We start from the raw sequence: 112053 nt of genomic DNA, 5'->3' as shown, positions 1-112053 counted from the left end.
TGTCCGCCTCCTCGGACTACCTGCGGCTCACCGGCGCATCGCCCGTGGGTCCGGACACCTTCGGACTCCTCGACGACCGGTCGCTGCGCGGGATCGCGATCGTCGGCCATGACGCGGCGGCGACGCTCGAGCTCCCTCCTCCAGGACCCGGCTGCCGGCTCTGGGTGAACGGCCGCACGGTCGACGTCGTCGGCGTCCTCGACGCCGGGCCTCGCCAGGCCGACCTCACCGACTCGGTGATCGTCTCCCCCGATGTCCTCGAGGGCGCAGCGGACGTCGCGACGGCACTTCTGATCCGCACCGAGCCCGGGTATCCCGCCGCCGTCGCGGAGGCGGTCCCCCTTCGGCTCGATCCCGCGAACCCCGGACGGTTCGGCGTCGAGACCGTCGCCGACCTCCGCGATCTCCGGACGGGCATCGGCAGCGACCTCGGCGCACTGATCGCGCTGATCTCCCTCATCCTGCTCGTCCTCGCCACCATCAGCGCCGCCACGACCCTCCACCTCTCCGTGCAGGCGAGGGCGCACGAGATCGCACTGCGCCGGGCCGTCGGCGCCAGCAGGACCGCGGTCGGACGCCTCTTCCTCGCCGAGGGCCTCCTCATCGGCCTCCTCGGCGGAGCGGTGGGCGTGGCCGTCGGGAGTGCCTCGACGCTGGTCATCGCCGGGCTGCAGGGCTGGACCCCGGTCCTCGAGTCCTGGCTGCCGGCGGCGGGGCTCGGCGTCGGACTCCTGACGGGACTGGCCGCGTCGACGATCCCCGCCTGGACGGCGAGCCGCCAGGACCCGGCGCTCGCGCTGCGCGCCCGGTGACCCCTGCCGGTCGAGTGGCCGCACAGCGGCGTCTCGAGACCCGCCCACTCCGGAGCGCGAGCCCGGTGGCTCCGCTCTCGGTGACAGTGGATCTCGATACGCCCGCTGCGCGGGCTACTCGATCAGCATGCAGAGGCTGCTGCGCGGGCTACTCGATCGGCATGGAGGGCCTACTCCGCGGGCCGCACGATCATCAGGGGGTTCCCGCTCCGCGGGCTGCACGACCAGTGTGCGGGGGCGGCCGTGCCGGCGGCGGACTCGCGCCTCATGCTGGTCGAGTAGCCGCGCAGCGGCGTATCGAGACCCATCCCCTCCAGAACCCAGGTCCGACGGCTGAGCTCTCGGGGACGGTGGATCTCGATACGCCCGCTGCGCGGGCTACTCGATCAGCATGCAAGCGGGTCAGGCCTCGCCGGGGAGGGCCTGGCGGAGGACGATGCGGGTCCAGGCGCCGACGTAGACGCGGTCGCCCTCCTCGATCTCGCGGCGCTGGCCGGTGGGGATCGGGGTCTGCGGCAGCGGAGCGCCGGCCGCGGCGAGGTAGGTGCCGTTGGCGGACTGCAGGTCCTCGACCCACCAGCGGTAGCCGTCGGTGTTGAGCTGGCAGTGGCGGCGGGAGACGCCGGAGTCGGTGCCGCAGTCGATCTGCGGCGAGATGCCGCGCGAGACGGAGGGCCGGCCGACGAGCACGGAGCGCTCGCGGAGCACGACGATCGTCGGCGGGCCGGCGGAGGGCATCGGATCCTCGGCGCGCTGCTCCGCGTACCAGTCGGGGTCGACCCAGATCTCGGCGATCCAGGGGTCGCCCTCCTCCGAGGCCGCGGGCACGGCGGGCGCGGCCGTCCGCGTGCTCCCGGTGACCTCGCTGATCACCTCGGTGGCGGGCGCGGCGGGCGGCGCGGTCGCGACGGGCACGTCGAACCCCGCCTCCTCCTCCGGAACGAGCGCGGGCGGCGCACCGGGAGCGGCCGGAGCGGGCGCCTCGCCCAGGTGGGCGGCCGGATCGCCGGCCGGCGTGGCGGAACCGCCGACCTCGCTGGGCGCGCGGACGGCGCCGGACTCGGTGAAGGGGTCGGCCTCGGGGAGCGAGCCGGTGGTGAAGTCGTAGCCGCAGTTCTCGCAGAACAGCGCGCCGGCCTCGTTGGGGTACGAGCAGTTCGGGCAGACGGCGGGACCGGTCGGGATCGCCGTGGTCGGGTCGGCGGCGCGCGGCGCGGGGGCGGACGGCGCGGCGGGCGCGATCGGCGCACCGCAGACGTCGCAGTAGTCGCCGGACTGGGAGGTGTGCCCCTCCGGGCAGCGGTAGCTCACTTGCGCACCCGGGTGGTCTTCGTCGAGGCGGTGTCGAGCGCCATCTCGTCGAGGCGGGCGACGCCGCGCCTCAGCCGGACCGTTCCCTCGTTCGGGTCGTCGATCTCGACGACCTTGCGCAGCTTCGCGGTCGCCTCGTCGTTGCCGGTCGCGGCGGCGAGCTGCACGGCGCGGCCGAGCTTGACGGTCGCGGTGGCGTCGTCGCCGACGGCCTTCGCGGCGAGGCCGTCCTGGATCGCGGAGGCGAGCTCGGTCTGGCCGGTGTAGTGCGCGACGGCGGGATCGATCCGGGCGGTGAGCGCCGAGTCGTCGGTCCAGCGGGCCTTGACCAGCGCGGAGGCGACGACCTCGTCGCGCACGCTGAGCTGCACGCGGGCGGCCAGCTGCTCGGCGCCGACCGGCTTCGAGGCGACGCGGACGGCCACGTGGTACTCCCGCGACTCGTCGCCCCAGGCGCCGGTCGGATAGGAGCCCGTCAGCGGGTTGACCGAGGTGCGACGCGAGCTGAGGTCCTCGAGGTTCGGCGCGACCTGGCGGACGAAGAGCAGCTGCGAGCCCTGCGGGGTCCAGACGCGCAGCTCGCCGTCGGCGACGCCGCGGCCCATCGACGCCTGGATCAGCTGCTCGAAGTCGGCGGCCATGTCGGCCGGGTTCGCGATCAGGCCCACGGTGCCGAGCAGCGCGCTGGCGATGGTGCGCGCCTCCTCGACGACCCAGCGGGAGCCGACGCCGCGGACGTCGCACTGGAAGACGCCGCCGGCCGCGCGGATCGCCGCGTCGAGCTGCATCCGCGACTCGTGCTCGTTCTTGCCGTCGGTGAGCAGGATGGCGTGCCGCTGCTTCGCCTCGGGGACGCTGGAGAAGAGCTGGCGGGCGAGGGTCAGCCAGGTGCCCATCGCGGTACCGCCGTCGGCCTGGAGGAAGCCGATGGCCTCCTTCGCGGCCGCCCGGGCGCCCGGCTCCATCCGCACCATCGACACGGAGGCGTTGGGGTACGGGAAGGCGCGGTCGGCGCGCTCGGAGCCGGCGACGACGGCGAAGAAGGTGCCGTCGAGGATCTGGTCGACCGCCACGGCGGCGGCGCGCTTGGCCGCGGTCATGTTCTCGCCGGTCATCGACCCCGAGCAGTCGACGATGATGATCTCGGCGGCCGCTCCGTCGCTGCCGGCCGCGCCGGTGCCCGAGGCGGTCACCGTCACGATCGCGTGCACATCCGTCGCGCCGTCCGAGAGGAACTCGTTCTGAAAGACACTCGCGCTGAACTCCGCCATTCGGCCAGTTTATTGTGCTGCCTGGCCGCGACGGCCCTCCTCCTCGCCGGATGCGCAGCAACCGTCGGACAGCCGGCCCCTCCCCCGGCGGGCGCGGGCTTCGACTACCAGCTCGGCGGCAGCTATCCGCCGGCCGACGGCGTCGACCTCGTCGTCCGCGACCGCGAGGCCGAGCCCGCGCCCGGCGTGTACTCGGTCTGCTACGTCAACGCCTTCCAGACGCAGCCCGGCGAGGAGGCGGAGTGGGCGTCGCGACCCGAGCTGCTGCTGCGGGACGCCGCGGGCGAGCCGATCACCGATCCGGACTGGCCGGACGAGACGCTGCTCGACGTGTCGACGGCGGCGAAGCGGGAGGCGCTGCTCGAGGTGGTCGGGCCGTGGCTGGAGGGCTGCGCCGAGAGCGGCTTCGACGCCGTCGAGGCCGACAACCTCGACTCCGCCACCCGCTCGGAGGGGCTGCTGACCGACTCCGACACCGCCGCGTTCGCCCGCGAGCTCGTCGACGCCGCACACCGGGCCGGCCTCGCGATCGGCCAGAAGAACGCGGCCGAGCGCGCGGAGGAGATGCGCGGGCTCGGCTTCGACTTCGCGATCACGGAGGAGTGCGAGATGTTCACCGAGTGCGACGCCTACGGGGCCGTCTACGGCGAGCGGGTGTACGAGGTGGAGTACACGGACGTCGACGATGCGGACGCGGTGTTCGCGCGGGCCTGCGCGCGCGGCGACGGCATCGGCGTGCTGCTGCGCGACCGCGACCTGCTGACGCCGGAGGACGAGGGGTACGTCTCGGAGCGGTGCTGAGGCACGAGAGAGTCTGCACGGCGAGAAATACAGCCCGACCTCGGGCCGTTCGGCGGGTCAGGCGGACGGGAAGGACGGGACCGCCGAGGCCGGGCGGGCCGCCTCCCACCAGGCCGCGTGGCGGAGCACGTCGAGGTCGGCGAAGCGGCGGCCGGAGATCTGCAGGCCGATCGCGCGACCGTCGGCTGTGCGGCCGGCGTTGATGCTCGCGGCCGGCTGGCCGGACATGTTGTAGGGCAGCGTGAAGGCGATGTGCGCCATCCCGCGGTCCTCGTGTCCCCACGGCATCGGCCACTCGGCCGGGAACGCGGCGACCGGGGCGACGGGAGACAGGACCGCGTCGAACGGCAGGGTCGCCTCGACGGTGCGGCGCCGCAGCTCGCTGATCGCCTCCGTCGCCTCGAGCACGCGCCGACCGGAGACGTCCGCCCCGCCGTGCACCCAGGTGGTGATGAAGGGGAGGGCGCGCGCCTTCGCCTCGGTCGGGAGGTCGTAGTAGGTGCGCCAGAACCGCACGCGCCAGAACAGGTCGACCTGCTCGAGCACGCCGTCGTCGATGAACGGGGGCAGCGCGACGACCTCCGCGCCGGCGTCGGAGTAGGCGTCGGCGGCGGCGAGCACCGCCGCGCGGATCTCGGGGTCGAGGGGCATGCCCGCGCCGGCGTCCGTGTGCACGCCGATCCGGGTGCCGCGCACGTCGAGCCCGAGGTCGTCCCACGCGATCGCCTCGGGCGGCAGCGAGGTGTAGTCGCGCGCGTCGGGGCGGGACAGCACCGACATCGCGAGCGCGACGTCGGCGACCGACTGCGCGAGCGGGCCGGCGGCGCGGCCCTGGTAGGGGTTGTCCAGCGGGATGCGGCCGTCGCTCGGCTTGAGCGTCGCGAGGCCGAGCCAGGCGGCAGGCAGCCGCACGGAGCCGCCGATGTCGGTGCCGACGTGGAAGGTGCCGAAGCCGGCCGCCGCTGCGGCGCCCGCACCCGAGGACGAGCCGCCGACGGTGAGGGCGGGGTCGAGCGGGCTGCGGGTGATGCCGTGCGCACTCGAGACACCGGAGGAGAGCATCCCCCAGTCGGGCATCGTGGTGGAGCCGACGATGACGGCCCCCGCCTCCTTGAGACGGGCCACGATCGGCGAGTCCTCGCGGGGCACGACGGCGGCGGCCGCCGCGGTGCCGGCGCGGGCGGGCAGGCCGGCGCGGGAGAGGTTCTCCTTGACCGTGACTGGCACACCGTCGAGGGGGCCGAGCGGCTCCCCCGCGCGCCGGCGCCGCTCGCTCGCGGCGGCCTGAGCGCGCACATCCGCCGGGTCGAGGTCGCTGAAGGCGTTGATCGCGCTCTCGCGCACGGCGATGTCGGCGAGGATCTCGTCCGCCACATCGACGGGCGAGAGCTCCCCCGAGGCGAAGGCGGCGGCGAGGCGCGCGCCGTCGTAGCGCGAGAGGGCGGTCGAGACGGAGGTGTCGGTCATCGGATCTCCTGGCGGTGGCGGATCGAGGGCGTCGCAGCGATCAGCGCCCGGGTGTAGTCGTCGGCGGGGTTCTCGTAGATCTCGCGGGTCGAGCCCTGCTCGACGATCTCGCCGCTGCGCATCACGGCGACGCGGTCGCAGAGGTAGCGGACGACGCCGAGGTCGTGCGAGACGAAGATCAGGGTCAGCCGGTACTCCTCGACCAGGTCGGCGAGAAGGTTGAGCACCTGGGCGCGCACCGAGACGTCGAGGGCGCTCACCGGCTCGTCGGCGACGAGGATCCTCGGCCGGCAGACCAGGGCCCGCGCGATCGAGATGCGCTGGCGCTGCCCGCCCGAGAACTGGTGCGGGTAGCGGTCGACGGAGTCGGCGGGCAGGCCGACCGCGCGGATCATCTCGGCGACGCGCGCCTCCCGCTCGGCCTTCGGCACGGCGGCGCCGGTGTTCGCGGCGTTGAGCAGCGGCTCCGCGACGATGTCGCCGACGCGCATCCGCGGGTCGAGCGAGGCCATCGGGTCCTGGAACACGATCTGGAGGCTGCTGCGCAGCTCGGCGAGATCGGCGCGGCGGTGCGTGGTCAGATCGCGGCCGACGACCTCGATCGCTCCGGCGGTCGGGGTGTCGAGACCCGAGAGGATCCGCAGCAGGGTCGACTTGCCGGAGCCGGACTCCCCCACGATGCCGAAGCGGTCGCCCGCGCGGATCTCGAAGTCGAGTCCGCGGAGGGCCTCGACCTTCTGCGGTGCGGCGAAGAGGGAGGAGCGGCCGCGCGTGTAGGTCTTGGTCAGCCCGGAGGCGCGCACGACGGCCGGCGCCGCGGGGGCGGCTTCGCGCTCGGCGCGGCCCGCGTCCGTCCGCGCGACCGAGCGACCCGGGGTGTAGCCCTCGGCGGTGGCGACGGTGAAGAGACGCCCGGCCGCGTCGGTCGCGTCGAGGTCGGAAGCGGCGAGCAGGCCGCGGGTGTACGGGTGCTCGGGCCGGGTGAAGACGCGATCGATCGGCCCCTCCTCGACCACGACTCCGGCGTTCATCACGAGCACCCGGTCGCAGGTCTCGCCGACCACGGCGAGGTCGTGGGTGATGAAGAGGAGCCCGGTGTCGCGCTGCGAGACGGTGCGCAGCACGAGGTCGAGCACCTGCTTCTGCACCGTGACGTCGAGCGCGGTCGTCGGCTCGTCGGCGACGAGCAGCGCCGGATCGTTGGCGAGCGCGATGGCGAGCACGACGCGCTGCCGCTGACCGCCGGAGAGCTGGTGCGGGTAGGCGCGCGCCGCCTCCTCCGGCGAGGGCAGCCCGACGTCGGCGAGCATCTCGACCGCGCGGCGGCGCGCGGCGCGGCGGTCGGGCTGGGTGCGGTGGATCTCCATCGCCTCCGCGATCTGGCGGCCGACCCGCATCAGCGGATTGAGCGCGGTCATGGGCTCCTGGAACACCATCGCCACGGCGGAGCCGCGGAGGCGGGCGGCCTCCCGCTCGCCCAGGCCGACGATGTCGGTGTCGGCGCCGCCGACCCGCACGCGGCCCGTCGCGGTGACGGTGTCCGGCAGCAGGCCCATGACGGCGAGCGAGGTGAGGGACTTTCCGGAGCCCGACTCGCCGATCAGGCCGACGCGCTCGCCGGCGCCGATGCGGAACGTGAGGTCGTCGACGAGGAGGCGCTCGCCGGCGCGCACCGAGAGACCGGCGACGTCGAGGGCGGACGGCTGTGCTTCGGGCGTGCGGGACTCGGGCATCAGCGGTTCCTCATCTTCGGGTCGAAGCGGTCGCGCAGACCGTCGCCGAGCAGGTTGAAGCCGAGGACCGCGATCGCGATCGCCAGGCCGGGCACGATCGCCAGGTAGTCGTAGGCGCCGAGGAACTGCTGCGAGTCCTGCAGCATCCGGCCCCAGGAGGGGGTCGGCGGCTTCGTGCCGAGCCCCAGGAACGACAGCCCCGCCTCGGCGAGCACCGCGATACCGAAGTTGACCGAGCACTGCACGACGAGAAGGCCGGCGATGTTCGGCAGCACGTGGCGGATCGCGATGGCGAACCCGGAGCGGTTCGCCGCGCGCGCGGCGAAGACGTAGTCCGTCCCCATCACCTGGAGGGTGCCGGCCCGGGCCACCCGGGCGAACGCCGGGGCCGCGCCGATGCCGAGGGCGACCATCGCGGTCGTGGTGTCCGCCCCGAAGACGGCGCCGAAGACGATCGCGAGCAGCAGCCCGGGGAACGCCATCACGACATCGCTGCCGCCCATGATCAGCGAGCCGACGCGCTTGGGCCGCATTCCCGCGAGGATCCCGAGCGGGACGCCGAGGATCGCCGCGATCGCGACCGCGACGGTGCCGACCAGCAGGGTGATCTGCGCGCCGACCATGATCTGGGACAGGACGTCGCGACCGTAGCGATCGGTGCCCAGGAGGTGCGCCGGGCCGGGGAACAGCAGCCGGTCCCCCGGGACGGAGCGCTCCGGGTCGTACGGGGTCCAGACCAGCGAGACGAGCGCGACGACCAGCACGAGCAGGATCAGCGCGGCGCCGATCCAGAGCTGGGCGTCCGCACCGAGGCGCGATCGGCGGAAGCGGCCGGGGACCTTCGGGATCAGCGTGGTCCGCGGCGGGACCGAGCGGCCGGCCGGCGAGCCGGTGCCGGGCGGGAGCGTGGCGGTCATGCGGCCCTCCTGAGTCGGGGATCGAGGAACGTGAAGGCGAGGTCGACCAGGAAGTTGATCGCCACGATCGCGACGACCAGCACGGCGACCACGGCCTGCACCGCGAGCAGGTCGCGGTTGCCGACCGAGTCGACGAGATAGCTGCCGAGACCGGGGATGCTGAAGACGCGCTCGATCACGACAGCGCCGATGAAGAGTCCCGCGAGCTGGACGCCGACGATCGTGAGGACAGGGATTCCCGCGTTGCGCAGCCCGTGCTTGACCAGAGCGGCGCCCGCGGTGAGCCCCTTCGAACGGGCGGTGCGGAGGAAGTCCTCGCGCATGATCTCCAGGACGGCCGAGCGCACGTACCGGGTCAGGATCGAGGCCTGCACCGAGCCGAGCGCGATCGCCGGCAGCGCGATGTGCGAGAGGAACTCCGGGTCCGAGGGCGGCACCCACCCGCCGGAGGGGAACCAGCGCAGGTCGATCGCGAACACCGCGACGAGCAGCACGCCGACCAGGAAGTTCGGCACCGCGACGCCGAGCTGCGAGACGCCCGAGATGACGACTCCCGAGGCGTGCCGCTGCCGCATCGCGGCCAGGGTGCCCAGCGGGATCGCGACGACCAGGGCGATCAGCATCGCGACCACCACCAGGATCAGCGTCACCTGGAACCGGTCGGAGACGATCGGTGAGATGTCCTGCCCGCTCACGTAGGAGGTGCCGAAGTCGCCGCGGACGAGTCCGCCGAGCCAGTCCAGGTACTGCACGACGAGCGGAGCGTCGGTCCCGTTCGCGTCCCGCCAGGCGGCGAGCTGCTCGGGAGTGGCCTCGATGCCGAGCGCGACCGTGGCGGTGTCGCCGGGCATCACCCGCAGCAAGAGGAAGACGACGATCGTCGAGACGAGGACGGTGGCGAGGAAGTTGCCGACGAGGGCGAGCATCCGCAGCGCCATGGTCAGGACCAGGCCAGCCCGGTGAGATCGAGCGACTCCGTCACCGAGTTGCCCGAGATGCCGGTGAGCCCGGAGTCGGCGATCACGATGTTGGGGAAGAGGAAGAGCGGCACCGCGGGCACGTCGGCCGCGACATCGGCGACCACGTCCTGCATCCCGGTGACCCACTCGTCCTGCGAGGCGGCGTCGGCGGCGTCGGCTGCGGTCCGGACCTCGGCGTTGTCGTAGCCCAGGTAGTAGTCCGGGTCGCCGAAGTTGGCGAGGAAGTCGCGCGGCTCGACGGCCAGGATGACGGACATCTCGTAGTCGTGGCGGGTGAAGACCTTGTCGAGCCAGACGGCGGGGAACTCGTCGGAGGCGATCGTGGCGTCGATCCCGACGTCGGCGAGCTGCGAGACGACGACCTCCGAGACAGCGGTGGCGTAGGGGCGGGTCGGCACGTCGAAGGTGATCGAGAGGTCCTCGGCGCCGGCCTCGGCGAGCAGCTCGCGGGCCTTCTCCGGGTCGTAGGCGTACTCGCCGGTCAGGTCCTCGTAGTACGGATCGGTCGGCGGGACCATCGCGCCGATGAGCTCGCCGTAGCCGGCCCACGCGGTGTCGATGATCGCCTGGCGGTCGAGGGCGTAGGCGACGGCCTGGCGGACCTTCAGATCATCGAACGGCGCCTTCGCGTTGTTCATCGAGAGCATGATCTCGCCGTTGGAGGTGCCCTGGATCACCTGGAAGTCGTCGTTCGTCTCGAACTGCGCGACCAGGTCGGGGGCCTGCATGTTGTAGAGCATGTCGACGTCGCCGGCGCGCAGGGCGTTGGTCGAAGCGACGGCGTCGGCGAAGTAGCGCAGCGTCACGTCGGTGACCGCGGGCGCCTCGCCCCAGTAGCCGTCGCGGGCGGCGAGCTCGATGCGGTCGCCGGTGATGCGCTCGGTCACCGTGTAGGGGCCGGTGCCGACCGGCGTGTTAGCGAGATCCGCGACTCCGCTCTCGTCGAACATCAGACCGACGCTGCCTCCCATGTCGAAGAGCCAGGAGTTGCTCGGGCGGCTGAGGACGACCTTCGCCTCGGTCGGCGAGACGACGTCGACGCGGTCGAGCACGGCCATCTTCGCCTGGTTGATCGCCCAGTCCGTCTTCACCCGTTCGAGCGAGAACTTGACGTCATCGGCGGTGAACTCGGCGCCGTTCGAGAACGTGACGCCCTCATTCAGCACGAAGTCGTACTCCAGGCCGTCCTCGCTGACCGTCCAGGAGGAGGCGAGCTTCGGCTCGAGCTGCCCGTCCTGGCCGACGGCGACGAGGCCCTCGTAGACGTTGTTCATCAGCGCCTGCGGGATGGCCGCCCCCGCGGTGGTCGTGAAGTCGAGGTTGGCCGGCTCGCCGGTGAGGCCGATGATCGCGGTCGGAGCGTGCGCCTCTCCGTCAAATCCGGAGGACGAGGCCCCGGCTCCGGCGCTGCACGCGGAGAGCACGAAGGCGGAGGCGAGAGCGGTCGCGGCGAGCGCGAGGCGGCGGGTTCTGGTGATCACGGGTGCGGCTCCGGGGGTCTGGCGGTGCGTGAGTCGGGAGGGGTGGTCGTCGATCCGAGCTACTGGTCTGACCAGTAGAAGGAACGCTAGGATGGCGTCGCGATACGGGTCAAGCGAGGAAACAAAGATGTAACACCCCTCGATCCGGTCGGCGGAGGGAGAGCAGTGGCGTTCAGTCCCGTTCAGAAGGTCAGCGCGTACGAGTCGATCGTCGAGCAGATCGAGCGCGCCGTCGAAGCCGGCGACCTCAAGCCCGGCGACCGCCTGCCCGGCGAGCGCCAGCTGATGGCGGACTTCTCCGTCAGCCGCGCGGTCGTGCGCGAGGCGCTGCGCGTGCTGCAGGCGACGGGCCTGCTGGAGTCGCGACCCGGCGACCCGCGCGGCCCGATGATCACGGCGTACTCCCCGCGCATGCTCGAGAAGTCGATGGCGCGGCTCGCGCACCTCGAGAGCATCAGCCGTGTCGAGCTGTTGCAGTTCCGCCTGCTGCTCGAGGGCCAATCCTGCCTGCTCGCCGCCGAGAACCGCACGGCCGACGATCTCGCGGCGATCGAGGAGCACCTCGCCGGTCTGCACGAGGTCGCCCGCGGCGAGGCCGACGGCTTCGGCGAGCGCGTCAACCGCTTCCACGCCGCGATCCGCCGCGCCTCGGGCAACCAGCTGATCGAGGTCTGCGGAAACGTCGTGGGCGGTGTGATGGCGCATCTCGCCGACGGCCGGCTCACCACCGAGACCGACCGCCTCGCGCGGATGCGCCGCAGCGCCGCCGACGCCGAGACGCTCGTCGATGCCCTTCGCCGCCGCTCGGCGCGCGAGGCGGCCGACGTCTCGCGCCGGAACATCTACCGCTACTACGCCGACGACCTCTCCCCCGCCGAGACGGCCGCGCTCGCGAGCTCGCTGCCCGACGCCGTCGATGCGGCGGTCTGACCGGCAGCCGAGTCGCGCAGGTCAACCCCGGAGCCGCACGGCCCTGCGAGTGACAGGCTGGGCGCCGTGCCTCCCTGGTCCCTCGCGCTGCTCAGCGGCGCCATCGGCGGCGCGACCCTCCTCGTCGGAGCGGCGCTCGCCTGGTTCGTCCGTGTCCCGCCCAAGCTGACCGCGGCGATCTCGGCGTTCGGCGCGGGGGTCCTCATCTCGGCGCTCGCCTACGAGCTGGTGCAGGAGGCGGCCGATGACGGCGGACTGCTGCCGACGATCCTCGGCACGCTCGCCGGTGCCGTGGTCTTCGTCGGGGCGGACGCGCTGCTCACCCGCGCCGGCGCGGGGAACCGCAAGAGCGCGAAGGGCTCCGGCTCCGCAGGCGGCGGCACCGCGATCGCCGCGGGCGCGCTGATCGACGGGATCCCGGAGTCGATCGTGCTCGGCCTCTCGGTGGCGCAGGGCGGCGCGGGAGCAGCGATCAGCGTGCCGATCGTGGCCGCCGTGGCGATCTCGAACCTGCCGGAGGGGCTCTCCTCGACCGTCGGCATGAAGGCCGACGGACGCTCCGCCCGCTACGTCTTCACCGTCTGGGGCGGCATCGCCGCGCTCTCCGCGATCGCAGCGCTCGTCGGCTTCCTCGTCTTCGCGAGCGCACCGGGAGCGGTCGTGGCGTTCGTGACGACGGTCGCGGCCGGCGCGATCCTCGCGATGATCTCGAACACGATGATCCCGGAGGCGTTCGACCGGGACGACGTGCTGACCGGGCTCTACGCCGTCCTCGGGTTCGTGACGGCGTTCGCGCTGCACTCCGCGTCGTGAACTTCGGACGCCGCATGGCGGCGTCCCGCGGTCGGCAGAGGCGGTGGCACGTTCTGCAGAGCGTCCTGCGTGCGCCGACGGGAATCCGCTGGGACGCGGATTCCCGGATACGGCTCGTGCGTGGCCGGGTGGTTCGGCGGCGGATCGCAGCATGCTGGTCGAGTAGCCCCGGAGGGGTGTATCGGGACCCGGCGTCTGCAGGACGGCGGATCTCGATACGCCCGCTCCGCGAGCTACTCGATCAGCATGCCGAGGCCCGCCCGCGGGCGGCTCGATCAGCATGTCCCGCCGCGCGGCTGATCAGCACGACCGCAGCATGCTGGTCGAGTAGCCGCGGAGCGGCGTATCGAGACCGGGCGCGTCAGCCGCTGAAAGCCGTCAGGGCGTCGTCGAGGATCGAGAGGCCGCGGGCGACCTCGGCGGGGGTGACCACGGCGGGCGGGACGACGTGGATGCGGTTGTCGGCGGTGAAGGGCAGGAGGCCCCGGGAGAGCAGGTCGGCCTTGAGGCGGCCGACGGCGGCGGCGGGCAGCGGCTCGCGGGTGCCGCGGTCGGTCACCAGCTCGAGCGCCCAGAAGACGCCGGAGCCGCGGACCTCGCCGATCAGGTCGTGCTTCGCCTCGAGGGCGGCCAGGCCGGGGGCGAGGTGCTCGGAGCCGATGGTCTTCGCGTTGTCGACGATGCCCTCCTCCGCCATGGCCTCGAGGGTCGCGACGACGCTCGCCGCGGCGAGCGGGTGGCCGGAGTAGGTCAGCCCGCCGGGGAAGACGCGCTCGTCGAAGTGGTGCGCGATCGGGTCGTCGATGACGACGCCGCCGATCGGCACGTAGCCCGAGTTGACGCCCTTGGCGAAGGTGATCAGGTCGGGCCGGACGTCGAAGGCGTCGAAGGCGAACCACTCGCCGGTGCGGCCGAAACCGGCCATCACCTCGTCGAGGATCAGCAGGATGCCGTAGCGGTCGGCGAGCGCCCGCACGCCGGCGAGGTAGCCGGGCGGCGGCGTGAGGATGCCGGCCGTGCCCGGGATGGTCTCGAGCAGCAGCGCCGCGATCGACTCCGGACCCTCGGCCTGCACGACGCGTTCGAGGTGGTGCAGCGCCCGCTCGCACTCCTGCTCGGGCGTCTCGGCCCAGAACTCGGAGCGGTAGAGGTAGGGGCCGAAGGCGTGGACGTGCCCGCGGGCGTACTCGTTGGGGATGCGGCGCCAGTCTCCGGTCGAGACGATCGCGGCGCCGGTGTTGCCGTGGTACGAGCGGTAGAAGGAGACGATCTTGTCGCGACCGGTGTAGAGCCGCGCCATCCGGATCGCGTTCTCATTGGCGTCCGCACCGCCGTTGGTGAAGAAGACCTTCTCGAAGCCCTCGGGCGCGCGCTCGGTGATCAGGCGCGCCGCCTCGGCCCGGGTCTCGTTCGCGAAGGCCGGGCCGACGGTGGTGAGCACGGCGGCCTGCGCCTGGATCGCGGCGACGACCTTGGGGTGCTGGTAGCCGATGTTGACGTTCACGAGCTGGCTGGAGAAGTCGAGGTAGCGGGTGCCGTCGACGTCCCAGACCTCGGCGCCGAGGCCGCCGGCGATCGGCAGCGGATTCAGCGCGCCCTGCGCGGACCAGGAGTGGAAGACCCGCGAGCGGTCGGCGGCGGTGACGGAGGCGTTGGTGCTGCCGGTGGGAGTCGTGTCCGAGGAGGTCGTGTCCGAGAGCGTCATGCCTCCATCGTGCCGCGCGGGGGGCCGTCGTAGGCGGCCCGCTTTGTCGAAGCCACAGCCCTACGATGGACAGAACGTCGAATCCGATCCCGAGTGGAGCCGCCCGTGCCCGCGACCGTCCGCGATCTGCTCGCCGAGCCGGCCTTCCGCCTTCACGTCCTCGCGGGCGTGCACGACGAGGCGGCGCTCGACGCTCCGCTGGTCTGGGCGCACTCCTCCGACCTCGTCGATCCGACGCCGTGGCTCGAATCGGGGCAGCTGCTGCTCACCGACGGCGTGCACTTCGAGCAGAGCCCCGAGACGCAGGGCGCCGACTTCTCGGAGGCGTACGTCGCCCGCCTGCGCGGCCGGGGCATCCGCGCCCTCGGCTTCGCGACCGGCATCGTGCACGACGAGGTGCCCGCGCCACTCGTCGCGGCCTGCGCCCGGCAGGGGCTGCCGCTGCTCGAGGTCGCCGATCTGACGCCGTTCATGGGGATCATCCGCTTCGTCGCGGACGTCATCTCGCGCGAGCAGCGCGAGCGACTGGAGTGGTCGCTGGAGGCGCTGCGCCGGGTCGCGCGGGCGGCGCTGCGCCCGGACGGTCTCGCGGCGATCCTCTCGGAGCTCGAGCGCCAGCTGGACTGCTGGGTCGCGCTCTACGACGCGGTCGGCCAGCGGGTGCACCTGCCGACCCGGCTCGACGTACCGGAGGCGGCGGAGGGCTCGGTCGCGGCGGCCGTGCGCCAGGCGCTCGCCCGGGGCAGCCGCGCGGGGCTCCGACTCGACGACGGCGGCGGCGTCACCCTGCAGACGCTCGGGCAGCGCGACCACCTGCGCGGGGTGCTCGCGGTCGGCACCGGCACTCCCCTGGATCCGGCCGGCAACGACCTGGTGGCGAGCGTCATCGGGCTCGCGAGCATCGCCCTCGAGCAGCGGCGCGCCCTCGACACCTCGCGGCGGCAGCTGCGCTCGGGTCTGCTCGAGCTGCTCGTCGCCGGGGCCTTCGACGTCGCGGCCCGCACGGCACGGCAGCTCTGGGGCACGCTGCCCGCCGAGCCGGTCCGCGTGAGCGTGCTGAGCGAGCCGGTGCGCGGCGACTCGCTGCTCGACGAGCTGGAGGTGTTCGCGGAGGAGAACGGGGCGCGGCTGTTCTTCGCCGAGCGCGACGGGGCCCTCGTGGTGATCACGGGTGCGGAGGATCTGGCGCTGATCGCGGGGGTGCTGGAGCGGCACGGTGCGCAGGCGGGGTCCTCGGCGCCGATCGCCTGGTCGGAGCTGGAGCGGGGGCTGGTGGAGGCGCGGCGCGCGGCCGATCGGTCGACGGCGGAGCATCCGCTGCTCCGCTTCGAGGACGTGTCGGCGCAGGGGATGCGCGGCCTGCTCACCGCGGCCGGCGCCGAGCCGCTCGCCCGGCGGCTGCTCGCGCCGCTGCTCACTCCCGAGGGCGGCGTGCTGCTCGAGAGCGCCCGCGTCTGGCTCCGCTGCAACGGCGCGTGGGAGCCGGCCGCCCGCGAGCTCGGCGTGCACCGGCACACGCTGCGGAACCGCGTGACGGCGGTCGAGCGGGCGCTGGGTGTGGACTTGGACGACGTGGATGCCCGGACTGAGCTGTGGCTGGCGCTGTGCTTCTCGGCGCCGGTCTCCTCCTCCGTCGTCGATCGGCCGCGGTCGGCCGAGCGAGAGGGGGACGCCCCACAGAGCGACGCACGTCCGCCCACGACGAATCGCTGACACGCGATTCGCCGGTTGCGCTCGACCTTGCGATGGTCGGTGTGCGGTGGCCCCGCGAGATGCCACTTATGAGCAGGACACGCCGTAGAAGTCGCTCATAAGTGGCATCTCGCGGCCCGGCTCAGTTCTGGGGGAAGCCCAGGTTGATGCCGCCGTGGGACGGGTCGAGCCAGCGGCTCGTGATCGCCTTCTGCTGCGTGAAGAAACGGACGCCCTCGGCCCCGTGAGCTTTCGTGTCGCCGAAGAGCGACGACTTCCAGCCGCCGAAGGAGAACGTCGCAACGGGCACCGGGATCGGCACGTTGATGCCGATCATCCCGACCTCGACCTCGTTCTGGAATCGGCGGGCCGCCCCGCCGTCGTTGGTGAAGATCGCGGTGCCATTGCCGAAGGCGCCGTTGTTGATCAGGGCGACGCCCTCCTCGTAGGACTGCACCCGGACGATGGAGAGGACCGGTCCGAAGATCTCCTCGGTGTAGGCCTTCGAGGTGATCGGGACGTCGTCCAGCAGCGTCGGGCCGAGCCAGAAGCCGTTCTCGTCGCCGTCGACCTCGATGCCGCGGCCGTCGACGACGACCTTCGCTCCGTCCTCCTCCGCGATCGCGATGTAGGAGGCGACCTTGTCGCGGTGCGCTTCGGTGACCAGGGGGCCCATGTCGCAGCCACGACGACCGTCGCCGATCCGCAGGGTCGCGGCGCGCTCCTGGATCTTCGCGATCAGCTCGTCCGCCACGGGCTCGACCGCGACGACGACCGAGATCGCCATGCAGCGCTCGCCGGCCGAGCCGAAGCCCGCGTTGATCGCGGAGTCGGCGACGAGGTCGAGGTCGGCGTCGGGGAGCACCAGCATGTGGTTCTTCGCCCCGCCCAGCGCCTGGACGCGCTTGCCGTTGCGGGTGCCGGTCTCGTAGACGTACTGCGCGATCGGGGTGGAGCCGACGAAGGAGATCGACTTCACGTCCGGGTGCTCGAGGAGGCCGTCGACCGCGACCTTGTCGCCGTTCAGGACGGTGAACACGCCGTCGGGCAGGCCGGCCTCCTTCCAGAGCGCACCGAGCCAGATCGCCGACGACGGGTCCTTCTCGGACGGCTTCACGACGACGGTGTTGCCGGCGGCGATGGCGATGGGGAAGAACCACATCGGCACCATCGCGGGGAAGTTGAAGGGGCTGATGATGCCGACGACGCCGAGGGGCTGCTTCACGGAGTAGACGTCGACGCCGGTGGAGACCTGCTCCGAGTACTCGCCCTTGAGGTGGTGCGCGAGGCCGGTCGCGAACTCGACGACCTCCTGGCCGCGGGTGATCTCGCCCATCGCGTCGGAGAGGACCTTGCCGTGCTCGGAGGTGATGATCTCGGCCAGCTCGCCCTTCTTCGCCTCGAGCAGCTCGCGGAACTTGAAGACGATCTGCTGGCGCTTGGCGAGCGAGGTGTCGCGCCAGGCGGGGAACGCGGCCTTGGCGGAGGCGACGGCCGCGTCGATCTCGGCGGCGTCGGCCAGCGCGACCTCCTTGGTCGCGACGCCGAGCGCGGGGTCGTAGACCGGCGCGGTTCGGCCGGACGACGAGGGTGAGGCTGCGCCGTCGATCCAGTGGCCGACGGTGGACAGCGAGGTGGCGGGCGACTCGGCGATGCTCATGGGGTCGAGGGTAGGCGGGGACGGCGCGGACGCGGGGAGCGGATGTGTCCAGGCACCGGCACCTCGGATGGACGGAGCGGCACGGCGGGGGGATCTCGATACGGCCGCTCCGCGGCCTACTCGATCAGCATGGAAGGGGGCGGCGCAGCCTCCACGGTCGGCGGGGAGCGCGCACATGCTGGTCGAGTAGCCGCGCAGCGGCGGATCGAGACCTGCCCCGTCAGCGAGCGTGGTCGCGCGCACATGCTGGTCGAGTAGCCGCGCAGCGGCGCATCGAGACCCGGCCCTCTGCAGAACGGTGGATCTCGATACGGCCGCTCCGCGGCCTACTCGATCAGCAGGGAAGGCGGCGGCGCAGTCTCCGTCGCCGGCGCGAAGCGTGCCAGGGCCGCCGTGATGTTGTCCTGGCCGCCGCGCTCGTTCGCCCAGGCGACGAGCGCCTCCGCCAGCGCGACCGGGTCGTCGCCGACGCGGGCGACGGCGTCGTGCAGCACGGCCGCGAGGTCGTCCGCGGGCGAGGCGTAGTTCCAGAGGCCGTCGGAGCAGACGAGCACCCAGCCGGGCTCGGCGAGCACGGTGGAGGCGAGGGTGGGCGACTCGTCGTGCGCGTCGGCGCCCAGCCACTTGGTGATGGCGTGCGCGTCGGGCGCGGACTCGGCCTCGGCTCGGGGCACGCCCGAGGCGATCTGCTCCTGCGCCCAGGAGTCGTCGACGGTCAGCTGCCGGGCGGGGCCCGCGTCGGGGATCCAGTAGCTGCGGCTGTCGCCGACGTTGCCGGTGACCAGCAGCGCGCCGTCGAGGATCGCCGCGGTGAAGGTGCACGAGGGCGGGTTGTCGCGCTTCTCGGGCACCGCGGCGTCGATTGCTCCGGAGGCGCGCGCGACCGCCATCTGCAGCAGCGCGCCCCAGCGCTCGGCGCCGTGCACCTCGCCGCCGACCTCGGACCGCAGCGCGCTCAGCGCGGCGCGGGCCGCGGCGAGCGAGGCGGTGTCGGAGTCGGGGGTCGAGGAGACGCCGTCGCAGACCACCAGCAGCGCGGTCCGCAGGCCGCCGTCCTCGCCGGCCGTCGCGCCGAGCGCCATCGCGTCCTCGTTGGCCGCGTGCCGGATCCCGCGGTCGCAGACGCCGCCGACCAGCGGGTGCGGCGCCTCCGCCCAGTGCTCGCGCTCGGTCGGCGCGCGCTGGCCGCACTGCTCGCAGTAGCCGTCGTCGGCGATCGCTCCCCCGCAGTGCAGGCAGGCCGTCCGGCCCTCCGAGCCGGCGGCGGGCGGGGCGGCGGAGGCGGCCGGGACGATCAGCGTCGTCCCGCAGGCCTCGCAGAAGGCGTCGCCGGTCGAGACCGGCTCGCCGCAGTTCGGGCAGGGCGTCGACAGCGCGGTGCTCACATCGCTCTCCCCGCTCACGTCGCTCTCCCCGCTCACGTCAGCGTCCAGCGGCGCACGGCGTTCGCCCGGTCGACGAGGCGCAGGCGCTCCTCCTTCTCGCGGGTGGCGGCCGCGAGCGAGCGGTAGGAGGTCTCGAGGCCGTCCCGAAGGGCGGGCTCGGTGGCGTCGACCCCGCCGATCGTCGCGCCCTCGGCGGGGCCGTCGCGTCGGACCAGCTCGAGCGCCGACTCCAGCACCCCCGTCGTCAGCTCGAGCCGGGTCCGCGAGTCGATCGCCACCGTGTCGACACTGGCGAGCGCGGCGGAGAGCGCCGGCAGTCCGCGGCCGGAGCCGGCCAGCAGCTCGGCGCGGCGACGGCGGGCGTCGACGTAGGAGGAGCGGGTCGGCGTGACGATGTCGAGCGCGTCGAGCGCGCCGTCCAGGTCGGCCCGGTGCTGCCGCACCCGGGCGAGACCGAAGGCGGCCGGCGCGGTGTAGTTGGCGTCGGCACGGGCGCAGATCACGTAGAGCGATTCCGCCACCTCGGGCTCGCCGCTCGACTCGCAGGCCGCGGCGAGCGCGAGCTTGGGCGCGAGCTCGCCGGGGACCTGGCCGTAGACGGTGTTGAACGAGGCGCGGGCGCCGATGTCATCGTGGCGGGCGAGCTGGGCCAGCCCGCTCATCCACACCGCGCGCCACTCCCACGGGTCCTCGGTGAGGATCTCCCCGGTCGCGCGGGCGACGTCCTCCCAGCGCTCGGCCTCGATCGCCGCGCGGGCGCGGGCGAGCCGCACCTCGACGGTGACGGTCGGCGCGAGGGCGAGGGCGCGCAGCCGCACGATCGGATCGGCGACGTTGACGCCCGCGAGCCAGGCGCGCGCCGGGTCGGACTCGTCGGTCTTCAGCCCGGGCAGCGCGTCCCAGGGCAGCGGACGGTCGACCACGTCGGCGACGGGCGCCTCGAACAGCGCCGACTCGGTCGAGTGCAGCGCGGGGTGCCCCGGCCCGCGGTCGGTCGCGACGACCTCGCGCAGCACGCCGAGCAGCTGCCCGCGCATCTCGTCGACGGTGGCGAAGCGGTCCTGCGGGTCGGGCGCGCAGGCCTTCGCGACCAGGCGGTAGAACGAGTCGTACTTCTGGAACAGCGGCGTCTCGGACACCGGCGGCAGCGAGGCGACGTAGGTCGTCTGGTTGCCTCGGAAGTCGAGGACGAGCGAGGCGATCGTCCGTCCGATCGTGTAGACGTCGGACGCGATCGACGGCCCGAGCTCGGGCACCTCGGGCGCCTGGTAGCCGACGGTGCCGTAGATGGCCGACTCCTCGTCGTCGGCCCGGCGCACCCCGCCGAGGTCGATCAGCTTGACCTGGTCGCCGACCTGGATCATGTTGTCCGGCTTGAAGTCGCAGTAGAGCAGCCCGTGGTCGTGCAGGTAGGCGAAGGCGGGCATCACCTCGAGGACGAAGGCGAGCGCCTGGTCGACGGGCAGCGGATCCGCGGAGCCGCCGTTCGCGTCGCGGCGCTCCTGGAGGATCTGCTTGAGGCTCGGACCGCCGACGTACTCCATCACGATGTAGCCGGCGCCCTCGTGCAGGACGAAGTTGTAGATCTCGACGATCAGCGGGTGCTCGACCTCGGCGAGGTACTGCCGCTCCGTCACCGCCGCCGCATAGGCGTCGGGGTCGCCGGAGTTCAGCAGGCCCTTGAGCACGACCCAGCGACCGGAGACGTTGCGGTCGCGGGCGAGGTAGATCCAGCCGAGTCCGCCGTAGGCGAGGCAGCCGACCACCTCGTACTGCCCGCCGACGACGTCGCCCTTCGCGAGCTGCGGCGTGAAGCTGAACGGGGTGCGGCAGTTGGGGCAGAAGCCCTCGGTGCGGCCGGGCTTGCCGTCGCGGCCGCGGCCGACCGCGGTGCCGCAGTTGGAGCAGAAGCGCTTGCGCTCGGGGAGCACCGCCTCCTTCATCAGCGCGGCCATCGGGTCGGCGGCGGGACGGGAGGGGACGGTCGTCAGCCCGGCGCCGAGCCGCGGTCCGCGCAGGCGGGTGGAGGTGGTGCCGACGCGGCGGGTGGTCTTCGAGCCGGTCTGCGCGGTGCGGGCCGAGCCGAGCGCGGCGGTCGCGAGGCGGGCGGAGGAGGTGCGGCCGCTGCGGGCGGTCGCCGCCTCCTCGGTGCTGGAGCCGACGGGGGCCTGCGCGTTCGGCGCGCCCTCGGCGAAGCCGGTGCCGAAGGCGGCGGAGGCGGTGGCCGGCGCAGGGACGGACGCGGGAGCGGGACGGCGCGCGGTCGGAGCCGACACCGCGACCGCCGGCGCCTCCGCCGGCAGCCCGCACACGTTGCAGTAGCCGTCCTCGATCACGCCGGTGCAGCCCGGGGTCGAGGTGCAGGGGTCGCCGTTCATGAGCTGGCCTTCCGAGGGAGCGAGAGAGACGGGGCGGTGGGCAGGTCGCGGGTGACCACGTCGTACTGCTCGACCAGGTGCCGGGCGAGAGCGACCGAGCACGGCACCGCCTCGAGCGCGGCGCGGACCTCGGCGTCGGCCGCGACGCCGACGGGCGACGCGGCCCGGCCGTTGGCGGCCGCGCGCTCGCGCAGGGCCCGCAGCCGGAAGCCGAGGGCGGCCCGCTCGCGCAGTGGCGAGGTGTAGGCGACCTCGACGGCGTCGAACGCCCGGCCGACGGCGGTGAGGCGGGCGAGGTGCGCGTCGAGCTCCTCCCGGCCGGTCGGCGGCTCGCCGAGGCGCGAGACGTCGGGCACCGCGAGGCGGGGCGGATCCGCGATCTCGCGGCGGCAGCGGGCGACGAGCTCGCGCAGCGGTGCCTCGCGCAGCTCCGCGGCGGCGGCCAGCTCGCGGGCGCGCACCCGGTCGTGCTCGAGTCCGCGGCGCTCGGAGGCGGCGATGATCAGGTCGCGCTCCAGCCGGGCGGAGTCGCTCTCGAGCTGGCCGAGCGGCCCGGAGACGTCGGCGCCGCGGCCGGCCTTCTCGGCGAGGGCGTCCAGCCGCGAGCGGAGCACCGCGACGCGCTGGGCGGCGGCCTCATCGACGGTGCCGCGCGCATCGCGGGTGAGGTCGCGGCAGCGCTCGATCTCGGCGCGCACCCCGACGATCCGGCCGGCGACGTCGGTGCCGCTCGGGTCGAGCTCCAGGCGCGACTTCAGCTGGCCGATGACGGCGTCGCAGAGCCGGACGGCCTCGACCAGCGAGACGGCGGCGCTGCCGCCCGAGCCGGAGGAGTCGAGGCGCCCCCAGATCAGCTGCGACATCCGCTCGCGGGCCACGGTGTCCACGCGGCCGGAGTCCCAGACGACCTCGAGCTCGGCGAGCCGCCGGGTCACGGACTCGCGCAGCGACTGCGCGAGGACGACGTCGGCGGTGTAGCTGTCGGCCTGCGGCGAGGCGAGCGCGGCGGCGTCGAGCCGCGAGAGCTCGCGGGTCGTCCGCTCCAGCCAGCGGCCGAGCTGAGCGAGGTAGTCGAAGAGCGCACGCTGCGGGATCGCCTCGCCCAGGCGCCCCGGAGCGACGGGCGTCCCCTCCGAGACGCCCGCCCCCGAGACCCCCTGCGCGCTCGTCCCGGCCGCCATCAGCGCCCGTACACCGCGGCGGGCGGCGTCGCCGTGCCGAGATCGCCGAGCCAGCGCTGGTAGATGCTCTGCCAGCGGCCGTCCGCGCGGATGCTCTCGAGCGCCGCGTTCACGAAGCGCACGTAGTCGGTGTCGCCGGCCGGCATCCCCAGGCCGTAGGGCTCGGAGCTGAGCTGATCGCCGATGACCTTGGCGTACGGGTCCTGCGCGACGAAGCCGGCGAGGATCGTGTCGTCGCCGGCGATGGCGTCGACGGAGCCCTCCTGGAACTCCGCGAGGCACTCGGTGTGCGTGTCCGCGGCGACCGCCTCCACATCGGGGTAGTCGCTCTCGAGCCGGCTGAGCGTGGTGGTGCTCCGCGGCGCGCAGACCCTCGCGCCGGCGAGCTTGGCGATGCCGTCCGCCTCGTTGCTCTCGGAGACGAGCACCTTCAGCCCCGCGGCGTAGTACTCGGAGGAGAAGGCGATGCTGCTCCAGCGGTCGCAGGTCATCGTCAGCGTCCGGGCGACGAGGTCGACCTGCGGCGTCGCGGCGTCGCCGCTGAGGGCGGGCAGGCGCTGGGCCGAGGTGATCACGACGAACTCGATCGCGGTCGGGTCGCCGAAGATCGCGCGGGCGATCTCGCGGGCGATGTCGATGTCGAAGCCCTCGATCTCGCCGGTCAGCGGGTTGCGGGAGGACATCAGCAGGGTGTCGGCCGAGACGCCGACGCGGAGCTTCCCGTCGTCCCGGATCTGCGCGAGGCGGGGGCTGTCGGTGACGCCGGTCGGCGCGTAGGAGGTGACCGCCGAGGGCGAGCACTCGGCCGTGGCCGGAGCGGCGGTCGACGGCGCGGACGCCGTGGGGGTCGGCGTGGTCGCCTCGGTGATGGTGCCGAGGTCGCTCGCGCCGCTGGTGCAGCCGGAGACGGCGAGCACGGTGCCGAGCAGGAGCGCGACGGCGCCCGTGCGCAGGGTGCTGAGGCGGGTCATCGGTACTCCTCCAGTCGCTGCGCGACGCCGCGCCAGGCGAGCAGGGCGCCCACCAGGCCGGCGGCCAGCAGGATCCAGGAGGCGATCGAGGCGGTCGCGCTCCCGTCGTCGAGCTCGGTGCGGGTCGTGGTCGTGTCGTCGACGATCGCCGTGCGCGCGTCGTTCGCGAAAGCGGTGAACGCGCCGTTGGCGGTGCCGTCCCCGGTGGCGGTGGCGAGGTCCACCGCGTCGTCCCAGTTCCCGCCGTCGTCCTGATCGCGGATCGCCGCATGCAGGTCCAGCCACGCGTTCAGCTCCGTCAGCAGCGCCCCGTCGACGATGCCGTCGTCGACCCCGGCCTGCAGCCGGTCGCCCGCGTCCTTCGCCGCCGCCTGGAACTCCGCCTCGAGGGCCGCGCCCGAGCCGCGCTTGATCAGCGTGAAGCTCTCCAGCGACTTCGCGTCGCTCGCCGCGGTGAGCGCCTGCGAGACGACGAGGGTCGCCTGGTACGGCTCGGCGCGGACCGCCGCCGCACGCCCCGCGATCGAGCCGAGCAGGAGCGCGCCGCCGATCCCGACCAGCAGCAGCAGCCCGGTGGCGGTGGCGAGCGGGCGGTTGAGGTAGCGGTGCGTCCGCCGCGCCAGCCAGACCTGCGCCGCGATCAGCAGGAGCAGCATCGCGAGCGAGCCGATCAGCAGCAGCACGCTGAAGCGCACGGTGTCGTAGGCGGCGGCGACGCGGTCCGCCCCGCGGGTGACCAGCCCGTTGAGATCCGTGAGGATCCCCTTCTCGGAATCGGTCAGCTGCGCCGAGGCCTGGTCGAGGTACGCGGAGCCGACCGGGAAGCCCTGCCGGTTGTTGGCGCGGGCCTGCTCGATCAGCCCGCTGTAGGTGGTCAGCTTGGTGGCGACCTTCGCGAGGGTCTCGGCGTCGTCGGGCTGCGTCGCGGCGAGCTGGGCGATCCGCGACGACGCGCCGGCGAGGTTGTCCACGTAGGTCTTCCGCTGCTCCGCGGGCTCGAGACCGCCGACCAGGAAGGTGTTCGCCGCGATCGCGTTGGCGTCGACGAGCAGGTTCCGCACGTCCTGCACGCCGATCAGCTGGGCGGCCTGCTCGCGGGCCTCCTGCGCGGCGCGCGCCTGCAGCGACGCGGCCTGCTGGCCGAAGACGCCGAACAGCACGGCGGCGAGCGCGGTGAGCACCAGCAGCAGGCGGAGGGTGCGCGGAGTGGTCGAGGTCGCGCGGGCGAGGAGCGTCGGCCGCCGAGCGGCCGGCGCAGCCTGAGCGGGTGCGGGCGGAGCCGGCGGCGCGGCAGTGGCGATGCTCATGCGATCTCCTCGGTCGATGCGTCGGTCTCGGGCTCCGCCACCGGGGACTCCGCGTCCGGCAGCTCCGCGTCCGGCAGCTCCGCCTCCACGACGTCCTCCGCCTCCAGGGTCCGCAGCTCGTCGAGCGTCGGCTCCTCGGTGTCGCGCAGGCGCCAGGCGTGGCGCGCGATGGCCGCGTCGAGCACGTTGCGCACCCAGCGTCCGTTGCCGAACGCCTCGGTGCGCTCCTGCGCGGCGGCGACGTCGGCGAAGGCGGCGACCGCCTCCTCCGTCGGGGTGAAGTCGGCGGCGGCGGCGAGGCGCGCGAAGATCGCGGACAGCTCCTCGTCGCTGTAGTCCGCGAAGTCGATGGTGGTGGAGAAGCGGCTCGCGAGCCCGGGGTTGGTGTCGAGGAAGCCCTGCATCGGCCCGGAGTAGCCCGCCACGATGACGACCAGGTCGCCGCGGTGGTCCTCCATGTCCTTGACCAGGGTGGTCACCGCCTCCGCGCCGTACTGGTCGAGCGCGAGCGCGTAGGCCTCGTCGATGAAGAGCACGCCGCCGCGGGCCGAGGCGATCACCTCGGCGGTCTTCATCGAGGTCTGGCCGAGGTAGCCGGCCACCAGCTCGGAGCGGTCGACCTCGACGAGCACGCCCTTCGAGAGGATGCCGAGCGAGCGGTAGATGCGCGAGACGAGCCGCGCGACGGTGGTCTTGCCGGTGCCCGGATTGCCGGTGAAGACGAGGTGCCGGGTGAGCGTCGGCGTGGTGAGCCCGGCGGCCTGGCGCAGGGTGTCGATCCGGAGCAGCTGGGTCTGCCGCTTGATCTCGCTCTTCACCCGGTCGAGGCCGATCAGCGCGTCGAGCTCGGCGAGCAGGTCCTCGATCGCCTCGGGCGGCTCGACCGGTTCGGGCTCGGGCTCGGCGACGGGAGACGCGAGAGGCGCGGCGGCGGCCGGTCCCGGCTCGTCCTGCGGCCCGTCGTGCTCGGTCCGCCGCAGCCGAGCGAGGATCTCGTCGACCCCGGGGACTCCGGCGGGAAGATCGCGCGGGGCGGTGGGCGCCGAGGTCGAAGGAGCCGACGACGTCGGAGCCTGCACCGCCCCCAGCTGCGCCGCCGCCGTCGCCGACGCCGCCGCGATCCCGCCGATGCCCGGCTGCCCGAGCGAACTGGCCGCCGACACGACCTCGGTCAGCGCCCGCGCGTACGCGCCGGCCTGCTCCGAGTGCGCCGCGACCAGCCCGGCGAGCAGATCGGTCGGCGAGCTGCGCCAGCGCCGGGCGCTCGACGCCGCGGTGAAGAACGCCTCGAGTCCGCCGGTGGTCCCGGTCTCGGCGAGCCAGTCCTGGCCCGCCCCGGTGATCGACTCGGCGACCGCGGCCGCGAGCCGGGCACCCTCGGCGCGCACGGCGGCGCCGTCGAGCCCGGCCGCGGATCCGATGAGGACGAGCGCGTCGAGGGACGCCGGCAGCGTGCTCACGAGGCGCTCGGCGGGGTCAGCGAGCCGGGAGCGGTGGGCGTCGTCGGAGCGGCCGGCGCGTCCAGCCCGCTCGACAGCGACGACTCCGTGAACTTCTCGGCGAGGAACTGCCCGTGCGCGATCAGCGCCGAGGCGTCCTGCCGCGAGACGGCGTCGGAGATCCGGTCGAGGGTGCCCCCGAGCAGGTCGAGCTGGTCGCAGAGGATCATCAGCGAGGTCTTCCCCTTGTAGACGGCGCGGCGGTCGGCGAAGTCGCGCGGGAGGCGCAGGTAGCCCTCGACCGCCTCGGGCAGGTAGCTGGTGGCCGTCGCGACGACGGTGTGGCCCTGCCGGCTCATCCCGCCGAGGCGGTCCAGGCGCGGCACCATCTCGCGCACGGTCTCGTCGACCCGGCGGATGCGGGCCGCGACGATCGCGGGGACCTTGCCCGCGGTCTCCGCCGCGACCCGGTCGAGCGCCGCGAGGATGTCGTCGCTGGACGGCACGCGCGGAAGTGCGGGCGCGGTCTCCTCCGGCACCGGGTCGGTGCCGCCGAACAGGCGGGAGAGCCAGCCCATCGGCTAGCGGCCGAGATCGAGCGAGGAGGCCGCGTCGATGTCGGAGTTGCTGCGCCGGGCCCGCTCGACGTACTCGCCGGCCTTCGCGGTCTCGACCTGGAGCACGCCGACGGTCTGCGCCATGCTGTCGAGCGCCTTGATCTTGAAGTCCGAGATCGAGTCCATGGTCTGGTAGATGTTCGCGAACGCGGCCTGCAGCTGCGGGAGCCCGACCGTCGCCGACGCCGCCTGCGACTGGATGCTCGCGGACTGCTCGGCGAGCATCCGCGAGGTCGCCTCGATCATGTTCGAGGTCGTCGTGTTGAGAGCGGTGATCTGGTCGAGCACGAGCCGCTGGTTGGCGAGCGCCTGCGCGACGATGACCGCCGTGCGCAGCGCCGACACGGTCGTCGTGGTCGCGCGGTCGACGCCCTTGATCAGCTCGACGTTGTTCTTGATCACCACGTCGATCGCGAGGTAGCCCTGGATCGAGACGGCCAGCTGGGTCAGCAGGTCCTGGTGCTTCTGCCGCGCGTAGAAGAGGACGTCCTCGCGCAGCGCGCGGGCGCGGTCCGGGTCGGTCGCGTCGAGCTCGGCGATCTTCGCCGACAGCTTCACGTCGAGGCGCTCGGCGACGTAGATGTACTCGTTGAGGCGCGTCATCGTGTCCCAGAGGTTCTGCTTCTCCAGGTTGAGCGCCGCGTTGTCCTTCCGGAGCTCGTCCTGGCCGTCGTAGAGCGCCTGGATGATCGCGTTGAGGTGCGACTGCGCGCTCTCGTAGCGGCGGAAGTAGTCGGTGATCTTGTTGCCGAACGGGATGAAGCCGAGGATCTTCTTCTGGATGTTGTCCTCGGAGGGGTCGAGGTCCTCGACGGTCCGGCGCAGCTCCAGCAGCGTCTTGCCGATGTTCGAGCCCTCGGAGAGCCCGCCCTCCTGCAGCGCCCGGACGGGCGTCTTCAGCAGCCGGTTCGAGGAGTCGGCGGCCGAGCGGATGTCGGCGTCGCCCATCGTGCGGATGTCGTTGGCCTTCGCCGCGAACTCGGGGCTGCGGGCCTCCGCGGACATCAGCGACGCGAGGTAGCCGTCGACCTTAGCCTCGAGGCCGGGCAGCGCCTGCTCGGGCACCTTCGGCGCGATCGACGGTGCCGAGGTGGTCGCGACGGCGGCGACGGGCTCGGGCGGCGTGAGCGAGAGGGCGTTCTGGGGCGGCTGCAGGGCCTCGGTCATCGGGGGATCCTCACCGTAACGGGCGCGCACCGTGACCGGCGCTCGGCGCCGACTGGACGAACGTGGCCCCAGCATATCGCCGGGGAGTGAGCGCTCCCTCAGACTCCCGCGGGCCGCCTCCGGAGCGTCGCGACCGCGACTCCGGCCAGCGCGATCGCGCCGCCGATCAGCGCGGTGGCCGGCGGGGTCTCGGCGAGCAGGAGCCAGGACAGCAGCACCACGACAGCCGGGACCGCGTAGGTGGTGGCGGCCGTGCGGCCGGCGCTGGAGCGGGAGAGGACGTAGCCCCAGGTGGTGAAGGCGACGGCCGTCGGGAACACGCCGAGGTAGACGACGGCGGCGATCGAGGAGGCGGGCGCGGCCTGCAGCGAGGCGACCAGCTCCGGGGCGAACGGCAGGCAGGCGACGGTCGCCGCCAGGCAGCCGATCCAGGTCATCGTCATCGCGTCGACGTGCCCGAGCAGGCGCTTCTGCAGCGTCGCGGCGCCGCCGTAGAGGACCGCGGCGGCGAGGCCGAGGACGACCCCGATCACGTCGAACTGCCCCGAGGAGGTCGAGAAGGCGATGACCGCGACTCCGGCGAGTGCCACCGCCATGCCGCCGAGCAGCCGCCGGGGGAAGCCCTCGCCGAGCAGGAGGCCCGCGAGGACCGCGGTGATCATCGGCGCGATGTTGACCAGGAGCGCCGCGGTGCCGGCGTCCACGTGCCGCTCGGCCGCGTTGAGCGCGAGGTTGTAGACGCCGAACCAGGCGACGCCCCAGACGAGCACGAGGAGGAGGATCCGGCCGCGCGGCACCCGGCTGCGCGCGGGTCGCTCGCCGTGGCGGCGGGCCGTGAGCACGAGGCGCACCACCGTCAGCGCGATCGAGCCGACGACGATGCGGCCGAGGGTGAGGGAGCCTGGGCCGAAGTCGTCCGCGGCGAAGCGAATCCCGACGAAGGCCGAGGCCCAGAGCAGCACCGTCACCGCGATCGCCGACCAGAGCAGGACCGCGTCGCGGCGGCTCGGGGTGGCGGTGGTGCGGGAGGGTGCGGTGCTGGTCATGGACTCATCGTGGCGGGGCGGCGGGCGTCAGCACCAGTCCACGGTTCTACCGGATCGTGCAGTGCGGCTTCATGATCGCTAGGGTCGGCGCATGCTCGACGTCCAGCGCCTCCGCGTCCTCCGCGCCGTCGTCGCGGCCGGCTCGATCGTCGGAGCCGCGTCGTCACTCGGCTACACGCCCTCGGCGATCAGCCAGCACCTCGCCGCGCTGCAGCGCGAGACCGGGCTGATGCTGCTCGAGCGGGTGGGGCGCGGCGTCCGGCCGACCGCCGCGGGCCGCACCCTCGCCGAGCAGGCCGACCGCGTGCTGGAGCGGCTCGGCGAGGCGGAGGCGGTCGTCGCCGACCTGCGCGCGGGGCGGGCCGGGCGGCTCTCGATGACCTACTTCGCCTCCGTCGGCAGCGCGTGGATGCCCGAGGTCGCGCGGCGGCTGATCGCCGGCTTCCCGCAGCTGGCACTCGATCTGCGCCTGGGCGAGGAGGTGGCGGAGGACCCGGCCGACCGGCCCGACGTGCAGCTGCTGGTCGCCGAGCCGGGCGGGTCGGCGGACTCCCCCGGGTTCACGGCGCACCATCTGATCGACGATCCGTACCTCGCCGTGCTGGACCGGTCGCACCCGCTCGCCGGGCGCGCTGAGATCGAGCTGGCCGAGATCGCGGGCGACCGGTGGATCGACAACGACCTGCCGACCGGCTGGTGCCGCCGGACCCTCGTCGACGCCTGCGCGGCGGCGGGGTTCACGCCGCGCTTCCACGTGCAGGCGAACGATCACGTGACGGCGGTCGCGTTCGTCGCCGCGGGAATGGGACTGACGGTGCTGCCGGCGCTGGCCGCCCAGCCCCTCCCGGCCGGGCTCGTGGCGGTGCCACTGGTGCGGCCGCGCCCGCTGCGGTCGATCCACGCGGTGGTGCGCGGGTCGGTGGCGTCGTCGGCGCCGGTGCAGGTCGCCGTCTCGGCGCTGGTGGAGCTCGCGGGAGCCGGCTCCGGGCGGTGAATCGCGCCGCGGAGGCCGCGGGGCACGCCGATACTGCGCTGCACCGGCCGGTTCGCAGCAGCGGGGAGCACGATGGCGGCGTGACCTCCGTCGAATCCGTGACCCGCTCCGCGCCCGCGCTCGGCGGGCCGCGCATCCTCCGCCAGCGCTGGACCGAGGCCGCCTTCCTGCACTGGCGGGTCGACCCGGCGCTGGTCGCGCCGCACCTGCCGCCCGGAGTGCGCCCGGACGAGCACGACGGCGCCTCCTGGGTGGGCCTCATCCCGTTCCGGCTGTCGCGGACGGCGTTCCTCGGCGGGCCGCGCGTGCCGTGGCTGGGGACCTTCCCCGAGGTGAACGTGCGGCTCTACTCGATCGATCGGCACGGGCGACGCGGAGTCGTGTTCGTCTCGCTCGAGGCCTCGCACCTGCTCCCGGTGCTCACGGCGCAGGCCGTCTTCGGACTGCCCTACCGCTGGGCGCGGATGGGGATCGAGCACCGCCACGGCGCGGTCATCTACACGACCGAGCGGATCGGCGATCCCGCTGCGCGCTCGCGGATCGTGGTGCGGCCGACCCCGGGCACCGACGCCTCCGAGGACCCGCTCGCCGACTTCCTCACCTCGCGCTGGGCCTACCACGAGCGCCACCTGGGCTCGACCTGGTACGGCCGCAACCTGCACCGGCCGTGGCCGCTGCAGCGCGCGGAGCTGCTCGCGCTCGACGACGGGCTGCTCGAGGTCGCGGGCTTCCCGGGGCTGGCGACGCGGGCGCCGGACTCGGTGCTGTACTCGCCGGGCGTGGAGACGGTGTTCACGGTGCCGCGGCGGGTGTGACACCCACGGTCCGCCAGAGCTGAGGTGATGGCTCCTCCACAGGGACGACTTCGGCGAGTTCTCTGACGATCCGTCGGAGGAGGCGACCGCGCGTCGGTGGTCTCTGGAACCATTCTCGTATGGTTCAGAACGAGGACGGGGAGCGACCCCACGAAGGGCGCGCGGGCGCCAATGCAGCGCTCGCCTCCGCGGTCGATGCGGTGTGCGCGGCCGATCCGCTCCGGGCGCGAGCGGAGGCGCAGCGTGCCGAGCTGGTCGAGCGCGCCCGGCTCGCGGCGACGGCCTCGTACGAGGTGCTGGTCGATCCGCTGGTGCGCAGCCGAGCGGAGCGGAGGGAGGCGGCCGAGCGGGCGCTCGTCGCCGAGCTCGCCACCGCGCTGCGGATGTCGGAAGCGCACGTCTCCGGGTTGATCGAGGAGAGCAGACTGCTCGTCAACGAGCTCCCGCAGACCCTCGCCGCGCTCCGTGAGGGTCGGATCTCGCCCGAGCACGCGCGGGTGATCCTCCGCGCAGCCGCCGAGCTGCCGCCCGAGGTGCGCGGGCGCCTCGACGAGGAGGCCGCCGTGCTCGCAGCCGACCGCACTCCCCCGCAGCTGCAGCGCCGCCTCCGGACTCTGCGGGAGCGACTGCATCCCGAGTCGACGACCGAGCGCCACCGGCGCTGCGCGGCGCGGCGCGCGGTCTGGCTCGACGGCGGGAGCGACGGCATGGCCACCCTGCTCCTGCACCTTCCCGCTCCCCAGGCGCAGGGCGCCTTCGACCGCATCGACCGCGTGGCGCGCTCCCTGCACGAGATGCCCGGCGAGAAGCGGACGATCGGGCAGCTGCGGGCGGACGTCGGGGCGGCGCTCCTCATCGACGGCGAGACCGACGGCGCGGAGCGGCGCTCGACCGGCACCGCCCTCCCCGTCGGGATCCGTCCGCGGGTCGCGGTCACCGTCCCCGTCCTCACGCTCCTGGGCCGCTCCGACGAGCCCGGCACCCTCGAGGGCTACGGGCCGATCGACCCCGAGACCGCTCGCCGGCTCGCGGCCGATGCGCCCTCCTTCACGCGGATCCTCACCCACCCGGAGACCGGCGCGGTGCTCTCCGTGGGACGCACCTCGTACCGGGTTCCCGCCGATCTGCGGCGCCACCTGCTGCGCCGCGACGAGACCTGCCGCTTCCCCGGCTGCACGCGCGCGGCCTCCGCGGGCGACGTCGACCACGGCGTCGAGTGGCAGCACGGCGGCCGCACCGACGCCGACAACCTCGCCCACCTCTGCCGCCACCACCATCGGCTCCGGCACACCAGCACCTGGCAGGTCGAGCACCGGCCCGCCGGAGTCCTGCACTGGACGAGCCCGACCGGCAGGCGGCACGTCACCCACCCCGCGCGCACGGGGCCGCCGAGAGGCCGCGCGGCACCGGGCAGAGAAGCGGACGCCGTGAAGGACGAGCCACCGCCGTCCTGAGGTCACGAGGTGGCGGTGCGAGGATCGGAGTTGGGACGTGTTCAGCGAGAGAACGGGAGCGGGAGCCACCGATGATCGATTCTTCGCCACGCCTGATCGAGGTCGTCCGCGAGGGCTGGGAGCTGGACTGCTGCGGCGCGCCGTTCGCGGTCGGGGACCAGGTCGCCTGGTCGCTGCTGGGCTACCCGGCTCGGGCGGGTCGCCCCGAGCAGTACGGCGAGGAGCACCACGACACGTCGCCGAACGCACGGCCGGTTGCAGGAACAGTGCGTGGGATTGTCGGCGAGACGGTGCTCGGCAGCATCCCGGCGATCGGCGAGGGCGGCGTCCTCGTCCCCGACCCCTCCCGACGGAGGCTGCAGCGACTCGCGTCCTGGGACCGCTCCACCGGCGGCGCGACCCTCCGCGTCGCCCTCGAGATCGACGCGGACGCCGAGCTCCCGCCGCCGTGGGAGCCACCGGAGTCCACCCCCGACACTCGGACGGCGGACCCGGAGGTCGTCGCCGCTCTGCACGCGCTGCTCGTCCGCCTCCACAACGCGTGGCGCGGCCGGATCGGCATCCGGTCCGCCGACCGCGGCAGGAAGGCGAGCATCGTCCCGGCCACCGCCGGCGCGGGAAGCCTGCACTGGGCGCTCGGGCCCGAGCACCTCGTCGTGAACCTCGGCTACGACCGCGTGATCCTGCCCGGCGATCTCGAGGGCGTCGCCCGGCTCGAGGTCATCGCCGACGAGGTCGCCCGCGGCGTCGCCCGTCAGGACCCGCCGATCACGAGTCAAGGGGTCCTGCTGATGCCCGCGCGCAGGCGTAGGGTTCCCACTTCGGCCTGGTGAGAACCGGCTCCCGCACTCGGCTCACGCATCCAGCTCCCGCATCCAGCAGAGGACGAACCACATGCCCACGACACCGACCGCCGTGCTCTTCGACATCGACGGCACGCTCGCCGACACCAACTTCCTGCACGTGGAGGCGTGGTCGCGCGCCTTCTGGCAGGCGGACCTCGACGTCGCGACCTGGCGGATCCAGCGGGCGATCGGCGCCGACTCCTCGGAGCTGCTCGACCTGCTCCTCGAGGACGACGTCGACGACGACGCGCGCACCCTGGTGAAGGGCCTGCACGCGAAGAACTACGCCGAGGCGTCCGCCCGGATCGCGCTCCTGCCCGGAGCGCGCGAGCTGATCCGAGCGCTCGCCGGGCGGGGCGTCCGCATCGTGCTGGCGACGTCCGCGCCGCAGAACGAGCTGGAGATCCTGCTCGACGTCCTCGACCTCGGCGACGCGGTGCACGCGGTGACGAGCGGAGAGGACGTCGAGACCGCGAAGCCGTCGCCCGATGTGATCAGCATCGCGCTCGAGCGCGCCGGCGTCTCGACCGACCGCGCGATCATGGTCGGCGACGCCACCTGGGACGTCCTCGCTGCCGAGCGGGCCGGCCTCGCGACCGTCGCGGTGCAGTCCGGCGGCACCGGCGAGCACGAGCTGCGCGAGGCCGGCGCCGTCGCGGTCTACGAGGACGCCGCGGCGATCCTCGCGGATCTCGAGGGCGGACCGCTGGCGAGCCTCCTGCGCTGACCCCGGGAGGAGAGCAGGAGGCCCGCCCCGCGGTCAGCTCTGCGGACGCCTCCGCAGCACGAGCAGCGTGATGCCGATCGCCGCGACGACGGCCACGAGAGCGCCGCCGATCCACAGCACGTCGCCCAGCAGCGCCGGGTCCGACCCCGTCGCCGCCTCCGCCTCGTCCGCGGACGGCGCCGAGGCGTCGGACACCGCGACGGTGCCGTTGCAGTCGGGGACCGACTCCGATCCCTCGGCGAGGGCGACGTCCGCTCCCGGCTGCCAGTCGAAGCCGTACTGCCCGGAGACGGGGTGCCCGTCGGTCGAGACGACCTGCCAGGTCACCTCGTAGGCACCGGCCGCGCCCAGCTCGAGCGGCATCGAGGCCTCCGGTCCGACGACGCTGACGCAGCCGTCGCCGTAGTAGAGCCCGTCCGGCCCGACGACGCGGAGGGCCGCCGCGGCGCCGTCGTTGCCGAGGACCAGCAGGTCGTCATTGGTCGTCAGAGCGAGGGTGCCGGGCTGCTCGGTCACCGTCGAGTCGACGGCGGGTGTCGTCGAGACGAGGTAGTTGTGGGCGCTGGCGGGCGCCGCCGCCGCGACCGAGCCGATCAGCCCGATCGCGGCGGCGGCGAGGACGAGGCGTCCGCCCTTCCGGTGAGCGAGCGTCACGCGGACGCCTTCGGGCTGCGGCGACGCGAGGCGAGACCGAAGGCGACGCCGACGGCACCCAGGACGAGTCCGCCGACGCCGAGGACGCGCGCGAGCACGTCGTCGCTCTGGCCGGCGGCCGCAGTGGCGGAGGCGGTCGTCGCGACCGCGTCGTCACCGTCGCCGTCGTCGTCAGCGGCCCCGGCGTCGTGGTGGCCGGAGCCCTCCATCGCCGCGGTCACGGCGACGGTCGGCGCGGGCAGCTCCGGCTCGTCCTCGCCCTCGACGGTGGGCTGGTCCCAGGCGGTCGAGCCGGTCTCGCAGGTCTGCAGCACCGGGAACTCGAGGGTCGAGCCGGCCGCGTCCTCCGGCAGCTGCAGCTGCAGCGAGACGGTGTCGCGGTAGCCGTCGGCGAGCGCGGTCTTCGCGGTGTAGACGACGTCGGAGACGCGCTGGGTCGCGGTGTTGCCGTGCGAGTCGGTCACCGGATCGGCGATCTCGACCTCGTTCTTCACGACGTCCCAGTTGGGGTTCACGGTCGGGCTGACCGAGTTGATGCCCTCGGGGATGGTGATGCTGAGCCCGGTCGTCGGCGAGCCCTCGCAGCCGTGGGCGAGCGAGAAGGTGACGACCGTGTACGAGCCGGCGGCCGTGCTCGAGGCCGCGGCGGTGACGTGTGCGCTCGCGGCCGTCGGATCGGCCAGCGCGAGGGCGACGGAGCCCGCGGCGACGAGCGCACCGCCGCCGACGAGGCGGACGCGGGAGGAGAAGGCGGAGGCAGAGGAGGAGGAGGTGCGGGTGGTGGTCATGATCGCGAGGAGTCCTAGCGGGAGTCGGCGCAGCCGCGAGAGGGCGGCACCGAGAAGGGTGAGGGCGCAGCGCGGGATCGCGGTGCGCGCGGGTTCACCGGCGGACACGGCCCACTCGAGAGGGCAGGACGTCAGACGGCGAGCAGGGCGCGCGCGGGCGGGCCGCGGTGCCGCAGGACCCGCAGGACCGCGTCGAGGGCGCGGGGCGCGCTCGGCTCGACGGCGCCGAGGACGGCCACCGAGGCGCCGAGCGGCGCCAGCAGGGCGGACGCTCGCGCGACCAGGCGCACGACGACGCGCAGCACGGCGGTGCCGAGGGTCCAGAAGACGCGCTCGCCGTGGCGGAGCGCCGCGACGGTGACGACGGCGGCAACCAGGTGCGAGAGGAGCATCAGCGGGGTGTGCGCGGCGTGACCCGACGCCCCCGCGATCAGCTCGACGGTGCCTCCGCCGTGGAAGTGGCCGCCGGCGGTGGCGCCCACGACGCTGACGTCGCCGCCACCGCCGGTCACCACGAAGAGGGAGTGGTAGGCCAGCTGGCTGAGCAGCACCGCGACCGCGAGGCGCGCCAGCGAGAGCGTGCGACCGGCGAGCAGGACGCAGACGACGGCTGCGAAGGCGGTGGCGAGCGCGAGGATCGCCGGAGCGGGGGCCTCGGCGCCGGCCAGGGTGTGCGAGGCGGCGGCGGTCGCGGTCGCAGCGACGGCGGCGACGACTCCGCGTGCCGTCCGTGCCCTGCGCGTCTGCACCTGCTCGACTCCTGGTCTCTCGTGCCACTGGTCTCTCGTGCCGCACAGCGTGCGCGGACCGACATCCAGGGTAATCGCCCTGCCTCCGCCGTTATGAACCCGTGACCGGATTGCTCCGATCGATTCCAAACCCCCTCGGGGAGGGCTCCGAAGACTGTTCAACGGCCGCGAAACGGTCCACACACAGCCAGGTCCTCCGCATCCCGTGGGGGCCGTATCACGAAGGAGCATCCCCATGCGATCCACCAAGCGCACCACCCTCGCCGCGTTCGCCCTGCTCGGCACCGCCGCCCTCGGCCTCACCGCCTGCTCGTCCGGCGCCGGCACCACCGACGCCGCCAGCGACACCGCTTCCGAGATGTCGACCCCGATGATGACCGAGTCCGCCACCCCCATGGCGACCATGGACCCGGCCGCCAACCTCGTCGGCTCCGGCTGCGCCGCGTACGCCGAGCAGGTCCCGGACGGCGCCGGCTCGGTCGGCGGAATGGCCCTCGACCCGGTGGCCACCGCCGCGTCGAACAACCCGCTGCTCACCACCCTGACCGCTGCGGTCTCGGGTCAGCTCAACCCCGACGTCAACCTCGTCGACACGCTGAACAGCGCCGAGTTCACCGTCTTCGCCCCCGTCGACGACGCGTTCGCCAAGCTCGACGCCGCGACGCTCGAGACGCTGAAGACCCCCGAGGGAGCGGCCACGCTCTCCTCGATCCTGACCTACCACGTCGTCCCCGGCCAGATCGCCCCTGACGACATCGACGGCACCCACGCCACCGTCCAGGGCGGCGACGTCACGGTCACCGGTTCCGGCGACAACATCATGGTCAATGACTCGAAGGTCATCTGCGGCGGCGTCCAGACCGCCAACGCGACCGTGTACCTCATCGACACGGTTCTGACCCCCCCGGCCTCCTGAGCCGGCGCGATCCTCGGATCGCACCCCTGAAACGCCGAAGGGCGGGCACCCACCGGGTGTCCGCCCTTCGGCGTTCCTGCGCGAGCAGGGAGAGAGCGACTACTCGCCGGCGCTGATCTCGGCCAGCACCCGGTCGCCCGGGTACGCCTGGATCATGTCGGCGCGGATCTCGGCGCGCTCGAGCAGCTCCTCCATGCGGTGACGGCGGTTGCGCGTGATCAGCGTGACGACCGTGCCCTTCTTGCCCGCGCGGCCGGTGCGGCCGGAGCGGTGCAGGTAGGTCTTGTACTCGTCGGGGGCGTCGGCCTGGATCACCAGGTCGATGTCGTCGACGTGGATGCCGCGCGCGGCGACGTCGGTCGCGACGAGGACGTCGACCCGTCCGCTGGTCAGCAGCGCGAGGTTGCGGGTGCGGCGGGACTGGTTGAGGTCGCCGTGCAGGCTGGTCGCCGGGATGTCGGCGTGCTCGAGCTGCTCGGCGAGCTGCTCCGCGAACGCGCGGGTGCGGGCGAAGATCAGCGTCTTGCCGGCGCGCGCCGCGAGCTCCTCGATGATCGCGCCCTTGTCGCGGTGCTCGATCAGCAGGACGCGGTGGTCGATGCTCGAGGACGCCTGGTCCTCCCCCGCGACCTCGTGCACGCTCGGCTCGACGAGGAACTCGTCGACGAGCGTCGCGACGCCCTTGTCCAGGGTGGCCGAGAAGAGCAGGCGCTGGCCGCCGCGCTTGGTCTGGCGGAGGATGCGCTGCACCGGCTCGAGGAAGCCGAGGTCGCACATGTGGTCGGCCTCGTCGAGGACGGTCACCGTGATGGTCGAGAGGTCGAGGCGACCCTGCTCGATCAGGTCCTCGAGGCGGCCCGGCGTGGCGATGATGATGTCCACGCCGCGCTGGAGGGCGCCGACCTGCTTGTACTGCGGCACGCCGCCGAAGATCGTCGCGGTGAACAGGCCCACGGAGCGCGCGATCGGCTGGATGGTGCGGTCGATCTGCATCGCCAGCTCGCGGGTCGGCGCGAGGATGAGGGCACGCGGGGCACGGCCGGGCTTGCGGCCCTTGGCTCCGTCGTTCTCCATCAGGCGCTCGACGACGGGGGCGCCGAACGCGATCGTCTTGCCGGAGCCCGTCTTGCCGCGGCCGAGGACGTCCTTGCCGGCGAGGACCTCGGGGATCGTCGCGGCCTGGATCGGGAACGGCGAGGCCGCACCCATCTGGGTCAGCTGGCGGACGATGTTCGCGCCGAGACCGAGGTCGCCGAAGCTGACGCCCTCGACGTCGACGGCGAGCGTCGCGGTCGCCTCGAGGCGCTCGAGCACGACGTCGTCGGCCTGGTGCGAGGCGCGGCCGTCGCGCTTGGGGTAGAAGTCCGAGCCCGAGTCGCGGCGCGGGCCGCGGTCGTTCCGGTCGTAGCCGCCGCGGGCGGGGCGCTCGGTGCCGCGGTCGAAGCCGCGCGCCGGGCGCTCGGTGCGGTCGGAGCTGCGGGCGGGGCGGTCCGTGCGGTCGAACGAGCGGGCCGGGCGGGCGTCGCGGTCGTTCGAGCGGGCCGGACGCGCGTCACGGTCGAAGGAGCGCGCGGGGCGGTCCGTGCGGTCGAACGAGCGAGCCGGACGGTCGTCGCGGTCGTTCGAGCGGGCCGGACGCGCGTCACGGTCGAAGGAGCGCGCCGGACGGTCCGTGCGGTCGAAGCTGCGCGCGGGGCGGTCGGTGCGGTCGTACGAACGCGCCGGACGGTCGTCGCGGTCGTTCGAGCGGGCCGGGCGGGCGTCTCGGTCGTAGCTGCGAGCAGGACGATCGTCGCGGTCGTAGGAGCGGGCCGGACGCGCGTCGCGGTCGAAGCTGCGCGCGGGACGGTCGCTCCGGTCGTAAGAACGCGCCGGACGGTCGTCGCGGTCGTTCGAGCGCGCGGGGCGGTCGGTCCGGTCGTAGGAGCGGGCGGGGCGGTCGTCGCGGTCGTAGCTGCGGGACTCTCCGCGGTTCTCTCCGCGCTCCGTCAGCTTGGCGGCGCGCTCCTCGGCGTTCCAGCGCGCCTTCTTGGGCGCGTTCTCGTCGACGGGGCGGTAGCCGCGGTGGCCCTCGCTGCGGGAGCCGGACTTCGGCGCGGCGAAGCGCGGGCGGCCGCCGAGCTGGGACTTGCCGCTCGAGGCGCCGAAGCGGTTGGGCTCGAAGTTCTTGGCGGGGCGTCCGCCGGCGGGCTTCTTGTTCTTGGGCATGGCTGCTTCCTGGGTTCAGGTCTTGCGCGAGCAGGCACACGCCGATCGATCACCCTCGTGGGGTGCGAACGGACAGGGCGCTGCGGGAACCCGGGTGAGTCGCTGCTCTGAGACGCTGACCGGGGCCGATTCACACATGTGATTCATCTCGCGACGACTGTCGGAGATCCGGCCCGCTTGACTGACAAACCCATCCGCGCGGCGACGCACGGAGTCAAGAGCCGACCAGGGGAGTTTACACGCGACCCCGGGCGCTGGCTAGGGCACCGGCAGCCCGCCCCCTCAGCTCGACGCGCGCCGCGCCCGGTACGCCGCGACGTTCGCACGGTTGCCGCAGTTGCCGGTGTCGCAGTAGCGCTTCGAGCGGTTGCGGGAGAAGTCGACGAGCACCGCCTCGCAGTCGTCCGCCGCGCAGATCCGGATGCGGTCGCGCTCGTCACCGCGGATCACATCGACGAAGCCCATCGCCGCCTCCACCACGATGCGGGTGGCCAGCGGGCTCTCGTCGCGGGTCGCGTGCAGGTGCCAGCCGAAGATGCCGTGCCGCACCAGCTGCGGGAGGGCCCGGCCGTCCTCGAGCATCCCGTTGACGACGGCGACCAGGTCCTCCTCGGCGCGGCTGCGCCAGAGCGAGCGGAGCGGCGCGCGCACCGAGCGCACCGCCTCCAGCTCGGCGGCCGAGCCGTCGCGGCTGCCGGTGTAGCGGTTGTCCAGCAGGAACTCGTCGAGCTGCTCGATCGACGCCATCTCGTCCTCGCCGGACGGCGACAGCTCGGGGAGGGTGTTGACCAGGACGGCCGTCGAGGTGAGGGCCGCTTCCACGTCATAGGCGAAGACCATGTTGACTCCTGACACGTTCGCTCAGTACTGTCACGAGCATAACGACTTTGACTCCTGAAAGAGGCTGACGTGACTCCCACTGCGCCACCGCGGCAGCTCGGCTCCGGCCTGCTCCTGGCCCTCGCCGCCGCCGCCGCGTTCGGCCTGGGCGGGCCCTTCGTGAAGCCGCTGCTCGAGGCGGGCTGGAGCCCCTCCGCCGCCGTGCTCTGGCGGGCCGGCGGCGCCGCGCTGATCCTCGCGATCCCGGCCGCGCTGTCGCTGCGAGGCCGCTGGCACGTGCTCCGCCGCAACCTCGGCACGGTCGGCCTCTACGGCGTCTTCGCCGTGATCGCCGCGCAGCTCTGCTTCTACAGCGCGATCGAGCACATGTCGGTCGGCGTCGCGCTCCTGATCGAGTACCTCGCTCCCGTGTTCCTCGTCCTCTTCGCCTGGGCGCGCACCCGCCGGCACCCCGGCCGCTTCACGCTCGCCGGCTCGGCGCTGGCGCTGGCCGGCCTGGTGCTGGTGCTCGACCTCTCGGGCGAATCGACTCCCGAGCTCGTCGGCGTCGCCTGGGCGCTGACCGCGTCGCTCGGCCTCTGCGTCTACTACGTGATCGCCGGCCGGATCGATCCGGAGCTGCCGCCGATCGCGCTCACCGCGGGCGCGATGACGGTCGGCGCGGGGCTCCTGCTCGTGCTCGGCGTCACCGGACTCGTCCCGCTGCGGGCGACCTTCGGCGACGTCGTCTTCGTCGGGAACGACGTGCCGTGGTTCCTGCCCGCGGCGGTCATCCTCGGCATGTCCACGGTGCTCGCCTATCTGCTCGGGATCGAAGGCGGCTCGCGGCTCGGCACCCGGATCGCCTCGTTCGTCGGGCTGACCGAGGTGCTGTTCTCGATCGTCGCCGCCTGGGCCCTGCTGGGCGAGCTGCCGGCGCCGATCCAGTTCGGCGGCGGGGCGCTGATCCTGGTCGGCGTGGTGCTCGTGCGCCTGCAGGCGGAGGCGCCGGATCCCGTCGCACCGGAGCCGCTGGAGTCGGACGAACGGCCGCCGGTGCCGCTGTCCACCCCCTGATCGCGGGGTCGCTCTAGGCGGGCGCCGCCTTCTCCCTTATGCTCGCCTCACCCATGCGCGAGCCCAGCCGACCCACGCGACCGATCGCCCTCTCGTCGGCGATCCTGACGCTGCTCGCGGTCGGCCTCGCCGGCTGCTCGAGCGCCCCCGTCTCGCAGCCGATCGCGCAGGCGGCCGGCGCCGCCGCGGTCACCGCGTACGACGACGTGCCCGTCACCGCCGACCTCGTCTACGACCGGGCGACGGGCCAGGCGCTCGACGTCTGCTCGCCGGTCGACGCCGCGGCCGGAGCCGCCCTCCCCGCGGTGCTCGTCGTGCACGGCGGCAGCTGGACCCGCGGCGACAAGGCCGACCCCAACTGGCGCCCGCTCTGCCAGTGGCTCGCGTCCGAGGGCTTCGTCGCCGTCTCGGTGAACTACCGCCTCGCCCCGGCCGACGTCTTCCCCGCGCAGATCGAGGACGTCTCGGCCGCCCTCGACTGGATCCTCGAGCCCGCGCAGACCGAGCGCTTCGGCATCGATCCGTCCCGCGTCGCGGCGTTCGGCGGCTCGGCCGGCGGCAACCTCGTCTCCCTGCTCGGCACCGACGACGCGCTGACGGCCGACGACGCCGGCACGTCGCGCCTCGCCGCGGTCGTCGACCTCAGCGGCCCCGCGGATCTCACGGCGGCGGGCGTGGCGGACGACGACCCGATCGTCGGGGTCGGCGCGGCGGTCCGCGGCTATCTCGACTGCGCCGACCTCGAGGACTGCGCAGCCGCCGTTGAGGCCTCGCCGATCGCGCACGTCGACGGCTCCGAGCCGCCGTTCCTCATCGCCCACTCCGCCGGCGAGCGCGTGGCGCTCAGCCAGTCGCAGGACTTCGCCGAGGCGCTCGACGCGGCGGGCGCGAGCGTCGACTTCGTCCTCGTGCCCGGCACCCGGCACTCGATCGCGATGCTCGACGACTCGCTCCGCCGCACCGTCGTCGACTTCCTGCACGAGCAGCTCGACGCGCCGGCCGAGCAGACGCTCTCGCTCGAGCCCGCCGCGCAGACCGAGCCGGCCGCGGCGCCGTCGTCGTGACCGCCGGGGTCGTCGTCCGGCTGGAGCGGCCGGGGACGGGAGCGCTCGCCTCGCTGCTCACCGCCGAGCTTCCGCCGCACGCCCGCCTCCTCGTCGCCCGCGACGGCGCCACGCAGCAGCCGATCGGCGTGCTGGCGCTGACGCCCGGGCCCGACGACTTCGCCGAGCTGCTCGCCCTCGAGGTCGCCCCGGAGTCGCGGCGGAGCGGAGTCGCCCGCCGGCTCGTCGCCGCCGCGCTCTCCTACGCGAGCGTGCAGCGCATCCGCACGCTCCGCTTCCGCGTACCGGTCCAGGCGGACGCGGCCCTCGCCGCCGCCCACGCGCTCGGCTTCACCGAGATCGACGGTTTCGGCGCGCACGTGGGCGACGACTCGGGCGTCTGCTTCGCGCGCTCGGTGCGATGACGGACGCCGTCTCACCGCGCGACCTGGTCGCCTCCGCTCTGCGCCGCGAGCGCGGCCGCCTCGGCCTGAGCATCTCCGAGATCGCCCGTCGCGCCGGGATCGCCAAGTCGACGCTCTCGCAGCTCGAGGCCGCCGAGGGCAACCCGAGCCTCGAGACGCTCTGGGCGCTCGGCGGCGCGCTCGGCGTGCCGTTCTCGCACCTGGTCGAGCCGCCGCGCCGCGCCGTGCAGCTGATCCGCGCCGGGGACGGCCCGCGCAGCGCCTCGGCGACGACGGACTCCGCGGCCACCCTGCTCAGCGCCTGCCCGCCGGGAGCCCGCCGCGACGTGTACCGCCTCACCGCCGAGCCCGGAGCCGTACGGAACTCGAAGCCGCACGCCCGCGGCACCGTCGAGCACCTGATCCTGTCCACCGGACGCGCCCTGGCCGGTCCGGCCGACGACCCGGTCGAGCTCGCGCCCGGCGACTGCCTGTCCTACCCGGCCGACGAGCCGCACGTCTTCGACGCCCTCGAGCCCGGGACGAGCGCCGTGCTCGTCTCGGAGCAGATCTGAGAAGGCGCTCGCGCTCAGTCGAAGGCGCAGGCCGTCTCGTCGGACAGCGCGCGGCTGATCCGCTCGCGGTGATCGGCGCTCATCGGCGGCAGCGCGTCCGGCGCGAACCAGCCGACCTCGCTCGACTCGTCGTCGGCGACGTGCGCCTCGCCCGAGAGGTAGCGGGCGCGCAGCACGTGGTCGAGGTACTGGGCCCGGTCGCCGTTCGGGTACTCCATCGGCGGCAGGGTGTGCAGCCAGACGACGCGCTCGACCTCGATCTCGACGCCCGCCTCCTCGAGCGCCTCGCGCCGCGCGGTGCCGGCGACCGTCTCACCGGGATCGATGACCCCGGTGACGGCGGTCCAGGCGCCGGTGTCCGCGCGGCGGACAAGGAGGACCTGGCGGACCGGCTCCTCTCGCACGATCACCGCGGTGACGCCGGTGAGCCAGAGCAGCTCGGTGCCCACCCGCTCGCGCAGGCGGAGGATGAAGTCGGGGGTCGCCACGTCGTCCGGCTCCCGAGCCCTAGCCCGCGAGCGCGCCGGCGTCGAACGGCTCGGGACGGAAGTCGAAGGCGACCACCCCGGCCGTGTCGAGCAGCGGGCCGACGAGGCCCTTGAAGGCGTCGTGCGCCGGATCGAACAGCCCGGGCGCATCGACCGCCGGGCGGCCGATGTAGTAGTTGAGGTCGCCCTCGGACGCGAAGGTCAGCAGGAACGCGCGGTCGAAGCCCTCGCCCGCGCCCTCGGTGCTGAGCTGCGGGCCGTTCTCGATCGAGACGATGTACGGGCGGCCGTCGCGGAGGCACTCCTCGCCGAGCGCGAGGAAGGACGCGATCACGCCGTCCACCTCGGCGACGAGCGCCGTCGGGCGGAAGCGGAACAGCACGATGTGCCGGATGGTGCCCGGCCGGTAGTCCGCGGCGACGAAGCGCTCGGGGCCGACCTCGGCGATCGCGCGGGCGGCGCGGTCGGGGCCGCTCGTCCAGCGGGAGCCGATCGTCTCGGGTGCGGCCGCGACGACCTCCGCTGCTGTGGTCTCCCCTGCCGGGGTGCTGAATCCTGTGTCGCTCATGCCGACGCCTCTCCGGCGCGGGCGGCACGCCGCCGCTCACGATACCCCTCGACCAGGTTGTAGACGACCGGCAGCACGACCAGGGTGAGCACGGTCGAGGACACCAGGCCGCCGATCACGACGATCGCCAGCGGCTGCGAGATGAAGCCGCCGTGGCCGGTGATCCCGAGCGCCATCGGCAGCAGCGCGAAGATCGTCGCGAGCGCCGTCATCAGGATCGGGCGGAGCCGCCGCTCGGTGCCGTGCAGCAGCGCCTCGCGCACGGGCATCCCCCGCTCGCGGTACTGGTTCACCAGGTCGATCAGCACGATCGCGTTGGTGACCACGATGCCGATCAGCATCAGCACGCCGATCAGCGAGGGCACGCCCAGCGGCACGCCGGTGAGCACCTGCAGCAGGATCGCACCGGTCGCCGCGAACGGCACCGACACCAGCAGCAGCAGCGGCTGCAGGAGCGAGCGGAACGTGGCGACCATCACGACGTAGACGATCAGGATCGCCACCAGCAGCGCGATCCCGAGCTGGGAGAACGCGTCGCTCTGATCGGCCGTGACGCCGCCGAGCGAGGCGGAGACGCCGGCCGGCAGCTCCGTGTCGTCGATCGCGCTCTGCACCGCGACGTTCGCCGAGGCGAGGTCGTCGCCCTCGGGGGTCACCGTGATGGTGGCGGTGCGCTGCCCGCGCTCGGTGGTGATGCTCGCGGGCCCGTCGGTCCGCTCGACGACGGCGAGCGAGGAGAGCGGGACCGCTCCGGTGCGCGTCGGGATCTCCAGGGCCGACAGCTCGTCGAGGGTGGCCGGCGGCTGCGCGTCGGCGAGGTAGACCGAGAGCGTGCGGTCGTCGATCACGACGCTGCCCGTCTGGGTCGGCTGCAGCGCCTGGCTGACCAGGGTGCCGACGGCGACCTCGGTGAGGCCGGCGTCCGCGGCCGCCGCGCGGTCGACCCGCACCGCGATGTAGGGCAGCGAGGAGGAGAGGTTGCTCTCGGCCTGGCTGATCCCGTCGGTGCCGCGCAGCGCCGCGAGCAGCGCGTCGTTCGCGCTCTGCAGATCGCTCTGCGAGGCGGTCGAGAGGTCGACCTCGATGTTCGAGGAGGCGCCGAAGCCCGACGACGCGGCGACGCTGATGTCGTCGGCCGAGGCGACCGAGCCGAGCGCCGTGCGGACGTCGGCCTGCACGGTCTCCTGGTCGGCCGACTCGTCGGTGGTGACGGAGTAGCGGATCGAGGTGCCGCCGCCTCCGCCGCCGAACGCACTCTGCAGCCCGCCGCTCGACGAGCCGATCGAGAGCTGCACGGTCTGCACGCCGCCGACCTCGAGGATCGCCGCACTGGCCTGCTGCGCGGTCGCGTCCTGCGCGTCCAGGCTCTGGCCGTCGGGCACGGTCTGGGTGACGGTGAAGGTGTTCTGCCCGCTGGCACCGAGGAAGTTGGTCTTCATCAGCGGGTAGAGCGCGCCGGTGCCGACGAGCACGAGCAGCGCGAGCAGAACCGTCGCGACCGAGTGCTTGAGGGTCCAGGCGATCACGGGGCCGTAGACCCGCTGCAGGCCGGCCGCGCGGCGGGGAGTCGCGCGCGCGCTGTGGCGGGCGTGCTCGGGCTCGGCCTCGCGAGCCGGGACCACGGTCTCGCCGGCTGCGCCGCGCTCCTCGGCGAGCGCCGCCTTCGCCGCCTCGCGCACGCCCGGGCGCTTGGAGGGACGGAGGAACCAGTACGCCAGCACGGGCACGATCGTCAGCGCGACGAGCAGCGAGGCGAGCAGGGCGATCGACACCGTCAGCGCGAACGGCCGGAACAGCTCGCCGGTCGTGCCGCCGACGAACGAGATCGGCAGGAACACGGCGACCGTGGTGATCGTCGAGGCGGTGATCGCGCCCGCGACCTCGCGCACCGCGACCGCGATGGTCGCCGCGCGCTCCTCCCCCGCGTCGAGGTGCCGCTTGATGTTCTCGATCACGACGATGGAGTCGTCGACCACCCGGCCGATCGCGATCGTCAGCGCGCCCAGGGTGAGGATGTTGAGCGTGTAGCCCGCGGTCTGCAGGCCGATGAAGGTGATCAGGACCGAGGTCGGGATCGAGATCGCCGTGACCAGCGTCGAGCGCACCGAGAGCAGGAACAGCAGGATCACCAGCACCGCGAAGACGAGGCCCAGCGCCCCCTCCTGCGCGAGCGACTCGATCGAGTCCTGGATGTAGGGGGCCTGGTCGAAGACCGAGGTGAAGGTCGCGTTCTCGCCGAGCGACGCCTCGAGATCCGGCAGCAGCGCGGTGACGCCGGTCGAGACCTCGACCGTGTTCGCCGCGGGGAGCTTGGTGATCGAGAGGGTCAGCGCCGGCTGGCCGTTGACCCGCGAGATCGAGGTGATCGGGGCGTCGGTGACGGCGACGGTGGCGACGGAGCCGAGGGTGGGGGCGGGCGTGGGCGCGAGGGCACCGCCGACCTGGATGCCGGCGGCCGCAGAGGCTCCGGCGGACCGGATCAGCGGCAGCGCCGCGATCGCGTCGGTCGAGTCGAGCTTGACGCCGGACTGCACCGAGAAGGTGCTGCCGTCCTGGGTGATCTCGCCGCCGGCGACCAGCACGCCGTTCTGCTGCAGCGCGGTGCGGATGTCCGCGGTCGAGAGGCCGGCGGCGTCGAGCGCCGCGTCGTCCGGGGTGATCGTGACGCGCTGCGCGCTCTCGCCGACCAGGGCGACCTCGCGGACGCCATCCACCTTCTCCAGGTCCGGGATGACGCTCGTGCGCAGGCGGTCGGCGAGCGCCTTCGCGTCACCGTCGCTCGAGACGGCGAGCTGCAGCACCGGCAGGTCGTCGAACGAGCCGGTCACCACCTGCGGGTCGACGCCGTCCGGGAGCGTGCTCTTGATCCGGTTGATCGCCTGCAGGATCTTCTGCTCGGCGGTCGCCAGGTCGGTGCCGTAGGCGAAGGAGGCGGAGATCAGCGACGAGTTCGTGGACGAGGTCGCGCTGGTCGTCTCGAGCCCCGGCACCCCCTGGATGGCGGTCTCGATCGGCGTCGAGACGTCGTCGTTGACCACCTCCGGAGCGGCACCCGGGTAGCTCGAGATCACCGCCAGCTGCGGGAAGGAGATCGACGGCGCGAGCTCCTGCTTCAGCCCGGTGAGGGCGACGCCGCCGAAGACGGCGATGACGACGGTGACGAGCGCGATGAGCGCCCGGTTCTTCATGCTGAGGACCGCGAGGAGATGCACGCCGTGAGTCTTCCATCAGCTGGCTGAGTATTCGTCCCCCTCCGGGAGGACCTGGAGGATCAGACGACGTCGGCGAGGTAGCCGGTGTCGGCCGCCGGGTGGCGCGCCACCTGACCCCAGGCGACGGCGAGCGCGTCCACGGCCCGGTCGGTGATCTCCGGGGAGTAGCCGATCGGGATGCGCAGGAAGCGCTCGAAGGCGCCGTCGATCCCGAAGCGCGGGCCGGCGGTGATCAACAGTCCGGAGGTGCGGGCGGCGAGCGCCAGCTGCGAGCTCGCGGGGCGGCCGAGGCCGACCCAGGTGGAGAGGCCGCCGGAGACTCGCGGCACGCTCCACTCCGGGATCGCGCGGGCGAGCGCCGCCTCGAGGTGGTCGCGGCCGGCCCGCAGCTGCTCGCGGCGCAGCTCCAGCACCCCGTCCATCCGGCCGAGCATGTCGGCGACCAGGAGCTGCTCGACGATCGGGCTGCCGAGATCGCCGGCCGAGCGCGCTGCGACGAGCTTGCGGATGACGCTCCGCTCCGCGCGGATCCAGCCGATCCGGATGCCGCCCCAGAGCGTCTTGCCGACCGAGCCGATCGAGATCACCGTGCCCTCGGGACCGTAGGAGGCGAAGGGCAGCGGCGACATCCGCCGGTCGATGTCGAGCTCGGCGGTGGTCTCGTCGGCGATGATCAGCGTGCCCTGGCGCGCCGCGGCGGCGATCGCGCGCTCGCGCAGGTCGACGGCCATCGAGCGGCCGGTCGGGTTGTGGAAGTCGGGCATCAGGTAGGCGAGCGTGGGGCTGGTGCCGCGGATCGCCGCGATCAGGCCCTCGCCGTCCCAGCCGTCGGCGCCGTCCACGTTGACCGGCACCAGCCGGGCGCCGGCGAGCCGCAGCGCCTCGTAGGCGTGCGGGTAGGTCGGCGCCTCGATCAGGGCGCGGTCGCCGCGGGCGAGCAGGGTCCGCGCGACGAGCGCGATCGCGTGCTGCGCGCCGATGGTCACCATGATCTGGCCGGGCTCGGTGCGCAGGCCGCGGCGGGTGTAGCGCTCGGCGATCGCGCGGCGCAGCAGCGGCAGGCCGACGGTGTCGTAGGAGCCGTCCTCGAAGTATTCCGGCGCGAGGCGCGCGGCGCGGGCGTAGGCCTCGGCGAGCTCGGGTACGGCGGGCAGCGCGGCCTTGGTGAAGTCGACGAAGTCCGGGGCGAGGGTCGGCACGGCGTGCACCGCGGCGCCCGGGAGGCGGGTGGCGCTGCCGGAACCGCGGACGCTGACCAGGTAGCCGCTGTCGCGCAGCTCGCGGTAGGCGGCGGCGACGGTGGTGCGGCTCACGCCGAGCCGCGCCGACAGCTCGCGCTCGGCGGGGAGCCGGCTGTCCGTCGGGATGCGGCCGTCGATGCTGAGGAGGCGGATGCGGTCGGCGAGGGCGAGGTACGCCGGGCGGGTGCCGCGCTGCTCGCGCCAGTCGCCGAGGAGGGTCTGCAGGGCGCGCACGCCGAAGTGGACATCAGCCATGCGTCCAAGATAGCCGGATTGGACCGCGCGGAGAAGGCCACTCCTGCGATGGGATTCTCGGCATGACGATCACCGCGCCCCTCGCCGTCCCCGCTCCCCCGGCGAGTCAGTGGCGCCTGCGACCCGTGCCGCGGCTGCTGGTCGGGCTCGTGCTCTACGGCTTCGCCGACGCGATGATGATCCGCGCGTCGATCGGCGTGGACCCGTGGACCGTCTTCGCCCTCGGCGTCGCCCGCCAGACCGGACTGGGGATCGGACTGCTCACCAACGTGATCGGACTGCTCGTCCTGCTGCTCTGGATCCCGCTGCGGCAGCGACCCGGCCTCGGCACCGTGCTCAACGTGCTGGTGGTCGGCACGACGATCGGCGTCGGGATCGAGCTGCTCGCCGTCCCCGCGGAGTGGTGGGGCAAGGCGCTGCTGTTCGCCGGCGGCCTGGTGCTGCTGGCCGTCGCGAGCGGGATCTACATCGGCGCCCGCCTCGGCGCCGGCCCGCGCGACGGCCTGATGACCGGCCTACACAACCGCCTCGGGCTGCCGATCTGGGCGGCCCGAGGCGGCGTCGAGCTCACCGTGCTCCTGACCGGCTGGGCCCTCGGCGGCGACGTCGGCCTCGGCACCCTCGCCTTCGCCCTGCTCATCGGCCCGCTCTGCGCGGTGACCCTGCCGCTGCTGGGCGTCCGCCGGCGCTGAGCCACACCATGCTGATCGAGTAGCCCGCGAAGCGGGCCCCCTTCATGCTGATCGAGTAGCCCGCAAAGCGGGCGTATCGAGATCCACCACCGTCAGGACGCTGAGTCTGCAGACCCGTCCTGCTGGTGACGGCGGGTCTCGATACGCCCCTGCGGGGCTACTCGACCAGCATGTGGCTGCACAACATCAGCTGAGACGAGGGGGCATCCCCTGACAGCGGAGGCCCACCCTTCTCAGCTGATGTTGTGCGGCGCCCCGCCGCCGAGCCGCCCGCGCAGCGGGTCCCTTCATGCTGATCGAGTAGCCCGCGAAGCGGGCGTATCGAGATCCACCGTGGTGCAGACGGTGGGTCTCGATACGCCCCTGCGGGGCTACTCGACCAGCATGCGGGGGCCACTCCGCGGCTGCTCGACCAGCATGCGGCGTCTCCTAGCGCTTCGCGCTCAGCTCGGCGCGGGTGCGCTCGGCCTCGTCCGAGTCCTGGATGGAGGCGATGCCCTCGGTGATCGAGGTGCCGGAGGCCGGGGCCTCGTGCTCGTCCGCGCCGAGGGTGGCCTCGTCGAAGGGAGCGCGGCCGCCGAGCACCTCGCGGACCTGCACCATGTCGATCTGCTTGGTCCAGGTGCCGACGAGAAGGGTGGCGACCGCGTTGCCGGTGAAGTTGGTGACCGCGCGGGCCTCCGACATGAAGCGGTCGATGCCGACGATGACGCCGACGCCGTTGACCAGGTCGGGGCGGAAGGACTGCAGGCCGCCGGCCAGCGTGGCGAGGCCGGCGCCGGTGACGCCCGCGGCGCCCTTGGACGCGACCATCATGAAGAGCAGGAGCCCGATCTGCTCCGGGATCGACATCGGGGCGCCGGTCGCCGAGGCGATGAAGAGCGAGGCCATCGTGAGGTAGATCGCGGTGCCGTCGAGGTTGAAGGAGTAGCCGGTCGGGACGGTGATGCCGACGACGGGCTTGGAGACGCCCAGGTGCTCCATCTTGGCGATCAGGCGGGGCAGAGCGGCCTCGGAGGAGGAGGTGCCGACGATGAGCAGGTACTCGCGGGCCAGGTACTTCATCAGCGAGAAGATGCTGACGCCGGTGACCAGGCGCAGCAGCAGGCCGAGGATGACGACCACGAAGATCGCGCAGGTGAGGTAGAAGCCGATCATCAGGGTGGCGAGGGCGACGACCGCGCCCCAGCCGGTCTTGCCGACCACCGCGGCGATCGCGCCGAACGCGCCGATCGGGGCGACCCAGAGCACCATCGAGAGGATGCGGAAGACCAGCCCCTGGAGCTGCTTGATCGCGCCGAGGATCGGCTGGCCCTTGGCGCCCATCTTCTGCAGCGCGAAGCCGACCAGGAGGGCGACGAAGAGCGTCTGCAGGATGCTGCCGTCCACGAGCGAGGAGAACAGCGAGACCGGGATGATCCCGAGGATGAAGTCGCTGGTCGACTCCGCCTTGAGGTCGGTGGTGTCGTAGGTGGCGCTCGAGATGTCGAGGCCCTCACCCGGGTGCAGGATGTTGCCGACGACCAGGCCGATGGCCAGCGCGAAGGTCGACATCACGATGAAGTAGCCGAGGGCGAGGCCGCCGACCTTGCCGACCGTCGCGGCCTTGGCGATCGAGCCGATGCCGATCACGATGGTGCAGAAGATGATCGGCGCGATCATCATCTTGATGAGGCCCACGAACGCCTTGCCGACGGGCTCGAGCGTCGCGGCGAACGCGGGGGCGACCAGGCCGACGATCACGCCGGCGACGACCGCGATGATCACGGCGATGTAGAGCCAGTGGTTGCGGTCGATCCGCCGGCGGGTCTTCGCGGGGGTGACCGCGGGGCTGAGCCTGTCGGTGCGGGGCCGGTCTGCGGGGCTGCCGGGCGTCTTCGCCATGAGCGTGTCCTGTCTCTTCATCGAGCTGGGGGGGTGAGACGATGCTGGCCCCCGCGGGTCGCCCGGCCGATGTTGCGTTCATACTGTTCACGGACATCGAGCTGTTCACGGACATCGAGGTCCAGGTCGCGGACGAGGAGGTCGGATGCCCGGAACGAGCCCCCGCGGCAGCATCGCCGCGCGGCTGTTCGCCGTGCAGCTGATCTGCATCCTCGTGATCGGCGCGATCGCGGTGCTGGTCCTCGCCTTCGACGCCCGCGGGCGCGCCGGCGACGACGCGGCCCAGCGGAGCCTCGTGGTCGCGCGCACGGTCGCCGACAACCCGTTCGTCCTCGACGCGGCGCAGGGGGCGGACCCGTCCGCCTCGCTGCAGCCCTACGCGGAGGAGATCATGGCCGACACCGGCGTCGACTTCCTCACGATCATGAACCCCGACCGCACCCGCTACACCCACCGCGACCGCGCGCAGATCGGCCTGCCGTTCATCGGCACCATCGCGCCGGCGCTCGAGGGCCGCACCTTCACCGAGACCTACACCGGCACCCTCGGCCCCTCGGTGCGCGCCGTCGCCCCGATCGAGAGCGCCGACGGCACCGTCGTCGCGCTGGTCTCGGCCGGCGTGACCCTCAGCCGCGTGGACGCCTCCTTCCTCCCCCGCCTGCAGGTCGTCGCCGGCGGCGTGCTCGGCGCGGTGGCGCTCGGCGGCATCGGCTCCTGGCTGCTCGCCCGCTACCTCCGCCGGGTCACGGGCGGCCGGGGGCCCGAGCAGATGAGCCAGGTCTTCGCCTACTACGAGTCGGTGCTGCACTCGGTGCGCGAGGGGCTGCTCCTCGTCGACGACCGCGGGCGGCTGGTGCTCGCGAACGACCACGCGCTCGAGCTGCTCGGGCTCGAGCGCGTGTCGATCCCGGTGCCCGTCGCCGAGCTCGACCTCCCCGACGCCCTGCGCGCGGTGCTGCTCGCCGACGAGCCGGTCGCCGACCGCCTGGTCGTCGCGCACGAGCGGATCCTCGTGGTCAACGAGCGACCGGCCGCCTCCCCCGGTGCCCGGCCGCTCGGCACCGTCACGACGCTGCGCGACCGCACGGAGCTGCAGCGGGTGTCCGGCGAGCTGGAGTCGATGCGCACCCTCTCGGACGCGCTGCGCTCGCAGACCCACGAGTTCTCCAACCGCCTGCACACCATCGCCTCGCTGATCGAGCTCGGCCGACCGGAGGAGGCGCTCGCCTTCGCGGCCGGCGAGCTGAACCTCAGCCAGCGGCTGGCCGACAGGGTGCTCGGCTCGGTGCAGGAGCCGGTGATCGCCGCGCTGCTGCTCGGCAAGGCCGCCCAGGCCCGCGAGCGCGGGGTCGAGCTGCACCTCGAGACGCACCTCGAGCCGGGCGCGCAGGGCTTCGAGCCCGGCGACCTGGTGACCGTGCTCGGCAACCTGATCGACAACGCGCTCGACGCGGCCGCTTCCTCCGCCGCCGACCGCGAGCCGTGGGTCGAGGTCTACCTCGGCCTGGCCGAGGCGTCCGGTGCCGAGGGGGCCGAGCTGGTCCTGCAGGTCTCCGACAGCGGACCCGGCGTCGCGGAGGCGGCCGACGTCTTCGCGCGCGGGTACTCGACGAAGGAGTCGGACGCGTTCGGCCGCGGCATCGGCCTCGCGCTGGTGCAGCAGGTGGTGCAGCGGCTCGGCGGGAGCATCGAGGTGACCCGGCACGTCGGCGCGGTGTTCACGGTGCAGCTGCCGCTGCGGTCGGACACACCGGCAGGAGTGCGCCCGTGACCGCCCCGATCCGCGTCCTCGTCGTCGAGGACGAGCCGCTGACCGCGAGCGCGCACGCCGACTACGTCCGGCGCGTCGAGGGCTTCGAGGTCGCGGCCGTCGCCGGCAGCGGGGCCGAGGCGATCCGGGCCCTGCGCGCCGATCCCGCGATCGCGCTGATCCTGCTCGACATGAACCTGCCCGACATGGGCGGGCTCGACCTCTGCCGCGCCGTGCGCACCGCGGGCCTGGACATCGACGTGATCGCGATCACCGCCGTGCGCGACGCCGCCGTGGTGCGCGCCTCCGTCGCCGCCGGGATCGTGCAGTACCTGATCAAGCCGTTCGTCTTCAGCGTCTTCGCGGCGAAGCTCGCCAGCTACCGCCAGTACCGCGAGCGGATGCACGGTGCCGACGTCGCGAGCCAGCACGAGGTCGACGGCGCCTTCGCCGCGCTGCGGACCTCCAACGCTCCGGGCCTGGCGAAGGGACTCTCCGCCGAGACGCTCGACGCGGTGACCGCGCTGCTCGGCCCGGTCGGCCTGTCCGCGGGCGAGCTCGCCGCCCGGCTCGACGTCTCGCGGGTCACCGCTCGGCGCTACCTCGAGCACCTCGCCGACTCCGGAGTCGCCGAGCGCGCCCCGCGCTACGGCTCGCCGGGGCGGCCGGAGCTGGAGTACCGCAGGGTCTGAGCGGCTACTGCTTGTACGACGACAGGAAGTTCCCCAGCCGCTCGATCGCCTCGGAGATCACCCGCTCCTCCGGCAGCGTCACGATCCGCAGGTGATCGGGAGTCGGCCAGTTGAAGCCGGTGCCGGGCACCAGCAGGATGTGCTCCGCGAGCAGCAGGTCGTAGACGAGCCGCCCGTCGTCGCGGATCTCGTGCACCTCCGGATCGAGCCGCGGGAACGCGTAGAGCGCGCCCATCGGCAGCTCGCAGGAGACGCCGGGGATCGCCTGCAGCCCCTTCCACGCGGCGTCGCGCTGGCGCCGCAGCCGCCCGCCCGGCGCGATCAGCGCCTCGATCGACTGCACCCCCGAGAGCGCGGCCTGCACCGCGTACTGCCCCGGCACGTTGGGGCAGAGCCGGGTCGAGGCGAGCAGGGTGATCCCCTCGAGGAACCCCGCGGCGTGCTCGCGCGGCCCGGTGATCGCGAGCCAGCCGGAGCGGTAGCCCGCGACGCGGTAGGTCTTGGAGAGGCCGTTGAAGGTGAGGCAGAGCTGGTCCGGCGCGAGCGACGCCAGCGGGATGTGCTGGGCGTCGTCGTAGAGGATCCGGTCGTAGATCTCGTCGGCGAGCAGCAGCAGCGAGTGCTCCTCGGCGAGGGCGACGATCCCCTCGAGCACCTCGCGGGTGTAGACGGCGCCGGTCGGGTTGTTGGGGTTGATCACGACGATCGCCTTCGTGCGCGCCGTGATCTTCGAGCGGATGTCCTCGAGATCGGGCTGCCAGCCGTCGTCCTCCGCGCAGCGGTAGTGCACCGCGGTCCCGCCGGCGAGGCTCGTCATCGCCGTCCAGAGCGGGTAGTCGGGCGCCGGGATGAGAACCTCGTCGCCGTCGTCGAGCAGCGCCTGCAGCGTCATCGTGATCAGCTCGGACACCCCGTTGCCGAGGAACACCCACTCCGGGTCCACCGGCGGGAAGCCGGGGACCTCCTCGTAGCGGTAGGTCACCGCGAGGCGGGCCGAGAGGATCCCGCGGCTGTCGCTGTAGCCGTGCGCGCTGGGCATCGCGGCGATCATGTCGCGGACGATCTGGTGCGGCGCCTCGAAGTCGAAGCCGGCCGGGTTGCCGGTGTTGAGCTTCAGGATGCGGTGCCCCTCGCTCTCCAGCCGCGACGCCTCCACGAGCGCCTTGCCGCGGATCTCGTAGAGGACGTTGCGGAGCTTGGAGGACTGCTCGAGGGGGCGCGGCGGGGTCATCGGTCCAGTATTCACCGGCCGACGACCCCGAGCGCCGGTCAGCCCCTCGTGGCGCGGACCGCGGCGGCGATCTCCTCCTCGATGAGGTCGTAGTTGATGGCGGCGGCGACCCGGAGGCCGTCGGCGGCGGCCGCCATCACCTGCGACATCGGCTCCACCAGCGAGCCGGCGGCGAACACCCGCGGCGCGGTGGTGCGGCCCATCGGGTCGACGGTGAGGTGCCGGGCGGCGCCGGAGGGGTGGTCGACGAGCTCGAGGCCGAGGCCGTCCGGCAGGTTCCCCTCGACGCGCGGGCCGACGACCAGCGCGTCGAGCTCGAGCCGGCGGCCGTCGACGACGAGGCCGACCAGGCGGTCGTCCTCGACGAGGACCTCGGTGACGGCGCCGTCGATCAGCTCGATGCCGCGGGCGGCGAGCCCTTCGGCCTCCTCCTCCCCGGGCTGGAAGACGCCGTTCGTGAGGATCGACACCGAGTCGCTGAGCCGGCGGAACATCTGCGCCTGGTGGCCGGAGAAGCCGCTGCCGAGCACCGCGATCCGGCGCCCGCGCACCTCGAACCCGTGGCAGTAGGGGCAGTGCAGCACGTCGCGGCCCCAGCGCTCGGCGAGCCCCGGGATCACGGGCAGACGGTCGGTGGAGCCGCTGGCGAGCAGCAGGCGGCGGGCGCGGAGCACGGTGCCGTCGGCGAGGGTGGCCGTGACGCCGCCGTCGGCGGCCGAGGCGCTGACGATCCGACCCGGGACGACGCGCGCTCCGTAGCCCTCGGCCTCGATCCGGGCGAGGCGGGCGAGCTCCACGGGCGCGGTGCCGTCGCGGGTGAGCACGTTGTGAGCGCCGGGCGAGGGCGCGTTGCGGGGCGGCCCGCCGTCGACGACGAGCACGTCGCGGAGGCTGCGGCCGAGGGCGGTGGCGGCGGCGAGTCCAGCGAAGGAGGCGCCGGCGATGAGGACGTCGGGGAGGTCTGAAGCGGTCATGTCCCGAGCATCCGGTGGCGGCGGCGGTCCGTCGAGGATCTGTGCCGTTCCGGCACGACCGCGGACCCCGCGTGCCAGGATCGGGGCATGCCCGAGCACTCCGAGCACGACACCCCCTCCGACACTCCCTCCGACGACGAGATCGTCGCCGCCGTCGGACCGCGGCTGAAGCGCCTCCGCCTCCGCCGCGACCGCACGATCGCCTCGCTCGCCGCGGAGACCGGCATCTCCGCGAGCACCCTCTCCCGGCTGGAGAGCGGCGGACGGCGCGCGACGCTCGAGCTGCTGCTCCCGATCGCCCGCGCGCTCGGCACGCCGCTCGACGAGCTGGTCGGCGCCGCGCCCGAGGACCCGCGCGTGCACGGCCGGCCGTTCACCCGGCACGGGATGCGGATCCAGCCGCTCAGCCGCGACGCGGGCGCCCTGCAGGCCTTCAAGACCACGATCCCCGCCGGTCCGATCCCCGCGCCGGAGCAGCAGCGCACCCACGAGGGCTTCGAGTGGCTCTACGTGCTGAGCGGCCGGCTCCGGCTCCGCCTGGGCGAGCACGACATCGTCCTGCCCGCGGGCGAGGCCGCCGAGTTCGACACCCGGGTGCCGCACTGGTTCGGCCGGGCCGACGAGCAGCAGGTCGAGTTCCTCAGCCTGTTCGGGCGCCAGGGCGAGCGGATGCACGTCCGCGCGTCGACGCGGCGCTGAGGGCGCGCCGCTGAGGGCCGCGGCTCAGCCCTCGCCGAGCACCTCGCGGACGAAGCCGGTCGTCTTCACGCGCAGCGTCGCGATCCGCTCGGCCTTCGCCGCCTCGACGTCGAAGCCGACGTAGGCGACCGAGGGCCGGGTGCGGACGTTGGCCGAGCACTGGAAGTCCGCGCAGACCAGCGTGCCGAGGGTGTCGCCCGCGCGCCCGGCCGGGCCGGCCTTCTTCGCGCCGAAGAACACCACGTCGTTGGGCAGGCGGATGTCGCGGCACCAGGAGCACTGCGCCCGCGAGCGCGGGTTCGCGTCGGCCTGGCGGAGCAGGACGCCGACGAGTCGGTCCTCGAGCGGCACGACGACGTAGGCGCGGCGGCCGATCTTCTTGTCGCGCCAGCCGAGATGGTCGAACGACTCCCAGTCGAGGTCGTCGAAGCCGGCGGGGAGCGAGAGATCCGCGACCTCCTTGCGTGAGGCGTTCACGAAGGAGTCGCGGATCTGCTGGTCGGTGAGGGCGCGCATGTCCTCTCCAGCCTAATCAGCCGAGCGGCTCGGCCGGGGGGGGGGTCAGCCGAGGTGCGCGACGGCCTCCCGCGGAGCCTGCGCGAGGAACTGCTCCTTCTTGATCCGGATCATCGTGAACGCGATGACCGCGGCGAGCACCAGGCCGACGGCCGCGGCGACGAACACCGCGGAGTAGCCGTCGACGAAGGCGACCGGCGACGACTGCTCCCCCGCCACTCCGGCGTAGATCGTGGTGAAGACGGAGAGGCCGATCGAGCCGCCGATCTGCATCGCGGCGTTCGCGGTCGCTCCCGCGGCACCGGCGTCGTGGCCTGCGATCCCGGTCAGCGCCACGTTCTGCACCGGCACGAAGATCATCGCCATGCCGACGCCGAGCAGGATCAGGCCGGGCAGGACCTGCACGAGGTAGGAGCCGTCCGCGGTGATGCGGCTGAGGTAGAGCAGGCCGGCGGCCGCGATCAGCGGACCGACGATCATCAGCAGGCGCGGGCCGACGGTCGGCAGCAGCTTGGTGGCGATGCCCGCGACGATCATGATCGTGACGGTCATCGGGAGGTTGGCGAGGCCGGCCTCGAGCGGTGCGAGGCCGAGCACGAGCTGCAGGTGCAGCGTGAGGTAGAGGGTCGAGCCGATCATGACGCTGCCGACGATCGCCTGGATCAGGAACGCGCCGCCGCGGATGCGGTCGGTGACGATGCGCAGCGGCAGCAGCGGGTGGTCGGAGCGCGCCTGGATGCGGACGAAGACCGCGAGCAGCAGGACGCCGGCGAGGAGGAAGCCGAGGGTGTCGACGCGGAGCCAGCCCTGCTCGGCGAGCGTGAAGCCGTAGACGAGGCTCGCGAGGCCGAGCGCGACGGTGATCGTGCCGGCGATGTCGAAGCGGTTGCGGCCCTCGGCGCGGCTCTCGGTCACCAGCAGGGCGCCGGCGACGACGCCGATCAGCACGACGGGGACGTTCACCAGGAGGCACCAGCGCCAGTCGGCGAACTCGGTGAGCAGACCGCCGAGGACGAGGCCGACCGCGGCGCCCGCTCCGGCGACCGCGCCGAAGACGGCGAAGGCGGTGTTGCGCTCGCGCCCGCCGGGGAAGGAGACGGTGAGCAGCGCGAGGGCGGCCGGGGCGAGCAGCGCGGCGAAGGCGCCCTGCAGACCGCGGGCGGCGATCAGCTCGGTGCCGGAGGAGGCGACGCCGCCCCAGGCCGAGGCCGCGCCGAAGCCGACCATGCCGATCAGGTAGGTGCGCTTGCGGCCGGTGTAGTCGGCGATGCGGCCGCCGAGCAGGAGGAGCGCGCCGAAGGCGAGCGCGTAGGCGGTGACGACCCACTGGCGCTCGACGTCGGTGAGGCCGAGGTCGGCCTGCGCGGCGGGCAGGGCGATGGTGACGATCGTGCCGTCGAGGACGACGACGAGCTGGGTCATCGCGAGGATCACGAGGACCCACCAGCGGCGGGTGGAGGAGGGCGCGGGCATGGCGGAGCCTTTCGAAGCGGAGGGAGCGGGACCGGCGGGTCCGGATCCGAGCCGCGTCTCTGGGGCTGAACCACCCCAACTGGTTGGTTGGGCATCGACGAGTGTACAGTTCGAGCGCCCGGAGGTGTAAGCGTGAGCGAGAAGAAGATCGACCACGACGCGGTGGTCCCCGCCCGCGAGCGCATCCTCCGCGCCGCGACGGCCGAGTTCGCCGAGCACGGCTTCGCAGGTGCCCGCGTCGACCGCGTCGCCGCCGCGGCCGGCCTGAACAAGGAGCGCCTCTACGCCTACTACGGCGGCAAGCGCGGTCTGTTCGTCGCGACCGTGGTCGGCGCGCTGGAGGCGCTCGACGCGACGCTGCTCGCCGAGGCGGCCGACCTGCCGGACCTCGCCGGCCGGATGTTCGACCACGTCTGGGACCGCCCCGAGTTCCTCCGCCTGCTCACCTGGGCGCGCCTCGAGGGCGGCGGCGTCTGGGAGGAGGCCGGCGAGCGCCTCGGCAGCCGTCCCGCGCCGGAGGCCCGCGTGCTCGAGTGGCAGCAGGCCGGGATCGTCGACGCGAGCTGGTCGGCGGAGGACCTCTTCATCGCCCTGCTCGGGCTCTGCGAGATCTGGCATCTGACGCCGTTCGCGCAGCGCGGGGGCGACGAGACCCGCGAGCGCCGCCGCGCCTTCGTCGTGCACGTGGCGGCGCTGGTGGGGGCGCCCGCCGACGGGCCGACCGCGGTCAGTCCGCGGTCGTGAGCCGCTCGAGGTAGCCGGCGAAGGCGAGCAGGTCGGCCTCGGGCCAGCTGCTCAGGGCCTCCTGCATCCGCTGGCGCTGCTGACCGCCCAGGTCGCCCATCCGCTCGCGGCCGGCCGCGGTCAGCGTGAGGAAGCGGGCGCGGCCGTCGGCCGGATCGGCGGCGGTCTCCACCAGCTCCAGCGCGCAGAGCTGGCGGATCTGCCGGCTGATCACGCTGCGGTCGACGCCGAGGCGCTCAGCCGCGACGCTCGAGTGCACGGGACCGCAGCGCTCCAGCATCCTGAGCAGCCGCAGCCCGAACGGCGGCAGGCCGGGGTCGATGCTCGCCGCCGCGTCGCGCACGGCCGTCCGGACCTGCACGGCGAGCGCGGTGATCTGCTCCTCGACCTGGAGCAGCGCGCTCGCCGGGGCGAGGGTCGGGACGGCCGGTGCGGCGGTCATCAGGGGCGCTCGGCCACGTCGATCGCGCCGGTGGCGGCGTGCCGGGCGTGGGCGACGGGCGCGGCGTGGCGGCCGTGTGCGCTGTCGTCGTGAGCGCGGTCGACAGCGACGCGGTCGACGTGGGCACGCTCCTCCGCGTGCACCGCGTTGTCGCTCCGGACGCTCTGCCCGACCGGACGCAGCGCGGCCTGGCCGTCGGAAGCGGCGATCAGCGCGTCCTCCGCGCCGGCGACGACGCCCGAGGGCTCCGTCTTGCGCTGCACGGCGTTCATCGTGCCGAGCGGCGCGTTCGGCAGCAGCAGGACCGCGATCAGCGTGATGACGGCGAGCGGGATGCTGTAGAGGAAGACGTCGCCGACGCCGATGCCGTAGGCGCTCTCGACCACGACGCGCACGGCGTCCGGGAGCGTGTTGACCTGCGGGATCGTGCCGCTGCCGAGCGCCTGGGCGGCGATCGCCTGGTCGGCCGGCGCGAGGCCGGCGATGCCGGTCTTGATGTGGTCGGCGATCACCGTGCCGAGCATCGAGCCCAGCACCGAGACGCCCACGGTGCCGCCGAGGCTGCGGAAGAAGGTGACCGCGCTGGTCGCGACGCCGAGGTTCTTGATGTCGATCGAGTTCTGCACGACGAGCACCAGGTTCTGCATCAGCATGCCCAGGCCCGCGCCGAGGATCGCCATGAAGACGCCCACCAGCACGAGGTTCGTGTCGTAGCGCAGGGTGCTGAGCAGGAAGGTGCCGACGACCGCGAGCACGCCGCCGGTCACCATGATCGCCTTCCACTTGCCGGTGCGCGAGATGATCCCGCCGAAGATGGTGGACGCGATCAGCAGTCCGGCCATCATCGGGATCGTCAGCAGACCCGACTGGGTCGGCGTGGCACCGCGCGAGAGCTGCATGTACTGCGCGAGGAAGACCGCGACGCCGAACATCGAGACGCCGACCGAGATGCTCGCCACGACGGCGAGGCTGAAGGTGCGGTTCTTGAACATCCCCATCGGGATGATCGGCTCGGCGACGGTGAGCTCGGTGATCACCGCGGCGACCAGCAGCACGACGGAGCCGCCGACCATGACCGCGGTCTCCCACGAGGCCCACTCGAAGTTCTTGCCGGCCAGCGAGACCCAGATCAGCAGCAGCGAGACGCCGCCGGCGATGAGGACCGCGCCGAGGTAGTCGATCTTGACGGTGCGCTTGGGGTGCGCGGGGAGGCGCAGCGTCACCTGGAGCAGGATGATCGCGATGATCGCGACGGGCAGCGCGATGAAGAAGTTCCAGCGCCAGCCGAACGCGTCGGTGACGACGCCGCCGAGCAGCGGGCCGCCGACGGTGCCGATGGCCATCACGCCGCCGAAGAGGCCGGCGTACTTGCCGCGCTCCCGGGGGCTGATGATGTCGGCCATGATGATCTGGCTCAGCGCGGCGAGTCCGCCGGCGCCGAGGCCTTGGAAGACGCGGAACACGATGAGCATGTTCGTGTCCTGCGAGAAGCCGGCCGCGGCCGAGCCGATCACGAAGATCGCGAGCGCGAGCTGGATCAGCAGCTTGCGGTTGAAGAGGTCGGCGAACTTGCCCCAGAGCGGGGTGGAGACGGTGGTCGCGAGCAGCGTCGCGGTGACGACCCAGGTGTAGGCGTTCTGGTCGCCCTTGAGGTCGGAGATGATCAGCGGCAGCGAGGTCGACACGACCGTGCCCGCGAGGATCGAGACGAACATGCCCAGCAGCAGTCCGCTGAGGGATTCGAGCACCTGGCGGTGCGACATGGCCCCGTCGGGGCCGGTGGGGGTGGTGCGCTCTTCTCGAGTGCGCGTGCGCTCTGCGCGGGACATACGGCTCCTTGTTCACGGTGCGGCACCGGTGGCGATGCGGCGGTACTAGTTGACGGCGGTCAACTATTGACCGAGTGCAACTATATAGCCGAGCGAGGTGTTTCCGCCAGTGCTCGGCCCGTGCTCGTGCGCGGGGGGCTCTCAGCGGGCGATGCCGCGTCGGCGCAGCAGCAGGACCGCCGCCACGATCGCGGCCGCGAGCGCGACGAGGACCGCGACGCCCAGCGGCGAGCCGGCCGCGGCGCCGATCACCGCCCAGAGCACGGCGAAGCCGACGGTCGCGTAGATCAGTGCCCAGGCCGCGCAGCCCGGCAGCATCGCGAGCAGGTAGACGCCGAAGCGCATCCGGGCCGCTCCGGCCGCGGCGTTGATCATCGTCTGGAGTCCGACGGTGAGGAAGCTCACGGTGACCGCGGGAGCGCCGTAGCGAGCGAGCAGTGCCGACGCGCGCGTCAGCGCCGGGGACTCCAGCCACCGCCCCCACCGCCGCGAGGCCGCCCCGGTGACGACCGCCCGCGCGAGCCAGTACGTCGCCTGCGCCCGCACCAGCACGATGACGAACAGCGCTGCGAGCAGCTCCACGAACCCCAGCTCGTCGAGGAAGGCGGGCATGCGGCGCCTCCCTCTCCTCGCTCGGCAGAAGGCAAGGCTACCCTTCCCTCCCCCGCGCCGAGTCGTGCTGGCCGGGCAGCCCCGCAGGGGCGTATCGAGACCGACCGTCATCAGCAGGGCGGGTCTGCGGACTCGTCCTGCTGACGCGGGTGGATCTCGATACGCCCGCTCCGCGGCCTACTCGATCAGCATGGAGCGCTGACCCTCTCCCTAGGCGCCCCCTCCGTGCCGGTCGACCAGCTGCCCTGGGCCGCCCTTCATGCTGGTCGACCAGCTGCCCTCGGCTGCCCCTGCATGCTGGTCGAGTAGCCGCCTCCGGCGGCGTATCGAGACCCACCGTCGTCGGACACCCGGGAGCGAGCCTCCTCCACAACCTCCGATCCTTCCGCACTGTCCCCGAGCCGCTCGCAACCATGCCCCGGTGTCGGTGGTCCCCGCTTCAATACTCGTATGACGGAGTTCGGATCAACGGAAGAGGTGCTGAAGCACCTGCGCGTGCTCAGCGACCGCGCCGCCGCGAACGCCCGCGCCGCAGCCCAGCCGCGTCTCGCCGAGGCCCGGTACCTCTACGACTTCCACCGCACCGCCCTCGCCCACCCCGACGCCTTCGCCCGCGGCGCGACCCCCGGCGAGACCCGCGATCTCGTCGAGCGCTCCATCCGCGCAGAGCTCGCCGTCGCCGAGGGCCTGCCGGAGCAGGTGATCGCCCGGCGCCTCGAGAACGCGCACCTGCTCTTCGAGCACCTGCCGCTCACCCGCGCCCTCCTCGCACAGGCGCGCCTTCACTGGGAGGAGGGGGAGGCGATCTGCGCCACCGCGGGCAGCCTGCCCGAGTCCTCCCGCGCGGCCCTCGATGAGCGCGTCGCAGAAGCGGCACCGTCGATGACGCTCACGCAGCTGCGCCGCGCTCTGCGCCGCTGGCGGGAAGAGCTGCACGAAGAGTCGCTCGCCGCGCGTCACGCCCGCGCCCGAGCGGACCGCGCCGTGTGGGTCACCCCGGACGTGGACGGGATGGCGACCTTCTGCGTCTACGGCCCGGCCCCGGCCGTGATGGGCGCCTACGAACGCGCGGACCGGATGGCGCGTTCTCTGCGTGATGCCGGGGATGTGCGCACGCTCTCGCAGCTTCGCGCGGACGTCGCCGTGGATCTGCTCTGCGACGGCGACATCATCGGCACCACTCCCGACGCCGAGGACCGGCCTGACCCGACGTTCGTTCCCGGTGTCCGGGCGGAGGTGCGGCTGACGCTCGCGGCGTCCACGGCCGTCGACCTCGACGACGAACCCGCGGAGCTCGACGGCTACGGCCCTGTTCCCGCCAATGTCGCACGGGAGCTCATCCGGACGGCGGCCTCCTTCACCCGCGTCCTGACCGATCGGGACACCGGTGCCGTCGTCTCCGTCGGCCGGACCCGACGCGTCCCTCCGTCCCGCATGCGGCTGCACGTGCAGCTGCGGGATCAGACCTGCCGCTTCGCGGGCTGCCTGCGCACCTCCGCCCGCAGCGAAGCGGACCACACGATCGAGTGGCGCAACGGCGGCGAGACCTCGCTCGAGAACCTCGTCTCACTGTGCACGGCGCACCATCACCTCCGACACGGCGACCGATGGAGGTACACGAAGGACGACGACGGGACGATCGTCTGGACGACCCCGACCGGACGGCGCGTCGTCAACCGGCCGCCCCCGCTGCCGGGGCGGCCGCCGGACCCACCGCGCCGACCGCGCTTCGTCGACACACCGCCGCCGTTCTGACGGTGGTGGATCTCGATACGCCCGCGATGCGGGCTACTCGATCAGCATGAAGCGCTGAACCGCTCCGGAGGCGCGCCTTTCACGCTGGTCGAGGAGCCCGCAGGGCGTATCCAGACCCACCGTGATCAGGTGCGGACCCGCCGTGATCCCGCGGGTGCCCGGCCAGGCTCCGACCCCGCCCCTAGGCTCGACGCATGGACAACATCGATCGGAAGATCCTCGATCTGCTGCGCCAGAACGCCCGCGCGGGCTACGGCGACATCGGCGGTGTCGTGGGTCTGTCCGCGTCCGCCGTGAAGCGCCGGGTCGATCGGCTGGTGGCCGACGGCGTGATCCGCGGCTTCACGATCAAGGTCGACCCGGCCGTCGACGGCATGGCCACCGAGGCCTACGTCGAGCTGTTCTGCCGCGGCACGGTCGCCCCCGACGAGCTGCGCCGCATCCTCTCGGCCGTGCCCGAGGTCGTCGACGCGGGCACGGTCACCGGCTCGGCCGACGCGATCGTGCACATCCGCTCGCGCGACATCCCGAGCCTCGAGCTCGCCCTCGAGAAGGTGCGCATCGCGCCGAACGTCGACCACACCCGCTCCGCGATCGTGCTCTCCCGCCTGATCCAGCGCGGCGAGGCCTAGCAAGAGCGCTCCCGCCTCAGTGCGAGCGGCCCGCGACCACGTCGGCGATCGTCGCCAGCGGTGACGTCGTCGCCCGGCCCCGCGCCTCGGACGCGTCGGCCAGGCCGTAGGCGCGGTAGAGCGACGTGACCGCCAGCCAGCGCAGCGGCTCCGGCTCCCACGGCCGCACCCGGTGGCCCACCCACGGCAGCTCGGTGAGCGGCGTGCTCTCGCCGAGCACGAGGTCGCGGAGGGTGCGCCCGGCGAGGTTGGTCGCCGTGACCCCGGTGCCGACGAAGCCGCCCGCCCAGCCGAGGCCGGTGACGCGGTCGAGGCCGACGGTCGCGTGCCAGTCGCGCGGGACACCGAGCACGCCGGACCAGACGTGCCCGATCCCGACGCCGCGCAGCACCGGGAAGAACCGCTCGAGGATCTCCCGCAGCCGGCCGACCGTGCGCGGATCGGTCGCCCCGTCGCGGTCGATCCTGGAGCCGAAGCGATAGGGCACGCCCCGCCCGCCGATCGCGATCCGGTCGTCGGCCGTGCGCTGCGCGTACATGTAGGCGTGCGCCGCGTCGCCGAGCGTCTCGCGGCCGGCCCAGCCGATCTCGTCCCAGACCTCGGGCGCGAGCGGCTCGGTCGCGATCAGCGACGAGTTCATCGGCAGCCACTCGCGGTGGTGCCCGGAGAGCCCGGCGGTGAAGCCCTCGGTCGCGCGCAGCACGATCGGCGCGCGGACGAGCCCGCGGGGTGTGACGGCCGCGCCGGGGCGGATCTCCTCCACCCGGGTGTCCTCGAAGATCCGCACGCCGAGCGCCTCGACCGTGCGGGCGAGCCCGGCCGCGAGCTTCGCGGGGTGCAGGCGCGCGCAGTGCGGATGCCAGAGGCCGGCCGACGCGCCGCTGACCGCGATCCGCGCGGTCGTCTCCCGCGCGTCGAGCAGCTCGACGTCGGTGTGCGCGCGGGCCCGGGCCGCCGCCGCGGTGGCCAGCAGCCGGGCCCGCTGCGCCTCGCCGCGCGCCACCTGGAACTCGCCGCCCTTGACGATGTCGGCGTCGATCCCCTCGGCCGCCGCGGCCGTGATCACCTCGTCGACCGTCTCGTTCATCGCGAGCTGGAAGCGGTCGACCGCCTCGCTCCCGTGCGTCCGTGCGTAGGAGGCGACTCCGCCGGTGATCTCGTTCGTCAGCCAGCCGCCGTTGCGACCGGAGGCGCCGAAGCCGGCGAAGCGCTGCTCGAGGATCGCGATCCGCAGCGACGGGTCGGCCTTCGCGAGCGAGTAGGCCGTCCACAGGCCGGTGTACCCGGCGCCGACGATGCAGACGTCGACGTCGAGCGGGCCGGGCAGCGCCGGACGGGGCGCGGAACGACCGAGGGAGGCCCACCAGAACGACACGTCGCCGTTGATCACAGTGGGCCTCCCCCGGTCTCGCGGATCTCAGCGGGCGAGAGTCCCGCGAAGGATCAGAGTCCCGAGCTCGGGAACGTCTGCATCATCTCCGAGAACAGCGCGGCGGTCCAGCCGATCGCGATGATGAAGGAGACCGCCACCACGCCGAGGAAGATCCACAGCGGGAGCAGTCCGCCGCCGGTCACGCGCTTCACGACGACGCTGCGCCCGATCACGTAGACGTACGGAGCGGCGAGGAACGCCCAGGCCCAGTGGAACGGGCGCTGCACGCCGGCCTTCTTCAGCTGCCGGTAGTCGAGGAACGCGAAGACGACCTCGGCCGCGTAGATCAGGAAGCCGACGACCTGCACGGCGCCGAGCCCGACGAGGTAGGCGGTCGACATCCCCATCGAGGCGCGCGGGCCGTAGGTCGACGAGACCGCCGAGTCGGCGATGGCGCCCGGTGAGAGCAGGAAGATCGACAGCGCCGACAGCAGCGGCAGGAGCACGACGACCCAGATCCACGGGGTGCTGGTGACGATGCTCGGGTCGCGCGGCTGCGGCGCGGGGCGGCCGGCGTAGGCCGGCTGCTGGCCGGGCTGCTGGCCGTACTGCTGCGGGTACTGCTGGCTGTACTCCTGCGGCGGCTGCTGGCTGTACTGCGGCTGCTGAGCGTACGGCTGCTGCGGCGTCTGCTCGCCGTACCGCGGCTGCTGCGGGATCTCGCGCTCCGGAGCCGACTGACCGGACGCCGACTGGCCGTAGCTCGTGGCCTGGCCGCTCGAGGTCTCGCCGTAGGCGGGCCCGGAGACGGGCGGCACGATCGGCGGCTGCGGCGCCGCGGGAGGCTGCGGCGCGCTCTGCGCAGCGGGAGCGGTCGGCGCGGCGGGAGGGGTCGGGGCGGCGGGAGCCGCGGCGGGGGCGTCGCGCAGCGAGTCGGTCCAGCCCTGGCCGTCCCACCAGCGCTGGCGCGGTGAGCCCGCGGGATCCGGGTACCAGCCGGCGCGCGGTCCGGAGGCCGAGGCAGCGCCCCGCTCCTGCTCGCCGTTCCGGTCGTCGCCGTGCTCGTTGCCGCCCTGGTCGTCCGTCATCGCGTCCTCCGCTCCCCTTCGGGCGCTCTGCCCGCCATCGGAGACGAGCGTATCGCCGCGATCCCCGGTCGCACCTGGACGCGGCCTTGCCACGACCTCTGCCGCGCCTGAGCGGACGCCGTGCGGCCGCCTCCGCCAGGATGGACGGATGCCGCACCTCCTCCGCGCCCGCGCCCTGCTCTTCGACATGGACGGCACCCTCGTCGACTCCACCGCGGTGGTGGAGACGATCTGGCGCTCCTTCGCCGAGCGCTTCGAGCTCGACGCCGACCTGATCCTCGGCGCCGTGCACGGGGTCCGCGCGGAGGACAGCGTCCGCCGCTTCGCCCCCGCGGGCAGCGACGTCGCCGGGATCGTCGACGAGCTGAACGCCTACGAGCTCGAGCACACCGAGGGGACGGTCGAGATCCCCGGCGCCGTCGCCTTCCTCGCCGCGCTCCCCCGCGACCGCGTCGCGCTGGTCACCTCGGCGAGCCCCGCCCTGGCCGCCGGCCGGCTCGCCGCCGCCGGCGTCCCCTCCCCCGCGGCCGTCGTCACCGCCGACGACGTCGTGCACGGCAAGCCCGCCCCCGACGGTTACCTCGCCGCCGCCGGACTCCTCGGGGTGGACCCGGCCGACGCGATCGTCTTCGAGGACGCCGAGGCCGGGATCCTCTCGGGACTCGCCGCCGGCATGCGCGTCGTCGTCGTCGGCGCGCACGAGTCCGAGACCACCCGCGGGCTCCCGCGGATCCCGCACTACGCCGACGCGGGCGTCGAGCGCGACGGCGACGAGCTGGTGCTCACCCTGCCCTGAGCCGGCACGCGCATCCGGCGCTCAGTAGCGGATCGCGTCGATCACCTTCACCCGGACCGCCACGATCGCGGGCACGAGCCCGGCCAGCGCTCCCACGAGCGTCGCCGCCCCGAGCCCCAGCAGCGCCGCCTCGACCGGGAACGGCGGGATGTCGCTGATCCCGTTCTCCTTGACGAACGCGACGGTCCACGGATTCGTCACCAGGATCACCGCGATCGTGACGCCGACCACGCCCGCGACGACCGTCGCGACGACGCTCTCCATCATGATCGAGAAGAAGATCCGCCCCGAGGAGGCGCCGAAGCTGCGCCGGATGCCGATCTCGCGGATCCGCTGCCGCACGGTGACGAGGGCGATGTTGAGCAGCCCGAGCGCGCCGAGCGCCAGCACGAGGCCGGCGACGCCGCCGATCACCCAGGTGAGCACCGCGAACGGGTCGGAGTCGTAGCTGAGGTAGTCCTGCCGGTAGACGTCGGCCTCGAAGCCCGGGCCGAGCGCCGCGGTGACGTCGCGCTTGACCGCCTCGATCAGCGGGTCCGCGATCTCGAGCGGCACCCACATCTCGTAGTTCGGCAGCTGCGGCCCGCCGAACGCGGGGTCCGCCTCGGGCGCGACGGCCGAGTAGGCGTCGACGAGCATCATCGCGCTCGGAGTGGTGTCGTACTGGTTCGAGGGCGTCACCCCGATCACGACCGCGGTCGTGTCGTGCTCGCCGCCGAGGAGGGTCGCGGTCGGGTGCGTCCGCAGGTCCGGGCGCCCGAGGCGGTCCCAGAAGACCTCGTTGACCACCAGCGCGGGAGCGAGCCGCCGCTCGTCGCCCTCGGCGAACCAGCTGCCGCTCGTCAGCTCCACCCGGTGCATCTCCGCGTAGGGCTGGTCGACCGCGGTGATCCCGACGTCGACCGCGCCGTCGGTGAACTGGACGCGGGTGCCGCCGTACGTCGTGCGGCTCGCGTACTCGATGCGGTAGCGCTCGAGCACCTTCTCCCAGGCGTTCTGCATCACGACCGGGTCGACGACGCCCTCGGGGCCGGTCGTGTAGGCGCTGATGTACAGGCTCGCGGGCCGGCCGCCGCTGCGCTCCGAGACCTCGATGTTCGCCTGCCGGGCGATCCCGCCCGCGGCGACGACGCCGGTGAGCGCCGCGACGGCCACCGCCACGCCGATCAGCGAGAGCAGCACGCGGCCGCGGTGGATCCGCAGCTCGGTCCACGCCTCGACGATCGCGCCGACGACGCCGGTGAGGCCGCCCATCAGTGCCGCCCCGAGCTCGTCGCGGGAGCGGCGGTCGCGGACGTCGAGGCGCTGAGCCTGCCGTGATCGAGCCGGTAGTGCCGCTCCGCCCGGGCCGCGATCGCGGGATCGTGGGTGATGGTGACCAGGGCCGAGCCGGACTCCTGGGCGATCTCGTCGAGCAGGCTCATCACGCTCTCCCCGGTGTCGGTGTCGAGCGCGCCGGTCGGCTCGTCGGCGAGGATCAGCCGCGGACGGCGCACCAGCGCGCGCGCGATGGCGATCCGCTGCTGCTCGCCGCCGGACATCCGGCCGGGCATCGAGTCGACCCGGTGCCCCAGCCCGACCCGCTCCAGCATCTCGGCGGCCAGCGACGCCCGCCGCCAGAACTCGGTGCCGGTCGCGTAGAGCAGCGGCGTCATCACGTTCTCGCGGGCCGTGCGGCCCTCGAGCAGATTGAACTGCTGGAAGATGAAGCCGATGCTGCCGCCGCGGATCCGTGCGCGGGCCCGCGAGGAGAGCGTCTCGGTGGGCTTCCCCTCGAGCAGCATCCGCCCCTCGGTCGGCTCGTCGATCAGGCCGAGGATGTTCAGGAGCGTCGACTTGCCGGAGCCGCTGCGGCCGACGACCGAGACGTGGTCGCCCTCGCCGACCTCCAGGTCGACGCCGTCGAGGATGGTCAGCGGCAGTGCGTCGGGCAGGGGGACGACCTTGCGGATCCCCTCGAGTCGCAGGATCGTGCGCTTGCCGTCGGTCACGAGCCCGTCCGTCACGAGCAGTACACCGAGCCGTCGGCGTTGGTCACGCAGTTCCCCTCGAGCTGCTCGCCCTCGCTCGCGGCGGCGCCCGGCACGAACTGCAGGATCTCCGCGCCCTCGTCCACGCCGCCGGTGACCTCGACGCTGATCCCGTCGGTGAGGCCGAGGGTGACCGGGACCTCCTCGGTCGAGCCGTCCTCGGCGAGGCGGTAGACGACGCCCGACTCGGCGGTGCCCTCGACGGCGGTGGTCGGCACGACGAGCACGTTCTCGGCCAGGCCGCCCGCGAGGGTGACCGTGGCGGCGAGACCGGGGAACACGGTCACCTCGCCCGGGACCTGGCAGCGGAAGCTGGTGCCGGAGCCGCCGGTCGCGCCGGTGCCGCCGGTCTCGCCCGCGGGCGTCTCGCCCTCGCCGGCGAGCGGGGTGGTGATGGTGAGTCCGGTGCAGGTGAAGGCGGCCGGCCCGCCGGTGACCGCGATCTGCGCCTCGGTCGGCCGGTTCTGGATCCGGTAGAGCTGCTCGGCGTCGATCGAGCCGGTGACGGCGTAGGTCGGCGGGGCGACCTGACCGGTGACCTCGCCGACCGCGACGGCCTGGTCGTGGATGACACCGAGGGCGCTGAGCACGCCGGCGGCCGGCGCGTAGACGCGCTCGAAGCGGACGGAGGGCGGCGGCTGGGTGACGGTGACGAGGCCGTCGGCGCCGGTGGTCTCGACGGGATCTCGCACGGTCTCGACGCGGATGTCGTAGATCAGGTCGCCCGAGGCGACGGTCGCGCCCTGGGTGATGTAGACGTCGTCGACGGTGCCGACGGCGGTCGCCTTCACCGGCACGGCCGGGTCGGCGGCGACGGTGCCCTGCAGCGTGAGGTCGTTGGTGACGGTGCCGCGGCCGACGACGACGGTCGGCTCGGTCAGCTCACCGGTGGGGACGGTCGGGTCGGCCTCGGCGGACCCGTCCGGGAAGAACGCGATCTTGACCAGCGCGACCGCGACGGCCCCGATGACCACCAGCCAGAGGATCGGGAACACCCATCGTCGAACCGCACCCATGTCTGTCCCCCGACTCCGGCGCCCGTGCGCCCTGCGGCGCTCCCCCGTGGCGCGCCGATCGGCAGCCTATCGACCGCGTGACGGAGCGCGCGTCAGCCGCTGTGACTACTCCGGGGGCGGATACCCCGCCCCTCCGCCGTCATGCTGATCGAGTAGCCCGCGCAGCGGGCGTATCGAGATCCGCCGGCGTCAGAAGTCGAGTCCGCAGACCCGCCCTGCTGAGGACGGCTGGTCTCGATACGCCCCTCCGGGGCTACTCGACCAGCATGGTGCGCGTCAGGCTCCGAGCTTCGCGACGACCGCGGCGACGCGGCGGGCGCGCGTCTCGGCGGCCTTGGCGCCCTCGACGGCGGTGACGTGGGCCTTCCGCGCACTCGGCGAGAGGGCGTCGAAGGCGGCGGTGGCCCCGGCCGCGTCGAGCGCGGCGGCGAGGTCCTCCGGCACGGCGACCGTGCGCGGGGCGGAGTCGAGCTCGAGGTCGACCTCGATGGCGTCCCCGCCGGCCAGCCCCGACGCGGCGCGCTTCTCCGCCGAGAACGAGATCAGCGCGCGGCCGCCCATCGCACCGACCGTGCCTTGGAAGGCGTAGCCGTTGACGACGACGCTCACCGCGGGCCGCTTGCCGCCGCCGAGCGCGTCGAGCACCTCGGGCGGCACCTCGATGCCGGTGTTGTTGCCCACCTGGAAGAGCGTCGTCGTGTAGCGCACGGGACGAGGATGGCACGCGGCCGTTCCACCCGCCAGACGCCCTCGCCCGCCGGGGGCTCAGCAGTCGCGGTCGGCCGGGTCCTCGCCGTCCTGCTGACCGGGATCGCCGAGAGCCGAGCGTACGGCGTCGACGGTCATCCGGCCCTCCGGATCGAGGCGGGTGAGCATCCGCGTCATGATGTCGGCGAGCTGCGGGATCTGCTCCGCGTCGAGCGGGTCGATGACGTCGGCGAGCACCGTCGCGACGTGACCCGGGGCGGTGTCGACGATCTTCTGCAGCCCGGCCTCCGTGAGCACGGCGTTGGTCGCGCGCCCGTCGGTGGGGCACGGCCGGCGCTCGAGGTAGCCGCGGGCGACGAGGCGCGTCACGACGTGCGAGAGCCGCGGGAGAGTGGCGTTCGTGCGGGCGGCGAGCGTCGTCATGCGCAGGGCCCGGTCGGGCGCCTCCGACAGCATCGCGAGCGTCATGTACTCGAAGTGCGTCAGCCCCGCGTCGCGCTGCAGCTGGGTGTCGAGCGCGCCGGGCAGCAGTTCGACCACCGCGACGAACCGCAGCCACGCCGCCAGCTGCTCCTGCGTGAGCCAGCGCGTGCCCGCCGCATCCGCCGCTCCCCCGTCATCCATCCCCCCACCCTACCGCTTTGTTGCCGCGACAAGTAAGCAAGCGAGAAGGACTGTGCGACGTCCCGCCTCCGAGATCGGCGCCCACTCACGAGGCGATCCGCGGATTCGCGTGCCAGCGAATCCACGAAGCCGGACGCACCCCGCTCCCTGGAACGCGCCCCCCTCGCGAGCCGACCGCGCCGAGCCGCACAGGGGGCGGCTCGGAATCAAGCTCAGACGACGTCGTCGGACAGATCGATCGCCGCTCCGAAGCGGTGGTTGGTGATCGAGATCGACTGCTCCCGGAGGAAGGGCAGCAGCTCCACCCGGCCGGCCGGAGTGACGGGGTCGGCGTAGATCGCGACGTCGGGCGAGCCGCCGAGCGCCTCGGCGAGCGCCGTCGACAGCGGCACCCGCGAGCCGTCCGCGCGCACGAGCGGGACGGGCTTGCCGGTGCTGCCGCGGGTCATGCCGCTCACCACGTCGGTGAAGGAGCGGGTGGAGTCGCGGACGCTCTGCAGCGCCTCGATCGAGGAGTCCGGGCCGAGCGACGGCGCGGTGCCGCCCTGGGGTCCGCCGAACTCGTCGACCCGGTCCGAGACGATGTCGCCGACGATCCGGATCCGCGAGGCGGTGATCCGGCCGGCCGCGGCGCGGGCGAGCCACTGCGCGTCCGACTCCACGACCACCTTCGGCGCCAGGCCCGCCATCTCGAGCAGCTCGTCGCCGGCGAGCATCCCGGCGACCTTGGGCGGCAGCGGGATCGACGTCGACACGTCCAGGCGCGCCCGCACGAGCAGCGCCGCGGCGATGACGCGGAGGAGCTCGCCGAGGTCGCCGCCGTCGGCCAGCCGTACGGCGACCGGCACCCGGAGGTAGCGGAACAGATTGCGCTCGACGCCGACCTTCGAGATGTCGGAGACGACGCCGAACTCGGTCGCCCAGGCGAGCTGGTCCGAGAGCGCCGAACGGCGCAGCAGGTCGAACTGCTCGAACTGCAGCGAGGACTGCGCGGCCTCGATGAACTGCCGGGCGCGGTCGTCCAGGCCCCGGAGGTGCAGGGTCGTCGACGGGCGGGCCGGCGAGGGCTTCCAGGAGCCGAGCCCGATCAGGTGGTTCGGCCCGCCGGCCTTGGCCCCGCCGCCGACGGAGGAGCGCTTCCAGCCGCCGAACGGCTGGCGGCGGACGATCGCCCCGGTGATGCCGCGGTTGACGTACAGGTTGCCGGCCTCGACCGAATCGAGCCAGAGCGCGAGCTCGTCCGAGTGCAGCGAGTGCAGCCCGGCGGTGAGGCCGTAGTCGGTGGCGTTCTGCAGGCGGATCGCGTCCTCGAGGGTCGCGGCGTGCATGATGCCGAGCACCGGGCCGAAGAACTCGGTCAGGTGGGCGTAGCTGTCCTCGGTCACGCCCTCGCGCACGCCCGGCGACCACAGCCGCCCGGTGTCGTCGAGGCGCCTCGGCTCGACGAGCCAGGACTCCCCCGCGCCGAGGGTGGTCAGCGCGTGCGCGAGCTTGCCGGTCGGCTTCTCGATCAGCGGCCCCATCGCGGCGGCCGGGTCGCTCGGCCAGCCGACCCGGAGGGACGTCACGGCGTCGACCAGCTGCGCGCGGAACCGCTTCGAGCGGGCGACCGAGCCGACGAGGATCACGAGCGAGGCGGCCGAGCACTTCTGCCCGGCGTGCCCGAACGCGCTCCGCACGATGTCGGCGACGGCCAGGTCGTAGTCCGCGTGCGGGGTGACGACGATCGCGTTCTTGCCGCTGGTCTCGGCGAGCAGCGGCAGGTCGGGTCGCCAGGAGCGGAAGAGCTTCGCCGTCTCGTAGGAGCCGGTGAGCAGCACCCGGTCGACCAGCGGATCGGTGATCAGGGCGCGACCGAGCGTCTCCTCGTCGAGGTCGACGAGCGCGACGAGGTCCTGCGGGATCCCGGCGTCCCAGAGCGCCTCCACGAGCACCGCGGCCGAGCGCCGGGCCTGCGGGGCCGGCTTGACGACGACTCCGGAGCCCGCGGCGAGCGCCGCGAGGATCGAGCCGGCCGGGATCGCGACCGGGAAGTTCCACGGCGGCGCGACCACGGTGACCCGCTCGGGCACGAAGGTGGCGCCGCCGACGGCGTCCAGCTCGCGGGCGCGGGTGGCGTAGTAGTGGGCGAAGTCGATCGCCTCGGACACCTCGGGGTCGGCCTCGGCGACCGTCTTGCCGGTCTCGGAGGCCATCACCTCGATCAGCCGGTCGCGGTTGGCGGCGAGGGCGAGGCCCGCGCGGTCGAGGATCGCGGCGCGGTCGTAGCCGAGGCGCTCGCCCCAGCGCTCCGCCCGGAGTGCGACCCGGCGCAGCAGCTCCTGCAGCTCCGCCGCGTCGGTGATCCGGGCGCGGTCGGCCGCGAGGGTGCCGATGGTCGATCGCGCGATGCGGTCGGTGATCAGCCGGGCCCAGCGGCGGTTGCCCGGGAGCGCCGGGTCGGTGTCGGGCTCGTTGCGGAAGGCGCTGGTCGCCGCGGTCGCCCCGGAGCCGCGGCGCAGCCCCAGCACCGCCTCGGTGAGACCCTCGGCGGCGGGGTCCTGCACGCGCGCGCCGGCGCCGGCGTGCTCGCGCACGAGGCGGAGGCCGGAGCCGGACGACCACTCACGCAGACGGTCCTGGGTGCGGTTCGGGGTCGGCACCGTGTCGTCCAGCGCCTCGAGCGAGGCGCGGAAGCGGCCGAGCTCGCGCTGCAGCACGCTCTCGTCCTCGAGCTCGAAGACGGCCGAGAGGAAGTTCTCCGGGCTGGAGTTCTCCTCCAGGCGGCGGATCAGGTACGAGATCGCGACGTCGAACTCGCGCGGGTGCACGACCGGCGTGTAGAGCAGGAGCCGGCCGACGTCCTCGCGGACGGCGCGCGCCTGACCGGTCGCCATGCCGAGCAGCATCTCGATGTCGACCGCGTCGGCGACGCCGCGCTCGTTGGCGGTGATCCAGGCCCAGGCGATGTCGAAGAGGTTGTGACCGGCCACGCCGATCCGGACCGCGTCCGTCCGCTCGGGCTGCAGCGCGTAGTCGAGGAGCCGCTTGTAGTTCGTGTCGGCCTCGGCCTTGCTGCCCACCGTCGCGAGCGGCCAGTCGTGGATCGCGGCGTCCACCCGCTCCATAGCGAGGTTCGCGCCCTTGACGACGCGGACCTTGATCGGCGCGCCGCCGAGCCGCCGGCGCTCGGTCGCCCACTCCGTCAGCGACACCAGCACGCCGAGCGCGTCGGGAAGGTACGCCTGCAGGACGATCCCGGCCTCGAGCTGCTGCATCCCGGGCTGCTCGAGGAGGCGGCGGAACACCGCGACCGTGAGGTCGAGGTCCTTGTACTCCTCCATGTCGAGGTTGATGAACTTCGGCTCCGGGCTCGCCGCGGCGAACTGGTAGAGCGGGGTCAGCCGCTGCACGACGCGGTCGACGGCCTCGTCGAACGCCCACATCGAGAGCTGGCTGGCGATGCTCGAGACCTTGATGCTCACGTAGTCGACGTCGTCGCGCTCAAGCAGCCGCCGGGTGCCCTCGAGGCGCCGGTCGGCCTCGCGCTCGCCCAGCACGGCCTCGCCGAGCAGGTTCAGGTTGAGGCGGTCGCCGCCCTCGCGCAGCCGGCGGATCGCCGAGCCGAGCCGGGCGTCGGAGGCGTCGACGACGAGGTGGCCCACCATCCTGCGCAGCACCTGGCGGGCCGCCGGGACGACGACCCACGGCAGCACCGGGCCGACGGCGCCGCCGGTCGCGACCGCGGCGCGCAGGTAGGAGGGGAGGAACGCGGGGGTCTTCGCCGTCAGCGCGGCGAGGTTCTCGGCCGCGACCACCGGGTCCTCCGGGCGGGCGACGCCGTCGACGAAGCCGACCGTGAAGTCGAGGCCGTTCGGGTCCTGCAGGACGCCGGCGAGGCGCTGCGCCGCGGGGTCGACCGGGAACGCCCGGCTGCGCACCAGCCAGCGGCGCACCAGCGCCTCGACGCGGGACAGGATCGGCGCCTCGACGTCGAACTCGGGCTTCTGCCGGGGCAGCCGCAGCGCCATGCCGGTCTGGTACTGGCCGGTGTCGCTCAGGGCGTGGCGGTCGATCTTCTCGTCGTGCCCGGCCGGCTCGTCCGGCTCGCCCGTCTCGTCCGGCTCAGCGCTCGTCTCGTCCTGCGGGTCGATCGTCTCGTCCTGCTCCGGGTCGTTCCCGGGCACGGCTGAGGGCGTCGACTTCTCCATCCCCCGAGGCTATGCCCGAGGCGGCGCGACGGCCGGTCGTGTCGCCCCGTCTGTGGACACTCGACGGAGAACTGCCGCTGGGGACGACCCCCGTCGAGGGGCGATGGACGCGAGCCCGGCGGAGGAGCACCATGGGGCGCACCCGACACTCCCGCTCCCGATCGGAGACCCCGATGGATCCGCTGCCCATCCCCCGCGCCGCGATGATCGCGGCGCAGGCCCTGATCGACAGCTCCGCCTCCTACGACGGCGAGGCGACCGGCACCGTCAACCGCGCCGTCCTCGAGCGCGCGCTGAGCCCGATCGAGAACGGCGTCCTGGACGAGGACGGCGTCGTCGTCCCCACCTCCTCCGACGTCGCCGGCGCCGCGGTGATCTGCCTCACCTGGCTGACCGGCCGCCTCGTCGAGGCGAGCGGCCGCTCCAGCGAGGAGATCCTCTTCTCCCTGCGCGAGTTCGTCACCGAGGCGCTGCGCAGCGACGAGCCCTGACCGCCGCGCGCCAGACTGGGAACCATGGCCCGACGCGACAGGCACCGCACCCGAGACCTCACCGAGCGCAGCGGCACCGCGCCCGGCCCGCTGCGCTCCGACACCCCCGCAGCGGTCGATCCCTCGGTCGACGTCGTGATCGTCGGCGCCGGTCACAACGGCCTGGTCGCGGCGGCCTACCTCGCCCAGGCCGGACTCGACGTCCTCGTCCTCGAGCGCGGGGCCCGTGCGGGCGGCGCGACCGTCTCGGAGTACCCGTTCCGCGGCGTCGAGGCCCGGCTCAGCCGCTACTCCTATCTCGTCAGCCTCCTGCCGCCGTCGATCCTCGCCGATCTGCGGGTCGACGTGCCGCTCGTGCGCCGCCGCTACTCCTCCTACACGCCCGACCCCGCCGATCCGACGCGCGGGCTGCTCGTCGACACCGGCGACGCCCTGGCGACCGCGGACTCCTTCGCGCGGATGGGCACCCCGGAGGACGCCGAGACCTTCGCCGACTTCTCCCGGCACACCTCGCGGCTGGCGCGCGCGCTCTGGCCGACCCTCACCCAGCCGCTGCTGCGGCGGGAGGAGGCGCGGCGGCTGGTCGGCGAGGACGCGATCTGGCGGGCGATGATCGAGCGGCCGATCGGCGAGGTGATCGAGCGGAACATCGCGGGCGACGCGGCCCGCGGCGTCCTGCTCACCGACGCGCTGATCGGCACCTTCGCCGGCGCCGGCGACGCCGACCTCGCGCAGAACCGCTGCCTGCTCTACCACGTGATCGGCGGCGGCACCGGCGACTGGGACGTCCCGGTCGGCGGCATGGGCAGTGTCTCCGGTGCGCTGGAGCGGGCGGCCCGGAACGCCGGCGCGCGGATCCTGACCGGCGCCGAGGTGACGAGCGTGGATCCGGCCGGCGAGGTCGTCTACCGCCGCGGACCGCGCAGCCGCCGGGTGCGGGCGCGCTTCGTGCTCTCCAACGTCGCCCCGTTCGTCCTCGACAGGCTGCTGGGCGACGGCGAGACCCTGCGCCCGGGAGTCCCGCGCCCCGAGGGCGCGCAGGTGAAGGTCAACCTGGTGCTGCGCCGCCTGCCGCGCCTGCGCGACGAGAGCGTCGCCCCGGAGGCGGCCTTCGGCGGCACCTTCCACGTCAACGAGGGCTACCGCCAGCTCGACGAGGCCCACCGCGCCGCCGAGCAGGGCCGCGTCCCCTCGCCGATCCCCTGCGAGATCTACTGCCACTCGCTGACCGACCCGACGATCCTCTCGCCGGAGCTCGCCGCGAGCGGCGCGCAGACGCTCACCGTCTTCGCCCTGCACGTCCCCGACCGGCTGCTGACCGGCGACGACGCCCCGACGCGCGAGCAGCTCGAGACCGCGGTCCTCGACTCGATCGACTCCGTGCTCGCCGAGCCGATCCGCGACCTGCTGCTCCTGGACGCCGACGGGAACCCCTGCATTGAGACCCGGACGACCCGGGACCTGGAGGAGAGCCTCGGCCTGCCCGGCGGCCACATCTTCCACGGACCGCTGTCCTGGCCGTTCGCGGAGGACGACGAGCCGCTGGACACCCCCGCCCAGCGCTGGGGTGTCGCCACCGAGCACCCGCGGGTGCTGCTCTGCGGTGCGGGCGCGCGCCGGGGCGGTGGGGTCTCCGGGATCGGCGGCCACAACGCAGCGATGGCGGTGCTGGAGGCGCTCGGCGCCTGAGACCGGGACCGCCTCAGAGCACTCGGCGGATCAGTGCCACCGGTGGTCCTGGATCGTCATCCGCGGGCCGTGCCGCGGCTTGCGGGCGCCGCTCGTCCCGATCAGGCGGATGATCCGCTGCCGGTGCCCGCGCCACGGCTCGAGCAGCTCGAGCATCCCGTCGTCGTCGACCCCGAGGCGACCGGTCAGCGCGAAGCCGACCGCCGCGGCCAGGTGGTAGTCGCCCACGCTCACCGCGTCCGGGTCGCCGTGGGCCCGCATCATCACCTCGGACGCCGTCCACGGCCCGATGCCGGGCACCGACTGCAGGCGCTGCGCCACCACCTCGCCGCCGCGGCCGAGCGCCAGCGTGCGCTCGAGCCCCTTCGCCACCAGCGCCGCCGTCAGCACGGTGCGCGAGCGCCGCGGGTCGACGCCGGCCCGGTGCCAGTCCCAGGACGGGACGCGGCGCCACTGCTCGGCCGACGGCGCCACGTGCAGCGCCACCGGCCCGGGAGCCGGCTCGCCGTGCAGCCGCACCAGCGCGCGGTAGGCGCGCCACGCCTCCGTGCTGGTGACCTTCTGCTCGAGGATCGACGGCGCCAGCATCTCGAAGACGAGGTTGGCCCGGGTCAGCCGCAGCCCCGCCGAGCGGCGCAGCACCTCGGCCAGCGGGCCGTGCGCGGAGAGATCGAGCGCGCTCCAGTCGTCGCCGTGGCCGAGCAGCTCGGGCACGTGATCGATCAGCCACTCCGCGCCCTCGCCCCAGGCCCGCGCGTGCACGGCGCCGTCGGCCGCCTGCCGCAGGTGCAGCGTGCCGGGGCCGAGCGGCGTGCGGAAGGCGCGCCAGAAGCCGGTCGCGTCGATGAGCATCGTCGGGTCGCCCGAGCCGCGCAGCAGCGTGCGGAGCGTGAGCGAGAGGCTCACCGGCACGGCGGGCGCGTAGACCGTGGCCAGGAACGGCACGGGAGCGGGGACGGCGGACGACACGCAGCGATGGTAGCCGCGGCCGCCGACACCCGCCGGGACCGGTCGATCCCCGCCCTGATCAGGTGTCCCGCAGAACTGCCATCCACGACGTGTTCGGAGCGGCGCCCCGCCCGGATTGGTTCAACCCGGAAGAACACATGCGCAATCTGGATCCCCCGATTCCGCTAGGCAGTGCCCCGATACCGGGCGTAGTTTCGCGCTGTCGCGGCACAGTCCGTCAGCCCGGCCAACCGCCTATCACTGGAGATGCGCACATGTTCGACACCACATTCATCCGCAACGCGATCGTCAGGAGCTCGGAGACGGCTCTCGACCGTCGCCGCTTCTTCGAGGCCACCGGCGTCGCCGGACTCGGCATCGGAGCGGCGGCTCTCGCCTCCGCCCCCGCCGCCTCGGCCGAAGAGGTCGCCGCTGAGGGCCCCGGCGACGCCGCCGTCCTCAACTTCGCGCTCAACCTCGAGTACCTCGAGGCCGAGTTCTACCTCCGAGCCGTCACCGGCTCCGGCCTCGCGAGCAGCGACACCGGCGGCACCGGCAAGCTCGGCGGCGTCAAGGGCGGCCGCGCCGTCCCGTTCAAGACCCCGTGGCTGAAGTCCTTCGCCCGCGAGGTCGCCAACGACGAGAAGGCGCACGTCAAGTTCCTCCGCGGCCAGCTCGGCGCTGCCGCCGTCGCCCGCCCCTCCATCAACCTCGAGGCCAGCTTCAACGCGGCGGCAGCCGCGGCCGGCCTCATCCCCGCGGGCGGCACGTTCGACCCGTTCCTCAACGAGCAGAACTTCCTGCTCGGCGCCTTCGTCTTCGAGGACGTCGGAGTCACCGCCTACAAGGGCGCTGCCCCCCTCATCCAGTCGAAGCTCTACCTGGAGGCGGCCGCCGGCATCCTCGCGGTGGAGGCGTACCACGCCGGTGCCATCCGCTCGGCGATCTACAGCGCCGGTCTCGACGTGCAGGCGGGCAAGCTGTCCGACGCGCGCGACAGCCTCGACGGCCCCACCGACGACGACCAGGGCGTCAAGGTCGACGGGCAGGCCAACATCCAGCCCACCGACGCCAACGGCATCGCCTTCAGCCGCAACCCCGGCCAGGTCCTCAACGTCGTCTACCTGAACAGCAAGGCCGCGACCTCCGGTGGATTCTTCCCCGCCGGTGTCAACGGCGTCGTCAACACCAGCCAGGCCAACTAGTCACTGACACTCTCTAGTCCCTGAACGACGCAGGGCCCTTCCTCGAGGCGGCGAGGAGGGGCCCTTCGTCGTCCCCGCTCAGAGGCGCTCGAACGGCCGGCCCGCCGGGACCTGCCCGAACGGGTGCCTCGAGCGCTCTCCCGCGTCCTCTACTCTGAGCGGGTGAAGATCGGGATCCTGACCTCCGGGGGCGACTGCCCCGGGCTGAACGCCGTCATCCGCGGTGCCGTGTACAAGGGCATCAAGGTGTACGACCAAGAATTCGTGGGCTTCCGCAACGGGTGGCGCGGAGTGGTCGACGGCGACCTCCTCCCCCTCGGGCGGCCCGAGATCCAGGGCATCGCCAAGCAGGGCGGCACGATCCTCGGCACGAGCCGGACGAACCCCTTCGAGGGCGACAACGGCGGCCCCGAGAAGATCGCCGAGATGATGGACCGCAACGGCATCGACTCGATCATCGCGATCGGCGGCGAGGGCACCCTGGCCGCCGCGAAGCGCCTCACCGACGCGGGCCTCAAGATCGTCGGCGTCCCCAAGACGATCGACAACGACCTCGGCGCCACCGACTACACCTTCGGCTTCGACACCGCCGTCGGCATCGCGACCGACGCGATGGACCGCCTGCGCACCACCGGCGACTCGCACGGCCGCTGCATGGTCGCCGAGGTCATGGGCCGCCACGTCGGCTGGATCGCCCTGCACTCCGGCATGGCCGCCGGCGCGCACGTCATCCTCATCCCGGAGAAGAAGACCTCGATCGAGCAGATCGTCGAGTGGGTGCAGAGCGCCCAGGACCGCGGGCGCGCCCCGCTCGTCGTCGTCGCCGAGGGCTTCTCGCTCGACTCGATGGACGACGCGCACTCCGAGCGCGGCCTCGACGCCTTCGGCCGCCCGCGCCTGGGCGGCATCGGCGAGATGCTCGCCCCGATGATCGAGGACCGCACCGGCATCGAGACCCGCGCCACCACCCTCGGCCACATCCAGCGCGGCGGCACCCCCAGCGCCTTCGACCGCGTGCTCGCCACCCGCCTCGGCATGGCCGCCGCCGACTCCGTCGTCGCCGAGCACTGGGGCCGCATGGTCGCCCTGCGCGGCACCGACATCTACCACGTCGACTTCGCCGAGGCCCTCGGCACCCTGAAGACGGTGCCCGACTCCCGCTACGAGGAGGCGCGCACCCTCTTCGGGTAGCGTCGATCTTCACTCCATCTTCACTCTGTGGCATTATTCATTCAATTGTGAAGAAGGCGACTGAATGAAGATCGAGTTGAATGTGCCGAGCCTCGCCGTGGTGAGACACGCTGCGCGAGGCGGCATCCTCGACCTCTCAGTGCAGCAGAGTGACGAAGCGCCGTGGATCGCGGTGGACGGCGACCGCCGACCCCTCTGGATGCTGGAACGCGCCTCTCGTCTCCCTCCTCATCTCGCCGAAGCGGTACCGAAGGGCTGGGTCGGCCTGATCATCGGGCGCAACATCCCGAAGGACGAGCGGACGACGCTGGAGCGCGACTCGTTGAGTTGGTGGGATCTCAACGGGAGCCTCCACGTCGACCTGGGAGATCGCGTGATCCGGATCGAGGGCACGACCTCCGCCCGAGGCCCTGCCGACTCTGCTCGACAGCGGCGGCTCGGTCCGCTGGGGACTCGGGCGGCTCAGGAGCTCCTCTCCGGAGCCCGAGGCGAGCGATGGAGCGTCAATGAGTTGGCGGAGCGATCCGGTGTCTCCGTCGGCCAGGCGCACAACGTGCTCGCGAGCCTGGAGGGCGATGGCGTCGTCGAGAGCGTCGGTCGCGGCCCCTCGAAGAGGCGGATCGTCCTGGATGAGAACGCCCTTCTCGAATGGCTCCGCCGCTCGGAGTCCCTTCTCAGGCGGCCCACCGGCGTCTTCAGCTACCTCTACGCTCGCAACGAGATGGACCTCGCGCGCAGAGCGCATCGGGCGATGACCGATGTGGGCGTGCGCTACGCGGTCACCTCAGCGCTCGGATCGAGACTCTGGGGCGTCCCCGTCGTGACATCGGCCATCACCCAGATCCGCGTCGCGTCGTCCGACCTGCAGAGCCTGCGGACGATGCTGTCACTACCCGAGCTGGACGCGGACGAGGCCGGTCGAGGAGCGAACCTCGAGCTGTGGACGGACACGGGTGCTGTCGGCACGCACAGTGCAGTCGAGAGGGACGGTGTCATGGTCGCCCCGCAGTCGCGGGTCTACCTCGATCTGGTCCGGCTCGGTGGCCGTTACGCCGAGGGAGCCGAATTGCTGAGGGAGAAGCTCCTTGATTGAACCGGCAGGGAATCGCACGGCCTACGACTCCGCCACGGCGGACCTCATGGTGGCGGAGGCGGCGGACATCGTCCGCGCCGCCGGCTTCGCAGGCGCACATCTCGTCATCATCGGCGGACTGGTCCCCTCGCTGCTCATCCCCGTCGTCGAGGACGGAGGCGAACCGCACGTCGGTACCACGGACATCGATCTCTGCGTGAGCCTCGCGTTCGTCGACGGAGAGACGGAGCAGTACGACCGCCTGGAGCAGGTCCTCCTCGACCGAGGATTCTCGAGCGCCGAGGCCTCTTTCCGCTGGGTACGAGAATCCGAACCGCGGATCACTCTCGAGTTCTTCTGCCCCGCCGGCGCCGACCGACCGGCAGGACGCGTGTACCGACCACGCAAGTCCGAGAATCCCACGGCCAAGCACAACATGGGCGGACGGCTCTCAGCATTGGCACTCGATGCCGGCGAGCTGCTGGTCGGCGACGCCGAGTCCGTTCTCCGCCGGGTCGAGCTGCCGAGCGGCAGAGGGATGATCGACATCCGTCTGCTGGTGACGGGACCACTGGCGTTCCTCGTGGCGAAGAGCGAAGCGCTTCAGAACAGGGACAAGCCCAAGGACGCCTACGACATCGTCTGGCTTCTCGAGAGCTGGCCGGAGGGACCCGCCGCTGCCGCTGCCGTCTGGTCGGAGCGACCTGCCTTCTCGCCAGAGGTCCGCGAGCGACTCGTCCAGATCGGGCATCAGTTCGCGAACGAGAACACCTTCGGTGCCCGAAGCTACGCGGTCTTCATCAGCGAACCCGAGGGGCGCCTCCGAGCAGCACGCCGAGCTGTCGGCGCCGTGCGGGAATTCCTCGACGCTCTCCCGGAAGCCGACTGAACCAGCGGACGCTGGTGGCTTCGCGTCTCAGTGGTGACGGAGACGACGCGGCGCCGCCGCAGGCCGGTCGAGCAGCCGCGCAGGGGCGTATCGAGACCCGCCAAGTCCAGCAGGGTGGGTCTGCAGACCTCGCTCCTGACGGCGGTGGATCTCGAGACGCCCGCTCCGCGGGCTACTCGATCAGCATGGAGGGGGCGCACGCTGCATGCTGGTCGAGTAGCCGCGAAGCGGCGTATCGAGACCCGCCGTCGTCAGCCCTTCGCGCCGTCCGGGGTCGCCGTCGCGACCAGCACCGCTCGCGCGAGCGTGTGGAAGTGCGCGTTGAAGCCGAGGATCGCCGGCGTCGACTCCGGGTCGAGCTCGAGCTCCTCGACGTCGAGGGCGTGCACGACGAAGAAGTAGCGGTGCTCGCGGTCCGGCGGCGCCGCTCCGATGAACTGGCGCAGCCGCATCTCGTTCGGCAGGGTCTGCGCGCCCGCGGGCAGCAGCTCGAAGCCGGCCGCCCCTGCGCCGGTCGGCAGCTCGGTGGTGTCGGCCGGCAGGTTGTAGACCGCCCAGTGCCAGAAGCCCGAGCCGGTCGGCGCGTCCGGGTCGAACACGGTCACCGCGAAGCTCTTGGTCTCGGCGGGCGCTCCCGACCAGCGCAGCTGCGGCGAGACGTCCTCGCCGCCCGAGCCCTCGCCGTAGTGGCGCGGGGCGAGCGCTGCGCCGTCGCTGATGTCGTCGCTCTCGAGGGTGAAGGTCGGCACCTCGCCGAGGCGGGCGTAGGGGTCGTAGTTCCAGTCGGACATCCGGTTCTCCGTTCGGGCGCGGCAGTCGCGCGCCTGGGTCCAGCCTAGGAAGCGACGGCCGCAGGTCGAGGGCTTGCGCCGCTCAGGAACCGAGGTAGCGGCCCGGCCGGTGGTTGAAGGCGAGCACGAGGTTCAGCACCACGACGCCCGCGGCCGAGATCAGCACGTTCAGCGGCGGCACCACCAGCAGCGCCGCGACCACCACGCAGGCGTCGAGCGCCATCATCACGTAGCCGGCCCGCCAGCCCAGCCGCTCCTGCGCGAGGAGGGCCAGGATGCTGAAGCCGCCCAGGCTCGAGCCGTGCCGGAACAGGATGAGCAGGCCGATCCCCGCGAGCACGTCGCCGGTGAGCACCCCGTAGACCGGTTCGATCCGGAGCGTCCCGAAGGCGAGCGGGTGCAGCCCGGCGAGCACCGAGACCAGCACGATCGAGGACATCGTCCGGAGGGTGAAGCGCCAGCCCTTCTTCCAGAGCGAGAGCGCCAGGAACGGCAGGTTGACCACCACGAGGATCACGCCGAACGGGATCGGCACGACGTAGCCCAGCAGCAGCGCCAGCCCCGCGGTCCCGCCGGTCACCGCCTCGCTCGCGCGGAGCAGGAACAGGCCGAGCGAGACGACGAACGCGCCGGTCACGAGGCCGAAGACGTCCTCGAAGCGGCTGTGCGGCACGGGGAGAGGGGCGTCGGTCACCGGGAGATGCTGTCACACCCGCGTTGCCGGAGCGTTTCGGCCGACCCGGCCCGGCCCTCGTAGGATGACCCGGTGCTGCCGAAGATCCTGCTGTTCTACCGCTTCGTGCCGCTCGCCGACCCCGAATCCGTCCGGCTGTGGCAGCGCGAGCTCGCCGAGCACCTCGGCCTGCGCGGCCGCGTCCTGCTCTCGAAGGACGGCGTCAACGGCACCCTCGGCGGGGAGATGGGCGCGCTCAAGCGCTGGGTCCGCCGCACCCGCGAGCACTCCGCCTTCCGCGGTCTCGAGGTGAAGTGGAGCGACGGCACGGGCCTGGACGACGAGGGCCGCAGCGTCGACTTCCCCGGGCTTTCGGTGAAGGTGCGCGAGGAGATCGTGTCGTTCGGAGCACCCGAGGAGCTGCGCGTGGACGAGTCCGGCGTCGTCGGCACCGGCGTCCGGCTCGCGCCCGACGAGCTCGACGCCCTGGTGGCCGAGCGGGAGGACGTGGTCTTCTTCGACGGCCGCAACGCCTTCGAGGCCGAGATCGGCCGCTTCGACGGCGCGGTCGTGCCGGGCGTCGCGAGCACCCGCGAGTTCGTCGAGCAGCTCGACTCCGGCGCCTACGACCACCTCAAGGGCCGGCCGGTCGTCACCTACTGCACCGGCGGGATCCGCTGCGAGGTGCTCTCGAGCCTGATGCTCGCCCGCGGCTTCGGCGAGGTGTACCAGCTCGACGGCGGCGTCGTCCGCTACCAGGAGGCCCGCCGCGACACCGGCCTCTGGCGCGGTGCGCTCTACGTCTTCGACGGGCGCGGCTCGCTGACCTTCTCCCCCGACGCCGAGGTGCTCGGCCGCTGCGCCGTCTGCGCCGAGCCGACCAGCCGGATGCGCAACTGCACCGATCCCGCCTGCCGCGCCCAGCTCGTCGTCTGCGAGGGCTGCGGCGGCGCGGCCTGCGCGGCGCACGGTGGGGACGTCGTGGAGCGGGCTACGGTGCTCGGATGAGCATCGAAGCGCGCGGCCGCACCCTCGTCGACCTCCACACCGCCCCCGAGCTGCTGAGCGTGGTGAACGTCTGGGACGTGGTCTCGGCGACCACGATCGCCGCCCTCCCCGAGACCCGGGCGCTCGCGACGGCGAGCCACTCGATCGCCGCGACCTTCGGCTACGAGGACGGCGAGCGGATCCCGCTCGACCTGCACCTGAGCATGATCGAGCGGATCGTCGCCGCGGTCGACGTCCCCGTCTCGGCGGACCTCGAGGCCGGCTACGGCGACGCCGGCGAAACCGTCCGCCGCGCCATCGAGGTCGGCGTCGTCGGCGCGAACCTCGAGGACCAGGCGAAGCCGCTCGCCGAGGCGCTGCGCTCCGTCGAGAAGGCGGTCGCCGCCGCCGAGGAGGAGGCCGTGCCCTTCGCCCTCAACGCCCGCACCGACGTCTTCCTCCGCGCCGGCGACCGCGACCGCGGCGAGGTGCTCGCCGACGCGATCGAGCGCGGACGCGCCTACCTCGACGCGGGGGCGACCTGCTTCTTCGTCCCCGGCCTGCTCCGGGACGCGGAGCTCGAGGCGCTCGTGGCCGCGCTCGGCCGCCAGCGGGTCAGCGTGATCGGCGTCCCCGGCTCGCAGTCGCCCGCGCGCCTCGAGGAGCTCGGCCTGGCCCGCGTCTCCTACGGACCCTGGACGCAGCGCGTCGCGCTGACCGCCCTGCAGGACGCGGCGACCGCCCTCTACGCCGGCGGCGCGCTGCCCGAGGGCACCCGTCCGCTGAACTGACCCCGCCGCCCGGGCGCGTTCCGCGCGCTCGGGCGTAGCGTGGGCTCATGTTCCGAGCCGTCGTCGTCGAGCAGCACTCCTCCTCCGACACCGAGACCCCGAATCGCGCACGACTGACCGAGCGGGACGATCCCGATCGCTCGCACGGGGACGTGACCCTCGCCGTCGAGTACTCGAGCGTGAACTACAAGGACGCCCTCGCGCTCGCCGGCCGGCCGGGTGTCGTGCGCCGCACCCCGCTGATCGCGGGCATCGACGTCGTCGGCACGGTCGAGTACGCGGACGGCGTCGCGGCCGAGCGCTTCGACTCCGGCGACCGCGTGGTGCTCAACGGCGCCGGCCTCGGCGAGCGCTTCGACGGCGGATTCACCGAGCGGGCCCGCGTCGACTCCGCGTCGCTGCTGCGCATCCCCGGCGCGATCTCCTCCGCCCGCGCCGGCGCGATCGGCACCGCCGGCTTCACCGCGATGCTCGCCGTCCTCGCCCTCGAGCGGCACGGCGTCCGCCCCGGCGACGGACCGGTGCTGGTCACCGGCGCCTCGGGCGGCGTGGGCTCCCTCGCCGTCGCGCTGCTCGCGAAGCTCGGCCACGAGGTGGTCGCCTCGACCGGGCGCGCGGACGAGCACGGCGAGCTGCTCCAACGCCTGGGCGCGACGGAGGTCCTCGATCGGGCCGAGCTGTCCGAGAAGGGGAAGCCGCTGCAGTCGGAGCGCTGGGCCGGCGCGATCGACTCCGCCGGCTCGCACACCCTCGCCAACGCGCTCGCGCAGACCCGCTGGGGCGGCACCGTCGCCGCCTGCGGTCTCGCGCAGGGCGGCGACCTGCCCGCGACGGTGATGCCGTTCATCCTGCGCGGAGTGACGCTGGCGGGCATCAACTCGGTGGAGGCGCCGCGGAAGCTGCGCGAGGAGGCCTGGCGCCGGCTGGCCCACGACCTCGACCTGGAGCTGCTCGACGGCCTGACCACGGCGGTGCCGCTCGCGGGCGCGATCGACGCCGCGGCCGACCTGCTGGAAGGGCGCGCGCACGGGCGCACGCTGGTCGACGTCCGGGGCTGACGCTCCGCAGCTCGGGTCGCGCGGCGGTCCGAGCTACTCGGCGGCCTCGGTGGCGCCGCTGGGCTCGGCGGAAGCGTGACCGACGGACGAGTCGGGGCGCGGCTTCGCGGTGGGCTTCTTCGAGGCCGACTTCTTCGCGGCGGGCTTCTCGGGCGCAGGCGCCTCAGCGGCGGGCTTCTCGGCGACCGGCTTCTCGGGCGCCGGCTTCTTCGCGGGCGCCTTCTTCGCCGCGGGCTTCGTGGCGACGGTCTCCTTCTCGGCCGGCTTCTCCTCCGCCGGCTTCTCCTCGTCCCTGCGCTCCGCCTCTGCCTGCGCCTCCGCCTCCGCCTGCGCCGCGGCCAGGCGCTCGGCGGCCTGCTCGGCGACGGCCGGGACGACGACCAGGTCGTCCGTCTCGATCACCGGGATCGCGGAGGTCGTGGTGCCCAGCTGCAGCGCCGCGATCAGCTCGGGAGCGTGCTTCGTGCTGACGATCAGGCGCGAGTACTCCTCGCCGACCAGGTCGATCACCACCGCCGCGGCCGTGCGCTTGATCAACAGGAAGTCCTTGCCGCCGTGGAACTTCCAGGTGCCGGCCGCGAGGGTCAGCGGCACCGCGGTCCCCGGCGCCCGGATGCCGCGCACCCAGATCCAGGGATCCTCGGTGACGGTCGCCGAGCGGATGCTCGAGCGCTCGACGACGACGTCGCCGCGATGCAGGGCGAGCAGCCGTTCGGCGCGGGTCAGGCGGAGTTCGAGGCGGTCGGGGAGCACGGTCACGACGGGCATGCCCCTAGTCTGCCCCGCCCATCGCACTCGGCGCCCGGGGGTCGCGGTGGCAGCATGGAGGGATGGCCACGGATCCGGACGAGCGGCGCCTCCTCGACGCACGCCTCGCCGAGCGGCAGGCCGAGGCTCGGCGCGAGGCGGCGGCACTCGACGAGTCCCTCCGCGAGCTCCTCCTCGACCGCGCCGACGGCACCGCCGACGACGAGCACGATCCGGAGGGCACCCCGCTCTCCGCGGAGTGGTCGCGGATGGCCGGGGTGCGCGACGCCCTCGCCCGCACCGAGCGCGATCTCGCCGCCGCCCGCGCGCGCCTCGCCGCCGGCGACTACGGCGACTGCGCGCGCTGCGGCCTCCCCATCGGCGCCGCCCGCCTCGAGGCCCGCCCCACCGCCGACCTCTGCATCGCCTGCGCCCGCGTCGCCGAGTCCCGCCGCCGCTGACGGCGGTTCCGCCCCCGCACCTGAAGGCCCCCACAGGCCAAGGCGTGCAGAAACCCGGGTGCTCCTGCGAGAGTTCACATGCGGTCGTACCCCCGATGGGTGGTCCCGCTCCCCCTCCCCCATTCTCCCGCCTCTCGAAAGGCCTCCCTCCGCATGACCGAGACGTCGTCCGACCGCGTGACCGGCGCCCCGCCGGCCCCCGACCGCCGCGCCTGGCGCTCCCTCGTGGTCCTCCTGGCGGGCATGTTCATCGCCCTGCTCGACACCACCATCGTGAACGTAGCCCTGCCGACGATCCGCACCACCCTCGACGCTTCCGAGTCGACGCTGTCCTGGATCATCTCGGGCTACGCGCTCGCCTTCGGCCTCGCGCTGATCCCGGCCGGCCGCCTCGGCGACCGCTTCGGGCACAAGTGGGTCTTCGTCAGCGGCGTGGCGCTGTTCACCGTCGCGAGCTTCGCCTGCGGCCTCGCCGCCGACGACGTCCAGCTCGTCATCGCGCGCGTCGTGCAGGGCCTCGCGGGCGGGATCTTCGTCCCGGCGGTCAACGCCTACATCCAGATCCTCTTCCGCGGCCCCGCCCGCGGCAAGGCGTTCGCGGTGATGGGCGCCGTCCTCGGCGTCTCGTCGGCGCTCGGCCCGATCATCGGCGGGCTCATCATCCAGGCCTTCGGCGACGAGAACGGCTGGCGCCTGGTCTTCTGGGTCAACCTGCCGATCGGCGTCGCGACGCTCATCGCCGCCGCGATGCTGCTGCCGACCCGCCGCGAGCTCCAGGACGGCGACCGCGCCCCGAGCGGCGGCGTCGATTGGCTCGGCCTGATCCTCGTCTCGGGCGGCCTCGTCGCCCTGCTCGTGCCGCTGATCCAGGGCGAGGACGAGGGCTGGCCGCTCTGGACCTTCCTCTCGATCGCCGGCGGCGTGATCCTCCTCGCCGCGTTCGGCGCCTGGGAGGTCGCGTACACCCGCCGCGGCCGCGCGCCGCTGGTGCCGCCGACCCTGTTCCGCCACCCCGCCTTCACCGGCGGCGTGATCCTGGCGCTGGTCTACTTCGCGGCCTTCACGAGCATCTTCTTCACCATCTCGCTGCTCTGGCAGTCCGGCCTCGGCCACACCGCGTTGGAGTCGGGCCTCGTCTCGATCCCCTTCGCGATCGGCAGCATCGTCAGCTCCTCGCAGAGCAACCGCCTCACCGCGAAGCTCGGCCGCAACGTCCTGGTGCTCGGCAGCGGACTGCTCGCCGTCGGCCTGATCTGGGTGTGGCTGGTGCTGCTGACCGCGACGCCCGACTCGATCACCAACTGGCAGCTGCTCGCGCCGCTGTTCATCGCGGGTGTCGGCAACGGCTTCTTCATCGCGCCGAACGTGCAGTTCATCGTCTCGACGGTCGATCCGCAGGACGCGGGCGCGGCCAGTGGCGTCATCTCCGCGATCCAGCGGATCGGCTCGGCGGTCGGCATCGCCGCGATCGGCAGCATCCTCTTCGGCGGCCTGGTCATCACCGGCCCGGACACCGTCGCCTCGGGCTTCCTCGACGCCGCGGCCCCGGCGATGCTGGTCAGCGCGCTGATGGCGATCGCCGCCTTCGCGCTCGTCTTCGTGCTGCCGAAGTCGGTGTCGCGCCGGGGCTGACCCCGGCGCGACCGCCTACTCCTGAGGGCGCGCTGCCGCCGCGGCCTTCGCGGCGGCCGGCAGCGCGTCGACGATCCGGCCGATCGCCGCGTCGTCGTGCGCGGCCGAGACGAACCACGCCTCGAACACCGACGGCGGCAGCGAGACGCCCGCGTCGAGCATCGCGTGGAAGAAGGCCGGGTAGCGGAACGACTCCTGCGCCTGGACCTGCGCGTAGTCGCGCACCGGTCCGCCGATGTCGGTGAACATGAAGCTGAAGAGGCTGCCCGCGCTCTGCACCGTGTGCACGACGCCCTCGGCCGAGAGCGCGGCCGAGACCTCGCGCTGCAGCGTCAGGGACGCGCGGTCGAGCGCGGCGTAGACGGCGTCGTCGGCGAGCTGCAGGGTGCGGATGCCCGCGGCCACGGCGACCGGGTTCCCGGAGAGGGTGCCCGCCTGGTACACCGGCCCGAGCGGGGCCAGGTGGTCCATCACGTCCGCGCGGCCGCCGAGCGCCGCGACCGGCATCCCGCCGCCGATGACCTTGCCGAAGGTGTAGAGGTCGGCGACGTAGGGCGCCTCGGCGCCATCGGCACCGGCGCCCGCGTTCTCCAGTCCCCACCAGCCGCCGGCGCTGACGCGGAAGCCGGTCAGCACCTCGTCCATGATCAGCAGCGAGCCGTTGGCGTGCACGAGCTCGGCGAGTGCCGCGTTGAAGCCCGGCGCGGGCAAGACGACGCCCATGTTCGCGGCGGCCGCCTCGGTGATCACCGCGGCGATCTCGGAGCCGCGCTCGGCGAGGACCGCGCGCACCGCGTCGAGGTCGTTGTAGGGCAGCACGATCGTCTGCGCGGCGGTGGCCGCGGTGACGCCGGCCGAGGCGGGCAGGGCGAGCGTCGCGAGGCCGGAGCCGGCGTCGGCCAGCAGTCCGTCGGAGTGGCCGTGGTAGTGGCCGGAGAACTTGATCAGCAGATCGCGGCCGGTGACCCCGCGGGCCAGGCGGATCGCGGTCATCGTCGCCTCGGTGCCCGTCGAGACGAGCCGCAGCTTCTCGATCGGCGACACTCCGCCGGCCGTGATCCGCGCCTCGACCAGCTCGGCCAGCTCGGTCTCGGCCGGGGTCGACGCGCCGAAGGAGAGCCCGCGGGCCGCCGCCTCCTGCACGGCGGCGACGACCTCGGGGTGCGCGTGGCCGAGCACGGCCGGACCCCAGGAGCAGACCAGGTCGACGTACTCGCGGCCGTCGGCGTCGGTGATGTACGGGCCGGTCGCCGACACCATGAACCTCGGGGTCCCGCCGACCGAGCGGAAGGCGCGGACCGGCGAGTTCACGCCGCCGGGGATCGCGTGCCGGGCACGCTCGTACAGGGTGTCGTTCGCGGTGGGAGTCACCCGACCACGATACGGCGCGCGCCTCAGCGGACGCCGGACGCGGGACCGCCCGGCCTACTTCAGCAGGTCGTTCGCGAGCTCGACGGCCCAGTAGGTGAGCACGGCGTCGGCGCCGGCGCGGACGATGCCGGTGACCGACTCCACGATCGCGGCCTCGCGGTCGATCCAGCCGTTCGCGGCGGCGGCCTCGATCATCGCGTACTCGCCGGACACCTGGTACGCCCAGACCGGCACGTCCGAGATCGCCGCGACGTCGGAGAGCACATCGAGGTAGGACATCGCCGGCTTCACCATCACGACGTCCGCGCCCTCGGCGAGGTCGAGCGTCGCCTCGCGGAGCCCCTCGCGGCGGTTCGCCGGGTCCTGCTGGTAGGTGCGGCGGTCGCCCTCGAGCGTCGACTGGACGGCCTCGCGGAAGGGGCCGTAGAAGCTGGAGGCGTACTTCGCGGAGTAGGCGAGGATCGCGGTGTCGAGGTGGCCGGCGCCGTCGAGGGCCGCGCGGATCGCGCCGACCTGGCCGTCCATCATCCCGGACAGCCCGAGCAGGTGCGAGCCGGCCTCGGCCTGCGCGAGCGCCATCTGCTCGTAGCGGAGCAGCGTCGCGTCGTTGTCGACCCGGCCGTGCGCGTCGAGCACGCCGCAGTGCCCGTGGTCGGTGAACTCGTCGAGGCAGAGGTCGGTCTGCACGACGAGCGCGTCGCCGACCTCCTCGACGACGACCCGCGCGGCGGCGTTGAGCACGCCGTCGGGGTCGGTCGCTCCGGAGCCCACCGCGTCGCGGGTACTCGGCACGCCGAACAGCATGACGCCGCCGATCCCCGCCTCGGCCGCCTCGGTCACCGCGCGGCGGACGCTGTCCAGCGACTGGTGCGACACCCCCGGCATCGAGCCGATCGGCTGAGGTTCCGTGATCCCCTCGGCGACGAAGAGGGGGAGGACGAGCTGGGCGGGGTGGACGCGCGTCTCCCGCACGAGCCGGCGCAGGGCCGGGGTCGTGCGGAGGCGCCGCGGGCGGATCGCGGTCATGCCTCCAGCCTAAGCCGGGCTCGCGTCGCGTCCCCTGACCGTCGACATCCACTCCTCCCCAGGGTCGTCTCGTCCTCCTTCCTGCACAGATCACCGACGAGCGCCCGCACCCGAGGCGGTGCTCCGCCACCGTCGACACCATGGACGGAGTCGGCTCTCTCCTCGTTTCGGGCGGCGGGTTCGCTCCCGCGAGCGCCTTTCGCGCCGCCGGCGTGGACCGGTCCGCGGTCGAGCGCGCCCTGTCGACGGGCGAGATCGTCCGGGTGCGTCGCGGCTGGTACGCGATGGCAGGAGCGCCCGAGGCCGAACTGGCCGCCGTGCGCGCCGGGGGAGTCCTCACGTGCGTCTCTCTGCTGCACGCTCTCGGGCTCTGGACCACCGAGCGGCCAGGCCTGCACATCGCGCTCGGCGACTCCTTCGTCCATGCCCTGCGTCCGGGGGCGGTCGGCCACTGGCGGCGATGGCCGGGTCAGGGTCGGCGCTCGTTCTCGCAGGACGGGATCGGTGCGGCGATCCTGAATCTCATCACCTGCATCGGTGAGGACGACGCCGTCGTGACGATCGACTCGGCTCTCAACCTGGGCCTGCTCGCCGAGGACGACCTTCCGACGCTCCGCGCGCTCGCTCCGGCGGGGAAGCGGGCGGTCTTCGCCCGTGTCGACGGCCGCAGTCAGTCCGGACTCGAGACGAAGACCCGCTTGAGCATGCGCCGCCGCAACGTACCGGTCCGCACGCAGGTCCTCGTTCCGCGTGTCGGACGTGTGGACGAGGTGATCGGCGAGCGGATGGTCCTCGAGACCGACGGCTACCGCTACCACTCCAGCATCGAGCAGTTCCACGAGGACCGGCGGCGCGATCTCGAGCTCGCTCGCCAGGAGTACCTCTGCATCCGGCTCGACAACCACCAGATCATGGACGACTGGCCCCGCACGGAAGCAGCCCTCTTCGAGATGATCCGCCGGAACGAGCACATGTGGACAGCAGCGCAACACAGGCGCCGGGCACTCGAACACGGGTGAGCGTCCACCTCGACCAGTGACGGCCGCACAACATCAGCTGAGAAGGGGGTCCCTCCTCTGTCAGCGGAGGCCCACCCGTCTCAGCTGATGTTGTGCGCGAAGAGCGCCGGTCAGCGGGTCGCGCGCTCCGCGGCGACGCCGGCGACGGCGTCGATCAGGGAGGAGGCGGAGCGCTCATCGGCGACGACGTCGACGCGCAGGCCGAAGGCGCGCGCGTCCTTCGCGGTCTGCGGGCCGATCGCGGCGACGAGCGTCGACTCGGGCACGGGGCCGAGCTGCTTCTGCACCTGCTCGGCCACGCTCCCCGAGGTGACCAGGATCGCGTGCACGGCACCGCTCGCGACGTCCGCGACGACGCGGTCCTCGACCTGCACGCCGACGGTGCGGTAGGCGACCACCGAGCGGACGTCGTGGCCGATGCGCTTCAGGCCCTCGGTCAGCAGCGGCTTCGCGATCTCGGAGCGCAGCGTGAGCACCCGGAGCGGGTGCTGCCCGCCGGTCGCCTGCTCCCACTCGGCGAGCAGGCCCTTCGCGGAGTTGTCCTCGGACGGCACGAGGTCGACCGAGTAGCCGGCCGCCACGAGCGCCGCGGCCGTGGTCTCGCCGACGGCGGCGACCTTCGTGCCCGCGGGCACGGTCGTGCGCAGGAGCGACAGCACGTCGACCGTGGTCGCGCTCGTCACCGTCATCCAGTCGAAGGCGCCGGACTCGAGGTCGGCCAGGGCCTGCTCGAGCGCCGGGAAGTCGTCGGTGGGCGCGAAGTTGATCATCGGAGCGACGACGGGCGACGCTCCCTTCGCACGGAGGGCACCGGCGACGCCGTCGCCCCACGGACCTCCGCGGGGGACGAGGACACGCCAGCCCTGCAACGGCTTCTCCCACTGGGAGTAGGCGGCGGGCACGATCACGAAGAGGCTCCCAGAGGTGCGAGTTGGGCGGCACCCGCACCGAGAAGCGCGTCAGCGAGCAGAGAGCCGCAACGGAACGCGGCTTCGACGACGGGCAGTTCGCGACCACCATACTGCGAAACCGCCAGGTGTCGAGGTCCGTCGACCGAACCGTTATCGATCGGCTCCGCCACCTCCCGAGAGAGGGACGCCGAGCCGTCGACCGCGAAGACCACGCCGCGGGTCACCACACGGCCGCCCTCGACCGTCGCGCTCGCGCCGATCGGCGCCGCGCAGCCCGCCTCGAGCACGGCGAGCAGCGCCCGCTCGGCGGTGATCGCCGCCCGGGTGGGAGTGTGCTCGACCGCCGCGAGGGCCGCGCGCAGCTCGTCGGACGGCTCCTCGTCGCGGACCTCGATCGCCAGCGCACCCTGACCGGGTGCGTGCGGCGAGACACCGAAGTCGAGGACCTCGGTGACCGCGTCGGTCCGCCCGAGGCGCCGCAGCCCCGACAGGGCGAGCACGATCGCGTCCAGCGGTGACGAGCTCCCGGCGGCCACGCGGCCGAGCCGGGTGTCGATGTTGCCGCGGATGTCGACGATCTCGAGATCGGGACGTGCCGCGAGCAGCGCCGCGCGACGACGCGGCGAGCCGGTGCCGACCCGCGCACCGCGGGGCAGCGTCGCGAGCGTCGCCCCGTCGCGGGCGCAGAGCGCGTCGCGCGGATCCTCCCGCTCGGGCACCGCGCCGAGGACGAGGCCCTCGACCGGCGCCGTCGGCAGATCCTTGAGCGAGTGCACGATCGCGTCGCAGCGCCCGGCCAGCAGCGCGTCGCGCAGCGCGCTCACGAAGACCCCGGTGCCGCCGAGCGAGGCGAGCGAGCCGCGCATCCGGTCGCCGTCGGACTCGATGCGCACCAGCTCGACCGGCACGCCGGCGGCCTGCGCCATCAGATCGGCGGTCATCCGGGTCTGCGCCACCGCGAGAGCGCTCGCGCGGGTGCCGACTCGGATGCTCACGGGGCGATGCTCCCCGTCACAGAGCGACCCCGCCCGTCACGGCGCGATCCCCGCCAGCGCCGGCTTGAAGCCCGCGCGCACGTTCTCGCAGCAGCCGGGACGGCAGACGTCGTACCAGGGGCCGAGCGCCGTCATCGACGGACGGTCCTCCACGGGCGTGCCGTTGACCCGCTCCATCACCAGGTCGACGAGACCGGAGACGTAGACCGGGTCGGTGCCCGGCGTCGCGACGCGGACGGCGACGAGGCCGTGCTCCTCGGAGGTCTCGAGGGCCTCGTTGTCGAGGTCCCACATGACCTCCATGTGGTCCGAGACGAAGCCGAGCGGCACGATCACCAGCGCCTTGCGGCCCTTGGCGGGCAGCTCGGCGATCGCGTCGTTGATGTCGGGCTCGAGCCACGGCTGGGTGGGCGGGCCGGAGCGCGACTGGTAGACGAGCTGCCACGGGACGTCCTCCGCGCCGGCGGCCGCCATCACGACCTCCGCGACCGCGAGGTGCTGCGCCTCGTACGCGCCGCCGTCGCCGAAGTGGTGCACGTCGACGACGGTGCCGTCCTCGTGGCGCTCGTGCGGTCCACTGCGCGCGGCATCGGTCGAGGGGATCGAGTGCGTCGCGAAGAGCACCTCGACCTCGGTGGTCGCGTCGAGCCCGGGCAGGCGCGAGCGCAGCTCGTCGAGCCCGTCGTGGACGGCCTTCACGAACGGCATCACGAAACCCGGGTGGTCGAAGAACTGGCGGACCTTGTCGATCCGCAGCTCGCCCTCGAGGCCGGTCGCGTCCAGCGCGGCCGCGAAGTCCTCGCGGTACTGCCGGCAGGAGGAGAACGACGAGTAGGCGCTGGTCGCGATGGCGATCAGGTTCGAGAAGCCGCGCTCCTTCGCCTCCGTCACCGCCTCGCTCATGTAGGGCGCCCAGTTGCGGTTGCCCCAGAGCACCGGCAGGTCGATGCCGCGGCTCGCGAGCTCGGCCTCGAGGGCGGCCTTGAGCGCGCGGTTCTGCGCGTTGATCGGGCTGACGCCGCCGAAGTGGCGGTAGTGGTGGGCGACCTCCTCGAGGCGCTCCTCCGGGATGCCGCGACCGCGGGTGACGTTGCGCAGGAACGGGATGACGTCGTCCTGCCCCTCGGGGCCGCCGAAGCCGGCGAGCAGGATCGCGTCGTAGGCGACCGGCTCGGTGACGTGCTCGGGGCCCGACGCCGCGGCCGGCGTGGCACCGCGGACGAGGACGCCCTCGGCGACCTCGGGGACGGGTTCGGCGAAGTCGCGCGCCTCGGGGGCGGGGACGGTGGAGCTCATCGGAGGACCTCGGCGATCTGGTCGGCCTCGATGCGCCGACCGGTGTAGAAGGGGACTTCCTCGCGCACGTGACGGCGGGCCTCGGTGGCCCGCAGATCGCGCATGAGGTCGACCAGGTTGACGAGCTCCTCGTCCTCGAGCGCGAGGATCCACTCGTAGTCGCCGAGCGAGAACGAGGCGACCGTGTTGGTCAGCACGGAACGGAAGCGCGAGCCCTGGCGGCCGTGCTGGGCGAGCATGGTGCGGCGCTCCTCCTCGGGGAGGATGTACCACTCGTAGGAGCGGACGAACGGGTAGACCGTCAGCCAGCGGGCCGGCGCCTTGCCGCGCATGTAGGCGGGGAGGTGGTTCGCGCTGAACTCGGCGTCGCGGTGCACGCCCATCGCGTTCCAGGTGGGCAGCAGCGCGCAGAGAAGGTCGGTGCGGCGGAGCTCCCGGTAGGCGCGCTGGAGCTCCTCGGGCGCGGCTCCGGTGAGCCAGAGCATGATGTCGGCGTCGGCGCGCAGGGCCGAGACGTCGTAGGTGCCGCGCACCGTGACGCCCTCGCCCGCGAGCCGCGCGACGGTGTCCTCGTAGCCGGCGGCCGCCCGGGCGGCCTCGTCGGCGGAGAGGGTGAACGGACGTGAGGGATCCCTGCGGAGAACCGCCCAGAGCGTGTATCCCAGGGCCTGATCGGAGTGATCCTGATCGGCGGGGGGCTGCGGCGCCGGAGCGGCGCTCGTGTCGGGGGCGGACTGAACGGGACCCGCCGTGTCGGCGGTCTGATCGGTCATTGATCCATCATCCCTCCGCTCGTGCGGATGCACAAAAGCAGGAGGGGCTCTGGCGCCGAGGGGTCCGGAGCGCTAGCGATCCGGACCCCTCCGCTCACGAGGTGAGGCGGGCGGGGTCAGTCCTCGACGACGGCGCGGACGATGCCCCAGACGACGAGGCCGACCGCGGCGGCAGCACCGGCGGCACCGGCGATCAGCGCCTCGGGGTGGTGCTTGCGCACGACGGAGACCTTGCGCTCGAGCGTCCGCTGGACGTTCCGCACCTTGCGCGGGACGTTCACCTTGTACTCGATCGCGTCGAGCGTCGCGGCGAGCTCGGTGCGCGCGCGCTCGATGTCGGCCTTCAGCTGGCTCGGCTGGAGCTCCGCCGGGTCGACGAAGCGGGGCGTGGTGCTGGATACAGCGCGATCAGTGGTCATAGCTGCCGACTCCCTTGAACGCCTGGACGTCCTTCTTGATGCTCTCGATCGAGTCCTGCGGAACGGGCGGGACGGCCTTCTTGATCGACTTGACGCCGACCAGGATCAGCACGACCGCCACGAGCAGGAAGAACACGGTCACGATCAGCGCCGACAGCCAGGCGGGGAGCCAGGAGGCGATGCCGATGATCGCGAAGGTGACGAGGGTCGCCCACGCGGTGAGGAGGAAGAAGGCCGCGACCGCGAACAGCGCGACCGCGAGTCCGGCGCTCTTCGCCTTGCCGGACAGCTCGTTCTTGAGGGACGCGATCTCGGCCTTGACGAGCTCGATCACGAGACCGGGGAGGTCGCTGACCAGCTCGCCCAGCGATCGGGCGTTCTTCGGATTGCGTTCGTTCACCACGGGGGCTCCTCGGAGGGTGGTCGTGCCGGGCCTCGGCCGAACGGACGGCCCGGAGGGATGAGGACTACGCCTTGCTGGTGGAGGACGACGACGTCGATCCTCCGGAGCCGGCCGCGGCGGCGGCCTCGTCGACCTTCGACGCGGCCGAGCGGGCCGCGGCGGTCGCCTCGGCCGAGGAGGCGCCCTGGGCCTTCTTGCCGCCGGACACCGCCTTCACCACGACGGTGCGGACGAGCTCGTAGGCCTTGTCCGAGACGGTGCTGAGCTGCGTCTTCGCCGCTCCGCCGACGGCACCCGCGACGTCCTGCACGGGCTGCGTCTGCCAGAACCTGTTCGCCGCCGAGGCGATCTGCTCGTACCGCTTGCGACCGGCACGCGCTCCCAGCACGTAGCCGGCTGCGGCTCCTGCCACGAAAAGAATCTTGCCCTTCACGCCTACTCCTCGTCCTGGGCCGCTCTCGCGGCTCGTTCACGCGGTCGATGACCACTCGTGTCGGGGCACGCCGCAGTCATGCGGGAGCCTCCGACCCAGAGTAGCCGTCGCCGTCATATTCTTCGCGCGGTATGCCGACGCCTTGACGCACCAGTCGGCGGCGGATAAGAGCGGCGGTCTCGGCGGCGTGCGGGAGCACCGAGGCCAGCCCGGTCCCCGCGAGCCAGGTGCCGGTGACGGCGATCCCGGCGACCGGGGCGAGCGCCGCACGGAAAGCCTCCAGGTGCGCGCGCCGGCCGAGCGCCGCGGCCGGGCGGACGTTCGCCCAGCGCACCCTGGCCGAGTCGACGAGGGTCGCGGGGTCGAGCTCGATCCCGAGCAGGATCGACGCGTCGCGCAGGGCGGTCGCGGCCGCCTCGGCGTCGCTCGCGCCCTCGAGCGGCGGATGCTCCCCCGGACGCCCGTAGGAGAGGCGGAGGACGTGCCGTCCCGCGGGCAGGCCGGCCGCCAGCCAGGCCCACTTCGCGGTGGCGTGGGTGATCGCCTTCGCCGTGACGTCCCGGGCGGTCGGCGCGACGAGCACGCCGGAGCCGCGGGGTGCGGCGTCGAGGCGGGCGTCGTCGACGACGAGGGTGACCAGCTCGACGGAGTCGTTCAGCACCTCGGCCGCCTCGTCGCGCACGGCGGGGACGATCCCGGCGAGCAGCTCGCGCGCGTCGCGCTCCGGGGTCGAGACGATGACCGACCGCGCGGTGAGCACGCCGCCGTCGTCGAGGGTGAGCAGGAACGGCTCGCCGTCGCCCTCGAGCCGGGTCACGCCGGTCCGCACCCGGATCTCGCCAGAGAGGTAGTCGATCCGCTCGACGAGCGCGGCGACCAGGCGGTGCATCCCGCCGTCGATCCCGCGGACGGCGACGCCCGCGGGGAGGTTCGCTCGCAGGGCGGCGACCGCGCCGGCGAGCGACCCCGCCCGGGTGATCGCCCCGTTCAGCCCCGGAGCCGCCGCGTCGACGTCGATGTCCTCGGGGCGGCTGGAGTAGACGCCGGAGACGACGGGCGCCACGAGATCGTCCAGGACCCGCTGCCCCATCCGGGTGCGCACCAGCTCCGCGAGGGAGTGGGCCCGGCCGATTCGCAGCACCGGCATCACGGCGTCGAGCCAGGCGCGCGCGGCGCCGCGGCGGCCGACCGCGCGGACGACGTCGGGTGCGAGCGGGGTGCCGGGGATGCCGAGGATCCCGGCGCGCGGTGAGGGGACGGAGCGGCCGCCCGCGAGGTGCAGCCAGGAGCCGCCGGTCCGCGGCTCGACGATCGACTCGGCGAGCGGCCGGCCGTCGAGGGTGAGCGCGGCGAGAGCCTTCTCGACGTGACCGCCGCGGGTGGCGAAGCTCTCGGCGCCGGCATCGAGGACGGCTCCGGCGATCTCGAGCGGGGCGACCGAGCCGCCGACCGCGTCGCTTGCCTCGAGCACCACCACGCGCAGGCCGATCCGCAGGCACTCGGCGGCGGCGGCGAGTCCCGCCACTCCCCCGCCGACGACCGCGACGTCGTAATCGGCGCCGGCCCCGGTGCCGTGCCCCTCGGTGCTGTTCCCCTCGGTCATGGCCGCCAGGCGTGCACGTGCGCGACCAGGCGCGTCAGCACGTCGGGGTCGGTCTCGGGCGGCACGCCGTGGCCCAGGTTGAGCACGTGGGCCGGCGCGCTGGTGCCGCGGCGGAGGACGTCGTCGACGTGCGCGGCCAGCACCTCCCACGGGGCGGAGAGCAGCGCCGGGTCGACGTTGCCCTGCACCGGCACGAAGCCGCCGAGCCGGTGGTTCGCCTCGTCGAGCGGGATGCGGTAGTCGACGCCGACGACGTCCGCGCCGATCCCGTGCATCGCGCCGAGCAGCTCGCCGGTGCCGACGCCGAAGTGCACGATCGGCACGTTCCGGCGGGTCTCGCCGTGATCGTAGGCGAGGTCGCGCACGTGGGTCAGCGCCCGCGAGGAGGCGGGAGCCACGTGCGCGGTGTAGTCGGCGAGGGACAGCGCGCCGGCCCAGGAGTCGAACAGCTGCGCGGCGCTCGCCCCGGCCAGCACCTGCGCGCGGAGGAAGCGACCGGTCACCTCGGCGGTCCACTCCATCAGCCGGGCCCAGGCCTCGGGGTCGGCGTGCATCAGGGTGCGGGCGCGGATGTGGTCCTTGGACGGCCCGCCCTCCACGAGGTAGGCCGCGAGGGTGAACGGGGCGCCGGCGAAGCCGATCAGCGGTGTCCCGCCCTCGCCGATCTCCCGCAGACCCTCGACCGTGCGGCGGACGCCCTCGCGGATCGGCTCGAGCGTCTCGTCGAGCAGGGCCGGATCGAGCGCGACCAGCTCGTCGACGTCCGCGGCGGTGCGCACCGCCTTCTCGAGAACGGGTCCGCGCCCGGGGACGATGTCGACCGCCACGCCCGCGAGGCGCAGCGGGATGACGATGTCGCTGAAGAAGATCGCCGCGTCGACGCCGTGCCGGCGGATCGGCTGCAGGGTGATCTCGCTCGCGAGCGCCGGGTCGAGGCAGGCGTCGAGCATCTGGGTGTCGGTGCGCAGCGCCCGGTACTCGGGCAGGCTGCGGCCGGCCTGGCGCATGAACCAGACGGGCGTCGACTCCGGCCGATCGGAGCGGTAGGCCCGCAGGAGAGAGGAGTCGGCCGTGCGCCCGGAGGCGAGCGGGTGCAGCGGATCGAGCAGGCCGGCGATGGGGGAGGTCACCGCGGCATTATTCCAGGCCCCGCTGATCCGGGAGCATTCGTGCAGTCTTCCCCAGGACCGCGGCCGACCCCCGGACGCCCCGGGTAGACTGCCCTGGTGCTTCTGTGTCTGACGGCGTCGCACAAGAACGCCAGCTTCGATCTCCTCGAGAAGCTCTCCGTCGACTCCTCCGCCGTCGCGTCAGCGCTCTCGGACGGCATCGACTTCGTCTCGGGTGCCGTGGTCGTCGCGACCTGCAACCGCTTCGAGGCCTACCTCGACATCGACGAGCCGCTCACCGCCGCGCAGGCCGTGACCGTCGAGGCCGCCACCGCCGCGGTGAGCGCCGCGACCGGCGTCGAGCAGGAGGAGCTGCGGAGCTCGGTCACCGTCGTCTCGGGCGACCGCGTCGCCGAGCACCTCTTCGCCGTCTCCAGCGGACTCGAGTCCGTCGTCGTCGGCGAGGGCGAGATCGCCGGCCAGGTCCGCCGCTCGCTCGAGGAGGCGCGCCGCCTCGGCACCACCTCCTCCGAGCTCGAGCGCCTCTTCCAGCGCGCCTCGCAGACCTCGCGCGGCATCAAGAACCGCACCGGCCTCGGCAGCGCCGGTCGCTCGATCGTGCGCCTCGCCCTCGATCTCGCCTCCAGCCGCATCACCGACTGGCGCGCCGCCCGGGTGCTGCTGATCGGCACCGGCAGCTACGCCCGCGCGACCGTCGCGGCGCTCCGCGACCGCGGCGTGCTCGAGATCGCCGTCCACTCCCCCTCCGGCCGCGCCGAGGGCTTCGCGACCCGCCGCGCGCTCCGCCCGATCGACGGCGCCGAGCTGGCGACCGAGGCCGTCGCCGCCGACGTCGTCATCACCTGCACCACCACCCAGGAGCCCGTCCTCGACGCGGCGATCCTCACGGAGGGACGCCTGCGCGGCTTCTCCCGCGAGCGCCAGCTGGTCATCGACCTCGGCCTCCCCCGCAACGTCGCCGCCGACGTCACCACCGTGACCGGCGTCGAGCTGCTCGACCTCGAGACGATCAGCCTGCACGCCCCGCTCGACGTGCTCGACGCGTCGACCCAGGCGCGCGCCCTCGTCGACAAGGCCGCTCGCAAGTTCTCCGACGTGGCCGACGAGAAGAGCCTCACCCCCGCCGTGGTCGCCCTGCGCGCCCACGTCTTCGATGCGCTCGACGCCGAGATCGAGCGCGCCCGCTCGCGCGGCGACGAGGACGGCCGCACCGAGCAGGCGCTGCGGCACCTGGCCGGCGTGCTGCTGCACACCCCGAGCGTCCGCGCCCGCGACTACGCCCGCGCCGGCGAGCAGGAGGCGTACCTCACCGGCCTCGAGGCGCTGTTCGGCATCGAGGTGCCGGCCGAGCGCACCGCCGCCCGCCCGCTCGAGGCCGGCGGCGAGTCCGCGGCCTCGGCGTGACGCCGCTGCGGCTCCCGTACGACGCGGAGCCGATCGAGACGGAGCGGCTGCTGCTGCGTCCTCTCTCGCTCGACGACGCCGAGGACCACGCCCGCTACCAGGGCGACGCCGAGGCGGTCCGCTACCTGCGCTGGCCGGTGCGGACGCCCGAGGAGTCGCGCGCGCACCTGGCGGTCCGGCTGCCGTCGAGGCGGCTCGCGGCCGACGGCGACGTCGTCGTGCTCGCGATCGTGCCGCGCTCCGGGCCGTTCGCCGGCCGGGTCGTCGGGGATCTCACGCTGATCGCGACCTCGGTCGAGCAGGCCGGCGTCGAGATCGGCTGGGTCCTGCACCCGGAGGCGCAGGGTCGGGGCTTCGCGACGGAGGCCACCCGCGCCCTGATCGACCTGGCCTTCCACCGGCTCGGCGCCCACCGGGTCGTCGCGCAGCTGGACGCGCGCAACACCGCCTCCGCCCGCCTCTGCGAGCGTCTCGGCCTGCGCCTCGAGGCGCACCACCTCGATGACGAGTTCTGCAAGGGCGAGTGGACCTCGACCCTCGTCTACGCCCTCCTCGCCCGCGAGCGCTGACGCCCTCCGCGAGAAGCCACTTGTGCACGCGACACGCCGTGAAAGGCGTGCACAAGTGGCATCTCGCAGGAAGGGTCAGGCGCCGCGCAGGCCCGTGAAGAGGTGGGTCTCCAGCTGGTCGAGCGGGATGCGCTCCTGCTTCATGGTGTCGCGGTCGCGGACCGTCACCGCGTGGTCCTCGAGCGAGTCGAAGTCGATGGTGACGCAGTAGGGCGTGCCGATCTCGTCCTGGCGGCGGTAGCGGCGGCCGATCGCGCCGGAGTCGTCGAAGTCGACGTTCCAGAGCGCGCGGAGCCGGTCGGCGACCTCGCGGGCGAGCGGCGAGAGCGCCTCGTTGCGCGAGAGCGGCAGCACGGCGACCTTGACCGGCGCGAGGCGGGGGTCGAGGTGCAGCACGGTGCGCGTCTCGACCTTGCCCTTCGCGTTCGGCGGCAGCTCCTGCTCCTCGTAGGCGTCGACCAGGAACGCCATCAGCGCGCGGGTCAGGCCGAAGGACGGCTCGATCACGAACGGCACGAAGCGCTCGTTCTTCGTCTGGTCGAAGAAGGAGAGGTCCTTGCCGGAGTGCTCCATGTGCGTCTTGAGGTCGAAGTCGGTGCGGTTCGCGACCCCCATCAGCTCGCCCCACTCGCCCGAGGCGAAGCTGAAGCGGTACTCGATGTCGACGGTGCGCTTGGAGTAGTGGGAGAGCTTGTCCTTCGGGTGCTCGAACTGGCGGATGTTCTCCGGCGAGATCCCGAGGTCGACGAACCAGTCCCAGGCGAGCTGCATCCAGGTCTCCTGCCACTCCTCGTCCGTGCCGGGCTCGACGAAGAACTCGAGCTCCATCTGCTCGAACTCGCGGGTGCGGAAGATGAAGTTGCCGGGGGTGATCTCGTTGCGGAACGCCTTGCCGATCTGGCCGATGCCGAACGGCGGCTTCTTCCGCGCGCTCTGCAGCACGTTGGCGAAGTTGGTGAAGATGCCCTGCGCGGTCTCGGGGCGGAGGTAGTGCAGCCCGGACTCGTCGTCGACGACGCCGAGGTAGGTCTTCATCAGCCCGGAGAACTGCTTGATCTCGGTCCACTGGCCGATCTTGTCGGGGTGCTCCGGGTCCGGGATGTCGGCGAGGCCGTTCTCGGGGGCGTGCCCGTTGACCTCCTCGTACTTCTCGAAGAGGTGGTCCGCACGGTAGCGCTTGTGGGTGATCAGCGACTCGGTGAGCGGGTCGGAGAAGACGCCGACGTGGCCGGAGGCGCTCCAGATCGCGGTCGGCAGGATCACGGCGGAGTCGAGGCCGACGACGTCGCCGCGGCCCTGCACGAACGCCTTCCACCACTGGCGCTTGATGTTCTCCTTGAGCTCGACGCCGAGGGGGCCGTAGTCCCAGGCGGAGCGGGTGCCCCCGTAGATCTCGCCCGAGGGGAAGACGAACCCCCGGTGCTGGGCGAGGGTGACGACCTTGTCGAGGGTGGTGGGTTCTGCCACGGGGAGCTCCTAGCTGTTCGGGCGCACGGGGCCCTGGCGCGCGCCGGCTGCGCGCGTCCTTCTGGTGTGCGTCCATGGTAGCCGCGGGCCCCGGCGGCCGACCGCGGGCGGAGTCCGTCCGCGGGCATGATGGCGGGATGAGCAGCCTCCCTCCCCTCATCGTCTCCGCCGTCGCCGTCCTGCGCGAGCGCCGCGTGCTGATGGTGACGGCTCGCGGGCGCGACGTCGTCTACCTCCCCGGCGGCAAGGTCGACCCGGGCGAGACGAGCGCCGAGGCGGCGGCGCGCGAGACGGAGGAGGAGCTCGGCACCGCGCCCACGGCCCTGCGCGAGCTCTTCACCGTCCGCACCCAGGCGCACGGCGAGCCGGAGGGGCGGGAGGTGCACATGACGGTCTTCGCCGCGGAGCTCGCCGGCGAACCGCGCGCGAGCGGCGAGATCGACGCGCTGCACTGGATCACCGGCGCCGATGCGCACCGCTGCCCGCCGGCCGGGGTCGACACGCTCGAGCGGCTGCGCGCCCTGGACCTCGTCGACTGAGCGCGACCTCGTCGACCGGCGCCGCTGGCGAAGGGCCCTCGCGCAGGCGGCTAGCCTCGTGGCGTGGAGACGAGACGACGCGCCAGAGACCATCCGACCGGAGGCGACGTTCCGCGCCTGGAAGCGGTCCGGCTGGAGGCGGCTGTGCCGATCCTGAGGATCTTCTCCGTCGCCAAGGCGGGCGAGTTCTACGTCGACTACCTCGGCTTCACGGTCGACTGGGAGCACCGCGCCTCGCGCGACGCACCGCTCTACCTGCAGGTCTCGAGGTCGGGTCTGCGGCTGCACCTGAGCGAGCACCACCGCGACGGGAGCCCCGGAGCGGCGGTGCACGTGGCCCTCCGCGGGGTGCGCGAGCTGCACGCCGAGCTCGACTCGAAGGAGTACCCGTACCTCAACCCGCGGATCACGCGATCGCCCTTCGGCTTCGCTCTCGATCTGATCGATCCGTTCGGGAACCAGCTCCGCTTCGCCGAGGCCGCCCCGGACGCCGCTAACGCCTGAGAGTCCGCTGGTCAACCGTTCACCGCCTGTCCACCGCTTTCCGATGCGGGTCCCCTAGCGTGGCCGGGATGGTGACTCGGGGGACGACACGACGACCGGACGAGGTCCGGCCGCAGGGGCTGCGCCTGCGCGCACCGCTGCTGTCGACGGCGGCGCCGCTCGTGGTCGGACTGATCGGCTCGCTCGCGATCCTCGCGGGCTCCCTCGCGGTCGGCTACCTCCCGCTCGACTCGCCGATCCTGAGCTGGCCGCTGATCGCGGCGCTGCGCGCCTCCGCCGGCGCCACCGAGCTCGGCGTCGTCGCCGTCGTCGGCGGCGGGATCCTGCTGCTCGTCGCCTGGCTGCGCCTGCGCGCGGTCGCGCTGGACGACCGGCCCGGCTCGGTCCGGGCGATCCTGGTCGCCGCGCTGGCCTGGGCCGCTCCCCTGCTGCTCGCCGTGCCGCTGTTCAGCCGCGACATGTTCTCCTACGTCGCGCAGGGCCGGCTGATGACGGCCGGCGTGAACCCGTACTCGAGCGGTGTGGCCACCCTCCCCGGCTGGTTCGCCCTCGGCGTCGATCCGCGCTGGGCCGACACCCCGACGCCCTACGGCCCGCTCTACCTGCTCGCCGAGCAGACCGCCGTGCACGTCGCCGGCTGGACGTTCCCCGAGCTCTCGATCGCGATGCTCCGCGCGCTCTCCGTCGCCGGAGTCGCCGTCAGCGCCGTCTACGCGCTCCGGCTCGCCCGGCTGCGCGGGCTGTCCGTCCCGCTCACCGCCTGGAGCCTCGTCGCCAACCCGCTCACCCTCGTCCTCTTCGTCGTCGCCGGGCACAACGACTCGGTGATGATCGCGCTGATCCTCGCCTCGCTCTACTACGGGCACACCGACCGCCGGGTGGCGGCGGTGCTGCTGATGGGAGCGGCGATCGCGGTCAAGCCGGTGGCGGTCATCGCACTGCCGGTGCTCGCGCTGCTCTGGCTCCGCCACGACGCGACGCTGCGGGAGCGGATCCGCGCCTGGGCTTGGAGCGGCGCCGGCGCGCTCGCCGTCGTGGTCGCGATCGGCCTCGCCGCGGGCGTGGGCGTGGGCTGGATCGGCGCGATGATCGTGCCCGGCTCGATCCTGCACTGGTACGCGCCGATGTCCGCCGTCGTCGTCGCGGTCTCCACTGCCGTGCAGATGACCGGCCACGACCCGGCGACGGCGATCGCCGTGGTCAAGATGCTCGCCCTGCTCGCCGCCGGGCTGGCCGCCGGTGCCCTGATGCTGTCGCGACGGGCGATCGACCCGCTCGCCCGCCTGACCGGCGCGCTGCTGGCCTTCGTCACCGCGTCGACCGCCATCCACCCCTGGTATGCGCTGTGGATCCTGCCGATCGCCGCGCTCTCACGGCCCTGGCGCAGCACCCACCGGCACCTGGCGGTCTACGCCACGGTCTTCCTGATGTGCGTCACGCTCGCCGAGCCGGTCGACGGCGGGGGCGGCGCGGTCGACCAGATCCCGGTCCGCGTCGCGACCATCGCCGCGATCGTCGTCGTCGGCGTCTACGTGCTCGTGAGCTACTCCGACGAGGAGCACGTGGACGCGCGCCGTCTCGTCGGCGCGGTCCCCTTCGGCTCCGAGATCCTGAGCCGCCTCAGCGGCGGCCGCCTCGGCGCCCCGGCCCCCCTGCGCGTCCCGGCCCGCAAGTAGCGGCAGCCCTCGCCTCCCCCTGCTGGTCGAGTAGCCCCGGAGGGCGTATCGAGACCCACCGGCCCCAGCAGGGTGGTCAGGCTCCGTCGGTCCTGCGCGCGCGGCGCTCGAGCGCCGCCTGTGCGGCGGCCGCGGCGGTGTCCTTCTCGGTGCCGCCGAGGACACCCGAGAGCGAGGAGAGCCAGTCGGAGTCGTTCCGCCGGTCGGCGACCGCGTCCACGAAGAGCGGCAGCTCGCTCCTGGTCGCGTGGATCGCGTAGTCCTCACGGCTGTAGTCGGTCGTCTCGGCGTCCGGCGTCGCGGCGTCGTCGCCGCGGTCGTCCTGAGTCATGGTGCCCTCTCAGCGGCCCGGTCCGTCCCGAGCACCCCGTCAGGCTAGCCCTGTTCAGGGGGTGTCGGCATCCTCGCCGCCGCCGCGCGGCAGCGGCCGCCAGACCACGAGCTCGGTCCGCCGCTGCGCGCGCGTGCCGTGCCGGAGGGTGACGACGTCGCCCTCGAGACCCGCTGCGAAGACCCGGCGGCCGGGGCGGTTGAGCAGCTCGTCGGCCAGCGCGGACTCCAGCTCGCGCACGCGCTGCGACAGCGAGAGCACCTGGTTCTCGAGCTGGAGGATGCGCGCGATGCCCTCGAGCGAGACGCCCTCGGAGGAGAGCCGGGCGACCTCGCGCAGCTGCACGACGTCGCGCATCGAGTAGCGGCGGGACTTGCCGGCCGTCCGGGTCGGCCGCACGAGGCCCAGCCGGTCGTACTGCCGCAGCGTCTGGGGGTGCATGCCGGCGAGGTCGGCGGCGACCGCGATCGCGAACACCGGGGTGCTCTCGTCCACGTCTCCTCCTCTCCGGCCGGCCCGCACGGGACCGGGCAGCGCTCCTCACGGACCGCGCTAGTAGCGAGCCTTCTCCAGGATGTCGTCCCGCGGGTTGTCCGACGGCTCGGCTGCCGCGTAGGCCTCGAGGGCGTCGCGCGCCGCGCCGGACAGGTGATCGGGCACCGCGACCTGGATCTCGGCCAGCAGGTCGCCCGTCCCCTTGCCGGTCGCGACCCCGCGGCCCTTGACCCGCAGCACGCGGCCGCTCGGGGTCCCGGGCGCGACGCGGAGCTTGACCGGGTCGCCGCCGAGGGTCGGCACCTCGATCGTCGCGCCGAAGACGGCCTCGACGAAGGTGACGGGGACGGTGACGCGCAGGTTCAGGCCGTCGCGCTCGAAGACCGGGTGCTTGCGCACCGCGACGGTGAGCACGAGGTCGCCGGGCTCGCCCCCGTCGGGGCTCGGGCGGCCCTTGCCGCGGACGCGGATCTTCTGCTGGTCGGCGACGCCGGCCGGGATGCGGACCGAGAGCGCGCGGCCCTCGCCGGTCTGCAGCTGCACCGTGTCGCCCTGGGTGGCGGTGCGGAAGTCGATGGTGGTGCTGGCGGTGACGTCGGCGCCCTTCTGCGGACCGCCGAAGCCGCGGAACCCGCCGCTGGGCTGGCCGAAGCGGCCGCCGCCCGCGTTGCCGAACATGCCGCCGAGGATGTCCTCGAAGCCGGCGGGCGGACCCTGCTGGGTGCTGTACGAGGTGCGGCCGCCGCCGCCCTGGTTGAAGACGTTGCCGAAGACGTCGTCGAAGCCGCCCGGCTGGCCGCCGGCCGTGAAGCGGGCGCCGGAGCCCATCGCGCGGATCTGGTCGTACTCCTTGCGGTGCTCGGCGTCGGACAGGACGGTGTACGCCTCGCTGATCTCCTTGAAGCGCGCCTCGGCCTTCGCGTCCCCCGGGTTGGAGTCGGGGTGGAACTGCCGGGCGAGCTTGCGGTAGGTCTTCTTCAGGTCCGCCGCGGAGACGTCCTTCGAGACACCGAGGATCTTGTAGAAGTCCTTGTCGAACCAATCCTGGCTGGCCATGCGCCTCTTTCTTCTCGGTAGTGCGGCCTGTGCCGTCCTGCGGCCCGGTGCCGTCGTGCGGCCCGGTGTCGTCGTGCGGCCTGCGTCGTGGTGCGCGGCCCCCGCCGCCCGGCAGGGGCCGCCCGTGATCGGGACGGCCCCTGCTCGGGAGCGGAGACTCCGCAGTGGTGCGGGAGGCGGGTCAGTCGGCGGGGACCGCGACGACCACCTTGGCGGCGCGCAGCAGCGAGCCGCCGAGGTAGTAGCCCGACTCGACGACGTCCGCGACCGTGGAGGTCTCGGCGCCGGGAGTGGGCTGCTGGAAGATCGCCTCGTGGATGTTCGGGTCGAACAGGTCGCCCACGGCGCCCGTCTTCACCAGCCCGAGCTTCTCGATGCCGCCGCGCAGCTTCTGCGCGATGGCGGTGAACGGACCGCCCTCGGCGAGGTCGCCGTGCTTCTCGGCGCGGTCGATGTCGTCGAGCACGGGGAGGATGACCTTCACCGCGTCGCCGATCGCCCGCTCCTTGTCGACCTGGCGGTTCGACTCGGTGCGCTTGCGGTAGTTCGCGTACTCCGCGGTGACCCGCTGGAGGTCGGCGAGATGCTCGGCCGCGAGCGTCTCGGCGTCGGACTGACCGGAGAGGAACGAGAGGTCGGCGTCGGAGAGCGTCGTCTCGACGTCGGGACCCTCGGCCTCGATCAGGCCCTCGGTGTCCTGGGCGGACTCGGCCGCCTCGGCTCCGCTGGTCGGCTCGTCCTCGGGCACGCCGTTGTCCGGCTCCTGGTTGTGCTTCCCCATCGCTACTTCGTGTCCTTCGGCTCGTCCTCGTCGATGACCTCGGCGTCGACGATGTCCTCGTCGTCCTTCTTCTCGTCCTCGGCCGGCGCGTCCTGCGGAGCGCTCTGCGCGGCCTGGTCCTGCGAGTAGATGGCCTGCCCGATCTTGGTCTGCGAGGCGTTGAGCGCATCGAACGCGGTCTTGACGGCCGCGTCGTCGTCGCCGGCGAGCGCGGTCTTCAGCGCGTCGACGTCGCCCTGGACCTCGGTCTTGACGTCCTCGGGCAGCTTGTCCTCGTTCTCCTTGATCAGCTTGTCGATCGAGTAGGCGAGGGTCTCGGCGTTGTTGCGGACCTCGGCGGCCTCACGGCGGGCCTTGTCCTCGGAGGCGTGCTCCTCGGCCTCGCGCACCATGCGGTCGATGTCGTCCTTGGGCAGCGACGAGCCGCCGGTGATCGTCATCGACTGCTCCTTGCCGGTGCCCTTGTCCTTGGCGGACACGTGCACGATGCCGTTGGCGTCGATGTCGAAGGTGACCTCGACCTGCGGGATGCCGCGCGGCGCCGGAGCGATGCCGGTCAGCTCGAAGGTGCCCAGGTTCTTG

104 protein-coding genes (2 of these 104 cut by a window edge) are annotated in these 112053 nt (G+C 73.2%); 40 read left to right on the top strand and 64 right to left on the bottom strand.

Features of this window, described 5'->3' with window-relative positions:
• Positions 1 to 812, top strand: partial view of an ATP-binding cassette domain-containing protein gene (locus EDF22_RS01630; protein WP_123701933.1) — the 3' end only. The gene continues 1156 nt to the left of window position 1, outside the view; 812 of the gene's 1968 nt are visible here — the last part of the coding sequence; its start codon lies off the left edge, out of view; it ends in the stop codon at positions 810 to 812.
• 402 nt (positions 813 to 1214) lie between these two features.
• Here EDF22_RS01630 and EDF22_RS01625 read toward each other — a convergent pair whose 3' ends face one another.
• Together EDF22_RS01625 and EDF22_RS01620 are read right to left on the bottom strand one after the other, a co-directional pair.
• Entirely contained in the window at positions 1215 to 2123 is a 909-nt protein-coding gene (locus EDF22_RS01625; RefSeq protein ID WP_123701930.1) for an FHA domain-containing protein, read from the bottom strand.
• Complete coding sequence (locus tag EDF22_RS01620) at positions 2120 to 3394, bottom strand: VWA domain-containing protein (RefSeq protein WP_123701928.1); 1275 nt, start codon at positions 3392 to 3394, stop codon at positions 2120 to 2122. Before EDF22_RS01620 ends, EDF22_RS01625 begins: the two co-directional genes overlap by 4 nt.
• A gap of 12 nt (positions 3395 to 3406) precedes the next feature.
• Here EDF22_RS01620 and EDF22_RS01615 point away from each other — a divergent pair, with 12 nt between their 5' ends.
• The gene (locus EDF22_RS01615; protein ID WP_221180880.1) at positions 3407 to 4195 is read left to right on the top strand and encodes an endo alpha-1,4 polygalactosaminidase; all 789 of its coding nucleotides are present in this window, start codon (positions 3407 to 3409) and stop codon (positions 4193 to 4195) included.
• A gap of 57 nt (positions 4196 to 4252) precedes the next feature.
• Here the strand turns inward: EDF22_RS01615 and EDF22_RS01610 are convergent, their stop codons facing one another.
• Genes EDF22_RS01610 through EDF22_RS01590 form a run of 5 tightly spaced genes read right to left on the bottom strand, consistent with a single transcriptional unit; the run spans position 4253 to position 10773 of the window.
• Positions 4253 to 5662 (bottom strand): amidase, encoded by a 1410-nt coding sequence (locus EDF22_RS01610; RefSeq protein WP_123701926.1) that lies wholly within the window; start codon positions 5660 to 5662, stop codon positions 4253 to 4255.
• Positions 5659 to 7395: an ABC transporter ATP-binding protein gene (locus EDF22_RS01605; protein WP_123701924.1), complete on the bottom strand. Its 1737-nt coding sequence runs from the start codon at positions 7393 to 7395 to the stop codon at positions 5659 to 5661. The genes EDF22_RS01610 and EDF22_RS01605 overlap by 4 nt, the downstream gene beginning before the upstream one ends.
• Positions 7395 to 8312 carry an ABC transporter permease gene (locus EDF22_RS01600; RefSeq protein ID WP_123701922.1) on the bottom strand — a complete coding sequence of 306 codons (918 nt, stop codon included), beginning with the start codon at positions 8310 to 8312 and terminating at the stop codon, positions 7395 to 7397. The genes EDF22_RS01605 and EDF22_RS01600 overlap by 1 nt, the downstream gene beginning before the upstream one ends.
• On the bottom strand, positions 8309 to 9250 hold the full coding sequence (locus EDF22_RS01595) for an ABC transporter permease (RefSeq protein WP_123701920.1): 942 nt from the start codon (positions 9248 to 9250) through the stop codon (positions 8309 to 8311). The genes EDF22_RS01600 and EDF22_RS01595 overlap by 4 nt, the downstream gene beginning before the upstream one ends.
• A gap of 2 nt (positions 9251 to 9252) precedes the next feature.
• The gene (locus EDF22_RS01590; RefSeq protein ID WP_123701918.1) at positions 9253 to 10773 is read right to left on the bottom strand and encodes an ABC transporter substrate-binding protein; all 1521 of its coding nucleotides are present in this window, start codon (positions 10771 to 10773) and stop codon (positions 9253 to 9255) included.
• A gap of 165 nt (positions 10774 to 10938) precedes the next feature.
• On the opposite strand from EDF22_RS01590, the gene EDF22_RS01585 reads away from it, so the two are divergent.
• Positions 10939 to 11703 (top strand): FadR/GntR family transcriptional regulator, encoded by a 765-nt coding sequence (locus tag EDF22_RS01585; RefSeq protein WP_123701916.1) that lies wholly within the window; start codon positions 10939 to 10941, stop codon positions 11701 to 11703.
• 66 nt (positions 11704 to 11769) lie between these two features.
• Positions 11770 to 12516 carry a ZIP family metal transporter gene (locus EDF22_RS01580; RefSeq protein ID WP_123701915.1) on the top strand — a complete coding sequence of 249 codons (747 nt, stop codon included), beginning with the start codon at positions 11770 to 11772 and terminating at the stop codon, positions 12514 to 12516.
• A 361-nt stretch (positions 12517 to 12877) separates the two neighbouring features.
• Here the strand turns inward: EDF22_RS01580 and EDF22_RS01575 are convergent, their stop codons facing one another.
• The gene (locus EDF22_RS01575; protein WP_123701913.1) at positions 12878 to 14221 is read right to left on the bottom strand and encodes an aspartate aminotransferase family protein; all 1344 of its coding nucleotides are present in this window, start codon (positions 14219 to 14221) and stop codon (positions 12878 to 12880) included.
• Between the two features lie 105 nt (positions 14222 to 14326).
• On the opposite strand from EDF22_RS01575, the gene EDF22_RS01570 reads away from it, so the two are divergent.
• Positions 14327 to 15934 (top strand): PucR family transcriptional regulator, encoded by a 1608-nt coding sequence (locus EDF22_RS01570; RefSeq protein ID WP_148059077.1) that lies wholly within the window; start codon positions 14327 to 14329, stop codon positions 15932 to 15934.
• A gap of 121 nt (positions 15935 to 16055) precedes the next feature.
• On the opposite strand, the gene EDF22_RS01565 is transcribed toward EDF22_RS01570, so the two are convergent.
• The 10 genes from EDF22_RS01565 to EDF22_RS01520 all read right to left on the bottom strand — a co-directional run bounded on the left by EDF22_RS01565 (position 16056) and on the right by EDF22_RS01520 (position 29064).
• Positions 16056 to 17573: a CoA-acylating methylmalonate-semialdehyde dehydrogenase gene (locus EDF22_RS01565; protein ID WP_123701909.1), complete on the bottom strand. Its 1518-nt coding sequence runs from the start codon at positions 17571 to 17573 to the stop codon at positions 16056 to 16058.
• Positions 17574 to 17899: 326 nt separating this feature from the next.
• Positions 17900 to 18976, bottom strand: coding sequence for a PP2C family serine/threonine-protein phosphatase (locus tag EDF22_RS01560; protein WP_123704609.1), 1077 nt, complete (start codon positions 18974 to 18976; stop codon positions 17900 to 17902).
• 14 nt (positions 18977 to 18990) lie between these two features.
• Positions 18991 to 21336: a serine/threonine-protein kinase gene (locus EDF22_RS01555; protein WP_123701908.1), complete on the bottom strand. Its 2346-nt coding sequence runs from the start codon at positions 21334 to 21336 to the stop codon at positions 18991 to 18993.
• Positions 21333 to 22517, bottom strand: a complete 1185-nt coding sequence (locus EDF22_RS01550) for a hypothetical protein (protein ID WP_123701905.1) — start codon at positions 22515 to 22517, stop codon at positions 21333 to 21335. Before EDF22_RS01550 ends, EDF22_RS01555 begins: the two co-directional genes overlap by 4 nt.
• Positions 22517 to 23488, bottom strand: a complete 972-nt coding sequence (locus tag EDF22_RS01545) for a glutamate ABC transporter substrate-binding protein (protein WP_123701903.1) — start codon at positions 23486 to 23488, stop codon at positions 22517 to 22519. The genes EDF22_RS01550 and EDF22_RS01545 overlap by 1 nt, the downstream gene beginning before the upstream one ends.
• Positions 23485 to 24795 carry a hypothetical protein gene (locus EDF22_RS01540; RefSeq protein ID WP_123701901.1) on the bottom strand — a complete coding sequence of 437 codons (1311 nt, stop codon included), beginning with the start codon at positions 24793 to 24795 and terminating at the stop codon, positions 23485 to 23487. The genes EDF22_RS01545 and EDF22_RS01540 overlap by 4 nt, the downstream gene beginning before the upstream one ends.
• Positions 24792 to 26255 carry an AAA family ATPase gene (locus EDF22_RS01535; protein ID WP_123701899.1) on the bottom strand — a complete coding sequence of 488 codons (1464 nt, stop codon included), beginning with the start codon at positions 26253 to 26255 and terminating at the stop codon, positions 24792 to 24794. Before EDF22_RS01535 ends, EDF22_RS01540 begins: the two co-directional genes overlap by 4 nt.
• A complete protein-coding gene (locus EDF22_RS20625) occupies positions 26252 to 26812 on the bottom strand; it encodes a hypothetical protein (protein ID WP_185038661.1) in 561 nt (186 codons plus the stop codon). The genes EDF22_RS01535 and EDF22_RS20625 overlap by 4 nt, the downstream gene beginning before the upstream one ends.
• Before the next feature lie 3 nt (positions 26813 to 26815).
• Positions 26816 to 28018: a toxic anion resistance protein gene (locus EDF22_RS01525; RefSeq protein WP_123701898.1), complete on the bottom strand. Its 1203-nt coding sequence runs from the start codon at positions 28016 to 28018 to the stop codon at positions 26816 to 26818.
• Positions 28019 to 28116: 98 nt separating this feature from the next.
• Positions 28117 to 29064, bottom strand: coding sequence for a DMT family transporter (locus tag EDF22_RS01520; protein ID WP_123701896.1), 948 nt, complete (start codon positions 29062 to 29064; stop codon positions 28117 to 28119).
• 91 nt (positions 29065 to 29155) lie between these two features.
• Here EDF22_RS01520 and EDF22_RS01515 point away from each other — a divergent pair, with 91 nt between their 5' ends.
• The 5 genes from EDF22_RS01515 (at position 29156) to EDF22_RS01495 (ending at position 33899) form a co-directional block, all read left to right on the top strand.
• A complete protein-coding gene (locus EDF22_RS01515) occupies positions 29156 to 30058 on the top strand; it encodes a LysR family transcriptional regulator (RefSeq protein ID WP_123701894.1) in 903 nt (300 codons plus the stop codon).
• 80 nt (positions 30059 to 30138) lie between these two features.
• The gene (locus EDF22_RS01510; RefSeq protein ID WP_221180879.1) at positions 30139 to 30873 is read left to right on the top strand and encodes a YqjF family protein; all 735 of its coding nucleotides are present in this window, start codon (positions 30139 to 30141) and stop codon (positions 30871 to 30873) included.
• Positions 30874 to 30992: 119 nt separating this feature from the next.
• A complete protein-coding gene (locus EDF22_RS01505; RefSeq protein ID WP_123701892.1) occupies positions 30993 to 32327 on the top strand; it encodes an HNH endonuclease signature motif containing protein in 1335 nt (444 codons plus the stop codon).
• A 71-nt stretch (positions 32328 to 32398) separates the two neighbouring features.
• Positions 32399 to 33160 (top strand): DUF6578 domain-containing protein, encoded by a 762-nt coding sequence (locus EDF22_RS01500; RefSeq protein ID WP_123701890.1) that lies wholly within the window; start codon positions 32399 to 32401, stop codon positions 33158 to 33160.
• A 61-nt stretch (positions 33161 to 33221) separates the two neighbouring features.
• The gene (locus tag EDF22_RS01495) at positions 33222 to 33899 is read left to right on the top strand and encodes an HAD family hydrolase (RefSeq protein ID WP_123701888.1); all 678 of its coding nucleotides are present in this window, start codon (positions 33222 to 33224) and stop codon (positions 33897 to 33899) included.
• A 33-nt stretch (positions 33900 to 33932) separates the two neighbouring features.
• Here EDF22_RS01495 and EDF22_RS01490 read toward each other — a convergent pair whose 3' ends face one another.
• The 3 genes from EDF22_RS01490 to EDF22_RS01480 are packed head-to-tail and all read right to left on the bottom strand — an operon-like array spanning position 33933 to position 36090.
• Entirely contained in the window at positions 33933 to 34553 is a 621-nt protein-coding gene (locus tag EDF22_RS01490) for a copper resistance CopC family protein (protein WP_123701886.1), read from the bottom strand.
• Complete coding sequence (locus EDF22_RS01485; protein WP_123701884.1) at positions 34550 to 35449, bottom strand: YcnI family protein; 900 nt, start codon at positions 35447 to 35449, stop codon at positions 34550 to 34552. Before EDF22_RS01485 ends, EDF22_RS01490 begins: the two co-directional genes overlap by 4 nt.
• Positions 35450 to 35472: 23 nt before the next feature.
• Positions 35473 to 36090 carry a hypothetical protein gene (locus tag EDF22_RS01480; protein WP_123701882.1) on the bottom strand — a complete coding sequence of 206 codons (618 nt, stop codon included), beginning with the start codon at positions 36088 to 36090 and terminating at the stop codon, positions 35473 to 35475.
• A 235-nt stretch (positions 36091 to 36325) separates the two neighbouring features.
• Here EDF22_RS01480 and EDF22_RS01475 point away from each other — a divergent pair, with 235 nt between their 5' ends.
• Complete coding sequence (locus EDF22_RS01475) at positions 36326 to 37006, top strand: fasciclin domain-containing protein (protein WP_123701880.1); 681 nt, start codon at positions 36326 to 36328, stop codon at positions 37004 to 37006.
• A 99-nt stretch (positions 37007 to 37105) separates the two neighbouring features.
• Here the strand turns inward: EDF22_RS01475 and EDF22_RS01470 are convergent, their stop codons facing one another.
• Positions 37106 to 39214, bottom strand: a complete 2109-nt coding sequence (locus tag EDF22_RS01470) for a DEAD/DEAH box helicase (protein WP_123701879.1) — start codon at positions 39212 to 39214, stop codon at positions 37106 to 37108.
• Between the two features lie 282 nt (positions 39215 to 39496).
• Positions 39497 to 40054, bottom strand: coding sequence for a CGNR zinc finger domain-containing protein (locus EDF22_RS01465; RefSeq protein ID WP_123701878.1), 558 nt, complete (start codon positions 40052 to 40054; stop codon positions 39497 to 39499).
• A gap of 69 nt (positions 40055 to 40123) precedes the next feature.
• Between EDF22_RS01465 and EDF22_RS01460 the strand changes: the two genes are divergently transcribed.
• The 4 genes from EDF22_RS01460 to EDF22_RS01445 are packed head-to-tail and all read left to right on the top strand — an operon-like array spanning position 40124 to position 43132.
• The gene (locus EDF22_RS01460) at positions 40124 to 41110 is read left to right on the top strand and encodes a DMT family transporter (RefSeq protein ID WP_123701877.1); all 987 of its coding nucleotides are present in this window, start codon (positions 40124 to 40126) and stop codon (positions 41108 to 41110) included.
• A gap of 53 nt (positions 41111 to 41163) precedes the next feature.
• Complete coding sequence (locus EDF22_RS01455; RefSeq protein ID WP_185038658.1) at positions 41164 to 42174, top strand: alpha/beta hydrolase; 1011 nt, start codon at positions 41164 to 41166, stop codon at positions 42172 to 42174.
• The gene (locus EDF22_RS01450; RefSeq protein ID WP_123701875.1) at positions 42171 to 42578 is read left to right on the top strand and encodes a GNAT family N-acetyltransferase; all 408 of its coding nucleotides are present in this window, start codon (positions 42171 to 42173) and stop codon (positions 42576 to 42578) included. Before EDF22_RS01455 ends, EDF22_RS01450 begins: the two co-directional genes overlap by 4 nt.
• A complete protein-coding gene (locus tag EDF22_RS01445) occupies positions 42575 to 43132 on the top strand; it encodes a helix-turn-helix domain-containing protein (RefSeq protein WP_123701873.1) in 558 nt (185 codons plus the stop codon). The genes EDF22_RS01450 and EDF22_RS01445 overlap by 4 nt, the downstream gene beginning before the upstream one ends.
• Before the next feature lie 14 nt (positions 43133 to 43146).
• Here EDF22_RS01445 and EDF22_RS01440 read toward each other — a convergent pair whose 3' ends face one another.
• The 4 genes from EDF22_RS01440 to EDF22_RS01425 are packed head-to-tail and all read right to left on the bottom strand — an operon-like array spanning position 43147 to position 48896.
• Positions 43147 to 43620: an NUDIX domain-containing protein gene (locus EDF22_RS01440; protein WP_123444910.1), complete on the bottom strand. Its 474-nt coding sequence runs from the start codon at positions 43618 to 43620 to the stop codon at positions 43147 to 43149.
• Between the two features lie 19 nt (positions 43621 to 43639).
• On the bottom strand, positions 43640 to 44188 hold the full coding sequence (locus tag EDF22_RS21045) for a Dabb family protein (RefSeq protein ID WP_123701869.1): 549 nt from the start codon (positions 44186 to 44188) through the stop codon (positions 43640 to 43642).
• Positions 44185 to 47400: an efflux RND transporter permease subunit gene (locus EDF22_RS01430; RefSeq protein WP_123701867.1), complete on the bottom strand. Its 3216-nt coding sequence runs from the start codon at positions 47398 to 47400 to the stop codon at positions 44185 to 44187. The genes EDF22_RS21045 and EDF22_RS01430 overlap by 4 nt, the downstream gene beginning before the upstream one ends.
• Positions 47401 to 47459: 59 nt before the next feature.
• Positions 47460 to 48896, bottom strand: coding sequence for a PLP-dependent aminotransferase family protein (locus EDF22_RS01425; protein WP_123701865.1), 1437 nt, complete (start codon positions 48894 to 48896; stop codon positions 47460 to 47462).
• 173 nt (positions 48897 to 49069) lie between these two features.
• Here EDF22_RS01425 and EDF22_RS01420 point away from each other — a divergent pair, with 173 nt between their 5' ends.
• Complete coding sequence (locus tag EDF22_RS01420; RefSeq protein ID WP_123704606.1) at positions 49070 to 49588, top strand: hypothetical protein; 519 nt, start codon at positions 49070 to 49072, stop codon at positions 49586 to 49588.
• Between the two features lie 429 nt (positions 49589 to 50017).
• Here EDF22_RS01420 and EDF22_RS01415 read toward each other — a convergent pair whose 3' ends face one another.
• Positions 50018 to 51472, bottom strand: coding sequence for a cation:dicarboxylate symporter family transporter (locus EDF22_RS01415; protein ID WP_123701863.1), 1455 nt, complete (start codon positions 51470 to 51472; stop codon positions 50018 to 50020).
• A gap of 145 nt (positions 51473 to 51617) precedes the next feature.
• Between EDF22_RS01415 and EDF22_RS01410 the strand changes: the two genes are divergently transcribed.
• Positions 51618 to 53243 carry a sensor histidine kinase gene (locus EDF22_RS01410; RefSeq protein ID WP_123701861.1) on the top strand — a complete coding sequence of 542 codons (1626 nt, stop codon included), beginning with the start codon at positions 51618 to 51620 and terminating at the stop codon, positions 53241 to 53243.
• The gene (locus EDF22_RS01405) at positions 53240 to 53914 is read left to right on the top strand and encodes a response regulator (protein WP_123701859.1); all 675 of its coding nucleotides are present in this window, start codon (positions 53240 to 53242) and stop codon (positions 53912 to 53914) included. The genes EDF22_RS01410 and EDF22_RS01405 overlap by 4 nt, the downstream gene beginning before the upstream one ends.
• Before the next feature lie 4 nt (positions 53915 to 53918).
• Here the strand turns inward: EDF22_RS01405 and EDF22_RS01400 are convergent, their stop codons facing one another.
• Together EDF22_RS01400 and EDF22_RS01395 are read right to left on the bottom strand one after the other, a co-directional pair.
• Complete coding sequence (locus EDF22_RS01400; RefSeq protein ID WP_123701857.1) at positions 53919 to 55145, bottom strand: pyridoxal phosphate-dependent aminotransferase; 1227 nt, start codon at positions 55143 to 55145, stop codon at positions 53919 to 53921.
• Between the two features lie 38 nt (positions 55146 to 55183).
• Positions 55184 to 56119: an NAD(P)/FAD-dependent oxidoreductase gene (locus tag EDF22_RS01395; protein WP_123701855.1), complete on the bottom strand. Its 936-nt coding sequence runs from the start codon at positions 56117 to 56119 to the stop codon at positions 55184 to 55186.
• An 87-nt stretch (positions 56120 to 56206) separates the two neighbouring features.
• Here EDF22_RS01395 and EDF22_RS01390 point away from each other — a divergent pair, with 87 nt between their 5' ends.
• Positions 56207 to 56818, top strand: coding sequence for a helix-turn-helix domain-containing protein (locus tag EDF22_RS01390; RefSeq protein WP_123701853.1), 612 nt, complete (start codon positions 56207 to 56209; stop codon positions 56816 to 56818).
• Between the two features lie 24 nt (positions 56819 to 56842).
• Here the strand turns inward: EDF22_RS01390 and EDF22_RS01385 are convergent, their stop codons facing one another.
• Complete coding sequence (locus EDF22_RS01385) at positions 56843 to 57334, bottom strand: FBP domain-containing protein (RefSeq protein ID WP_123701851.1); 492 nt, start codon at positions 57332 to 57334, stop codon at positions 56843 to 56845.
• 45 nt (positions 57335 to 57379) lie between these two features.
• Positions 57380 to 58807 carry an MFS transporter gene (locus EDF22_RS01380; RefSeq protein ID WP_123701849.1) on the bottom strand — a complete coding sequence of 476 codons (1428 nt, stop codon included), beginning with the start codon at positions 58805 to 58807 and terminating at the stop codon, positions 57380 to 57382.
• Positions 58808 to 58939: 132 nt separating this feature from the next.
• On the opposite strand from EDF22_RS01380, the gene EDF22_RS01375 reads away from it, so the two are divergent.
• Positions 58940 to 59551 (top strand): TetR family transcriptional regulator, encoded by a 612-nt coding sequence (locus EDF22_RS01375; protein WP_185038656.1) that lies wholly within the window; start codon positions 58940 to 58942, stop codon positions 59549 to 59551.
• Here the strand turns inward: EDF22_RS01375 and EDF22_RS01370 are convergent.
• The 3 genes from EDF22_RS01370 to EDF22_RS01360 form a co-directional block, all read right to left on the bottom strand.
• Positions 59535 to 59993, bottom strand: a complete 459-nt coding sequence (locus EDF22_RS01370; protein ID WP_123701845.1) for a MarR family winged helix-turn-helix transcriptional regulator — start codon at positions 59991 to 59993, stop codon at positions 59535 to 59537. The two genes, EDF22_RS01375 and EDF22_RS01370, sit on opposite strands and share 17 nt — an antisense overlap.
• On the bottom strand, positions 59993 to 61756 hold the full coding sequence (locus EDF22_RS01365; protein WP_123701843.1) for an MDR family MFS transporter: 1764 nt from the start codon (positions 61754 to 61756) through the stop codon (positions 59993 to 59995). Before EDF22_RS01365 ends, EDF22_RS01370 begins: the two co-directional genes overlap by 1 nt.
• A gap of 207 nt (positions 61757 to 61963) precedes the next feature.
• A complete protein-coding gene (locus tag EDF22_RS01360) occupies positions 61964 to 62434 on the bottom strand; it encodes a DedA family protein (RefSeq protein WP_123701841.1) in 471 nt (156 codons plus the stop codon).
• A 450-nt stretch (positions 62435 to 62884) separates the two neighbouring features.
• Between EDF22_RS01360 and EDF22_RS20365 the strand changes: the two genes are divergently transcribed.
• Both EDF22_RS20365 and EDF22_RS01345 read left to right on the top strand, forming a co-directional pair.
• Positions 62885 to 64189: an HNH endonuclease signature motif containing protein gene (locus tag EDF22_RS20365; RefSeq protein ID WP_148059076.1), complete on the top strand. Its 1305-nt coding sequence runs from the start codon at positions 62885 to 62887 to the stop codon at positions 64187 to 64189.
• Between the two features lie 194 nt (positions 64190 to 64383).
• Positions 64384 to 64821: an Lrp/AsnC family transcriptional regulator gene (locus EDF22_RS01345; protein ID WP_055786568.1), complete on the top strand. Its 438-nt coding sequence runs from the start codon at positions 64384 to 64386 to the stop codon at positions 64819 to 64821.
• A 16-nt stretch (positions 64822 to 64837) separates the two neighbouring features.
• On the opposite strand, the gene EDF22_RS01340 is transcribed toward EDF22_RS01345, so the two are convergent.
• Positions 64838 to 66211 carry an FAD-binding oxidoreductase gene (locus tag EDF22_RS01340; protein WP_123701836.1) on the bottom strand — a complete coding sequence of 458 codons (1374 nt, stop codon included), beginning with the start codon at positions 66209 to 66211 and terminating at the stop codon, positions 64838 to 64840.
• A gap of 53 nt (positions 66212 to 66264) precedes the next feature.
• Positions 66265 to 67281, bottom strand: coding sequence for a DUF2510 domain-containing protein (locus EDF22_RS01335; RefSeq protein ID WP_185038654.1), 1017 nt, complete (start codon positions 67279 to 67281; stop codon positions 66265 to 66267).
• 148 nt (positions 67282 to 67429) lie between these two features.
• Between EDF22_RS01335 and EDF22_RS01330 the strand changes: the two genes are divergently transcribed.
• Positions 67430 to 68077, top strand: coding sequence for an HAD-IA family hydrolase (locus EDF22_RS01330; protein ID WP_123701832.1), 648 nt, complete (start codon positions 67430 to 67432; stop codon positions 68075 to 68077).
• A gap of 21 nt (positions 68078 to 68098) precedes the next feature.
• On the opposite strand, the gene EDF22_RS01325 is transcribed toward EDF22_RS01330, so the two are convergent.
• The 6 genes from EDF22_RS01325 to EDF22_RS01300 all read right to left on the bottom strand — a co-directional run bounded on the left by EDF22_RS01325 (position 68099) and on the right by EDF22_RS01300 (position 76465).
• A complete protein-coding gene (locus EDF22_RS01325) occupies positions 68099 to 69331 on the bottom strand; it encodes an ABC transporter permease (protein WP_123701830.1) in 1233 nt (410 codons plus the stop codon).
• Complete coding sequence (locus tag EDF22_RS01320) at positions 69331 to 70083, bottom strand: ABC transporter ATP-binding protein (protein ID WP_260302155.1); 753 nt, start codon at positions 70081 to 70083, stop codon at positions 69331 to 69333. The genes EDF22_RS01325 and EDF22_RS01320 overlap by 1 nt, the downstream gene beginning before the upstream one ends.
• Complete coding sequence (locus EDF22_RS01315; RefSeq protein WP_123701828.1) at positions 70080 to 71102, bottom strand: efflux RND transporter periplasmic adaptor subunit; 1023 nt, start codon at positions 71100 to 71102, stop codon at positions 70080 to 70082. The genes EDF22_RS01320 and EDF22_RS01315 overlap by 4 nt, the downstream gene beginning before the upstream one ends.
• A 297-nt stretch (positions 71103 to 71399) precedes the next feature.
• The gene (locus tag EDF22_RS01310; protein WP_123701826.1) at positions 71400 to 71831 is read right to left on the bottom strand and encodes a DUF1905 domain-containing protein; all 432 of its coding nucleotides are present in this window, start codon (positions 71829 to 71831) and stop codon (positions 71400 to 71402) included.
• A gap of 57 nt (positions 71832 to 71888) precedes the next feature.
• Positions 71889 to 72455: a MarR family winged helix-turn-helix transcriptional regulator gene (locus EDF22_RS01305; RefSeq protein WP_123701823.1), complete on the bottom strand. Its 567-nt coding sequence runs from the start codon at positions 72453 to 72455 to the stop codon at positions 71889 to 71891.
• Positions 72456 to 72667: 212 nt separating this feature from the next.
• A complete protein-coding gene (locus EDF22_RS01300; protein WP_123704602.1) occupies positions 72668 to 76465 on the bottom strand; it encodes a bifunctional proline dehydrogenase/L-glutamate gamma-semialdehyde dehydrogenase in 3798 nt (1265 codons plus the stop codon).
• 353 nt (positions 76466 to 76818) lie between these two features.
• On the opposite strand from EDF22_RS01300, the gene EDF22_RS01295 reads away from it, so the two are divergent.
• Together EDF22_RS01295 and EDF22_RS01290 are read left to right on the top strand one after the other, a co-directional pair.
• Positions 76819 to 77136, top strand: coding sequence for a hypothetical protein (locus EDF22_RS01295; RefSeq protein WP_123701821.1), 318 nt, complete (start codon positions 76819 to 76821; stop codon positions 77134 to 77136).
• Between the two features lie 24 nt (positions 77137 to 77160).
• Positions 77161 to 78825 (top strand): NAD(P)/FAD-dependent oxidoreductase, encoded by a 1665-nt coding sequence (locus EDF22_RS01290; RefSeq protein WP_185038652.1) that lies wholly within the window; start codon positions 77161 to 77163, stop codon positions 78823 to 78825.
• Between the two features lie 30 nt (positions 78826 to 78855).
• Here EDF22_RS01290 and EDF22_RS01285 read toward each other — a convergent pair whose 3' ends face one another.
• Positions 78856 to 79794 (bottom strand): DNA-3-methyladenine glycosylase, encoded by a 939-nt coding sequence (locus EDF22_RS01285; RefSeq protein ID WP_123701819.1) that lies wholly within the window; start codon positions 79792 to 79794, stop codon positions 78856 to 78858.
• 254 nt (positions 79795 to 80048) lie between these two features.
• On the opposite strand from EDF22_RS01285, the gene EDF22_RS01280 reads away from it, so the two are divergent.
• The 4 genes from EDF22_RS01280 (at position 80049) to EDF22_RS01265 (ending at position 84130) form a co-directional block, all read left to right on the top strand.
• On the top strand, positions 80049 to 80978 hold the full coding sequence (locus EDF22_RS01280) for a ferritin-like domain-containing protein (protein WP_123701817.1): 930 nt from the start codon (positions 80049 to 80051) through the stop codon (positions 80976 to 80978).
• 162 nt (positions 80979 to 81140) lie between these two features.
• On the top strand, positions 81141 to 82169 hold the full coding sequence (locus EDF22_RS01275; RefSeq protein WP_123701816.1) for a 6-phosphofructokinase: 1029 nt from the start codon (positions 81141 to 81143) through the stop codon (positions 82167 to 82169).
• A gap of 64 nt (positions 82170 to 82233) precedes the next feature.
• Positions 82234 to 83262 (top strand): helix-turn-helix domain-containing protein, encoded by a 1029-nt coding sequence (locus tag EDF22_RS01270; protein ID WP_123701814.1) that lies wholly within the window; start codon positions 82234 to 82236, stop codon positions 83260 to 83262.
• The gene (locus EDF22_RS01265; protein ID WP_148059075.1) at positions 83255 to 84130 is read left to right on the top strand and encodes a hypothetical protein; all 876 of its coding nucleotides are present in this window, start codon (positions 83255 to 83257) and stop codon (positions 84128 to 84130) included. The genes EDF22_RS01270 and EDF22_RS01265 overlap by 8 nt, the downstream gene beginning before the upstream one ends.
• Before the next feature lie 251 nt (positions 84131 to 84381).
• On the opposite strand, the gene EDF22_RS01260 is transcribed toward EDF22_RS01265, so the two are convergent.
• Both EDF22_RS01260 and EDF22_RS01255 read right to left on the bottom strand, forming a co-directional pair.
• Positions 84382 to 84921, bottom strand: coding sequence for a YbhB/YbcL family Raf kinase inhibitor-like protein (locus EDF22_RS01260; protein WP_123701810.1), 540 nt, complete (start codon positions 84919 to 84921; stop codon positions 84382 to 84384).
• 82 nt (positions 84922 to 85003) lie between these two features.
• Positions 85004 to 85615 carry a YitT family protein gene (locus EDF22_RS01255; protein WP_123701808.1) on the bottom strand — a complete coding sequence of 204 codons (612 nt, stop codon included), beginning with the start codon at positions 85613 to 85615 and terminating at the stop codon, positions 85004 to 85006.
• Between the two features lie 72 nt (positions 85616 to 85687).
• Between EDF22_RS01255 and EDF22_RS01250 the strand changes: the two genes are divergently transcribed.
• From EDF22_RS01250 to EDF22_RS01240, 3 genes are read left to right on the top strand one after another with little or no spacing between them, the layout of a single operon-like run.
• Positions 85688 to 86602, top strand: a complete 915-nt coding sequence (locus tag EDF22_RS01250; protein WP_243839825.1) for a rhodanese-related sulfurtransferase — start codon at positions 85688 to 85690, stop codon at positions 86600 to 86602.
• Entirely contained in the window at positions 86599 to 87372 is a 774-nt protein-coding gene (locus EDF22_RS01245; protein WP_123701806.1) for an isocitrate lyase/phosphoenolpyruvate mutase family protein, read from the top strand. Before EDF22_RS01250 ends, EDF22_RS01245 begins: the two co-directional genes overlap by 4 nt.
• Positions 87373 to 87419: 47 nt before the next feature.
• The gene (locus tag EDF22_RS01240; protein ID WP_123701804.1) at positions 87420 to 88430 is read left to right on the top strand and encodes an MDR family oxidoreductase; all 1011 of its coding nucleotides are present in this window, start codon (positions 87420 to 87422) and stop codon (positions 88428 to 88430) included.
• Between the two features lie 33 nt (positions 88431 to 88463).
• Here the strand turns inward: EDF22_RS01240 and EDF22_RS21180 are convergent, their stop codons facing one another.
• Positions 88464 to 89198, bottom strand: a complete 735-nt coding sequence (locus tag EDF22_RS21180; RefSeq protein ID WP_243839826.1) for a hypothetical protein — start codon at positions 89196 to 89198, stop codon at positions 88464 to 88466.
• 62 nt (positions 89199 to 89260) lie between these two features.
• Between EDF22_RS21180 and EDF22_RS01230 the strand changes: the two genes are divergently transcribed.
• Positions 89261 to 89638, top strand: a complete 378-nt coding sequence (locus tag EDF22_RS01230; protein WP_123701802.1) for a TraR/DksA C4-type zinc finger protein — start codon at positions 89261 to 89263, stop codon at positions 89636 to 89638.
• 153 nt (positions 89639 to 89791) lie between these two features.
• Positions 89792 to 91270, top strand: coding sequence for an MFS transporter (locus EDF22_RS01225; protein ID WP_123701800.1), 1479 nt, complete (start codon positions 89792 to 89794; stop codon positions 91268 to 91270).
• 15 nt (positions 91271 to 91285) lie between these two features.
• Here EDF22_RS01225 and hemL read toward each other — a convergent pair whose 3' ends face one another.
• Entirely contained in the window at positions 91286 to 92641 is a 1356-nt protein-coding gene (gene hemL, locus EDF22_RS01220; protein WP_185038650.1) for a glutamate-1-semialdehyde 2,1-aminomutase, read from the bottom strand.
• Positions 92642 to 92695: 54 nt separating this feature from the next.
• Positions 92696 to 93667, bottom strand: a complete 972-nt coding sequence (hemB, locus tag EDF22_RS01215) for a porphobilinogen synthase (protein ID WP_123701798.1) — start codon at positions 93665 to 93667, stop codon at positions 92696 to 92698.
• A gap of 140 nt (positions 93668 to 93807) precedes the next feature.
• Here hemB and EDF22_RS01210 point away from each other — a divergent pair, with 140 nt between their 5' ends.
• Positions 93808 to 94686, top strand: coding sequence for a type IV toxin-antitoxin system AbiEi family antitoxin domain-containing protein (locus tag EDF22_RS01210; protein WP_123701796.1), 879 nt, complete (start codon positions 93808 to 93810; stop codon positions 94684 to 94686).
• Between the two features lie 110 nt (positions 94687 to 94796).
• Here the strand turns inward: EDF22_RS01210 and EDF22_RS01205 are convergent, their stop codons facing one another.
• From EDF22_RS01205 to hemE, 9 genes are all read right to left on the bottom strand, one after another.
• Positions 94797 to 95591: a uroporphyrinogen-III synthase gene (locus tag EDF22_RS01205; protein WP_123704594.1), complete on the bottom strand. Its 795-nt coding sequence runs from the start codon at positions 95589 to 95591 to the stop codon at positions 94797 to 94799.
• Entirely contained in the window at positions 95591 to 96592 is a 1002-nt protein-coding gene (gene hemC / locus EDF22_RS01200) for a hydroxymethylbilane synthase (protein WP_123701794.1), read from the bottom strand. The genes EDF22_RS01205 and hemC overlap by 1 nt, the downstream gene beginning before the upstream one ends.
• Positions 96593 to 96628: 36 nt before the next feature.
• Positions 96629 to 97888 carry a ferrochelatase gene (locus EDF22_RS01195; protein ID WP_123701792.1) on the bottom strand — a complete coding sequence of 420 codons (1260 nt, stop codon included), beginning with the start codon at positions 97886 to 97888 and terminating at the stop codon, positions 96629 to 96631.
• Positions 97885 to 98661 carry a hydrogen peroxide-dependent heme synthase gene (gene hemQ / locus EDF22_RS01190; protein ID WP_123701790.1) on the bottom strand — a complete coding sequence of 259 codons (777 nt, stop codon included), beginning with the start codon at positions 98659 to 98661 and terminating at the stop codon, positions 97885 to 97887. The genes EDF22_RS01195 and hemQ overlap by 4 nt, the downstream gene beginning before the upstream one ends.
• A 116-nt stretch (positions 98662 to 98777) precedes the next feature.
• Entirely contained in the window at positions 98778 to 99080 is a 303-nt protein-coding gene (locus EDF22_RS01185) for a DUF3618 domain-containing protein (RefSeq protein WP_123444872.1), read from the bottom strand.
• Positions 99070 to 99483 (bottom strand): phage holin family protein, encoded by a 414-nt coding sequence (locus tag EDF22_RS01180; RefSeq protein WP_123444871.1) that lies wholly within the window; start codon positions 99481 to 99483, stop codon positions 99070 to 99072. Before EDF22_RS01180 ends, EDF22_RS01185 begins: the two co-directional genes overlap by 11 nt.
• Before the next feature lie 64 nt (positions 99484 to 99547).
• Positions 99548 to 99895: a YtxH domain-containing protein gene (locus tag EDF22_RS01175; RefSeq protein ID WP_185038648.1), complete on the bottom strand. Its 348-nt coding sequence runs from the start codon at positions 99893 to 99895 to the stop codon at positions 99548 to 99550.
• A 97-nt stretch (positions 99896 to 99992) separates the two neighbouring features.
• Positions 99993 to 101519, bottom strand: a complete 1527-nt coding sequence (gene hemG, locus EDF22_RS01170; protein ID WP_123701787.1) for a protoporphyrinogen oxidase — start codon at positions 101517 to 101519, stop codon at positions 99993 to 99995.
• Complete coding sequence (hemE, locus tag EDF22_RS01165; RefSeq protein WP_243581005.1) at positions 101516 to 102649, bottom strand: uroporphyrinogen decarboxylase; 1134 nt, start codon at positions 102647 to 102649, stop codon at positions 101516 to 101518. Before hemE ends, hemG begins: the two co-directional genes overlap by 4 nt.
• A gap of 96 nt (positions 102650 to 102745) precedes the next feature.
• Between hemE and EDF22_RS01160 the strand changes: the two genes are divergently transcribed.
• On the top strand, positions 102746 to 104053 hold the full coding sequence (locus EDF22_RS01160) for a glutamyl-tRNA reductase (protein ID WP_123701785.1): 1308 nt from the start codon (positions 102746 to 102748) through the stop codon (positions 104051 to 104053).
• Positions 104050 to 104622, top strand: coding sequence for a GNAT family N-acetyltransferase (locus EDF22_RS01155; protein ID WP_260302089.1), 573 nt, complete (start codon positions 104050 to 104052; stop codon positions 104620 to 104622). Before EDF22_RS01160 ends, EDF22_RS01155 begins: the two co-directional genes overlap by 4 nt.
• 75 nt (positions 104623 to 104697) lie before the next feature.
• Here the strand turns inward: EDF22_RS01155 and EDF22_RS01150 are convergent, their stop codons facing one another.
• Positions 104698 to 106089 (bottom strand): glycine--tRNA ligase, encoded by a 1392-nt coding sequence (locus EDF22_RS01150; protein WP_123701783.1) that lies wholly within the window; start codon positions 106087 to 106089, stop codon positions 104698 to 104700.
• A gap of 137 nt (positions 106090 to 106226) precedes the next feature.
• Here EDF22_RS01150 and EDF22_RS01145 point away from each other — a divergent pair, with 137 nt between their 5' ends.
• The 3 genes from EDF22_RS01145 to mptB all read left to right on the top strand — a co-directional run bounded on the left by EDF22_RS01145 (position 106227) and on the right by mptB (position 108808).
• Entirely contained in the window at positions 106227 to 106628 is a 402-nt protein-coding gene (locus EDF22_RS01145; protein ID WP_123701781.1) for an NUDIX domain-containing protein, read from the top strand.
• Positions 106629 to 106691: 63 nt separating this feature from the next.
• The gene (locus tag EDF22_RS01140) at positions 106692 to 107132 is read left to right on the top strand and encodes a glyoxalase superfamily protein (RefSeq protein WP_260300714.1); all 441 of its coding nucleotides are present in this window, start codon (positions 106692 to 106694) and stop codon (positions 107130 to 107132) included.
• 68 nt (positions 107133 to 107200) lie between these two features.
• A complete protein-coding gene (mptB, locus tag EDF22_RS01135) occupies positions 107201 to 108808 on the top strand; it encodes a polyprenol phosphomannose-dependent alpha 1,6 mannosyltransferase MptB (RefSeq protein ID WP_123701779.1) in 1608 nt (535 codons plus the stop codon).
• 76 nt (positions 108809 to 108884) lie between these two features.
• Here the strand turns inward: mptB and EDF22_RS01130 are convergent, their stop codons facing one another.
• From EDF22_RS01130 to dnaK, 5 genes are all read right to left on the bottom strand, one after another.
• Complete coding sequence (locus EDF22_RS01130; protein ID WP_123701777.1) at positions 108885 to 109139, bottom strand: hypothetical protein; 255 nt, start codon at positions 109137 to 109139, stop codon at positions 108885 to 108887.
• Between the two features lie 54 nt (positions 109140 to 109193).
• Positions 109194 to 109634, bottom strand: coding sequence for a heat shock protein transcriptional repressor HspR (locus EDF22_RS01125; RefSeq protein ID WP_123701775.1), 441 nt, complete (start codon positions 109632 to 109634; stop codon positions 109194 to 109196).
• A gap of 57 nt (positions 109635 to 109691) precedes the next feature.
• On the bottom strand, positions 109692 to 110690 hold the full coding sequence (locus EDF22_RS01120; RefSeq protein ID WP_123444863.1) for a DnaJ C-terminal domain-containing protein: 999 nt from the start codon (positions 110688 to 110690) through the stop codon (positions 109692 to 109694).
• A gap of 181 nt (positions 110691 to 110871) precedes the next feature.
• Positions 110872 to 111471: a nucleotide exchange factor GrpE gene (locus tag EDF22_RS01115; RefSeq protein WP_123444862.1), complete on the bottom strand. Its 600-nt coding sequence runs from the start codon at positions 111469 to 111471 to the stop codon at positions 110872 to 110874.
• 2 nt (positions 111472 to 111473) lie between these two features.
• A protein-coding gene (dnaK, locus tag EDF22_RS01110) for a molecular chaperone DnaK (RefSeq protein WP_123444861.1) crosses the window boundary here: on the bottom strand, positions 111474 to 112053 show its end. The gene runs 1283 nt beyond the window's last position; only the last 580 of its 1863 coding nucleotides appear in the window; the start codon falls outside the window, past its right edge; its stop codon occupies positions 111474 to 111476.

This window comes from Rathayibacter sp. PhB127, from assembly GCF_003751665.1.
Taxonomy (GTDB): domain Bacteria; phylum Actinomycetota; class Actinomycetes; order Actinomycetales; family Microbacteriaceae; genus Rathayibacter; species Rathayibacter festucae.
This window is presented reverse-complemented; position numbering and strand designations above follow the sequence as displayed.

What these genes read in the sequence shown, in the direction of transcription:
- EDF22_RS01620 (WP_123701928.1), bottom strand. Translation starts at nt 3,394, where the DNA reads ATGGCGGAGTTCAGCGCGAGTGTCTTTCAGAACGAGTTCCTCTCGGAC.
- EDF22_RS01610 (WP_123701926.1), bottom strand. Translation starts at nt 5,662, where the DNA reads ATGACCGACACCTCCGTCTCGACCGCCCTCTCGCGCTACGACGGCGCG.
- EDF22_RS01605 (WP_123701924.1), bottom strand. Translation starts at nt 7,395, where the DNA reads ATGCCCGAGTCCCGCACGCCCGAAGCACAGCCGTCCGCCCTCGACGTC.
- EDF22_RS01600 (WP_123701922.1), bottom strand. Translation starts at nt 8,312, where the DNA reads ATGACCGCCACGCTCCCGCCCGGCACCGGCTCGCCGGCCGGCCGCTCG.
- EDF22_RS01595 (WP_123701920.1), bottom strand. Translation starts at nt 9,250, where the DNA reads ATGGCGCTGCGGATGCTCGCCCTCGTCGGCAACTTCCTCGCCACCGTC.
- EDF22_RS01575 (WP_123701913.1), bottom strand. Translation starts at nt 14,221, where the DNA reads ATGACGCTCTCGGACACGACCTCCTCGGACACGACTCCCACCGGCAGC.
- EDF22_RS01565 (WP_123701909.1), bottom strand. Translation starts at nt 17,573, where the DNA reads ATGAGCATCGCCGAGTCGCCCGCCACCTCGCTGTCCACCGTCGGCCAC.
- EDF22_RS01555 (WP_123701908.1), bottom strand. Translation starts at nt 21,336, where the DNA reads ATGAACGGCGACCCCTGCACCTCGACCCCGGGCTGCACCGGCGTGATC.
- EDF22_RS01550 (WP_123701905.1), bottom strand. Translation starts at nt 22,517, where the DNA reads ATGGCGGCCGGGACGAGCGCGCAGGGGGTCTCGGGGGCGGGCGTCTCG.
- EDF22_RS01545 (WP_123701903.1), bottom strand. Translation starts at nt 23,488, where the DNA reads ATGACCCGCCTCAGCACCCTGCGCACGGGCGCCGTCGCGCTCCTGCTC.
- EDF22_RS01540 (WP_123701901.1), bottom strand. Translation starts at nt 24,795, where the DNA reads ATGAGCATCGCCACTGCCGCGCCGCCGGCTCCGCCCGCACCCGCTCAG.
- EDF22_RS20625 (WP_185038661.1), bottom strand. Translation starts at nt 26,812, where the DNA reads ATGGGCTGGCTCTCCCGCCTGTTCGGCGGCACCGACCCGGTGCCGGAG.
- EDF22_RS01525 (WP_123701898.1), bottom strand. Translation starts at nt 28,018, where the DNA reads ATGACCGAGGCCCTGCAGCCGCCCCAGAACGCCCTCTCGCTCACGCCG.
- EDF22_RS01520 (WP_123701896.1), bottom strand. Translation starts at nt 29,064, where the DNA reads ATGACCAGCACCGCACCCTCCCGCACCACCGCCACCCCGAGCCGCCGC.
- EDF22_RS01515 (WP_123701894.1), top strand. Translation starts at nt 29,156, where the DNA reads ATGCTCGACGTCCAGCGCCTCCGCGTCCTCCGCGCCGTCGTCGCGGCC.
- EDF22_RS01505 (WP_123701892.1), top strand. Translation starts at nt 30,993, where the DNA reads ATGGTTCAGAACGAGGACGGGGAGCGACCCCACGAAGGGCGCGCGGGC.
- EDF22_RS01500 (WP_123701890.1), top strand. Translation starts at nt 32,399, where the DNA reads ATGATCGATTCTTCGCCACGCCTGATCGAGGTCGTCCGCGAGGGCTGG.
- EDF22_RS01495 (WP_123701888.1), top strand. Translation starts at nt 33,222, where the DNA reads ATGCCCACGACACCGACCGCCGTGCTCTTCGACATCGACGGCACGCTC.
- EDF22_RS01475 (WP_123701880.1), top strand. Translation starts at nt 36,326, where the DNA reads ATGCGATCCACCAAGCGCACCACCCTCGCCGCGTTCGCCCTGCTCGGC.
- EDF22_RS01470 (WP_123701879.1), bottom strand. Translation starts at nt 39,214, where the DNA reads ATGCCCAAGAACAAGAAGCCCGCCGGCGGACGCCCCGCCAAGAACTTC.
- EDF22_RS01465 (WP_123701878.1), bottom strand. Translation starts at nt 40,054, where the DNA reads ATGGTCTTCGCCTATGACGTGGAAGCGGCCCTCACCTCGACGGCCGTC.
- EDF22_RS01455 (WP_185038658.1), top strand. Translation starts at nt 41,164, where the DNA reads ATGCGCGAGCCCAGCCGACCCACGCGACCGATCGCCCTCTCGTCGGCG.
- EDF22_RS01445 (WP_123701873.1), top strand. Translation starts at nt 42,575, where the DNA reads ATGACGGACGCCGTCTCACCGCGCGACCTGGTCGCCTCCGCTCTGCGC.
- EDF22_RS21045 (WP_123701869.1), bottom strand. Translation starts at nt 44,188, where the DNA reads ATGAGCGACACAGGATTCAGCACCCCGGCAGGGGAGACCACAGCAGCG.
- EDF22_RS01425 (WP_123701865.1), bottom strand. Translation starts at nt 48,896, where the DNA reads ATGGCTGATGTCCACTTCGGCGTGCGCGCCCTGCAGACCCTCCTCGGC.
- EDF22_RS01420 (WP_123704606.1), top strand. Translation starts at nt 49,070, where the DNA reads ATGATGATCCGCGCGTCGATCGGCGTGGACCCGTGGACCGTCTTCGCC.
- EDF22_RS01415 (WP_123701863.1), bottom strand. Translation starts at nt 51,472, where the DNA reads ATGGCGAAGACGCCCGGCAGCCCCGCAGACCGGCCCCGCACCGACAGG.
- EDF22_RS01410 (WP_123701861.1), top strand. Translation starts at nt 51,618, where the DNA reads ATGCCCGGAACGAGCCCCCGCGGCAGCATCGCCGCGCGGCTGTTCGCC.
- EDF22_RS01400 (WP_123701857.1), bottom strand. Translation starts at nt 55,145, where the DNA reads ATGACCCCGCCGCGCCCCCTCGAGCAGTCCTCCAAGCTCCGCAACGTC.
- EDF22_RS01395 (WP_123701855.1), bottom strand. Translation starts at nt 56,119, where the DNA reads ATGACCGCTTCAGACCTCCCCGACGTCCTCATCGCCGGCGCCTCCTTC.
- EDF22_RS01390 (WP_123701853.1), top strand. Translation starts at nt 56,207, where the DNA reads ATGCCCGAGCACTCCGAGCACGACACCCCCTCCGACACTCCCTCCGAC.
- EDF22_RS01385 (WP_123701851.1), bottom strand. Translation starts at nt 57,334, where the DNA reads ATGCGCGCCCTCACCGACCAGCAGATCCGCGACTCCTTCGTGAACGCC.
- EDF22_RS01380 (WP_123701849.1), bottom strand. Translation starts at nt 58,807, where the DNA reads ATGCCCGCGCCCTCCTCCACCCGCCGCTGGTGGGTCCTCGTGATCCTC.
- EDF22_RS01370 (WP_123701845.1), bottom strand. Translation starts at nt 59,993, where the DNA reads ATGACCGCCGCACCGGCCGTCCCGACCCTCGCCCCGGCGAGCGCGCTG.
- EDF22_RS01365 (WP_123701843.1), bottom strand. Translation starts at nt 61,756, where the DNA reads ATGTCGCACCGCCAGGTGCTCGAATCCCTCAGCGGACTGCTGCTGGGC.
- EDF22_RS01360 (WP_123701841.1), bottom strand. Translation starts at nt 62,434, where the DNA reads ATGCCCGCCTTCCTCGACGAGCTGGGGTTCGTGGAGCTGCTCGCAGCG.
- EDF22_RS20365 (WP_148059076.1), top strand. Translation starts at nt 62,885, where the DNA reads ATGACGGAGTTCGGATCAACGGAAGAGGTGCTGAAGCACCTGCGCGTG.
- EDF22_RS01345 (WP_055786568.1), top strand. Translation starts at nt 64,384, where the DNA reads ATGGACAACATCGATCGGAAGATCCTCGATCTGCTGCGCCAGAACGCC.
- EDF22_RS01335 (WP_185038654.1), bottom strand. Translation starts at nt 67,281, where the DNA reads ATGACGGACGACCAGGGCGGCAACGAGCACGGCGACGACCGGAACGGC.
- EDF22_RS01330 (WP_123701832.1), top strand. Translation starts at nt 67,430, where the DNA reads ATGCCGCACCTCCTCCGCGCCCGCGCCCTGCTCTTCGACATGGACGGC.
- EDF22_RS01325 (WP_123701830.1), bottom strand. Translation starts at nt 69,331, where the DNA reads ATGGGCGGCCTCACCGGCGTCGTCGGCGCGATCGTCGAGGCGTGGACC.
- EDF22_RS01305 (WP_123701823.1), bottom strand. Translation starts at nt 72,455, where the DNA reads ATGGATGACGGGGGAGCGGCGGATGCGGCGGGCACGCGCTGGCTCACG.
- EDF22_RS01300 (WP_123704602.1), bottom strand. Translation starts at nt 76,465, where the DNA reads ATGGCGCTGCGGCTGCCCCGGCAGAAGCCCGAGTTCGACGTCGAGGCG.
- EDF22_RS01295 (WP_123701821.1), top strand. Translation starts at nt 76,819, where the DNA reads ATGGATCCGCTGCCCATCCCCCGCGCCGCGATGATCGCGGCGCAGGCC.
- EDF22_RS01290 (WP_185038652.1), top strand. Translation starts at nt 77,161, where the DNA reads ATGGCCCGACGCGACAGGCACCGCACCCGAGACCTCACCGAGCGCAGC.
- EDF22_RS01280 (WP_123701817.1), top strand. Translation starts at nt 80,049, where the DNA reads ATGTTCGACACCACATTCATCCGCAACGCGATCGTCAGGAGCTCGGAG.
- EDF22_RS01270 (WP_123701814.1), top strand. Translation starts at nt 82,234, where the DNA reads ATGAAGATCGAGTTGAATGTGCCGAGCCTCGCCGTGGTGAGACACGCT.
- EDF22_RS01260 (WP_123701810.1), bottom strand. Translation starts at nt 84,921, where the DNA reads ATGTCCGACTGGAACTACGACCCCTACGCCCGCCTCGGCGAGGTGCCG.
- EDF22_RS01245 (WP_123701806.1), top strand. Translation starts at nt 86,599, where the DNA reads ATGAGCATCGAAGCGCGCGGCCGCACCCTCGTCGACCTCCACACCGCC.
- EDF22_RS01240 (WP_123701804.1), top strand. Translation starts at nt 87,420, where the DNA reads ATGTTCCGAGCCGTCGTCGTCGAGCAGCACTCCTCCTCCGACACCGAG.
- EDF22_RS21180 (WP_243839826.1), bottom strand. Translation starts at nt 89,198, where the DNA reads ATGCCCGTCGTGACCGTGCTCCCCGACCGCCTCGAACTCCGCCTGACC.
- EDF22_RS01230 (WP_123701802.1), top strand. Translation starts at nt 89,261, where the DNA reads ATGGCCACGGATCCGGACGAGCGGCGCCTCCTCGACGCACGCCTCGCC.
- EDF22_RS01225 (WP_123701800.1), top strand. Translation starts at nt 89,792, where the DNA reads ATGACCGAGACGTCGTCCGACCGCGTGACCGGCGCCCCGCCGGCCCCC.
- hemB (WP_123701798.1), bottom strand. Translation starts at nt 93,667, where the DNA reads ATGACCGCGATCCGCCCGCGGCGCCTCCGCACGACCCCGGCCCTGCGC.
- EDF22_RS01210 (WP_123701796.1), top strand. Translation starts at nt 93,808, where the DNA reads ATGGACGGAGTCGGCTCTCTCCTCGTTTCGGGCGGCGGGTTCGCTCCC.
- EDF22_RS01195 (WP_123701792.1), bottom strand. Translation starts at nt 97,888, where the DNA reads ATGAGCTCCACCGTCCCCGCCCCCGAGGCGCGCGACTTCGCCGAACCC.
- hemQ (WP_123701790.1), bottom strand. Translation starts at nt 98,661, where the DNA reads ATGACCGATCAGACCGCCGACACGGCGGGTCCCGTTCAGTCCGCCCCC.
- EDF22_RS01185 (WP_123444872.1), bottom strand. Translation starts at nt 99,080, where the DNA reads ATGACCACTGATCGCGCTGTATCCAGCACCACGCCCCGCTTCGTCGAC.
- hemG (WP_123701787.1), bottom strand. Translation starts at nt 101,519, where the DNA reads ATGACCGAGGGGAACAGCACCGAGGGGCACGGCACCGGGGCCGGCGCC.
- EDF22_RS01145 (WP_123701781.1), top strand. Translation starts at nt 106,227, where the DNA reads ATGAGCAGCCTCCCTCCCCTCATCGTCTCCGCCGTCGCCGTCCTGCGC.
- mptB (WP_123701779.1), top strand. Translation starts at nt 107,201, where the DNA reads ATGGTGACTCGGGGGACGACACGACGACCGGACGAGGTCCGGCCGCAG.
- EDF22_RS01130 (WP_123701777.1), bottom strand. Translation starts at nt 109,139, where the DNA reads ATGACTCAGGACGACCGCGGCGACGACGCCGCGACGCCGGACGCCGAG.
- EDF22_RS01120 (WP_123444863.1), bottom strand. Translation starts at nt 110,690, where the DNA reads ATGGCCAGCCAGGATTGGTTCGACAAGGACTTCTACAAGATCCTCGGT.
- EDF22_RS01115 (WP_123444862.1), bottom strand. Translation starts at nt 111,471, where the DNA reads ATGGGGAAGCACAACCAGGAGCCGGACAACGGCGTGCCCGAGGACGAG.